We start from the raw sequence: 88,868 nt of genomic DNA on the forward strand, positions 1-88,868 counted from the left end.
CGATGAACGCGTCCCAGCCGTAGATCGGCGTGTGTCGCTCGAACTCTGCGAGGGAGTGCCCCTCGGTGACCGCGCCAAAGAGGGCAACGCTGTCCTTCTGCGGTCTGCCGTCCGCGCCGCGCTGATCCTTTGCGTGCGACTCGAGGTCGCCGGTGCGGCGCGCCATCTCGGCGACGGGGCATTTGTCCTTGAAGAAGCCGAGCCCCGCCGAGAAACGGAGTTTGCCGCCCGTAAAGCGCAGGAAGGCACGGCGCAGATCGACGGCGAGCTCGACGATGTCGTCCCACGCGCCGAGGAGGAAGATGTCGTCGCCGCCCGAGTAGACGATGTGGACGTCGCGCTCCGCCTTCTTTTCTCTGCCAAAGAGGGAGAAGGGCGCGGTCTTTTGTCGGTCGCCGACACCGCTGACACTGCCGCTGCAGAGGAGGTTGATGTAGTGCTTGAAAAAGAGTGAGAGCCGCTGCGAGAGCGCCGCTGTGCGCGTCATGGTGACGTACTCCGACGGGAATCCCGCGAGGAATGCCGCGCCGAGGTTGTCCACGTCGGCGCGCATGACACCGATGCGCGGGATGCCCTTGCTGTCCTCCGTGCCGCCGCTGCGCTGTGCAAGGTTCTCCATCTCAAGTACCGCCTTGTTTTCACGCGCAGAGTAGTCGCCGAGCCAGAGGTGTGCGGCGGGCAGATCACCCGTGTACGCTGCGTTCTTCGCGTAGATGCGCTCGATCTTGTACGAGAGACGGTCGACATCGTCCAACTCCTCTGCCGTGAGGTAGAGGGTACGCCCGATGCCGGGCAGGGAGAGCGCCTCCGCACCGCGCTCTGCAGAGACGCAGAAGGCGTTCTTTGTCAGGATGCGCTCGCCAAAGGTGAAGAGATGCGAGCACATCCCGCACGCCTCAATGGAGGGGTCGGCGGAGTAGTGCATGAGATGTGTCGTGGAGGTGTGGCAGACGGCACATTCACGATCCTTGTCCCGCGTTTTGTTCCATGCGCTCTCGGGCACGAACATCGCCGCGAGCTGATCCTCGGAGTAGCGGCAGAGTTTTTCCGCCGAAAGCCCCTCGCTCACACGGCGAAATGCCTCCTGTGTGCCCTGCCCCGCAAGCTCCGCCCCCGTGCACGCCGTCCACGCCATCGCGAGGTAGAGGCTGCTGCCGAAGTGCTCCAGCATCCAGCTGTTGACCTCGGTATGGCAGCGTGTGAGGAGGTTCTGCACGTCCTCGGTATTCGGCAGGAGCAGGTAGAAGTGTCCGCCGCCCGTGTAGAGGAGCGCACTGCGGCTGATGCCGCACGCGCTGAGGATCTCGTCCACGATGTTCTCAAGCAGGATCTCAAGGTAGAACGAGCGACCGCGCAGGCTCTTGAGTGCGCCCTTGGACGGGATCGCGTAGATGAACGGCTGTATCCCCGAGATGTCCGCCGATACGAGGAGGAATTCGGGCAATGCTTCGCCGCCCCGCTCCTCGTATGTGTGTGCACTGTGGATGTCCTGTGCCGCCGCATAGCGATGGAGCGCAGCCGCGTACGCCGCTGTCATGCGTGCGTAGTCATAGAGCGCGATGTCCGCGCCCGCGGGGGACGGCACATAGCTCATCGTCTCCTCAAGGACGCGCAGGAGTTCGCCGAGCGGCATGTGCACGGGGGATTTGCGTGCAAAGTGTCTCGCGAGCCGATCGCAGACCTCCCGATGACCGCGCACTGCATCATCGAGGTCGCCGACGGGACACGGAAAGAGCATCCCCGCCCCATCGGTCAGACTGCGGATCGGAAAGCCCTCCTTCGCCCCATCGGCAGCACCGAAGCGATTGAACACGCTCTCAAGGTGTGCGGGCTCATGCGGCGCGGCATGCTCCGATGCGGATGTTCCCGCACCGGCAAGCCGCTGCGCCGCATCGAGGATCCATCCAATCGCGTCGTCGGATGCGCCTGCGTCGGCACGCAGCAACTGCAGAAGCGCCGCATCCTCCGCACAGTATTCTGCGAGGAATGCCGTCCCCGCATCGTGTGCAGCAGGATGCGCACGCGCCGCGAGAATGCGGACGGCGCGCAGGAGTGCCGCCCGTTCGATCCGTTCACACAGATCTTCCATAGCCTCATCTCCTTTCGTTTTCCCTTAATCTCAAACTAATAAAAAATATTCTCTCTCCCGATGAAAATTCCTGCATGTTTTTAAGACTGAAATAAAAAAAGCAGCACGCGGCTGCTTTGCTTATAGGAATCGCTGATAAAATGAAGTCTGTCAGATTAGTGCAGATTTTTCGCCGTGTCAAGGAGACAAACCGGACGCATAGCAAAGACTATGTGGAGGATTTGTCGACGAAGAGAGGGCGGAAAAGACGTGCCAAGATGGCAGTGCTGAATTTACCAGTGCTTCCTATATATTATGGCGGATGAATTTCAAAACGCTTTCAACAGTTGATGATAGCATACACCTTCCTCCGACTGACGTTCGCCGAAGCAACGAAATCCGATATCATCGCGTTTATAAAACTGTAGAAGTTTTTCCTCATTCTCGCATTCGAGATACACAACGCCACCACCTATCACACGTTGGATGCGCCGCAAGATATTCAGACAGGAGGTCATCAGCTCCGCCCCCGTGATATCATGCTCTGTAAAGTCGCGACCAAACTGTGCAATCAGAAAAGCAGACAGAACAAAGCCGCCGCTGCCGCGATCCGGCACTGCATAACGCGCGATCTTTTTCCGCAGACGCGCGGAAAGGGCTGCATTCTCGATCTGAACCGCTTTATGGGTCAATGTGAAGAATGCAGATATTTTTCCCTCTTCGTTAATAAGCAGATAGGTGACGGCAAGTTTGCGCCGTGCAAAATCCAATGCCTGCGTGTGCAAAAATCTCTCAACTTCTGAATTCTTCGGACACGAAAAGGCAGACAGAATCTTCTCTGCCGCAGCTTCCCCCATTGCATCAACCAGATCGTAGAGATTGACGATACGAAGACTCATGCGATTTTCTTCTTCCCAAATATGCGCTTGATTTCATCCTTGTCCGTGAGAAGGGAGATATCGCATATCTCCACCGATCCGTGTCTTTCATCAGCAGACTGTTCTGACCGCTCCAACGCCTCGACCAATTGTGCTGCACCTTCCTGCGTCTTGATCGAGATATTGGTTAAAATACTTGATGTTGCCATGTGATCCCCCTCTTTCCTTCTTTTTCTTCAGTATATCAATATTTCTGCAAAAAGAAAAGCACGCAATTCCTAAGGAATCACTGATAAAATAGCCCCTCAGATTGGCGTAGATTTTTTGTCCGAACAAGGAGACAAACCGGACGCATAGCAAGAGCTATGTGGAGGATTGGTCGACGAAGTGCGGGCGAAAAAGATGCGTCAAGATGGCGGCGCTGGATTTATCAGTGCTTCCCTACCTTCAATCCCGCCGAATCCTCGGCAGCAGGAAGCGCAGGAGGACATAGGCGAGCAGGCTGCCCGCGCCTGTGGAGAGAAGAAAGGGGACGATGTAGACGGTGTAGCTCGCGGGGTTCAGCCCCATGAGGAGGGCTGCGACGGGATAGGCGGCGAGCGCGCCGATCAGCCCCGTGCCGAGTGCCTCGGCGATACAGGTGATGCCGAGACGCTTCGTATAGTGGTAGGCGAGCCCGCACGAGAGCGCACCGATCATGCTGCCGGGGAATGCCATGAGGCTGCCGAGCCCTGCGATGTTCCTGAGGAGGCTCGCGGCGAAGGCGACGCCGATGCCCCAGAGAGGGCCGAGAAAGACGGCGGCGAGGATGTTGACGAGGTGCTGGACGGGGGCGCAGCGGCTGCCGAGCACAGGGATGCTGAACAGTCCGCCGAGGACGGCGACGGCGACGAGGATGCCGGCGAGGGTGAGTTTGCGGGTGCGTGTGTCTAGCATATAAATTCGCTCCTCAGATCAAATCCATGCGCGAGTGGACCGCTTCCCTTTCCGAGGTCAAGCCCTGCGGCAAGTGCGCCCGAGATGTATGCCTTCGCACGTTCGACTGCGATGTCGAGCGTCATGCCGCGTGCGAGATTCGCAGCGATGGCACTGGAGAGGGTACAGCCTGTGCCGTGCGTGTTCGCAGTCGCAATGCGCCGCCCCTCGAACCAACGTGCTCCCGCACCGTCGACGAGGAGATCGTTCGCGTCGTCGACGCTGTGTCCGCCCTTCATGAGCACCGCCGTGTGTGCACGATCATAGATGCGTGCCGCTGCTGCGGTCATGCCCTTTCGGTCGGTGATTGCCATATCCGCGAGCACCTCCGCCTCGGGGATATTCGGCGTGATGATCGCCGCACGCGGCAGGAGCAGCGAGACGAGCGCCTCAACAGCATCCTCGCTGATGAGACGTGCGCCGCTGGTCGCGACCATGACGGGATCAACGACGACATTTTTTGCCCTGTATTCGTCCAGTTTCTCGGCGATCACGCGGATGAGTGCGGCATCCGCGACCATGCCGATCTTCACCGCATCGGGCGGAATGTCGGTAAAGACGGCATCGAGCTGCGCTGCGAGAAAAGCGGGCGGGACGGCGAGGATGTCCGTGACCCCCGTGGTGTTCTGCGCGGTGAGCGCGGTAAGTGCGCTCATGCCGTAAACGCCGTGCGCGGTCATGGTCTTGAGATCCGCCTGAATCCCCGCGCCGCCGCTCGAATCGCTGCCCGCAATGGTGAGTGCTGTGTGCATTTTCATCGTGCTTCCTCCTCAGAGTTTTGGTCTATGACAACTGTTACGGATTTACTATGCGTACTGCATTTTCTTTTGTCCATAACATTTATCATAGAACTAGAGCTTCGTGATGTTCATACGCGCAGCGAGTTCTTCGCCCGTCATGCGATAAATGGCATCAATGATGCGCGTCCGATAGGCCGCGTTGCCGTCGCGCTCCCCCATCTGCGCCCATGCGATCTCGCCCGCCGTGCCCATCAGGGCAACGGTTTCGGCAACGGACGCGAGGAGTCCCAGAGGCTCAACAGCGAGAGCCGCCGCAAGGAGCGCGGAGAGCTGACAGCCCGTGCCCGTGACCCGTCCCATCTCCGCGCGACCGTTGCGGACGACGTACGTAGTCACGCCGTCCGTCACAAGGTCGATTGCCCCTGTGACTGCAATGATCGCCTCCGCGCGTGCTGCAAAGCCGCGCAGGAAGTCCGCCGTCGCCGCGAGAGTCTCCTCGGTCACGGCATCCGCTACATTCGCGTCGACGCCCTGTGTTGTGCCGCTCCCGACCGCCAGTGTACGAATCTCGGAGATGTTGCCGCGAATGACGGTCGGATGCACCTCATCGAGGATGCGCAGAGCGGTCTCGGTGCGCAGTCTGCTCGCACCCGCGCCGACGGGGTCGAGCACAACGGGATGTCCGAGAGCACGTGCGTGTTTGCCCGCCGTGAGCATACTCGGGATGGTGCGCGCATTCAGCGTTCCGATGTTGAGGCAGAGCCCTGCGCAAAGCGCGGTGATCTCCTCCACCTCCTCGGGGTCGTCCGCCATAATGGGGCGCGCACCGATGGCGAGCAGGACGTTCGCAACATCGTTGACGGTGACATAGTTCGTGATGCAGTGGACGAGTGGGGATGCCGCGCGGATTTGGTTGAGGGTTGATGCGTTCATGATGTTCCTTTCATAGTGGGAGGATTTTTCGGGGTAGGAAGGGCGATGTCCCTAAGCGAACCCTAGTGGAGCAAGTGAGTAAAGTGTGCGACTCGCCCCCGGCGTACTTCTTTCGTTCAAGCGTAGCGCGTTTAAGAAGTGCGCCGGTATTTAGGCGAATGAGCACGCGATCACTTGCGCAGCTAAGCGTTCGCGTGGGACATGCCTACACCAAAGCATTTACGGTCTACACTTCCCCATCACCCGATTTGCCGCGAGTGCAAGCAAAAGCGTGATTGCCATGGTCGGGAGTGTGCTGCCGACGGGCGTGTCGAGCGTCATGAGCCAGCGATAGCAGAGGAAGCCGATGAACCAGACAGCGAGGTTGACGGCGTGGACAGAGTAGCCTACCGCATCCTCGCGCAGGAGGAAGTAGCTCGCGATCTGGACGGCGATCATGGGCGCGAACACCGAGCCGATGATGTAGAGAAAGCCCGTGATGTCATCCATCGGGTAGAGCATCGCCGCCACCGCGCCGAGGACGGTCACGCCGATACCGACGCTGCGCCCCGCGGCGGAGCGCACGATACTCTCGCTCGAAACGCCCGCCGAGTACGCATCGAGATACGTGGTGGTAACGGTCGAGAGGATGACGACACCGAGCCCCGCCGCGCCAAGACCTGCGTGCAGCATGATCTGCGCGATGTCCGATTCGCCCGTGAGAATCGCCGCGCCCATGCCGATGAAGTACATCCAGCAGCTGACGAGCCCGTAGACAAGTGCGCTCACGGCGGCAGCGGCAGCGGGCTTCTCTGCCTCGCGCGTGTAGTCCGAGATGAGCGGCAGCCACGAGAGCGGCATTGCAATCGACAGCTCAAGCGCCATCGCAAAACTCATTGCCTCACCCGCCGCAGAGATCTCCGCCGCTCCCATCCCGCCCATGATAACGGAGCAGAGAAGCACGGTGAGCAAAAACAGCCCCGTCATGGCGACGGCGTTCACGCGCTCAATCCGCAGAATCCCGATCCGAATCCAAACGATAATCAGCACGCCAATGACGAGACACCAGAGCCAATGCCCCGCATCCATCACAGAGTTTGCCGCAAGCGCTCCGTCGTAGATCATGATGCTCGTCCAGCCAATGAGCTGCATGACGTTGAGTGCGGCAAAGAGCAGCCCGCCGCGCGCCCCGAACGCCATCTTGACCGTCTCCATCGCGCTGCGGCGCGTGCGTGCGCCGATCAGACCCGCGAGGAAAAGCAGCGCACAGCCGATGATATGCCCGACGACGATGGCGATGCCGCCGTCGCGAAAGCCGAGCGGTGCAAAGAATGTACCCGTTAAAATCTCCGCCAGTGAAACACCCGCACCGAACCAGATCAGTGCATTTGCGGGGATGCTTGTCCGTTTTTCCATGAGAACCTCCTCTATACAAAAACGCGGCTATGCCAACTGACATAGCCGCGCTATCTGCACATATATCCCTACGTTGGCATTATCCAAATCAGGTTATGGGTCGGGACGCATCGTCCCCTCTCAGCCGACTGCTGTCAGCTCCCCGTATAAAATTGTATTGTATCTTACTGTGCGCTCATCGAAAGCTCGATGAACTTGTTGCCGAGCTTCGCCTTCTGCAGGACTTCCTCGGTGATGTCCGCGCCCGCCTCAACGATGACAACGCCGTTGTCCATCTTGATCGTGCGCGTCGCCTTCTTGCCGAGCAGGAAGCGGCGGTGACGATCCTCGTTCACGCGCTCCGCACTCTTGTCCTCAGCGGGGTCTGCCGCAGGAGCTGCCGTCTCTGCCACAGGCTCCTGTGCGGGGGCGGCAGCAGGCGCCGGCTCCTCCGCCGGTACCTCAGGAGCGACGGCTGCCGGTTCCTCCACGGCGGACGCGGCGGCCTCTGCTGGCTCCGGTACAGCCGCCTCAGGCGCCGCCGGTGCAGGCTCGGGTGCTGCAGTCTCCACGGCGGGAGCAGGTTCCTCCACCGGTACGGTAGGAGCGACGGCTGCCGGTTCCTCCACGACGGGTGCAGCGACCTCTGGCACCGGCTCTGCTGCAGCTACGTCGGCCACAGTCGGTGTCACAGCGGATGCCGCCGGTGCAGCCGCTGTGTCAGATTTTTTTCCGGCGTCGCCCTCCGGCGAGATGACCGTGACTTCCTTCCCGAAGATCGAGACCTGATCCGCCGTCACCTCGGACGTGGATCCCTCGGGCGCCGTGATCTCGCACTTCTCGATGCTGCCGTCCTCGCCGATGAAGATCTCGGTGATGTTGCCCTGAATGACACCCGAACGTGTGATCGCCTTCGTGCCGATCACACGGATGTTATCGTCGAGCAGCGTCTCGAAATCGCCCGCCGCATCCAGCGTCAAGATATTCTCGCTGTTGTTGATCGTGACCGCATCCTCGCCGACCGCGATGACATTATCGTAGGGAATGAGCTTGACGCCGCGATACCAGTCCTCGTCCTCAATCGTGATCGCCGCCACGACGCGGTTCGGCGCGTCGATGAGCAGGGTCTTGCTCATGCCAAGCTCACGCCCCTCAGTAATACTGATGACGGGAAGCCCCAGGATGTCAACGCTTTTCTTCATTTGTATTCCTCCATTTTACCAAAAATGTCAGGTTGTCAGCTCCTCTGCGCGCCGATTTGCCTCCGCAAGAATCTCCTTCGGTATCTCGCCAAAGGGGAGGGATGGCGTGCCGAGCGCCGTGAGCATATCAGAAACGACGGCCAAGGTTTTGCGGGAGCGCTGAAACTCCTGCACCATGACGGCGTTCTTTGCAACAAGAGGGAGCGCAAGCGCCTGGTCATAGAGCGCGAGCGCGGCATCGTAGTCTCCGAGCTGCTTGTATAGCGTGGAGAGTTCGATGATGAGATACGGCATATAGGTGTCCGCCGGATAGCGTGCAAGCGCCCGACGGTATGCTGCAATGGCTCGTATGGGATCGTTTGCCGCCGCCTCATACGCAATGTCGAGCAGATCGTCCAGCCCGTCCGGCAGCAACTCCTCCGCGTGCTGTACTTCATCCCGCACAACTGCGATCGCAGGGCGCGCCACGGCTGTGACGAGCTGCTCCGACTCCGCCGTTGCTGCGTATGCGGGTGATGCGGCGACAGCCGTACAGTCCACCGTCGGTGCCGCAGACGGCGATGTCGTTTCCGCTCCACGTCCCGCACGTCGCGTCAGGAAGAAGTTGTAGAGCGTCACGATCAGACCCGCGCCCGCAATAAGCGCCCCCATCTGCACGTAGTATAGATGGGTGAGCGCCGGCTGCAGGGCGATCAGCCCAGCAACGACACCGATGCTCATGACGACAGAGAGAACGAGCGCAGAGGGACGGATTTGTGCCAGCAACACAACCGCCTCCTTTCACGCATATCGTTGCAGTCGTACCCATATACGTATTCTAGAAGTCTTTCGACATAAACACGAAAATTCCTGCCCCTTAAACAAAATATTAAAAAATCCTCCCTTATTTTTTTCCAAAAGTTTTTATTTCTGCCCTTTTTTCATCTCTCATTTTATAGTATAATGTCTGTGACATTCATTTGCGTGCATCGAAAGAGGCATGCGAGAGGAATACAGGCTGATTAACTATTCGGATGGGAGAGGTTCACATGACGCAGGAAACAGTTACGATTGAGAACAAGACGGGCATTCACGCACGTCCCGCATCGGTGTTCGTCCAGACGGCAACGAAGTTCAAGTCCAAGATCCAGATCGAGGCGAAGGGCAAGAAGGTCGATGCCAAGAGCATCCTCATGCTGATGAGCATGGGACTCGTCAAGGGCACGGAGCTCACCATCATCGCCGAGGGCGAGGACGAGGCAGCGGCCGTGAAGGAGCTCGCAGATCTCGTCAACTCGAAGTTCGGCGAGGAGTAATCCATACGATAGGGGGACGCCCGAGGTTTTACAGTGCACTGTTCAGCCTCGCGGCGTTTTTTCATAGGGCTGTCGACCGCCAAAGCACATAGAAGGGGTCGTCATCTCTCATAGGGGGGATAAAATATGGCAGAACCAATCCGTGGAAAAGGTGTCATCTCCGGCATTGCCGTCGGTCAAGCCCTGCTCGCAGGTCAGAACCTCGACGGCTACCTCGCGGCATATCATCCGGGCTCCATTGCAGAGGAGCAGAGCAAGGCGGAGGCGGCACTCGTCGCCGTCACCGAGAATCTGCTCGCGACCATTGATCGGCTGCGCAAAGAGGAGCAGACCGAGCAGGCAGCCATCCTGGAGGCGCACCGCATGATGGTGCAGGATCCGATGATGGCAGAGAACATCAAGACGAAGATCGAGGCATGCGGCAGCGCGCCGAAGGGCATTCTCGATGCCGCGAACGAACAGGCGCAGATCTTTGAGCAGATGGAGGACGAGTATTTCGCCGCACGCGCGGTCGACCTGCGCGATGTGGGCAAGCGCGTCGCCAAATATGTCCTCGGTGTCAAGGAGCCTGAGATCGGCGCGGGGCAGGTCGTCCTCTGCGGTGAGGAGATCGAGCCGTCCGTCGTCGCGGGCATGCCCACCGAGCAGATCGCGGGCGTGATCCTCGGCTCGGGCAGTGCGACGAGCCACGTCGTCATCATTGCCAAGGCGCGCGCAATACCGACCGTGCTCGGCATCGGCGATAAGATCAGCCTCATCCAGGACGGCGATGAGATCATCCTCGACGGCAGCCGCGGCGACATCATCATCCGCCCGACGGAGGAGGAGCGTCTGCTGTATCAGGACAAGATCGAGGAGCAGAAGAAACTCGCAGCGCACTATGCCGCGCTTAAGGATCTGCCCGCCGTGACGAAGGACGGCGTGCGCATCGAGCTCACGGCAAACATCGGCACCCACATGGACGTGGACAACGCACTCACGTACGGCGCGGAGGGCGTCGGACTCTTCCGCTCCGAGTTCGTCTTCATGGGGTCGACCACGATCCCGACCGAGGAGGATCAGTTCAAGGCGTACCGCGCCGCCGTCGAGAAATGCGGCGGGCATATATGCGTCATCCGCACCATGGACATCGGCGGCGACAAGCCCCTGCCCTACCTCAACATCGACCCGGAGGAGAATCCGTTCCTCGGCTACCGAGCTCTGCGCATCAGCCTGGATCGCCACGACCTCTTCCTCCCGCAGATCAAGGCAATCCTGCGCGCCGGACTCTATGGCAAGGCGGCGATGATGGTGCCCATGGTCATCAGCGTGAGCGAGATCCAGCGCGTCCTGAAGCTCGTCGAGCAGGCAAAGGTGGAGCTCACACACGAGGGCAAGGAGTACTCCGACGACGTACAGGTCGGCATTATGGTCGAGACGCCGGCAGCGGCGGTCGTTTCGCCCCTGCTCTCCCAGTACGTGGACTTCTTCAGCATCGGCACAAACGACCTCATCCAATACACACTCGCGGTCGACCGGGGCAACGCGCAGATCGCACATCTCTACAATCCGTTTAATCCGGCGGTGCTCCGCCTGATCCAGCGCACGATTCAGAGTGCGCGTGAACGCGGTATATGGGCGGGCATGTGCGGCGAAATGGCGAGCGACCCGTACGCCGCCGTCATTCTGCTCGGCATGGGCATCACGGAGCTCTCGATGAGCGCGCCCAGCATCCCGCGCGTCAAGGAGATGATCCGCTCCGTCACGTCGATACAGGCGAAGGAACTCCTCGCCGATGTCATGAAGATGGAGCACGGCGTCGATATCCGCGCCTATCTGCACAAGATGCTCGAAGCCTCGGACGCGAGTGCGGGGCTCTGAGAAAGCCCTAATTGTTGCAAAAGGCACAGACAGAAATGCCATGTTACGCCATACTGTAGGCGTGTGTTATATTTGAGAGAATTTCCTGCTGCGCTCCGCACGGCAGGAAATTTTCGTTTGGGGGAACGTTATGACACTATCCATCGACAGCACTGTCTGCGTCTCCTGCGGTATGTGCGCCGAGCGTCTGCCCGATGTCTTTCACATCGACCGCAGGGCGCGCTGTGCCGTGCTCCTGCGTCAGCCCGCACCGACCGAGCAGGACGATGCACTTGAGGCGGCAGAGGATTGTCCGGCGGGCGCAATTATTTCTAGTTTCCCCGTGGCAAATCTCTAAATTTGTGCTAAAATAAAGAGAAGTATTTTCGATTGTCGTTATGAGAGAGGCGGCACAGCCGCTGGGGGGAGTTTACGATGACGGAATTAAAGATGGAACCGTTCGGCATGATGCCGGGTGGTGATCGGATTGATCTCTACACACTGACAAACGAACGCGGCACACGCGTCGCTGTCACAACGTACGGCGCACGCCTCGTAAAGTTCGAGCGTCTTGTAAAGGGAACGCCGCTCGATATCGTCCTTGGCTATGATACGGGCGAGGACTACGTCGCTGACACAGCCTCCATGGGCGCCGTCGTCGGGCGGCACGCAAACCGCATTGCGGGCGGGCGCGTCACAATCGCGGGGCGTCCCTATCAGCTCGAACTGAACACGGGCTCCAAGAAGCAGAACCACATCCACGGCGGCACGCGGGGACTGCACTACCACCTCTGGACGGCACAGATTGTGGAGGGCGGCGTGGAGTTCACCGTCATCAGCCCCGATGGCGAGGGGGGCTACCCCGGCAACTTCGAGGCAAAGGTCACCTATCGCCTCACGGACGACGATGCACTCATCATCTCCTACCGCGCCATCAGCGACGCAGATACGATCTGCAATCTCACGAACCACACGTATTTCAACCTTGAGGGCTGGGCTGCAGAGAGCGTACTCGACCACACGGCAGAGATCTTCGCCGACGAGTTCACCTGGACGGATGCGGAGTCCCTGCCCGACGGGCGCATCCTTCCCGTCGTCGGCACACCGATGGACTTTACCACACCGCACCGCATCGGCGAACGCATCGACGCAGACTATGACCAGCTCCAGATGGCAGGCGGCTACGACCACAACTGGGTGCTGCGCGGCGACTTCGCCCCCGAGCCGTATTCCCATCTAAAGAAAGCGGCACGCGTCACATCGGAGAAGACAGGGCTGGCTCTCTCCTGCTACACAACGCAGGTCGGCATACAGTTCTACACGGGCAACGCCCTCGGGAAAAAGCCCGTCATCGGCAAAGGCGGCAGAGAGATGCGGCGGCGCGGCGGCTTCTGCCTCGAAACACAGTTCTTCCCGAACGCGCCCGCGAACCCGCACTTCCCGCAGCCAATCCTCAAAATGGACGAAGTGTGGACGGCGGAGACCGTCTACAAGCTGGACGATGTATAGGAATTTAGGAAAGCACTGATAAATTCAGCCGCGCCATCTTAGCGCATCTTTTTGCCCGCTTAATGCCTGCAAATCCTCCACATAGCTTTGGCTATGCGTTCGGTTTGCCTCCTCAATCGGACAGAAAAATCTACGCCAATCTGAGGATCCATTTTATCAGCGATTCCTTAGAACCTCATCATATCTATAGTATATCTTTATGACTGCCGTATGTTTTTCAATCGTTTATTTATGTGAAATTGCTAGACATTTCATAGGAATAAGCGTAAGATAGTATCTATCGATGAGTTCTGCTCATAAAAATTAAGGGAGGATTGACTAAATGAACATTCATGAGTACCAGTCCAAGCAGGTTCTGCGCGAGTTCGGCGTGAACGTACCGAACGGGCTGCCGGCGTTCACCGTCGACGAGGCAGTCGCGAATGCGGAGAAGCTTGGCTCCCCCGTCATCGTCGTCAAAGCACAGATTCACGCGGGCGGCCGCGGCAAGGCGGGCGGCGTCAAGATCGCAAAGAACGTCGATGAAGTCCGCACCTACGCGCAGGAGCTTCTCGGCAAGGTGCTTGTCACCCACCAGACCGGTCCTGAGGGCAAGAAGGTCGGCCGTCTCCTCATCGAGGAAGGCTCGAAGATCAAAAAGGAATATTACCTCTCCTTCGTCGTTGATCGTCAGACAGCGAGCATCGTCATGATGGGCTCCGAGGAGGGCGGCGTCGAGATCGAGAAAGTCGCAGCCGAGACCCCCGAGAAGATCATCAAGGAGTACATCGACCCCGTGATCGGACTCGCTCCGTTCCAGGCAACGCGCATGGCGTACGCCATCAACATCCCCGGTCCCGCCGTTCGCAAGGCAGCAGCACTCATGCAGGGACTCTACGCCGCATTCATCGGCAAGGACTGCTCGCAGGTCGAGATCAACCCGCTCGTCGTCACCGAGGACGACGATGTCATTGCGCTCGATGCGAAGCTGAACTTCGACGACAGCGCCCTCTTCCGTCATCCCGACATCACGGAGCTGCGCGATGAGACCGAGGAGGATCCGAAGGAGCGCGAGGCAGCTGCGGCAGGACTCAACTACGTCAACCTCGGCGGCGATGTCGCGTGCATGGTCAACGGTGCAGGACTTGCAATGGCGACCGTCGACATCATCAAGCACTACGGCGGCGAGCCGGCGAACTTCCTCGATGTCGGCGGCGACTCCGAGCCCGAGAAGATCGCAAAGGCATTCAACATCATGCTCGAAGGCGGTCAGGCGAAGGGCATCTTCGTCAACATCTTCGGCGGCATCAACCGCTGCGACAACATCGCCAACGGCATCATCGAGGCAGCAAAGATCATCTCCAAGGACGGCAAATCCCTCCCTGTGCCCGTCGTCGTGCGCCTTGAGGGCACGAAGGTCGAAGAGGGTCGCGAAATCCTCAAGAACACACCGATCGGCAACGTCTTCCCCGCACCCACGATGGAGGGCGGCGCAGAGCAGATCGTGAAACTCGTCGCACAGGCGAAGGCTTAATCGAAAGGGAGGTCATACAATGTCAGTAATGATTGATAAGGACACCAAAGTCATCGTCCAGGGCATCACCGGCAAGGCGGCTATGTTCCACACGAAGCAGATGCTCGACTACGGCACGAAGATCGTCGGCGGCGTCACCCCCGGCAAGGCGGGTCAGACCGTCGAGGGCGTACCCGTCTTCAACACCGTTGCAGATGCAGTCAAGGCAACGGGCGCAACCGCCTCCGTCATCTACGTCCCCGCGCGTTTTGCGGCGGACTCCATCCTCGAAGCAGTCGATGCGGAACTCGATCTTGTCGTCTGCATCACCGAGCACATCCCCGTCCTCGACATGGTAAAGGTACGCCGCTACATGCAGGGCAAGAAGACCCGCCTCGTAGGGCCGAACTGCCCCGGACTTCTCACCTCCCAGCAGTCAAAACTCGGCATCACGCCTGGCACCGTCAGCAAGCCCGGCCACGTCGGACTCATCTCGCGCTCCGGCACCCTCACCTACGAGGCAGCGTTCCAGCTCACGAACGCGGGCATCGGTCAGACGACCACCGTCGGCATCGGCGGCGACCCCGTCAAGGGCACGGACTTCATCGACGCGCTGCAGCTCTTCAAGGATGACCCCGACACCTACGCCGTCCTCATCATCGGCGAGATTGGCGGCACCGCAGAAGAGGATGCCGCGAAGTGGATTCAGGAGAATATGAAGGACAAGCCTGTGTCCGCGTTTATCGCCGGTCGTCAGGCGCCTCCGGGCAAGCGCATGGGTCATGCAGGCGCGATCATCTCCGGCGGCAAGGGCACGGCAGCAGACAAGGTTGCAGCGCTCAACGCGGCCGGCATCCCCGTCGCTGACACCGTCGCACACATCGGTGAGACCATGGTCAAACTCCTCAAGGAGAAGGGACTCTACGACAAGTGCCACACCTGCTGAGACGAATCACAGCATAACGAAGCCCCCGCGTATGCGGGGGCTTTTTTATTGTACGAAATGCAAGACTACGCGGAATCCACGCTTTCCCGTCGATTCGTAAGCGGCTTGTGACCGTAATGGGCAAGACAGAGATTCACCTGATCCACGTTGTATTTGCGATGCACAATAAAGAACTCAACGATAAGGTCACTCTCACTGCTGTGCGAGAGCGCATAGCCCGCACGCCGCAGAAGATCCTGTGCATCATCGAGCGAGAGATGCAGCGCAATCGCAAAGGCGAGCGCCGTCTCCTTCGTCGGATGATACTTCTTATCCGTCCGAATCTTGGAGAAATGCGCCTTCGTCACACCCGCCTTCGTATAGATCTCGGAGGGCTTTCGCCCCGTGCGCTCAATCAGATCGAGAAGATGCTCCGAGAAGGAATCCTCCATCTTTTTGAGCAGACCATTGATCGCCCCAAAGAGATCAATCGACGGGGAACGTGGCCCTGCAAACGTGCGCAGATCATCTATGTGCAGCCGGCGAATTTCTCGCTCCGCTTCGTAATGCGCATCGATATACGCCGCAAGTGCGGCAAGAAGACGCTCATCCATCCGCTCTGCACTCCATTCCGAGCCAGCCCGCAATCCCCTGCAGGGTGGGTGCGATGTCATCGCCCAACTGCGCCGTCAGCGCAGGATATTCCTCCGGTGAAACATCATTGAGGAAGAGCGTTTCAAGGTACGCCGTTGCACGTGAACTTCCCACATAGATCAGCCGCTGACAAGTCGAATCGGTGAGCCTAGATACGCACACATCCACGAGCAGCACGGCCTTCGCCTCAAGCCCCTTGTAGCGGCGCACTGTCGTAAGCCAGAGTTTCCCCTCCTCCGGCTTGTGCGAAACGGGAATCCCCGCGAGCTCGGTCAGAGGACTGAGTACAGATTTTACAAGCGTCGACACCGTGAGGATCACAATATCTCTCAGCTCCAATTTCTCCGCGCTGCGCATACGGTGCACAAAGTCAGCCGCCGCCTGTGCAAGCCCCTCCGTTTGGGAGACGAATACCGCACACGGGCGCTTGCCGTGAACATCGCTCAGATAGTTCTTGTGTCTGTGCTCGATGAAGCTCCCCACCGTCCGCCCGATCTCCGCCGTATTGCGGCAGTTGCGGTAGAGCACGAGCCGGCAGTCCATGTGCGCATCAATCCATGCCGGAGCCATCTGCAGAGTCTGCCCCTCAACGCGGCGGGAAAGGATCGTCTGCCCACGGTCATAGAAGAGATAAAAAGCCCCCTCATAAAGCTCGGCGAGCATCGCGAACTGTTCCAGAAGCGCACTCGGGAAATCCTGCGCCTCATCGACAATGATGTTGGGATATGCCCACTCCGTCCCATCGTATTCGTTTTGAAAAAATTCCTCGAACTCCCGCAGCACCGTTTCAATGCGAAGCTCCCGCCCCGTCATCAACTCCTCCGCAAGTGTGCGCTCGTTATGAATCGTGATATTCTTATCCCAACGACAGGAGCGGAGACGCTCGAGCAGAAACTCATTGAAGCAGAGATAGAGCACCTTCTGCCCCTCGCGTGCAAGCATCCGCGCCTTCTCCGCCGCGAGCAGACTCTTGCCCGTCCCGGCCGCGCCATGAATCGCCGCCGTGCGCTGATCGCGCAGATACTCAAGCAGGGCAAACTGCGCGTTCGTCAACCGCGCCGTCGACTGCTCCACCGCCGCCGACACAGACGAAAGTGTCTCCACGATACGGAACACGGGCTGCAAGATTTGAACAGTCTGCTGAAACTCCGCCGGCGACTGTGTGCGCTCCGGAATGTGAAGTATTCCGCGCCAATACGCGTATATACGCTCCAACCTCTCCTTCGGGTCGCGCAGATCGTCCGCATCGAGGATGATGTCACGCGGCGACTCAAGCGGGAGCGGCTTCCCCTGCGGAATCTGAACCGACGTGAACCAGACTGCCTTTCCTACAAGCGGAACATTCTGCGGCAATCTTCGACGCAGCTCCGCAAGCACGCGCCGACAGCTGTTCTCCGCCTGCTGAAACGGGTAGATCACATGTGTCTCGCCCGTGTTCCGGTTCGTCTGCTGCCATGCACCGCCCTCGTAGGCAATCCCGCCCGCCTTCACCTCAATCGCGAGAATGCCGCGCTGCGGATGAAGCACGAGAAAGTCCGCCTCCCCCTGCGCCGCCGTCCGAACACCATCGCCGAGCCAGCAGTAGGAGTGAAACACCGTATAGTCATCCCCGAGCATTTCGAGCGCATGATAGGCAAGCCGCTCCCCCTCGCTCCCGTGAAAATCCCCTACAAATGCGGGATAGAATCGTGCCATAGGTGTCCTCCCTCACCAACTCCTCAGTCTTCCTGAATGATCAACTTTCGATCTGCGGTAAAGCGATTTGCATAGAATGCACGATTTTTCAGTGCCTGATAACACTGCACAATATCGGCACCGGACGGGCGCTGCAGCTTTCTTTGTGCTTCTACTTGCTTTAAGATCTTTGGATTTTCGCTTAGTTCTGCGATTTCATACATTGCATCAAATTTCTTCTGTGCCTCCTCGACAAGATGTTGATACACGCTCTTCAAAAAGGTGTCATCTACTGGTGCAACATACGGATCCTGCTCAAACTTCCTGCGCAGCATTTCGATACCATCGGACTCTTTCGGGTTATCCATTTCAAGATGGGTATCAATCCGTCCACGGCGTTGCACCGCTTCATCCAGCTTATCCTTAAAATTTGTCGCTGCCATAAACAGGATCTTGGACTTCTTGCTGCGAATGCCTTCGTTTTCATCAGCAATATAATTCAGGAGTGAACCACGTACCACAGGAGAGAGTACATGGATACCAGCCAGTGAGTCAATTTCATCGAAGAATAGTACAATCCCCTTGCTGTCCGTCATCATCTTCGAAAAACGAATTGTCTCGCTGAAGATACGCTCCAATTTGCGAATCTGCTCCTCTGGAATGGTGTTGGCAAAGTCCTTGCTCAACACCTTGAAGAAGTAAAAACCATACTCCCCCGCCGTCGCCTGCGCTACCATACTCTTTGCATTGCCGGGTGGTCCGTAGAGAAGAACCCCTTTCTTTGGCTGGATACCAAAGGCCTCATAACGTTCTCTCTCCCGCTCATCCGCACGGACATACACTGCTTGTTGTCGAATCTCTTCCTTGAGTTCATGATAGCCAATAACGTCTTCATACCGCAGTTTATTTTCCTGTGGAAACAAAATATTTCCTTCAGAGAAAAGCCCCTTTCGAATCAGCTCGTCTCGAACAAAGGTCTTCTCCTTCTCCATAAATAACTGTTCAAAAAGGTTACGCATCGCCTGTTGGTCAAGGAGGTCAATACCACCAGAAACAATGTTTACCTTTATATTTTGGACAAAGGTGGAAATATCCCTGCCGGACATTCCCTCCGAGCGCGAAAGAACAAAATCCTCCAAGGCTCCTCCAAGATCATACTTTATATCGCCTTTCATCAGGTGATCGGAAAAGATGAGTTTCCGCATTGCCTTATCCGGCAAGGGAACAAGAATCGGCTCCCCCGACAGGCGGCTCTTAATCGCAGGATCGATTGCCTCAGGCCGATTCGTCGCGGCAATGGTGAAGATCTTCTGTGTCCCGGTCATCGCGCCATCCAATTCTTGAAGGAATTGGTTCACCATATCGAGTCCAAAGCTGTCATTCCCGATTCCCCCCATATCACGCGCAGGGAATACAGTATCCGCCTCGTCGATAAAGAGAATTGTCGGTGCATTCCCACGTGCCTCGGCAAAGACACGCTTCACCTTTCCGCTGGACTGCCCGACGTATTCCCCCTTGAGATCGGCAAGCGTTGGCGCCATGAAATGGCATTTCTTCTCATTTGCGAGGGCTTTAGCAATCATGGTTTTTCCTGTTCCCGGAGGTCCTGTCAGAAGGATCCCCTTGCGCGCCTGACGCCCATCAGATTTGGAAAGGAAATCATCTACCGCTCCCTCGATGGCACTCTTTGTATCGTTGTCGAGCCGCACTTCCTGCCATGAGACGACCTCACTGATGGAGCGCTCTGCCCCATCGGCAAAATCCTCTGCCACTAGTGCCTGCGGGTTCTTCCGCACAACATCCCGTAGGACGCGCATGCAGGCGCAAAGAGATTTCTTCCCTACCGCCATGCTATGCGCGACCTCATCCAGCGCATTCCAATCCATACGATAGGAGTCATCTGTCGTCCGCAAAAGATAACGCAGATATGCCATCCGAATCTCCTCGGCAGAAGGACTCGCAATGAAAATCTCCTTCTGCTCAAAGCGATAGCGCTCAAGAAGCTCCATGTCTTTGAGTGTGATGATAACGCGCAGATTTCGCATACGCTCCCAGCTGCGCAATTCTCCGATCCAAGTGTTGTCCACGGAGTCACCGTAGAGATTGGAAATCCAGTCCAGATTCTCCAGGAAGAGTAAAATGCGCTTCGCTCCCTGCTTTAGAAGTCCATTGAGTCGCTGAATTCGAGCTGTCGTACTGTCCGCTTGCGCACGTGCATCCTCTGCCGCATTTTGAATGTCATTCCCCGCTCTTCCCTGTGACTCCTCAACTGGAGGCTTTTTCTTTGCATTTGCAAAGACTCCGCTCAATTTTGGCGGTGCAAGCATCTCTTCAAACGGAATTTCCTCCGCCTCATTCCGACCTTGCCGGAAGCATTTGAGATGATCCTTTCCATTGCACACATGGATATAGTAATCAAAGCTTTGCTCGCGCACCAAATAGTGCAAGGCTAGCGTATCGGATAGACTCATTGCGCCACAATAGATGTCATAAAAGAAATTATCGTTGATTCCGTCACCCGTCAAGAAGTGGATGTTCTGCCCCTTTGCAGCTTGACGCTCGATTTCATCGACAATCCGATGCTTATGCGCGTATATCATTTCCCATCCTCCGCGTCCTTGGGGAACTGTTTCAGCAACGCGCTCAGATCACGCTGAACTTTCGGTTCCGTGATCCTGTTCTCCTGATTCAGCTGCTGCAGTTCCTTTTTCAGTTGCCCAAGTGTCTTTCGCTTCTTATCTTCATCATCCTTCTTGCTCTTGATGTCATCACGTAGTTTGCGTTCCTCCTGATTGAGTTTCTCAATCGTCTTTTTCTGCTCCGCGCTGTCGTTCTCCTTGCGGAGTTTTTCAATCTCTCGTTCGAGTTCGGCTTTCTCCTTCCGATATTCCTGATGGCGCTGCGCTTCCTCTTGGAGTTTCTGCCGCTCTCTGCGCAGTCGCTCAAGATCGTCCATACAGTTGGAAAATTGCTCCGTAGCGCTTCCTGTTCGCTCACGTACCCATCGCAGCGTTCCTTGCAAATCAGGGATCATCGCATCAAGCAGATCGAATCCCATAATGAAATCATGGTCGCTCTTTGGCAGACGCACAAGAAGATGATGCAGCAAAGACTTTGACAGGGGGTAGATGCGTGCCAGATTGTTGACCGCAATGTGCTGCTTCTCCTCAGGCAGCTGATCGAATTCCTGCACAACAACAGAGAGATGTGCCTCATCCAAGTACCAAAAAGTCTCTTCTCGATGATTTCCAAGAAGATTACTCTCCTCATAGGAAAGTTCCTGCATAAAATGCTCTATTTTCGGTTCAAATGCCATGATGCCTCTCCTTATCGTCCCTGCACCCGTTCGCCACGTGTCTCCTGCTTCTTCACTGGAGTTTGCTGATAGAGAATGCTCACCCCATTCTTCTGTACATCCGTCATGGGGATCCCCATTGCGTGCATTTTCTGCATGATCGTTTTCCACTCTGCCCCGCACGTTCCTGTACGTGACTCATGATGGTCTACGTCGATGATCACATTGCCGTCATCCGAAATGCTGATCTTTTCAAAGTCGATGATTTCATCACCGACCGAACACAGGAGGCGGAAGCCATCATCCGGATTATCCGTGATCAATTCCGATCTGACATCATAGCGCAGCTCCTCCATCACACCTTGAATCGCCACCGTAAGTTCAACCTTCTTCAGCATCGACTCCTGGAGTTTGATCCCCTGATCTCTCAGTTCATTGAGAAGAACTTCGGCACTCTTCATCATCTCGGAGACTGCAAGGAAATCCTCCTGCGCCATTTTCGCCTGTGCATCACGCCGAAGCGCATCATACTTTGCACGCTGATCCGTGTTCCCGTAGGCAGCGAGGTAGTCAAGCAAGCGTGTCTTTTCTCCCTCTTCCCCATGGGCAGCGTAATCAATCGGCTCATAGAGCGTAATCCCCATCAGATCCTCAATCCGCTGCACGGAGTCCTCGGCATCATGCTTCTGCTGCGTCCAGAGTGCAACTCTTTCTTCCAGCTTTTTGGCAAAGTCCGCGGCCTTGCCATAGACTGCTGCAAACTTACGAAGTACGCACGCATCATCTTCCCTGACGAGAGCAGACACATCTGCCATCACCGTTTCATACTCCGCCTTCATGAATTTATTGGCCTGATCTACGGGAATCCCTGTGGATAGATCGTTGAGCTGACACCGCATTCCATCTGCCTGTTCACGATTTTTTGCCGCAAGATTCATCTGTTCCAACTGTTTCCCCAGACTCTGAAGCTGGGAAAGCTTGGCTCGCACATTGTTCAGTGTCTGTTTCTGCACCGCAGATGCCGCGGATGTTCGCTCCAAAATCTTCTGAAGCCGTGAACGTTGGGATTCATACTGTTTCAGAACCTCGCGTGCCTGTCGAAATTCCTCATCACAGTAATGACTCTTTGAAGCGATTGCCGAGCGTATCTGCGCCGCCTTTGCATCAATGGATTTCAGTTCCGCACGCACGGCGGCAACCTCTGTCTGTCCCGCCTTGGCAGCATCCGAACCAGCACGCGCCCCCTTGATTTCCTTCGCAAGCCGCGTCATACTCCGTGCAATCGTATCGACCTCTGCGCCAAACATACGCGAAGCGGCATCATCCACGTCTGTACGAACCGCATCTACCTGCCCTTGAATGGCGGACATCTCCTTTGCATCCTTCAGAATGGCAGAAATATCCTTCTCAAGCTGACTCTCATAGATGCCATTTGCTGCACGGCGCGCATGTTCACCCTGCGAGAGCACCGCCGCCACCTCACAGCTCTTTTTTCCGCTCATTGATAAATCTCCTTTCAACGCCTGCCAATCTGCGCCCAAAAAGCCTTTTGCATATCTTTCGCGGGAATCCCCACCATGAACAGTTCGTCCCCGCCGCGAAAAACAAACTCGACACTGCGATTCTTTGTCGCCTCTATGATCTTTCGATAGGGACGATACTTTGCGGACATATAGTGTATCACTTGATTGTCCGAGCCACGGTAAATACTATTGGTGTTTTCATCCTCACGATATTCTCCATCAATCAGGAGATCAATATCTGCGAGAATTTCATCCACACTTTGACTTTTCCATGAGCGAAGCTCCGCCAGCGTATATCCCGTATAGACCATGAGGTCGAGTGATGTCTGCTGGCGCACGAGATGAAATAATTTCGCCAGCCCCTCTGCCTGCAGAAACGGCTCTCCGCCACTGACCGTAATGCCCGTCAACTTTGGATTCACCATAAATTCAGCCAGAAGATCCTCTTCTGAAATCCAATATCCGCCCGTATGGAGCGGCTGCCCCTCCGGATTGATGCAGCCTGCACAGCGTTTCCTGCAGCCCTGCACCCAAATAGCATAGCGCACCCCCGGTCCCAAAACGCGCGTTGCTGCTTCACGATGCATAAGATACAGCATCAGAGATTGCCCGCCTTGACAAGCGCTTTTGCGTAGACGTTTTCTGTTTTTGCCCACAACGACGGCACATAGACCTCTTGCGCATATTTGCTGTCACGATCACGAGAATTCGCTATGTTGACGGACTCCGCGCTATCGTATTTCACTTTCTGGAAGGTCTCTGTGATTGCCTGATTGCCGGGCTGACGATAGATGTCAAACTCCTTCTGCCAAAGGCTGCGATAGCAGTGGTTCAGTGCCTCATACACCCGCCGCTCACTGTCCGTTATGCTCTCGGGGCTCCGCTTCCTTGCTTGTGATGCCACATCATACAGCTCCTTTGCAAACTCGATGCCCACACCAATCTGCTGCACAAGTGCAAAGAGGGGCTTTATCCCGCTTCCCTCAAGATGATATTTCTCCACGATGGGGCGAAATAAGGAACAAGATTGCAGTGCCTCAAGGATAGGCTGATAGAGTTCGTAGGGCTTCATACTCTCCGCATACCGATGTTCAGAGGCCTCACATTCTGCAGCACGCTTCTGGGAAAGACTCTGTGCTTCTCTCAACTGGTCATCAAGGCGTTCTGTTTCTGATTGAAGCTCCGTAATACGATGCTCCAAGGAGTTCTTGACTTGCTTCCATTCCTTCTCCTTGTACGCCATCTGCTCCTCATGCAGGGCATTTAACTCGTCACGTTCACGCTCCAACTGTGCCTCGCAGCTGCGCTGCTTCCCATTCAGCTCTTCTTCATGTGCGGATTGCAGACGAGCAATTTCTGCGCGATGATCTTCTCTGAGTTTTTGCTCTGCGGCAGAATGTGCAGCATCGCGCTCATTTGCTGCTTGTTGGATTTCCGCAAGACGCGTCTTCATCCGATCTATTTCCTGCTCCAAATCGGATTTTTGATTCACCAGCGTGTCATTGTCCTGCTGCACCCGGTTGAGTGCTGTCTCCAATCGTTTTGCATGTTCCCCCTCCGAGCGAACCTGCTTCTCTCTTTCACTTACCATGTCCTGCGCAGAACGTAGCCGCTGTTCCAGCTCTCCGATGATACGCTGTGCTTCCGTACGTTCATTCCTACGTTCTGTCTGCTCCACCGACAGTTCTCTGCTCAGCCGATCACACTCCACACGGAGTGTCTCATCTGCCGCATTCTGCCGATCAAGAAGATCCTGCCGCAAGGAATGGATCTCTCTGCACAATGTTTCCTCTGCATGCGACAGTTGCTTCTCTACACATTCTGCAATCTCGAAGCGACGCGGTAGTTCCTCAATATTGCTGCGCAGTCCGCCAAGCAGCTGAAAACAGCCCTCCCACTGCATTTTTTCCCATGCGACATAGACATTATGAGGATCGCCATAAGGCTCCTTCCATCCCATATTAGGTCCCTTGTCGCCATAGTACTCGACACTACGTGCAACACTGGTTAAAAGATCCCTCAGTTGAATAAACTGTTCCTCATTCATCTCCTCACCTCCCCAGTGCAATATCCTGCAGTTTAATCATCATCTCCGGCTGCACTTTCTCATCGTCCGAAGGGGCTTCACTGCGCGAGCCGAGGCGGAACTCAATCGTATCCTCATCGTAGACGCGCAGATAAAGTGTGCGTTTCTTCGGATCCGTAACAAATGCTCCCAGATCCTTTGAAGTTAGGCGTCTGCCGGACTCTTCGCCAATGGCACCGGATGTATAGTAAAGTTCGGCGCGATTTGTTGTTCCATCAATACGGTTCGCCTTATGCCATTTTCGTTCCACATCGTTTTTCCTCAGAACAACTTCAAATTCCTCTGTGCCTGCGTCCATATAGCCAACATTGTAGAGAAACGGCGGCAATGCCTCTGTATGCTTGATGGCGCTGTCATCAATGAAGTAGCGCCCCATATACAACTGTCCGAACGCAACTGCCGTCTTTTCGTTGACCTTATACTCCTCACTCTTTCCCTCTGCATTCTGTCCCACACCAATGCGCTCAACATGGTAGCCCGGGAACACCTTGGCGAGGATCAGCTCAACGAAGCGCTGCTTCGAGGCATTGCCACTGAGGAAGATCGTCAGATCGTCCTTATTCGCCTTTGCTCCGGCGCTCTTCAAAGCTTCATTGTGGGCTTTGAAACAGTGCTCCATCTCCTCCTTGAATGCCGCAATCGTACGTCGTATTTCCTGTTCTAGGAACTCGTCCACGCCGCTCACCTCAAGCGACAGATCGGGCACATCCTCACCGCTCTCATTGCGCAGGGTCAGTACGTAGTGCGATGCGTCGGGGACGACGGCAGCACTTTCGCCTGCAAAGACCTGTGTCAGATTGCTGTTCACCAGATCCGTTGCCTTGAAAAGAGGACGTGCAAGATTTTCCTTCATGATATTCAGATTCATCTGTGCGATCTCATCTCTGCCCAGAAGGCCATCAAAACCTTCTGGTCTAAGTTCGGTGAGAGGAAGCACAAATTTGATGCGATGCTCTTCCATGATCGCCCTGTTATCGCAGTAGATCTTATAGGCGAGCTTGTGGATCAGCTTTTCGCCCCCCACCTTGTCATCTCCGCCCACGCCAAGGATCTCAATAGCATGTTCAGCATAGTCCAGTTCATCATCTCCGCGAGCCTCTCGGAAGATACCAAAAGAAAAGTCCATCGTTCCGCCGCCAAGGTCGTAGATGGCAAAAACCTTTGCTGTCGGATTAGCAGGAGAAATTTTGAGCTGCTTTCCAACGATTGCTCCGAGGCAGGCAATCGGCTCGGCATAGTCCATCGTCACTGAGACAAGCGGCTTTCCGTTGTACAATCCTTCACGAACATAGGCAGGAAGTGCGCGCAGGATTCCATATTCGAGAGCGGCACGAATTTTTTCACGTGTCTCCTGATCAAATTTTACGGGATGGGTAATCTGATACTTCGTATGAATCTTTCCTCTAGCGGGGTTATTGATCGCCCGACTGAGAAGATATCCATAGAGCGCTATCGGGTTGAGTTTCTGATTCCCATAGTCTTTGAGATCATCCACAATCGTAATGGGACCCTGATTGTTCCAGTACGGAGTCAGCTTAACCTCCTGATCGTGAGCAAGCAACCACGGCAAAGATTTCAGTTGGGTCAGGATCGCCGCCATCTTGCGATGCCCATCCTCAGCGTCCACATCGGCAAAGACGTCCTCCACCGTATAGCCTGAGTCGTACTCAAAGCCCCGCTCACTCTGCACATGCTGCGGACGCGTCTTGAAGAAAGGCGGGTTTGGGTTGGTACTCTGCCACTGTTGGTAAATGTTATCCCAGTTGTAAATCATGAGGTTGGTCGGGTTCTCGTAGGGATTGTCTCCCTCCCGCACATCACGCTTATCTCTGCCCGACAGGGTGAAGAGATGGGGCTTATCCGCGCCCTTGACTGCCGCACAGGTTGCGGACGTACCAAAGTCGATGGAGACGACCCCCGTATCGACAAGCTGCAGGTCGACGCAGCCGTTATCCTTGACACGAGTATCGTGAACACATATCTTGATTGGGAAAGTATAGACCTGCTTGTGAATGGTTGAGCTGTCATGAATCTCGAAACGACCATAGAAGGTTGGGCAGGAGGATTCAATCTCATGTGTCTCGATCGCCTTCTGCAGCTGATTTGTATTGATATAGGCGTGGAAATTCCCACTCTCCTTCTGTTGGCGGATCTCCGTTTCAAACAATGGAGAAATATCCGTCCCGTCAATCCGATTCCAGTACAGACTGACCTTGCGCGTAAGATCGGCATAATCCTTTTGCGCAAGTTCCGAACAAACAAACTCAAAAACACGAAATCCGCTCATCCCCCAGACACCGATTCCCGGTTCACAGAGATTCGTCTGCGAAATTGGTGTCTCACCGAACATCAACGTCTCCGTAATGTCACTGTAGGAGAGTGTCGGAAAGTCTGTCTCCTCTTCCGGAAATCTGAAATACTCGGGCGGAAGGCTACTCATGATATCATTTTCACGTTTTCGCCGCTCAAAGGACTTGTCGTCATCCTCAATGCCCTGTCCATCAAGAAGAAGATATTTGATGAATTCAAAATCCACCTCTGTTGTGCTGTGACTTTCACTGTGGAAGAGTCGGATCTCAATTTCATCTGGGGAGAATCGATTCAGATGAAAAGGCAACTGAACATAGCGAAGGCCATCCGTCTTCGTTTCCAGATTCTCCTCCTGATATTGTTTTACATCCCCTGCTTTATCCATATATCTAAGAAAGAATTTTTGCAGTCGATGTCCCTGTGGCGTCGTTACCTTTTCATTGTTTTGATCTGTCATGATCTCACTCCTATGTCCAAAAGATGTAATCTGAGCGCATTCTGATAGATGTGTCGCTCCTGTATCGAAGTCTGATGAACTTTCAAGAAATCCAAATGTTCAAGTGACTGTTTGAGCGCATCGTCCGCTTGCTGCTGCAGGATGACTGAGCGGCGGCAGTACCCGACATAGTCTTCGCCCGCAAACTGCTTCTTGGCAATGATCGCGATGAGTTTTTCCCTGTTACATGACCCGTCTGGATTCATCGCGGCAGTGATGATGTCCTCGTACAGAACATAGCAATGATCCGCAGATCTTTCGATCAACTCGCGCAGGGTTTTCTGCAGTTTCGCCACCGGGGTTCCACCCCGCAGCGACTCTTCCAACATAACACCAAGATCATCGGCGGATATACGAAGAGTACGCGCGAGCTGTTCCAGCCAAAGCAACTTCTCTGCCGTCAGTTGCCCCTCCGCAGCCGCCGCATCGGTCAGCAAACGGAGATAGGATTTCCTCACCTCCGGAGGATATACACTGAACGGATGCTTCTCAGAGAGTGTACCCAGCTTTACTTGACGCAGAAGCAGAAACTCCTTGATAAAGGAAAAGACAGCTGTCGGAAGCTCCTCATCCAGTACCCGTTCCTGATAAGCCCCTACTTCAATGCCATCTGGCGACCAGCATAAATCTTCGTATAAAAAGTGGCGGATCTGGGCGCTGCCGAACCGCAGAAGAACATCTCTCAGCGTCAGAACAAGAAAATCCTGATGGTTCTCCTCTCCATCATCCATATTCAGGAGATAGACGAGTACAGCTTCCTTGGGGCAGAGCTCCTCATCCGACCTGAGTGCGGCCAGCGCTTTCTTCATATAGGGACAGGAGATCTTCTCCATGCGTGAAAAAACACGCGTCCCCACAAAATAACGTGGCACATCCTCCTCTGGCGACGGATACTCATAGTTTTCTGTGTATTTTCTTGCAATGGATTCCAATACAATGGAACGCAGACGAAAATCCAACGGAAAATATATGACATCCTTCGCTACACTCGGCAGAATATCCGAACGTACAATCTGCATCCGTTCCTCCACCTCTTCGATGGCAGGATAGAGCAGCAGACGCGGATCATTGCGGTCAATGACCGACATCATTTTGTCAGCCAAGCCCCTCACCACTCTTTTCCTCTGATCCGCTCTCTTCCTTCACAGCCCACAGAATGTGTTCACATTCCGTCGAAAGCAGTATTTCCGTACGCTCATCAATGCACGGGAAAAAAATCTGATATGCCTGCACGTCCATCCTCCTCACTGCGTTCCCTGCCCCTTCCAGAGAATACGGATCTCAATCCGCCGATTCTCCGCCGAAAGGGGCTGCTCTATATTCTTCAATCGCGTATCACCGTATCCGGCGACACCAATGCGATTTGCATACTCTGTTCCCATGGAGGCGAGTAATTCCCTACGCACATTCGCTGCACGCAGGGTAGAAAGCTGAATGTTGTCCGCAAAATAGCCGCCGCGATTCACGACCGTATGGATCATGGCTGGGTCTGTGTGCCCCTCGATCAGGAGTTCCATCATTGGATTCTCCGCCATATAACCTGTGAGATTTGCTGACAAATCCTTCACCAGAAGCTTCGTCTCCGGCGTAAGCTCCGCACTGCCAGAGTCAAATGTCACGGAGGTAAACTCCAACATCCCCGTTTCCGAATGCACCTTCACCTGTCCCTGTTCCTCATAGACAGTAAGCGCCGATTCGATCTTTTCCATCATCTCTCGGCGCTGCGCCTCCTGTGTAAACTTCGGCACAATCGCCGCCATAACGAAAAGCAGGAGCACAACAAGTACGACACTGGAGAACAAATCCGTAATCGAAATCCACGGATTACGCTTTACCTGCAATGGAATACACCTCTCCTTCATCACAGATTGGTATGCGTTATGGCTGCTTCATCATATCCGACCATGCAGCAAGAGTTCTTGTGATGGAGTTTTGGAGATCGGATATTTGTTTGGCAGTGTCTGTCTGCTCCTCACGTATCCTGTCATGGGCTGATAACAACTGTTCCTCGGTGCTGCGAAGAATATTTTGGAGAGTTTTTAGATGCTCGTTCACAAGCTGCTGAATCTGCGTACTCTCCTCCCCTATTCGCTCAGAAACAGGTTCTGCAATCCTTGTCTGTATGACCTGTTCCAAATGCAACAACTGTTTCTCCCATGCAGCAATCTGCTGTCCACTGGTTTTCTGCTGGATTTCTGCCAGCTCCTGCAAGGGTTTGTGCAAATCTGTCGTCTGCCGAATCTCCTCCAACAGCCGTTTAATCTCTTTCGCCTGTGCATCTTCATGCGACCGTGAGGAAATAAACGCATCCAAGAAGGATTCTTGTCCCGTCTTTATACTTTCCTGCATTGCTGCAAGGCTCTGCTCTACGGCTCGGCGTGCTTCCGCACTCTCCTGTGCTCCCATACGCACTTGATCCGCAATACCGGTCGATACAATCTTCAGATCATCTGATATGCTCTTGTAGAGTGCTGTCCATTTTTTCTGCTCACTGTACCCAAGTTTCTGCATCTGATCGATCTGCGTATCGATCTTCTCCAATACAACGGAAAGTGTTTGTATGGTTTTTCCGATCTGCCGCGTCTCCGCCATATACTCATCATGCACTCTGCCCAGCTGAGATTCCAGCATCCCTTCGAATGCACGCTGTGTACGTTCGGCAAATTGATCCTCGTTCTTCAACATCTGCTTCTGTGACTCTGCTATATAGCGGTTCGCAGAGGACTGGATGGAATGCAGTTCTTCCTTGAACTCCTCTTGGTTCGTCACAAGACGGGAAATAAAGTCCTCCTTGACTTTCTGAAAAGTCTCCTGGCTTTCACGAATATTACGATCTACCGTTTCCTGTATAAGAACAACAGCATCCTGCAGCTTCTTCGTCTCATCCTTGAACTCCCGCGCCGTCTCGGTAAATGAAACCGAGGTATCCACAAAGCGTATGAAGTGTTCCTTTAAAAAATCCAACGAGGCATTCTGTTTCTCAAGCTCTCCAATCACACGCTGCGCAAGTGCTGTTTGCAATTTCTGCTGCATGGAGAACTGTGTCCCCAACATCTCATTCTGTGCTGCGAGCAATGCACGCGTATCATCACCCTCGATTGCATAGAGGGCGGCGGTCAGCTCATCAATGACATCCTGACGCTGCGAGAAATAACTATCGACAAAGAAACGCTGGAAGATCAGTGAGAAGCAGACCCCCCATATTGACGTCTGGAATTTGAACGCGATGACACCAAGGACATCAATGAGCTTCATAAGGTCGACGGTATCCTCATGCAGAAGATCAGCGGCCCCCTGAATAGCAACACCAAGACCAAGAAAGGTTGCCAGAATACCAACACTGACAAAGACATTCGGAAGCTCCCCAATGCGACTCTCCTCATCGGTCAGAACGGCAAGTCTGGTCTGTAGAAACATCTGAGGGGACAGCTTATTTTGTATCTCCCCATAATCGTGCACAGCATTCTCTTTTAATTGGGAAAGTACTGACCGACAATAACGCCGCCACTTGATTCCCAAAAGGAAGATCGCAATAAACACGATCAAAAAGATAACGGATAATGCTGCTTCCGGTATAAAGAAAAACTCGATTGTTTTCAGAAGCAAATTGTCCATCTAAGCTCCCCCTCATTCTTTCTACTCTGCCAACGCCGTTGGAGTTCTCATCCGCTTCAACGTCGCATCCATGGACTGCGCCAACTCGTCAAGTGCGTTTCGGATGTTCTGCACTTGCGTCGTCTGCACAGGCGATTCATTCATCGGATCTGCCTCATCGCTCCCCTCTGCAAACTGCGATTCCAGTTCCGCAATGATCTCCGCGCCGCGCGCGGCGAGTTTTTCCTGCAAGGCGCCGATGGATGTCTTGATTTCGGCATAGACGGCAGCGCGCTCCTCATCGTTCGTGCACTCCTCCATCGCCCACTCCGCCTCACGGCGCAGCTTCTCTCCGAGGAGGGCGATGCCGTCCACGTCGCGCAGTCCTTCGGAGCCGCGCTCCGCACCATCATCATCTACCTCCAGCGCCGCAGCCACGCAGAGTCCGATGACCCCGCCCGCCGCAAGTAACAGACCGTTCTTTACCCATGACATAGTGATCTCCTCCTTAAATAGTTGACCGAAACTATGTCCAGTATACGTGATGGAAGGAGGAAAAAGGTCACCTGCCAGGCAACCTTTTCAAATTTACAAGAAAAATTATCACGATGTGAAAAGCTTTCGTTCTCTATTATAGTGTAATTTTCAGATATGGTAAAGTTTTTTCATCTGATGTTTAATGCAAAAAATTGCCATAACAAAGCATCATTATGCGCGGGCATGAAAAAGCCCGAGGAAATCCGCGCACCAAATATTCGTGGCGAATTTTGCCTCGGGTGATTTTTTGAATAGATCAACGGCTCTCAATGGCACGCGGCAGATACATCTTACAGCGCCAGAATCTCCGCTCGCGTCAACCCGCTCGACTTCTCGATCACTTCGATCGGAACGTTTAACGTGAGCAGGGAACGTGCCATCTCAAGCATTTTGCGTCGCCCCTCAGCACGCCCTTCAAGACGCCCCTCCTCTCGCCCCTCAAGACGCCCTTCTTCCAATTTCTTCTCTCCGAATTTTTCCATCAATTCGCACATGGCATTTACCCCCTCTGCTTCTGCTTTAAAGTAATCGGCTCTTTGGGCAAGTTCTTTGTAATTCATCTGCTCCGGACGCTCGCAAAAGAAGTCCTGCATCAGCCGTCCAAGCGGCGTATCGTCACGGTTCGCCCCGTTGACGTAGAGAATATGCGCCCCATCATCAAACGGTCGCTGAAGTTCTTGAACAATCCGCTCCACATGATAAAGCGGATAGCCAACTCTGTAGATGTCGTTTTCCGTGATGAAGATGACCCACGTCTCTGGGAGTTCGGAGAAGTCCGCTCCGTGTGCCAGTTCCCGTGAATCCATCATGCTGCTGTTATAGCGTGCCCGACGCGGGGTTGCTCCTTCATTTGCCCGCTGAACCTCGCAGTCGTAGAGCTTTCCCTCGCTGTCCTCTGCCAACACATCGAAGCGCACGCCACGTCCATAGAGATTGTCTGCGCTCTGCTGTGTGACAACGCGCTTGACGATGAGATCATCCCGTCCAAAGAAGATACGCAGCAGGAGCTGCATTCCTTCCGTATAGTTGTCAAAGCATACGTTGAAAAACGTATCATCAATCAGACGGAATTTCTGAATCAATACGCTATATTCCGCAGGAACATCCTTCTTGATAATCCTCACTGCGTCGATATCCTCCCCATCCTTGTTCGTTCTACTATCATAGTATGCACTGCGGTAAACATTGTCAAGGCTGAAAATCTCGGCGAAAAATCAAGGAGTGCAAAACGCCAGAAAAAAGCTGCACTTGACGATTCCCCCAACAAAAAGGACGTTTGAACCTGTTATTTATGACAGTTACATAATCTTCAAAAGCATGATACAATAATATTAAAATGATATACACATGAAAGGATGTGGAAGGTATGAACGGCAACAGAGGAGCACACGCGCTCTTTGCATTCCTCCTTGCAGTCACGCTCCTGCTCCTCGGCGGTGCCCCTCAGGTGGATGCCGCTGAGAGTAGGCTGCGCGGCACGATGTCCGTCACGGCGGGCGAGCTGCTCGCAAAACCCGCGCAGCGGGCATACGTCGTCGATACGGCGGGCATGGTCGCAGCGGAGGACGCCGCGCAGATCACAAAGATCGGGGCGGAGCTGCGTGCAAAGACAAAGGCGGAGATCGTCGTCGTCACCGTTGCGACGCTCGGGGGCACGGACATCGAGTCGTACGCGAACGAGCTCTTTCGCAGCTGGGGCATCGGCGACGCGCGGCTGAACAATGGCGTGCTCCTCCTGATTGCAAAGGATGACCGCGCGTTCCGCATCGAGGTCGGCTACGGACTGGAGGGCGCGATCACGGACGGCTACGCGGGCAGCGTACTCGACGCGATGAAGGGGGAGTTCCGCAAGGAGAACTACTCCCCCGCGATTCTACAGGCGTACGCCACGCTCGCCCAAAAGGCGGGTGCGGAGTACAGCGTAGCACTGGAGAGTCTCGGCGCGGCGCTCGGCATCCCCGCAAAGCCCGCACATCTCGGCAGTGTGGCGGATCTTGGCGACATGCTGACGCCGGAGGATGCGGCAGCGATTGAGCAGATGGGCGGCGATCTCACGAATGCGACGGGCGCACAGATGATTGTTGTCACCATGCCGACGCTGAGGGGTGTGGATGCACGGCGGTTTGCGCAGCAGCTCTTTGTCGACTGGCAGCTGAAGGATGCGGCACAGGGAAACACGGCGCTGCTCTTCATCGCCAAAGAGGAGCGCGAGGTGTGCTTCCTGTTCGGGTCTGCCCTGACCGAGATGGAGCAGGAGCACGACACAACGTTCGCTGCCAATGGCATTCGTTCCGAGTTCCCCTTCGACAAGGACGATATTTCCAAGGAGATCCGAAAGGGCTACGCCATGGTCGGCGCGCGCCTGTGCGAGAAAGCTCATGTCGCCGTGCCGAACTCCATCGATGAGGGCGGCAGTGAGCCCTTCTACGTCTATCTCCTCGGCTTCCTCGTCTTCATCCCGTTCCTCCTGCTCCTCCTCTGGATTGTGGGGCAGGTATTCGGGCTTGCCTTCTTCTCGCTGGCTGCTCTGCTGAACCTTCTCTCCTCGGGTAGATACGGTCACATGACTTCAGTCGGTGGGGGCGGCACCTACGACGATGATGATGACCGCCCAACCTATCGCGGCGGCGGGTCGGGTGGCGGCAGCTACGGCGGCGGCTCCTCGGGCGGCGGCGGTGCGTCGGGGAATTGGTAGGGGCGCCTTGAACGATTGAGGCAAAATGCGAAAGGAAGTTTTCACCATGAACAACAAGGGCTTTATCTCCGTCGGCATCGTCATTCTCGTCGTCATCCTCATCGGCATCTTCAGCTTTTTCTCCCTCTACAACGGGCTGAAGGAGGCGGAGATCCGCGTCGACGCCTCCTACGGGCAGGTCGAGAACCAGATGCAGCGGCGCAGCGACCTCATCCCGAACCTCGTGAACACGGTCAAGGGCTATGACGTACACGAAAAATCCATCATCGAGGAGGTTGTAAATGCGCGTGCGAAACTCGCGGGCGCACAGGGCGTGGAGCAGATGGATGCGGCGAACGCGGAGCTGACAGGCGCACTCGGCCGCCTCTTTGCCATCGCCGAAGCCTATCCCGACCTCAAGGCAAACACGCAGTACCTTGAGCTCATGCGCGAGCTGTCCGGCTCCGAGAACCGCATCGCCGTCGCACGCCGCGACTACAACGAGGCGGTGCGTGAATACAACGTGCGCATTTCGACCTTCCCCGGCATGTTCCTCGCAGGATTCATGGGCATGACGCAAAAGCCCCAGTTCAAGGCAAAGGAGGGCGCGGATGCCGTCCCCGAGGTGAAGTTCTAAAAGGTACTCCGCACACGGACACAAAGGAGGCACACCATGAAAATTTCGCTCAAGAAAACAATCGTCGCGGTACTCTCCCTGCTCATGCTCACGGCGGCATCCGCTTCTGCCACATCCTCCACCGCACAGCACATCACATCGCCTGCGGCAGCAAAGAAGCAGCTGAACGCCATCGCCAAGGCGGAAAAGCTCTGGAGGAGCCAGTTCATCCTGTGCGGGGATGACGACAATACACTGCAGCCGCATCTGCGTTCCTTCGACCCCACTCGCACGTATTTCGCCGTCACCGATCTCGACGGCAATGGTCGGCTGGAGCTGCTCTTCCGCCATGCCGCCATGCCGAGCGTGGAGGAGGGCATCACCCCCTATCCCTTCCGCACCATCCCCACAGCGTTCGCCATGGCGGTCTACGAGATCGGCACGGACGGTCGACTCGCACGCCTCCCCGAGACGGAGAACGGGTACGGCGCACCCGATCTGACTGGACTGGCGCTCAATATGATCGACAGCGACAATACGCGTTGGTACAACATGAGCACGAGCACCATCACGAAGGACGAGCACAATCACTACAGCTATACCGTCGCCTATCAGCGGTTCGCCATTGCAAACGGCGTGGTGCGCTGTGAGCTGTGCGCGGAGGAAAACGGCTATTACAACGTCTATGACATCGACCGTGTCGAGGCAGTTCCCTCCTCCGCATATATTTACGACGGCGACCCCGCCCATCTAGGGATGCGTCACGAAGATTTCGTACAGAGCCCATTTTATCAGTATTTTACGCACATCTACACACCGTGCTGCGCCGTATACTGGATGGGAGCTAATGAGCTGAGCCGCGATCCGCGCGAAGCCCTTGCTGCCTCATGGGCAGGCTTTGTCTACGGTGTCATCGACGGCAAGGGATAAAGATTTTTCACGAAAGGGGTACGGCAATGACATTCATTTCACTCAAAAAAACCATTCTCGCAGCACTTGCCGCGCTCTCGTTGACGGCATCTGCCGCCCCCACTCCCGTCGCAGCCGCGCCAAGCCCTGAGGCACAGCCGCAGATGATCGCGGAGGCAGAGCCGCTGTGGAAGGATGAGTTCGTCGCGCGCTGGGATAAGGGACAGGCACCGTTTCCCTATCTCAGACGCTTCAATCCCCGCCTGACGCACATCGCCGTCACCGACCTCGATGCCAATGGTCGCCTTGAGCTGCTCGTACGCCATGCGATGACCCTGATGGATATATCCGGTCCCCATGCGGCGGGTGTTGTGGATATCCCGATTGATATCAGCCTGTCCGCCTACGAGATCTCTGCGGACGGACGGCTCGAACGCCTCCGCTCAGAGAACGGCTACGATTGGCCCGATCTGATGAACCTCCAACCCCTCAGTGAGATTGACGAGCACGGCACGCGCTGGCATCATGTCCGCACCGTGACCGTCTCCCGGAGCGATTACTTCACGGGCAATGCCCCTTCTTACTCCTATACAGCGTCCTATCAGCGCGTCGCACTCGACCGTGGAACGCTGCGCTGTCAGCTGCTCGCCGTGGAAAAAGGCAGCTATCGGGACGTGGACAGCCCCTCCACCTGCAGGAAAATCCACGTCTCCGCCAGTGTCTTTGACGGCGATCCCGCCCATACGAATATGAGTGGACGGGAATTTCAGCAGACCGATCTGTATCAGACCTTTGACGAGGCACTCCTGCCGGCAAGTTCCATTCGCTGGGTGAGCGGCGACAAACTCAACCGCAATCCGTGCGAAGCCCTTGCTGCCTCGTGGGCAGGCTTTGTCGACGGCGCCATCGACGGAAAGGGATAACCATTCATTAAAAGGAGGCACACAATGACAATCTCGCTCAAAAAATCGCTCGGCGCTGCACTTGCCGCACTCTCGTTGACGGCATCCGCCGCTGCCGCACCCGCAGCGATTGACGCGGAAGCGCAGCTCGATGTCATGGCGGCATCGGGTGTGATACAGCAGGAGATCAACAACCTCTACCGCACATGGAACGGCATTCTCAGCAGCGGAATGCAGGAGCGCAGCATGGCGTACTTCTACGCCGCCGTCACCGATCTTGACCGCAACGGACGGCTCGAGCTGCTCATCACATGGCATTTTCTGAACCGTGATCCGCTGTATTTTGCGGGCGGCGACATCGGAGAGAAGCAGAAAAAGCAGCTCACCGATCTCTGTAACAACTATCCGAGTCGCGTCCACAGCCGCGCCTATGAGATCAGCAAAGACCGGACGAAGCTTGAGCCGCTGCTCGAACTTCAATACGAGGAAGGGCACGCCCCCGACTTCACGCGTCTCCATATCCGAGGGAGAATGACCGACGGGCACTACATCTACTATGCCGAACGACAGCTCATGCCCCGCGTCGAGGGGATGACAAGTGCGGCGGAGCACTACGCCATCGAGCATGAGGGGCAGATGATCTGGCTCGATGCGGGGGTGATGGGTGTCGGCACACTGGCACGCTCGGAGGGGACGGTGGACGTCGGCGGCGCAGAGATCGAGCCGAACTACACCTCCATGAAGATCATCCCTACACATCAGGATCTCACCCCCTACGGCAAAGAAGCCGAAGCGTTCCGGCAGAGATACATGGACGGCGGCCGCCGCGTCAGCTTCGTCTCGTGGGAAGCACTCGACAAGGATGCACGCACTGCCCTCGCCGCCTCATGGGCGGGCTGGTCGTACGAAAGCGAGGAATAATCACGACATAGAAGAGGCTGTTGCATGAGCGCCCCTTTCGGCTCACTGCGTTCGCCACTTCCCCCGTTGCGACGGGGGAAGCTAATATGCCATAACGAAAAGCCTCCCCCGTGCGACACGGGGGAGGGGGACCGCAAAGCGGTGGTAGGGGCGCCTTGAGCGCTAACACGAACAGGGGCTGTTGTACGGAGTCAAAACAACTTCGTGCAACAGCCCCTTTTGTCTTACATCTTCTCCGCCCGCGCAATTCTGTGCAGGAGAACACGCGCGCATTCTGCCGCACGCACAAAATCCGCCCTTGTCAAAACAAGCAGGACATAGTCCTCGCTGTTCATATCCATCGCAGCAAGAATATGATCCCTCCACGTCGCATTGATCGCCTTGCTCCAGGCAGGAATCCCACCCATTTCGCCGAGCCGATCCGCATCGACGGCAAGCCCCGTTCCCGCCGCCAGTGCCTGCACGGCAGCAACAAAATCCTCCCGCTCGCTCTTCCAGTCAAGCCCCGCTGCCTTGCCGCTGCGCACGAGTTTTTTGCAAAGTGCCTCCCACGCGTCATTAACCCCCGCTGCGCCTTTCACCTGTAACCTTTTTCGCAGCTGCTTCGTATATGCAGCATCCACGCGCAGGATATGCGCAAGCGCAGCGAGTGCGTCCGCCATCGCGTTCGGATCATCTTCGGCCGGTTCGTACCCCCCGACATCGGGGAGCATTCTTTTTCTCACGAAGTCTTTCATGATCCGCGCCGCCTCATCATAGGAGAGATGCGCGCGGCGATACTTCTTCCCGTCGATTTCCAGCGCGAGCACCACCCGATCCGCAGACTTCCCGCCGAACGCCTTCATCGACGTACAGCCGTCGACCTCCTGCGGCGGACAGATCTCCACAAACATATTCGTCCCATCGCGCATGGATCTCAATTCGTTCTCGATCCCCACGATATGAAAACCGTGCCGGTTCATCGAACTGCACTTCAAACACCAGTCCTCGTATGTGCTGAATATCTTTCTCTGAATCAGATTGTATAGGCTCATACCGCCAAAGCCCCCTCCTGTTTGCCATGCTGCCACCTTACGCCATTTCACAGTGCGGGTCAAGACGACATACGGATGCCACTCCCAAATTTTTAATAAAGTGTACGATTATAATTGATTTTACCTCTCAGTCGCGTTATAATAAGTGCAGGAATCAAAGGGGAACTTCCCCTCTCATGTTTTCATACAATAGGAGGTATGTCCAATGAATCAGGAACAACTCAAACGTATGACCAGCGACAAAGGTTTCATCGCCGCACTTGACCAGAGCGGCGGCTCCACACCGAAAGCGCTCAAGGCGTACGGCGTGGACGAGAGTGCCTACAACGGCGAGGAGGAGATGTTCACGCGTGTCCACGAGATGCGCACGCGCATCATCAAAAGTCCCTCCTTCGACAAGAGTCAAATTCTCGCGGCAATCCTCTTCGAGAACACCATGGATCGCAAGATCGACAGTCTCTTTTCCGCAGATTTCCTCTGGGAAAAGAAGGGCATCGTCCCCATCCTCAAGGTCGACAAGGGACTCGCGGATGAAAAGGACGGCGTGCAGCTCATGAAGCCCATCCCCGGGCTTGACGCCCTGCTTGACCGCGCCAACGAACGCCACATCTTCGGCACGAAGATGCGCTCCGTCATCAAGCAGGCAAATCCCGATGGCATCCGCGCCATCATCGACCAGCAGTTTGAGATCGGCATGCAGATCGTAGCGAAGGGACTTTGCCCCATCCTCGAACCCGAGGTCGATATCCACTGCCCCGATAAGGCGAAGGCAGAGGAGATCATGCTCGGCTGCATGAAGGAGCACCTGGCAAAGCTGCCCGCAGATGCAAAGATCATGTTCAAGGTCACCATCCCGACCGTCGACAATCTCTATGCAGACATCATGAAAGACCCGCACGTCGTCCGCGTCGTCGCCCTCAGCGGCGGCTATACAATGGACGATGCAAACGAAAAGCTCGCGCGCAACCACGGGCTGATCGCCAGCTTCTCCCGCGCCCTCGCGCAGGATCTGCGCTTCACGCAGAGCGACGATGAGTTCAACGCCGTCCTCAAGAAGGCAATCGACAGCATCTACCGCGCCTCCATCACCTGATGGCAGGCTGACAGAGCTGTCCTTTCCCCTATATACTCACGAACAATCCCCCGCCGCAATGCGACGGGGGATTTGTTGTGACTGCTTCCCTTGATCCACTCCTACTCCATGGAGCAGCCCGTGTGCTGCACGACAATCGCAGCCGTGTCGTTCGCCGCCGCACACGCCTCGCGCAGCGTCTTGCCTTGCGCCAGTGCCGACAGGAAGCCCGCCGTATGCGCGTCCCCCGCACCGATGGTATCCACCGGCTTGACCGGACGCGTGGGAACGTGCAGCCCCCCCGCCGCGCTGTGGCAGAGCGTCCCCTCTTTGCCGAGCGTCACGACAACGGGCTGATGCGTCACGCCATGGAGCCTTCGCGCAGCCGCTCCGACCTCTGCTTCTCCCGCCAGCGCCATCGCCTCGGACGCATTCATCTCAAGAATCGTCCCCATGCCCAGCAGCTCATCCGCGAACCGCCGCCCCAAGAGCCTCGGTCCCGGGTCGAGCACCAGACGGCAGCCTGCGTTCTTACGGCGCACAAAACGCATTAGAACCTCGCTGCTGGGATTGTCCTCCTGAAAGCCGTAGCCGGACGCATAGATGTAGTCGTACCGCTGCGCATCGAGCGTTTCCAGCCACGCATCCCGCCACATCGTCTCAATGCCGTCCATCGTGATGAAGGTGCGCTCCCCATCCGCCTCGACAAAGGAAAGGCAGTATCCGTTGTCGCAGCGCCCATCCTCGATCATCACAGCGCGCCCCGCCTTTTGCAGTTCCTGCCGGATGATGTCCGCATACATCCCCCTGCCAACCGGAACACAGAGATCGTGTGCCGTGCCCAGTGCCCCCATGATCTTTGACACATTGAATGCACAGCCGCCGACAATCATGCCCTGCTGCTGACCAGCGATATCCTCCCCCGCCTTCGGCAGACGGTCAATATGGATGACAACATCGATGATTGCCGCCCCGAGAATCAAGATCTTTGCAGTTCCCATGCGTGCCTCCTTACGCCGCAGACCGCTTGTCGCCAACCAGCACCAAAATGCTGTAGAGACCGCCACTGACAACAAGAGTCAGCAGCACATTCAGACTGTTGTCGGCGAAAATCCCCGTGGCAAAGGGTCCGGTAAACACAAACGTCTGGGAAAACAGCATTCCCACGACAAAGCCAACCACCCAACTGATCACGCCGCGAGAGTTCAGCGCATTCCGCACGGGATCCGTGAGCAGAACCCGGTCATAGCCATGCGTGCGGCGCAGCAGCAGATAGTCCATGAGAAACACCGAAGACCATGCGGCGAGCAGCTTGCCGATAATGCTGAGGAAGCCCTCCAACGTCCCCTGAAAATCCTGCGCCACAAAGAGAATGTACGCCGGAATGAGCGTAACGACAACCGTCTGAAAGAGCAGAATCCACCGTTCATTCACCAGAATATGCGCCGCCTGCAGCACGAGCTTGGAGGATTTCAGACCGAGGAAGCACTGCGGCGTGAGACCGCCAATCGCCGTGATGTAGTAAAGGATCGCCAGATTGACCGGCAGCACCCCCTTGATGACTTCAATCGGATTGGACGAACTTGCGAGATCCGGCACCTTGCTCGACAGCAGAATGCCGACCCCGAGCATCAGCACAAGCGGCACAACACCGCCGAGCGTCACCGCCCAACCGACCCTGCTGCGGGAGTATTTGACCGCCTGATGGCAGCTGTAGTCCGCCGCATAGCTCGTCCAGCCGATGCCCGTACCGGCGGCGACAAAGGCAAGCGCCGGCAGGAAATTGGCCGCCCAGTCCCCGTCCGGCATCGCCAGCAGCATCGCCCAATCCGTCTGCGGAATAATGATGGCGAGAATCACAAGCGTAAAAAAACCGAACAAATAGGTACAGATCGTCTGCATACGGATCAGCATATCATGACTGAACACCACAGACGCCAGCACCAGCAGCACAAAAATCGCCAACGCGATCCCCGTCGTCATCGGCGTGGCGTCCAGACCGAGTGTCGCAAACAGCGCCAGTACCGTCAGCGCACCGGTACAAACATTGATCGACAGCCAACCCGCGTGCCCGATCAGTGCCGCCACCGAGGGAATCAGATTCCCGCGAAAGCCGAACGAGGCACGCGACAGCACGAACGTGACCGCCCCCGTATCACGCCCCGCGAGACTCATCAAGCCGACAATCCCAAACGAAAACGAGCCGATGACCGTAGCGAGAACAGCCTGCAGGAAACTCAGCTGAAAGCCGACGATAATGGCGCCATACACCAGACCAAGGATCCCGATATTGGCGGCACAGTACAGGAAAAACAAACTGCGCGGCCGATCCGTCCGCTCCGCCGCCGACAAAAAAACCGTTTCTTCTTCGTTCATGATACGCCTCCCACAAATCCTTGCCACATCAACAATAAACCCGTCCGCGATGCGCAAGCAGACTGTCTGCATACCGCCCGAAATCCACATCATTGCTCTGCTCCAGCACGGCAATCAGGGCGGGGTCCATCGCAGCCGCCCCCGCCTTCGCCCCGCAGACAGCAACCGCCATCGCGCCGATCGTATCCGTATCGCCGCCGAGATTCGCACATGCCAGACTGCACGCGTGCGGCTCCTTGAAATAATACGCCATGGCAAGGGCGGTGGGCACCGCCTCATTCATGAGCGTCGTCGTGCCGATCCCCTCGTAGACAGAAAGGGAGAACGCCTCTGCATCCGCGCGGTGCCGCCGGGCAAGCTCCAACGCCAAGGCAAGCCGCGCTTTCGGCGAGGCACTGTACGTCTGCGCCCCATAGCGCGCCGCCATCGCATAGCAGTCCATGGCAGCGTCCATGATCCCCTCCCACGACCTGCCGTCCAGTGCGGCACTGACCGCCGCCGCCACCATCCCCGCACCGCCCAGTGCCACATCCGTCTTGTGCGTCGCCTCGCTGATGCGGAACACATACGCGGCAAGCCCCTCCAGATCATCGCAGGGAAACAGACAGCCAATCGGCGCAATCCGCATCGCCGCCCCATTCGTCACCGCCGTTACCGTATACGGCTCCGGATCCTCGCCGTGCGCAACGGCATGGAGCGCAGCCTTGGAACTCTGTCCCAGAATATTCTTCTCGAACGCCTCCGTTTGAACCGCCCAGCGCAGCAGATTGTGTGCAATGATCCCCTTGTCCGGCACATAGTCATGTTCCATCAGAGAATCCAGAATGACCAGCGCCTGTGCCGTATCATCCGTAAACTCCCCCTTCTTCAAGCCAATCGCCGCAGGATTTTCCGGCGGACTGTCCTCAAACGTCTCGATCCGCCCGAAAATCTCCCGAATCCGCGCGCGGCTCAGCAGCTCCGACGGCATCCCCATCGCATCTCCCAATGCCATCCCGTACAGCGTCCCCAAGATATGATCTCTCATACAATCACCTCTTTCACGATACAAGAAGATTATACAATATCCAAAATTGTTTTACAACGCGAAAGAACAAGCCTCCACCAGCAAGTGACGGGGCTTGTTCTATTTTCATCATTTCCCACTCTGCGGGATCCCCTCAGTCCACCGTCCACTCGTTGACATTCCAGAAGAAGCCAATGCCCCGGTAGCCGAGCAGCCTGTCCGGCGTGATGCCGTGCACGCGTGCACTCGTCACGTAGATGAAGTCGATATAGCATATATAGATGTACGGAAGGTCTTTCGTCACCTCTTCCTGAAAGAGCCCGTAGAGGCGCATCCGCTCAGCGGGGTCGGTGGTGCGGCGCGCAGCGAGGAGATATTCATCCACGCGCGGATTCGAGTAGTGGCTGTCATTCCCCCGCCCGTTGGTCGAGTATACCTTGTAGGTATGTGCATCCGGGTCGATCTCATTCCCCACGCCGCTGAGGTACGCCATCTGCCCGTCCCAGTCGACCTGCGCAGGAGTCTCTACGGTGCAGTGGATCCCGACCGCACACAGTTGCGCCGCCACCACGTTGGCGATGTCGATGCGGCTGTGCTTGTCGTTCTTCACTGTGAGGACGAATCCGACCTCCTCCCCGCCGCGCATATAGTAGCCGTCACTTCCCTTCGTGCAGCCCGCCGCTTCGAGGATCGCCCGTGCCTTTGCGGGATCATAGTCATAGTGCGGGACATTCGGATTGTCGTAGGAGCTGCGCTGCAGCGGGCCGTAGGCAGGCATCCCGTGCCCGCGCAAGGCTTCGTTCACGACCGCCGCACGATCAATGGCGTAGGCAATGGCAGGCAGCAGGTCGCGATTGCGCTGCCAGTAGGGATGCGTCCAGTTGATCAGAATCGATCCGTAGTTCGAGGACTTCATCGCGTAGTAGCGATTGCGCTCCTTCCCCTCAAAGGGTACCGCTGTCTGTGGCGCAAGCCGCGCCAGATCTGCCGTCCCGTCGGCAAGCGCCTTTGCCTCCGCAGCATCGTCCGCCACAATCTTAACCACGAAACAGTCAATCTTTGGTGCGCCGCGATAGTAGTCCTCATTCTTTACGAGAACGATCTCCTTGCCCGCCTCCCACTGCTCCATGCGGAAGGGACCTGTCCCGACGGGATTGCGGAAAAACCCCGTCGTCGTGAGATCCTGCCCTGCGAGCAGATGTGCTGGCAGGATCGGCTGCATCATGTAGTCGAGAAAGGCAGCATTCGGCGCAGACAGGCGAATACGCACCGTCTGATCGTCGACCTCCGTGATCTCACTCACATCCTCAAAGTTCGGTGCGTGAAGTGAGTGGATGCGCGGATCTCGGATCGCCTCGATGGTAAACTTCACATCCGCCGCACGCAGCGGCTTCCCATCGTGCCAGTGCACGTCCTTGCGCAGGTGAAACACATACGTATCGGTCGCGGAGTCGTACTCCACCGACTCCGCAAGCGCCGGGACAATGTCATTGTTTTCATCGCGCCGCATCAGCCCGTCGAACAGCAGCTGCCCGATCTCGGAGTACTCATCCACGAGCACATCGATCTCCTCGTAGTCCTTTGTCGCATAGACGAGCCGCGCACCATGCGCCTCGTCGGCGCGTTCCCCGACGCAGCCGCCCGTGAGCGCGAGAAGGACAACCGCCATGCACAAAAGCAGCAACTTCTTCATCACACATCCCCCCCCTTTGACCGCATTCCCCTTTTTCGCCATATTGGAGCAGCAATTTTAGGAAGCACTGATAAATTCAGCACTGCCATCTTGGCACATCTTTTTCACCCTCTCTGTGCCCTAGAATCCTCCACATAGCCCTTGCTATGCGTCCGGTTTGTCTCCTTGACAGGACAAAAAATCTGTACCAATCTGACAGACTTCATTTTATCAGTGATTCCTTTATTTGAGAAAATTTTCGATATGCACATATTTATAAACCATTCGTGATTTATGATTCAATTTCCTTCTCACTGTGCACGTTTTTTCCAATTTTTCCAAAAGGACTGTTGTCGTTAGAAAAGCACTGATAAATTCGAGCCTGCCGCAGTGCTTAGAAGAGAGAAATTTTTGAAATGACTTAATAGCAGACAGGAATCTACTTATTTATGTAGAAACACTGTCATTAAGGATCATTAAGGAATCACTGATATTCTTTGGGAGTTGAGGTTCTATGAATCATTTCGAGCTGTACCTTGATGAGAGCGGTCAGTTCGAGGAGCGGAACAAAGATGGGCGGCCTTCCATTGTCGCGGGCTATCTGATGTCCAAAAAATGCAGTGAGGCATGGGCGGAGTCCCTGTTTGCTAAAACGAAACGGAAGGACGCATCCTTTTCCGAAATCGATACGGATCAATTTCATGCGATGGAAAGCAGATCCGCTGCGCTTCCGGCGTTCAACGTCTGTCTGATGGAGGAGCTGCAGACCGCCGGCGGCGTGATGGTGGTCTTTCAGAACGGACGCGGCAACAGGATCGTGAATTCGGACATCACGTATCTGAATGTATTTGCCGAGGGAATCCTGAAACTGATGTATCACCTGCTGGCGCATTATAAAGATGAGATTTCTCTTAACATCACCTATGCTACCAGACTTCAGATGGAGGAAAAAGAAAAAAGCGGCATTTGTCAGTCCATCGAAAACGATGCCTATTTCGAGCGCATACAGGAACGAATCCTGCTCCGCATGGCTCATATCGCCCCCAACGACCGAAGCCGTCTGCAGTACCGTCTGCATTGGGGGAGCGCCAGAAAATCCCCTCTGCTCATGCTGGCGGATGCCGTCAACTACACCTTGCGCGGGGGCGTGTCCTCCCTGTCACCGGCGCAGAAGGAACGGGTCGGGGCGCTCGCGCAGCTTCGGTTCAAGGTGCTAGAGCACAGCGGGTGGGAACAGATACAGGCGCATATCACAAGCAGCCGCTGGGCCGAGGCCGTATACAGCTGGTATGGCGAATACGATGATGAACTCAGAGAGCTGCACGGCAGCGAATTCAACCATCTGATCGTGGAGCGCCTGGAACAGCTGGGAGCGGCAAACAGCAGAGTACAGTTCGAGGTTCTCTCGAACCTCATCAAGATCCTGATCGATACGCGCAAGTACGAAACCGCGAACAAGTTTATGGATCGCATCGCACAGAAATTATTTCCCCTGCTGGCACAGAAGGGGCTGCTTTCGCCCGAGGCGGACTTTGACCTACATTTCCTGCGGCTGACGACAGCGACGCACCAGGGCGATGTGAGCGGTGCCGAAGAACGGATACAAATATGCCGCGAGAAGCTCGCGCGGCTTCCCGCGACGTGGGAAACCATGGACTACTATCTGTCCTACAAGCTGCGCGAGGCGGAACAGCAGAAGAACATGTATGATTTCAGGGGCGCGATTGCAAATCTGGACAAATTGGAGCAAATTCTGACGGATGCCGTATCGGTCGTGCAGATGATTGACGACCTGGGCGAATTCGGCGAAAAGATCAAATCGACGACCTTGGGCAAGGTACTCGGCTCCCGTGTGACCGCCCGCTGTTATCTTTCGTACGAAACACCGGAGGAACTGGCATTGGCACGCAGGGACTCGGACGCGGCAATGGAGCAGTTTCACCGTGCGGCGGACAAGGCGCGTCAGTCCATGGTACGCTCTATGGTGGAGTATCTGGACGGGCAATTTGGCGAGGCGCTGCTGTGGCTCGGCAGAGCCTGCGGGGTGGAGGACGCCGCGCCTGCGAAACTATTGGACGTGTTCCGTCGGGATAAAAACGCATCGGTCTTCGGCGTTCTGCACTACACCAGTCTTATGGCGCACGCGCTGCAAAAGGGGCATCCGCTGGGAGAAGAACTATTTTCCGCATGGAATGTGGTGCCGCCGGACGCAATCATCCCCGACCAGCGCCTGTATCCTGTGAACATCATTTTATGGAGGATTGGCACGGCAAAGGCGGTCATGCAGCCGGGCGCGGCAGAGCCATACTACAAGGAAGCGATCTCCGTGACCGACAGCAATCCGATGAATCTGCCGCACTTCATGGCGCGGCTTGCCATGAAAGCCGAATACGAAAACATATTGGCGCGGTCAAACAAAGCCAAAACGACGAGAAGTTTCCTCTCCTTCGAGCGTGATTATCAGAAGCTGAAGGAATGCCGGCTCCGTCTGCCGGAGAACGTTCTCAATGAACTGGATTCCTTTTTTGCTGCGGCAAAGGGCGGCAGCAAGGGCGCAGCGCGGTGTGATCCGGCGCGTATTGTTGGAAGCATAGCAATTTTATAGAGTCATCTGGATTTTGAAGGAGCACGACATGGGCAATGTTGAATTTTCCAGCGATTATCTGCCGACGGGTCTGGATCGCATGAAGATCGATCTTCTGTTTGATTTGGCTGCCGGCCATCATGCGGGCAAGGGATTTTCCTACGAGCAGCAGCGAGATTACTACATGCAGGAAATCTACGGGGACGATGCCGACGTACGCAAGATGATCCAATACGGAAAAAACTACAAGCTGTTCTCGGAGTATATGTTCCCGAATCAGCCGTGGAAGATACGGAGCAAAAAGCTTCTGTGCACATTTTTTGCGACCTGCGTGCTGCTGGATTGGATGTACCGGACGGGCGTCTACAGCCTCGCCATCGACGAGACGGAAATGCGCCGCAGCTGCCTCGACGTCGCCGGCGACCTGAGCGGAGAGGCAGAGGTCATGGTGCGCCGCGAAATTGTGTACCTGCACAGCCAGTACACAGCACATCTGACGGAAGCGGATTATGACGCGTACCTGCAGCTGATGAACCGTTTCTCCGTCCCATTCCGGGATACGCTGGAGACCGTAAAAAAATATATGACGGACTATTTCCTTCCGGTCTGCGAGAAGCTTGCGGTTCCGCCGGAAAAACGTCTGCTGTTCCGGTTAGAGCTGGACGCATTGGCCGAGATTCAGATCGGCAACAATGATTTCGTCGACTACATCGCCGCCTTTAAGCAGGCGTGGAGGGAGAAGTTCCCGCAGTACAGCTATGACGACTCGGTGGAGAAGTACCTCCGCAGCAAAAAGGGCATCTGCATCAACGCGTTCGGCAACCGGCTGAAAACCATCCGCAGCGAGCGGGCACTGTTCGATCTGCTGGCGGCAGTGAACATCAAACTGGCTCTTTCCAACGGTGCCGCCGACCCGGACGAGCTGCATGAGAAGGTGACGGCGCAAACCAAAAATCTGTCGGATAACATCCGCAGCCACCTCTTCAACGAGTGCGAACAGAAAATGACCCGCTATTACGACCTCGGGCAGCGGGAAAACTACAGTGCCGCCCTGGCGCAGGAGATGATCCCCTACAAGACGGGGCTGCTGTACGTCAATGACATCCTGATGGAGGAGATCGAGCGACGCGACAAAAGCAACCGGCCGTCGCAGCAGTCCCGCATGCGGGACGATCAGAGTGACAGTGAGATGGAGAAGTATACCCGCAAATATGACGTCCTCATCTCCCAGAAGGATGCGGAGATCTACGATCTGAAGCGCGAGCTGGAATACTACGAGGGCGTCCGCTCGCAGGAGTTCCGCAGCGAGCTGTCCCAGTACACAAAGGCGATGATGGATATTTTTCAGCGGCTGTGCGACCGCAAATACGGTGCACCGCTGAACGAGCTGTACCTGATGGGAAGCGGGCTGTCCGAACTCAGCAGCGAGAAGATGAAGGCAGCTGTTCAGAACTTCCTGTTCGTCCTCGACGGCATCGGGATTTCCCCGTACGATGCCGACAAGATCGGGAAGAAGGTTCCGTTTGACTCCGAGGAGGCCAATGTCGTCTATGCGGTCAACGAAAAGGATATTGCAGAGGGGCTGAACCGCGGCCTTCTCAACTATCCCGGCTGGAGATACAAGGGGGAGAATCTCGTCCTGCCCTGGGTGACGATGGAAACGGAGGCCGACCAGAATGGATAATGCAAAGGACATGCGGCACAAAATCCACATCGGAATCGACCTCGGCACCACCAATACGGTGATGGCAACGTGCAAGATGCCGCGCCACAACATCATGCGCCCCACGATATGCTCGATCAACCAGTACATAATGGAAAACCAGATCGGGATGGAGAAGTCCCTGCCCTCCGTACTCTTTTTCGGTGCAAACGGCAAGGTAAAGGTGGGGCGGTTCGCGCGCGACAAAAAGCAGGACGGCGCGGATCGGCGCATCCTCTACAACACAAAGATCGACATGGGGCGCAAGGTCGTATATGCCAACGAGTACACACCGGTCAAGGCAGCCGCCGACATTCTGAAGGTCTGCCACGACGCCATCCGGCAGACCGTCATGCAGCGCGGGGACAGCGAGTTCCCCGATGTAACCATCACCGTCCCCGCCTCGTTCAACCAGAGCCAGATCGCGGACACCATCATGGCGGCAAAAATGGCGGGCTTTGAAAAGGTGTCCATTCTGGAAGAACCCATCGCCGCACTCTACCACTATATCAACGGGCAGTACGCATCGGGCGCGGAGGACATGATCGACTTCTCGGAAAAAAAGCGCATGATGGTGTACGACATCGGCGGAGGAACGTGCGATGTCTGTGTCGTCGACCTGCAGATTGACGAGGACGACGTCTATGACATCCACTTTGTTGCAACGAACCGCTATACGGAGTTCGGCGGAAACGACTTCGACGAACAGGCTGCGATCGGCATTCTGAACAAGTTGTTCAGACGCTATGAAATCAACGATGCGGAGATCGACGCACCGGAGCTGAAGGCGGATCTGGTCGCCCGGATCATGCCGGCCTGCGAGCAGTACAAGCTATGGTACAGCACGCAGCTGAACCAGGGCTACGGCGAGGACGAAGACCTCCCCACCCCGACCTACGGGGCTCTTCCGCGGTTCCTGACCAAATACGAAAACGTGGAGCTGGACTGCACCTACAGCGAATATCGGGCATACACCGCCCTGTTCTTCAACGACAGCTACCGCCGTCCCACGCGTGATCTGACGGACAAGCTGCGGGACAAACACGTGCTGAAGCCGGTCTATCAGCTGCTGAAGCGGCTGAAGGAGGAGGGCGAACGCGGCATCGACTGCGTCTTCCTGACCGGCGGCATGTCGATGTACCCGCCCATTGAAAAGGCGCTCGCTGCGTACTGCCAATGCCCCGTCCTCAAGGCGGAGGAGCCGATGGAGGCCGTGGCGATGGGGGCGGCGATCTCGAAATTCGTATCCACGCGGAAAGACACCGCCCACATGCTGAATCTGCAGGACGAAGACCCCGCGGAAACCGAGGAAGAATCTGCCTTGGTGCAGGAGCATCGGGATGAGCGTCCCAAACTGCCGGAGGCGATCTTCATTGACGTGGAAAACCAGCTGCCGATGGAGATTATCCCCGCGAACATCGCGATCCCCTGCAGCGGCGAGGTGGAGCATACATTTCACGTCGGCTCAAACGGGGTGCGCTTCCACCTGTTTGCGGGGCAGAGCCAATGGGACCCCGAAATGAGAATCCTCTATGACTACGCGCAGACCTTCAACGATCTTGTGAAACCGAATACGGAGGCGCGCATCCGCTATGAAATCGATGAGGATCGCTTTTTGAAAATGCAGCTGGTCATTTCCGATGTGCGGAATCAGGTGTTTGATCTGACCGTGGACACCTTCGAAAAAATCTGACCGACCGATGAAATGGAGTGCCTTATGGAATCGTCAAATTTCAACAATCCGGCGCTGCGGGATGCGCTGAGCCGGCTCGATCTGTCCCATCTTCCGGAGGCCGTCGCCACCATCCAGGCGAATGACCCCGACATCAGCGGGGGGCGGGTGATCGCCCATGTCAAAAGCAACCAGCTGTTCACGGGGCAGTTCGAAAAATCAGATTTGGAGGCGTTCACAAAGATCTGGACACGGTACCGGAGAAACCCAAAAATGCCGCTGAAGCAGGATCTGATGCAGCAGTCCAAGGCAATGATCCGCAATTACCGCGGGGAGGTGTGCCCGATCGAGGTCATGCTTTACACCTCAAACCTTGCCGCCAATATGTTCATCAATCGTAAACTGTTGGATGAGGTCGCCGATGTCGTCTGCAGCATCGTGCGGGAAAAGGACGGCTTTCTTCGCTCCCTGAAGCATATCTTGCACGTGTGGAAATGGGAGCAGACCATCAATGTCTGTGAGATTGCGGCGGGCAAGCTCGGGGACGAGGAGCTTCTCCGCTACATCTATGACAACTTCCACTATCAGGAAGAAGTGAGCTATGGCTGTTTCTGCGCACTGATGGAGTCCCGGAACGAGCTGTTCGTCCCCGATATCCTCTCCATGGTGCACGACCTTACGGGAACGGATGCCGACAAGCAGATTGGGAACAAGTTCAAGGAAAAGTTCGGCGTCCATTTCCCGGAGTATCGGAAACGGCTGGACGGCAATATGTTTCGGGATGCCAAACCCTACGCCAAGGATCTCGTCCGCCGGATGCTCAACCCCGAGCGGAACGACAACCTGGCGGGACAGTATAAGAACGCCACCAACCAGGACGAGCAGAAATATCTGCTCCACATTGCGACCGAACGAGTCCTACATTTTGACGGCAGCGGCAGCCCCTACGACGCGATCAATACACTGAAGCTCGCCGCCAACGAAGCCGTCAGCGAGCGGCTGTTCCGTTCCCTGGATTTGGGCGGAAATCCAAAACAGCGTTCCCGGCGGATCACCACGGCCGTAATTGCCAACTACTTCGGCGCCATCAACTATCCCCCCGCCATTCAGGCGTTTTCCAAGGTGGATCCGACCCATGAATACTACGCCCCCATCCGCATGGCGCTGTTCTTTCAGGACAAGGTCAGCAGCGATGATGTGGTCGGAGACTTCCTGTCCGAAACGCGCCCCGACCAGATCAAGATGTACCTTGCCTGCTTCTTCAACCTTGGCGAACGGCTTCCCGCCGTCCGCGCTGCCACCGTCCGCTATCTCAGCACGGATCTGGACGATGACCGCCTGTCTGCGGCGATCATGAACTACTACCAGCTCATCCAGAAGTACCGCCATCTGTATGACCCGCAGGTAGGGGAGCTGATTCAGGGCTGGTTCGGCTACGGGACGGCGTTCGGAACGATCCAGATCCGCCTGCAGGAGCAGAACACCTGCCTGAAGATCATCCAGACCATCATCGATGATTTCAACTACAAAAAATATGAGAACTTCCTCTATTTTGTCGCCGAGGAGGGCATGGAGTTCCAGCCGTCCGTCTGTAATCTGGCAAAAACAATTCTTCAGAACCTGAAGAGCACTACCATAAAAGCGTAGAATTGGTTCCGGAGATACGGAAAGGAGGCTCCATGGATTATATACAGAAGGGCATCTTGGATCGCATTCAGCGGCTGCACCATAAAAATTCCCCCAATGTATACAGTACCATGTCACAATACTACCGCATCCTTTTTGAATATCATCTGTTTCTGATGTTCGCCTGCCTCTGGGATCGCAAGGAAAACGTCATCCCGCGCGAAATGCGGCTGGATATCACGAAAAAGATGAAGAAGCCCATCCTGGGAACAACCCTCTCCTACATCATGGAAATGGATCGGATCGGGGAATCCGTGTTCCATATTGATGACGGCTATATTCAGACCATGTGCCGTTTTATCCATATCCGCAACACCTGTTTTGGACATACGGCGATCCTACCGAACGTGCAGGAGGGAAAGTACAAGGAGATCTGTGCGGATCTGGAACGCTGCTATAAATCCCTCCAGTCGTATGAGGACAAATTTTTCGGCAGCGAATGCGAGTTCCGTCTGCGTCAGATGCCGGACTCCGGCCAGCTGACGGTATTCCTCCCGGATCGTAATTATGAATATCGGGACGTAGATCCGCGCATTGCTGCGGAGTTCACCTGCGATGAGCTGTACTATTCCTGTGCGCAGGGGAATTTCTGCATCTCCCCGTTCATACTGGTGCAGGAACAGGGCGTGGACACCGGCAACTATGAGATCTTCTGTTTCAGCGGCTACAAATTGGCGAGTGGAACCTTTGCGTACTATCTCATCTCGGAATTCAGGGACAACTACGAGTACTCTAAGAGTTTTCCCGATTTCTTCACCTCGTACAAGAAGACGAGCGAGCACACCATTTGCCGCTCCAACGGCGTGATTTCCAACCGATTCGACAACAATTACGATTATTTCATCAATATTCCACCATTCACAGGCTATGTCACACAGATCTGGGACTTCCTAAAAAAGAACAAGTCAAACACCTGCCTCACGATCCGCGGCGGCGGCGGCATCGGGAAAACAGCTCTGGTACACTTTATCTGTACCAAGTATCTGTTTGAATCCACCGCAGAGGAGCCGCTGTTCCGCTATGTCATCTTCTGCTCCGCAAAGGACAGGGAATTTCGCCTGGACAGCCGCACCGAGCGCGGCACCATCCGTACGATTGATCCCGGTCGGGCAATCGGCTCCTACCGTGACATCCTGCGCACCATCAGTCGCGTGTTGGAGCTTTCCAAGGAGCCAGACAGTGACGACCATGTGCGGGAGATCGAGGAAGCCTTTTTGCAGGAAAAGGGCATCCTGCTGATCATTGACGACTATGAAACGCTGTCCAATGAGGATAAGGCCGCATCTGTGGAGCTGATCAACCGCATGCAGATCGACCGGCACAAAGTGCTCATCACAACCAGATCCCAATATCTGATCGGGTCGGCGTACGATGTCCGACAGATGGATGAAGATCAGATCATTGCATTCATGACCAAGCGTTTTGAAAAACTGTTGGAAAGCAACCCCCGCTCAGATGCCTGCGAACGCTTCCGCGAATTCCAAGCGGGAGAAAACCGACATAAAATTTTTGCACTGACGCAGGGGCTTCCCCTGCTCGCCATTCAATTTGTCACGCTGCTGCAGCTGAACGGCTTTTCCTCAAAAATCCTGCAAAAGGACTGGAAGGAGAACGCAGAGGATTTTCTGCTGGGAAGACTGTACAGCTATTTCCACACATTCACCTCCAAGCTGCTCTTCCTCATCATCGCCTTCTTTGTCAAATATGGTCAGAACAGCATCTCATTGGATGTGCTGGAGATCTTCTATAAGCTGTACTGTGCACGTTTTGATCAGGTTGATGTGGATTTTCAGCAGGATTTGAATGAGCTGAAGAATCTGAGCATCATCCGCGTTGAGAGTGACTATATCCAAATTAGCAGCAATATCTCCGCGTTTATTCTGGATCAGTGCATACAGAGTTTTCACGAGGAGTATGCGGACGCGAACACCTTTGACGAAAAACTGTTCAAGGTCACGGCGCAGGAAGGCGTGGAGCAGGGTATACTGGACTATGCTCTTGTGCAGAATGCAGACCTTGACATTCACATGGTCAACCTCTTCGCGCTGGAAAATGTGTTGAAATACACGAAGGAATACCGCTTCCAACTGCTGGATATCTTTCTGCAGCAATGTAAAAAAACGAGTGACATGAACGGCATTCGGGATGTGTATGCACGTGGGAAGAAGTACTTCCCCATCGATCAGGAATATGCAGCCCTGTTCAGAAATTACGGCGTCGAAGCAGAGCAACCGAATGCAGATACCGCCCACATTTCTCCCTTGATCTCACTGGAGAAAGAATTCGAACAGATTCGGGACGATGCCGATGCACTCCTCGGAAACCGCTCCAACACACGTGCGTACATCAACGAGCAGATCCAGAAACTGCGGGAGCGGATTGGTATCCTCTGCAATGTGAAACTGAAGGAGGCATTGCACAGCTTTTCGGCGGAGGATCAGATGTATGCGAGGAACATCCATGAACTGATCCTGGAAATCAGCCAGACAAAGCAGCTGGACTGCCGCAACAACGAATCGTACAAGTACCTGCTTTCCCTGCTGTCATAGTCCCTCTAGGCGGCAAAGAGCACAGAGGAGGATACGGCACTTGGCAGCACCCCTGCTCAGGAATCGAACTCCTCCGCCGCCCCTGCGATATCGATCACGAACCGCTCGTGCTGCAAGCACAGCCTTCCCCTGCATCGTGCGCCGCAGCTCCTCGACGAGCTCCACCACACCTCATAGCGCAGCGCATCAAAACGCCGTGTCAGCTCTGCGACAATCGTATCAATATCCATATAGCATCCCTCACAAAAACAGCGTTTCCTGTATCCATACTTGTCATGCAAAATAAATCCTGCTACAATACAAACAGAAAGAAGCATCCTATGACGGCATCTTTCTAGAATAAACGTTCATTTTTCAAGCAACCGCTCATTTATCGGAATGGGCGGTTACTTTTTTCCTATCGTTCATTATAAAATGAAGTTGAACAGCTAAGGAATCACTGATAAAACAGTCCTGCAGATTGACGTAGATTTTTCGTCCGAACAAGGAGGCAAACCGGACGCATAGCAGGGGCTATGTGGAGGATTCTAGGGCACAGTGCGGGCAAAAAAGATGAGTCAAGAGGCACAAGCTGAATTTATCAGTGCTTCCTTAATAAAGTGTACGATTATAATTGATTTTATCTCTCAGTCGCGTTATAATAAGTGCAGGAATCAAAGGGGAACTTCCCCTCTCATGTTTTCATACAATAGGAGGTATGTCCAACGAATCAGGAACAACTCAAACGTATGACCAGCGACAAAGGTTTCATCGCCGCACTTGACCAGAGCGGCGGCTCCACGCCGAAAGCGCTCAAGGCGTACGGCGAGGAGGAGATGTTCACGCGTGTCCACGAGATGCGCACGCGTATCATCAAAAGCCCCTCCTTCGACAAGAGTGAGATCCTCGCGGCAATCCTCTTCGAGAACACCATGGATCGCAAGATCGACAGCCTCTTTTCCGCAGATTTCCTCTGGGAAAAGAAGGGCATCGTCCCCATCCTCAAGGTCGACAAGGGACTCGCGGACGAAAAGGACGGCGTGCAGCTCATGAAGCCCATCCCTGGGCTTGACGCACTGCTCGACCGCGCCAACGAGCGCCACATCTTCGGCACGAAGATGCGCTCCGTCACATCCACTGCCCCGATAAGGCAAAGGCAGAGGAGATCATGCTCGGCTGCATGAAGGAGCACCTCGCAAAGCTGCCCGCCGATGCCAAGATCATGTTCAAAGTCACCATCCCGACCGTCGACAACCTCTACGCAGAGATCATGAAGGACAGCCACGTCGTCCGCGTCGTCGCGCTCAGCGGCGGCTACACCATGGACGATGCGAACGAAAAACTCGCACGCAACCACGGCCTCATCGCCAGCTTCTCCCGCGCCCTCACGCAGGATCTGCGCTTCTCGCAGAGCGACGATGAATTCAACGCCGTCCTCAAGAAGGCAATCGACAGCATCTACAGAGCCTCCATCACCTGATGAGCCCCTAACGGTGCCGTCGTTTCCCCCATATTCTCACGAACAAATCCCCCGCCGCACGCACCGTGCGACGGGGGATTTGTTGTGTGTGTTTTCATTCCCCAAGCAAAACAGGAACGACACGTAATGGACAAAAATGCGGAATCCGCAAAAATGTCACACAGAACGTTGATAATCCTTTTGATGTCAGTTATAATGCAAATGGACAAAAATGCGGAATCCGCATTTTTGTATCATAAAAGACGAGGATGATGGATGTGGAAATTCGCAGAGACACCTACCTGAACAAACTGATTTCCAAGCGTCACAACAGTCTGATTAAGGTTGTTACCGGTGTTCGCAGATGCGGCAAGTCCTATCTGCTCTTTGAACTGTTCAGGGAACATCTTAGGAATGATCACGTTCCGAACGACCACATCATAGAGATGGCGTTTGATGCTTACGAGAATAAAAAGTATCAGGATGCGGAGGTATTCTTCCCTTATCTGACCGAGCGGCTCAGCGATCAGGATCAATATTATGTTCTGTTGGACGAAGTGCAGCTGCTCGGAGATTTTGAATCCATTCTGAACAGTCTCGTGCGCAGAAAGAATGTCGATGTCTATGTGACCGGCAGCAATGCAAAGTTTCTTTCAAAAGACATCATTACAGAGTTTCGCGGGCGCGGCGATGAAGTGCATATGTATCCCCTGACATTCGCGGAGTTCATGTCCGTGTACGGGGGAGAAAAGGCTGACGGATGGCGCGATTATGTACTCTACGGCGGACTCCCTCTGGTGCTTAGTTTTGCCGCGCCGGATCAGAAGGGAGACTTCCTGAAATCCCTATTCGAGGAGACATATCTCTCCGATATTATCGGCAGAAATAATATCAGAAACAAAGCCGAGCTGGAAGAGCTGCTGAATATCCTTTCTTCTGCAATAGGTTCTCTGACCAATCCGAGCAAGCTGTCCGCAACCTTTAAGAGCGTAAAGGGCAAGGCGATCAGCAAGACAACGATCAAACGCTATATTGATTACCTTGAGGACGCATTCCTGATCGACAGTGCAATTCGGTATGATATAAAAGGGAAGAAACATATCGATACACCATCGAAATACTACTTCACCGATCTTGGGATTAGAAATGCCATGTTGAATTTCAGACAGGTCGAAGAGACACACGCTATGGAGAACATCATCTTTAACGAGCTGAAGGTCAGGGGCTATAACGTCGATGTCGGCGTTGTTGTGATGAACGAAACAGACAAGACCGGAAAAAAGGTCAGAAAACAGCTGGAGATCGATTTTGTCTGCAACAAGGGTTCCAAACGGTACTATATCCAGTCGGCGTTCGCTATGCCGGATGAAAAGAAAATGCAGCAGGAACAGCGCTCTCTGACGAGTACAGGGGACGGCTTCAAGAAGATTATCATCACAAAGGATGCCATTGCACCCCTTTACAATGAGTCAGGCGTATTGGTGATGAGTGTTTACGACTTCCTGTTGAATCCGAACAGCATGGATCTATAGGTCGTTTCAAAAAAGCAATCCCCCGCTGCACGCACTGTGCGACGGGGGATTTCCTGTGTGCATTTCGTCAGATACAACTGACAGATTTTTAGTTTCGCCTATTTTGTCAGTTATAACTGACAAAAATTTATTTTCGCCTTGTATGTCAGTTACAGATGGTCTAAAATAATCATATCAACAAAACAAAGAAGGTGATCTGATGATTCCACGCAAACACTACATTGATCGAATCCGCCCCTTCATCGATAAGGACATCGTCAAAGTCCTCACGGGCTTTCGCCGCTCGGGAAAATCCGTCATGCTCGAACTGATTCAGCAGGAACTGCGTGCGCAGGGCGTACAGGCAGCGCAGATCATCGCGTTCAACTTCGAGTCCTTCAGTAACGCAGCATATCTGACCGCCGCCGCGCTCTACGAGGAGCTGACGCGCCGCATCGCGGAGACGGCAGGAAAGGTCTACCTCTTTTTCGACGAGATTCAGGAAGTCGCGGAATGGGAGCGCTGCATCAACTCCTGCCGCGTCGATTTTGACTGCGACATCTACATCACCGGCTCGAATGCCAAACTGCTCTCAGGCGAGCTTGCCACCTATCTCGGCGGGCGCTGCGTCGAGTTCGTTATCTATCCGTTTTCCTTTGCCGAGTACATCGAGAGCAGGCCGGCGCAGGACACAGCATCTGCATTTCGCGCCTACATCGAGAGCGGCGGTATGCCCTTCCTCGCAAATTTTGCCAACACGCAGGAATCCGCGCGGCAATATCTGCGCGACATCTACAGCTCCGTCGTACTGAAGGACATCGTGAAGCGCAGCAGCATACGCGACGTCGACCTCCTCGAGCGCATCATTACCTACGTCATGGCAAACGTCGGTCACACATTCAGCGCGCGCAGCATCGCAAACTATTTCAAAAGCGAGCAGCGAAAGGTCGCCCCCGAGACTATTCTGAACTATATCCGCGCCGCCTGCGATGCCTATCTTTTTTACAAAATCAGCCGCGAGGACATCGTCGGGAAAAAACTCCTCTCCGTCAACGAGAAATACTACATCGTCGATCACGGACTCAGAGAGGCAGTCTACGGTAGCAATACGAGAGACATGGATCAACTGCTTGAGAACATCGTCTGCATGGAGCTCCTGCGGCGCGGTTGGCACGTCACCGTCGGCAAATCCGGTGAGCGCGAGATCGACTTCATCGCCACCAAAAGTGACAGGCGCATCTACATCCAAGTCACCTATCTGCTCGCCACAGAGGAAACCATCGCGCGCGAGTTCGGCGCGCTGGGGAGCGTACGCGACAACTATCCGAAATACGTCCTCTCCATGGACGAATTCAACCGCAGCCGCAGCGGCATCCTCCACCGCAATATCCGCGATTTTCTGCTCGATGAGGAGTGGGGGTAAATGCCTGCAGCAGAGGCAATCGTTTATTTTTCAAACAAACGATTGCCTTAATAAGAAAAAGATAGTATGATATACAATAAATTATAACAGTTTAATGGGTGGTGATTTTCGTGGCAACTGCCGATCAGGTAAAAAGCCTTGTAAAAGCATATATCGATCGTAATGACGATAGATTCAAAACGATTGTATTACAAATTGCTGCTCATGAGGCAAAATTGGGACACGATAGCGTTGCACGCGACTTAAAGTCACAAATAGAGAAGCTCGGCAAGAGAGTCGCAAGCGTGGTTCAGCTCATACCGCAGAATCCCATGCTGTTATTATCGCTGCCCAAGCACGATATATCCGAGCTGATCGTTTCCGATGAGATCACCGAAAAACTCCAACGCATCCTGAACGAGTACCGCAACCGTCACAAACTTCACTCCTACGGATTAACAAACCGACGCAAAATTCTAATCGAAGGACAGCCCGGTACAGGCAAGACCTTTACAGCAGCAGTCATCGCCTCGGAGCTGTCCCTCCCGCTCTATACCGTGCAAATGGACAAGCTTGTCACAAAATTTATGGGGGAAACCAGTGTAAAACTGCGCCAGATCTTCGACAGTATCAATTCGCTCACCGGCGTATATTTTTTTGATGAATTTGACGCCATCGGAGCAGATAGAAGCCTCGATAATGAAGTCGGTGAAATGCGGCGAATTCTCAATTCTTTCCTCCAATTCATTGATCAGGACGTTTCCGAAAGTATCATCATTGCTGCAACGAACAATCAAAGACTGTTAGATCAGGCACTGTTCCGACGCTTTGACGACGTACTCCATTATACCCTGCCAACAGAAGACGAAATCCGTCGCCTCCTGGAATACAAACTCATCAGTTACGACAAACATTTCAAAATAACAAAGCCACTCTTAAAAGCCGCTGACGGTCTCAACCATGCGGAGATTGTCAAAATCTGCGACGATGCCATAAAAACCTCCATCCTAACGGATCAGCCCTTGAGCGCAAAACAGATTGCATATCTATTGCAGGAAAGGAGAACTGTCTATTCCTATAAGGAGGCGTGAGACCATGCACTAGGGTCAGCCCCTGTTACATTGAAGCTGACACTGTCCTACTTTATCGAGCCGGGGCCGGGTGAAATCGGCTGGAAGGACAAATATCGCTATCCATCCTGCGGGCTTCGTTTTAACGTGATCAATTCCAACGAAACAGAAGAAGATTTCAAAAAGCGAATTAGCACAAAAATGCGCGGCGAAGATAAAAAAGACAAAGGCGATGGATCAAGCGGCAGTGACCGCTGGTACTTAGGCTCAAACAATCGCGATGTCGGTTCTATTCACTCCGACTTTTGCGAGCTGAGCGCCGCAGAGTTATCTGACTGCAATCTCATCGCAGTATATCCTGTGGTGGGATGGTGGAGAGAACGCGCCTACTTAAAACGTTACGATAAGAGCATCCGATATGCCCTCGTCGTTTCTCTATCAACACCAAGAACCGATGTAGATTTATATACGCCCATTATCACGCAGATTACTCCTGCCATCGAGATTCCAATTCCGACACGTCCACCCGCATAACACAAGAGCTGTATATCCAGTCTTCCTCGGATATACAGCTCTTGTGTTTTTATTCGCTCAAGAATATTCCTCCAAAGGATCTCTATTCTCATCCCGCTCGGCATCCTCATCATATTGATCAGCCAACGCACGCATTGTCGCCGCAAAACGGACAAAGCCTGCCATTTCAACAGCCTTGGCTTTTTCTCTGTATCCGCGCGCCAGTTCCCTCTCTTGAACCCCATGAGAAAAACTGTGAACACCACGCTGATTCATACGCGCAATCATAAAGTTACGCCTCATTATCTCTGAGCCTCGCTCATTCAAAACGTCAGCAACAGATTTGTGAATCCAAAGTCCACAGGGATCTGCCGGCGCATAGGTCAGTATCTTCCCAATCTCCACTTGTGCAATTTCATAATGTCCGCTTTCTTCTGTGAGCCGGCGCGCCCCCGTAATCCAATTACGAAAGACTTCTTCGTTGAACGAACCGTCCTTTTGGAGCCCCGGACAGGTACGCCAACGATCCAAGAGCGTATATGCGTGTTCAGCAAGTGATTGTTTCTGCTCATCCAGTTTCTCGACGGAATCAGCAGCATCATTCTTCGAGCGAAATGCATATTTTATCATCTCTGCAAAGAATGCCGGATCAGCGGCAAGACGTTTCTCAAGAGCAACTGGAACATCTCCTGAAAGGCAGTCAAACCAAGAAAGAAAATTCCATTCAATCTGATACAGAGCCTCTATATCGACAGAGGTTGATGATTGAAGCCGCTTAATTAGCTCAATCGTATCATAACGCCCCAATTGCTTGATCTCTTGAGGATGCTCTAACACCGCTATCAACGCACGTGTCACAATGTCCGGATCAAAGCCCTCCTCATCATCGAGCGCATAGGTAAAGCAGGTCACGGCTGCACCTGCACGACCATATGCAATGAGTTTCTCTATGACAAATACGTCCTCCCATTTCCATACCCCCGTTCGCACATCTACATACTTCCAATACAGCTCTTCATGCGATTTGCCCAAATACGATGATACACGTTCCCAAATTTCCCCTTGAAATGGTAAAAGCAGGAGAAACTCTGCACGAAGTGGCGTCTCCCAATTTCGCTGAAGCAACTCATCGACCCATTGAATCCCCCGTTGCCAAAATCGCGCCCAGACAAATCCTGCAACAACACGTTTCACCACTTCATCATCAGCAGTCAACTGACTTGGCAATATCTCAGCTTCAACACGATCAGACGCGATCACCCCCAGCGTTTGACCGACTTTATACGGCATCGCTGTCTTTCGTGCAAAGTCTAAACATCGAGCAAAATCCCCATCGCCCATAATCTCAGCAAGGGCTAAGCGACGCTTTTCATCAAGACGCGCCCTCCATTCCTCACGCGGTTCTTTTCCATCAAACAGATCGGGATCACTCTCTGAAAAAAGATAACGGTATCGCAGCATCAGATCAGCAGGGATGATATTCTTTGCAATCTGCTCAATCTTTATAATTGTTTCCTTAGGGAGAGCCCACTGTGCATCCGAAAACTTTCGATGGCGGCGTACAAGACCATCCAGTTTCTCCCAGATAACGACTCGTTCCGACTCAGGCATTCGGAGAATATTATCCGACATCAGATGATTCAAAACAACCTCTTGCGTCTCCTGAGGCAAGTCAGAAAGACGATCCATCAGTTCCATAAGTCTTTCCACATCCGAATGCGCCATCTCTGCGGCGAGTTCTGCCAACATATGGATTTGTGCCCAGTACTCACTGACAAGCACACCATCTTCCCAATCCGCTGGAATAAAGTTACGCCATACAGGACGATAACATCCACTGGTAGCTCCAAAACTATTAGGCAATAACAAAAGCAGTAATTTCCACCCAACACGAGGTTGTTCTTTCAAAATTGCTTTGAGTACCGCTTTTCTCTGCTCAAAGGATGCAGTCGTCTGTATATGCCATGGCAGAAAAATATCTGCGAGTGACTGTGCGGGTCTATTGCTATACCTTCCCCCCGGATCAATCGAGGCAAGCTCCGCCAAAATGACTGCGCTTCTTGCAAGATACTCAGGACTCCACGCAAGGCATTCCAAGCCCCAAAGCAACCCGCTGATATAGTTCCTACCAAATAGCCCGTCACCCTCTTGGGCGAATACCTTACGAAACGCTGTATCGCTCAAATCAGAAAGAGACTCTTCCACAGCCTCCATGAATGCGTTTGGTGCCGCCTCGGCAAGCAGCGGTATAAGAGAATCCAATCCTGCCCACCGCTCCCAATCAGCACCATGGAGCAGATTGTGAACCACACTTGCCGCGACGGTTTCTGCTTTTTCACGAGAGCACTGACTCAGCGCCTGGGGGCGACTTCCCAATAGGGCAAGTGTTTCCGCTATTCCCTTTCTAAGACGTGTGGAATGTGTAAGTTCCTTTCCAAGAACATTGGCAGCATATCGCTCTTCTTTCGGCAGATCAAATTTCGGATCTCGTTCACTAAGAACCAAAAGTGCCTTTTCCTGAAAACGATCCAAATCTTCATCTGCCAGTCTGTTTCCTAGTGCATTCCATGCCTCACCACGTGGAACAATCCTCCATTTCCCATCAATCTGAACAAGGGGAGTATCTGGCTGAAGTGTAATATCGTACCGCTTAACCGTCCACTCCCCGAAGTCGTTTCCCAATATCTGCTTCAAAACTTCTAAATCAGCAGCATTTTGCTCACTCCACTGCCCAAGGAGAGCTGTTCTCGCCAGAACATGTGCGTTTTCCCAAGTCGCATATATAGGAACATCCCCTAAGCCGAGAAGATGCCGTCTCAATGCGGACAGTCTGCCACCACCAATCCCGGCAAACTCCCGCGCACGTACAGCAGAAAAGTTTGCCGCCCGAAGGACTTCTTCGATTTTATCCCTCGACGGGCTTTGAATTTTTATGATCTCAGAACCACCTTTGAGGTGTGCTCCACACAAAGGTATAACTACCCCGTGCCCCTTGCGTGTAGCCACCGTTTGTAGATCCATCCGTGTTGACTCTTCTAACTCTAGTCTTGGATCGGCAACCAATATGTGAGGACTACGCGATACAGACACATATCTCCATGCATCTGCATCACTAATAAAAAGACATCGATAAATATCCCCGTCTCCTTCTCTTAGTGAGGCTAAGTATCCGGCAACAAAATCATTGATATCATTCGGACTTTCAGCCATAAGAAACACTCGGTTTACCTCCCCCAAGAAAAGTTTCTTGAGTGCATTACAGGCATTTTCTCTTGCTGCAATAAAAAGTTCAGGAGGAAGTGGCGGGTGTTTTTTTTTTCTTAAACCAAAAATCAACCGCCAGTGTTCCAGAGGTGTTGTGATTCCTCCAAGCCTCAAGACAATCTGCATTTCAAGAGCCAACCACTGTGCAATTGCGGGACATTCTCTCAGCCAATCTGCAAGTTTAATGCCGTCAATGATACGAATATCCTTCCAGCCTTTGTCCTTGCGCCTGTTAATCCAGCTTCTTTGTTTTGCCTCTTCCCACCCATCTGTCCCTGATGAACGCGGTGTAACAAAAACAAATGTCGTATTTTGACGCTTATCGTCATCAATTTGCTTTGTTCGTTTTCGAAAGTCTTGTGTCGCTTTATCCCGCGGATTCCTACCCGTTCCAATTTCCCAATAGGAACGACCTATAGGAACAAATTGGAAAAACCCCTGTGCACACTCCACAGATCCATCTAATCCCGGTTGATTAACACTACCACCATAAGGGATACGACAGTCATCCCCATGTGATAGAGATTGTCTAACCAAAAGGTACACGAGTTCAGGTACTATCTGTGAGCTTTGGGGATTATCTGCATAACGCGATAAATCCTCGGCTGTTACGATTTTCGTATGCTTCATGCTAAAACCTCCTTGTGAAACTACGTTCAAAGCGATTCTAAATCGCATCACATATTCTCTCTCAATGCAGCACTCCCGTCTGCCCCTGCATCATCATCGCAAGCTGCATCTCGAGCTCCCTGCACTCCGCCATATAGTGCGCGATCTGGTGTTTCAGCTCAGTCTTTCGCTCATCAACCGCCTGCGGGTTTTCGAGCAGGGCGCGGTGTTTGAAGGGGTGCTCCTGCTCCAGACGTTCGAGGGCAGAGAGACATTTGCGGATGCGTTCCTCTGTTTTTGCAAGTGCGGCGCGCAGCTCCTCGAGTACGGAGGCAGTGACGTTCTGCCCGTCTCCTGCGGCGGCGGTATCGGCGTCAGCGTATTTTGACTCTACAATAGAGGCAAGGATCTCGAGCCGCGCAAGATCGCCGAGGGCGTAGGCGTCCATTGCACGCTGCCACAGCTTCTTCATCTCCGCCGTCCGCTCCGGGTGGAGGTCGGGATGCAGCTTCTTTGCGAGCTGCCGATAGAGATGCTTGAAGCGTTTCGTGTCCTCGTCACTCATCTCCTTCGCCCCGAGGATCTGCGCGGCACGCGCCCGCTCCTCCTCCATCTGACGCAGCTTTTCCTCATATTCCTTGAACTCCTGGGCAATCTGCTCGTCGATTGCCTCTGCATCCGGCTCTGCCCCGTGATTCATATACGCACGCGCGAGCGCGATTCTGCGGCACAGCTCAGAACTCAGCATAGCATTGCTGCTCGAGCACGCCGAACGCCTCCGTATATTTCGCCTCCCAATAGGGCTTTTGCTGCAAAATCTGATCGTCATAGGTGCATAGGAGCGTACTCAGACGCTCGAGTGCCGCCCGTTGCGCCTCCTTCAGGTGCGCATACTCCTCGTGAATCCGAATGTTGCTCTCCATCGTCTACTCCCGCAAGTACAGGTCAAGTTCCATCACGAGATCATCCGCATCGACCTCCGTGATCTTCACATAGAGCCGCTTTCCCGCATCCATGAGCCGCGCAGGGATGTGGTTCATGCGGCGTGGCATATAGCCGAGCTTTTTTTGTGCCGCATCAACAACCTTAATTGCATAGGTATCGTGTTCGTTCTCCGGCTCGCGCAGGAGATTCAGCATATCTCCCGCCCGCATATCTTTAACGAGATCGCCCCACCCCTCCACATAGTATGCCCCCGCAATGGGGAAATGCGTGAGATAGATCTCCTGTGCGAACGGCGCGGGCGGCAGTGTGTCACTGCCCCAGGCCCCGACCAGTGCGCTCGGCATTCCCTTCGTCAGCTGCATGCATTTTCACTCCTACGCACCTATTCCCCCACAAGCCCCATAAACTTCTCAAAGAACGCCTTCAGCTTCTCAATGACACTGCGCTTCTTCGCGGCACGCCCGCCGCCAAAACGGCGCACGGGAGGGAGGATGGCGTCGATGGCGGTACCTGTGGTCTTGAGCCGACCGTCGCGGAAGGTGCTCGCAACGAACCGCTCCGTCTCGTCGGGTTTCAGGTTCTCCGCCGCGACTATGGAGGCGAGTGCCTTTTCCTTCTCCTCCGTGACGTAGGTACGCCAGTCCTCCATCACCCGAGTATCCGTATTGACGGTCGCAATGAACCCGTCGATCAGCTCCTTCTTGCTGCGCAGCTCGGGACTTGCGCCAATCGCGCGGTCGATTGCGCCGATGATGCTCTTGTCCGCACCGTTCGCAGCATGATACTTCTCCACGAGCATAAGGATGTAGTCGATGTTAATATCTACCTGCCGAATCAGTTCCAGCTCGAACACGACATCGTCGTTGATATTCTCCTTCTCCGCATTCCCCTGCCCCGTCAATATATGGTGTATATCGAGATAGGCACTCTGGTAGTCCTGCAGATCACGCGGGGGCAGCAGCGGATCGTCCTTCGCAAAATCGTCAAACGCCGTAAGGATATTCCGCAGACGCAGAATGCTGCCGAAGATCCGCACAAAATCCTTCTGTGCCGTCTCGCCCACGATCGGCTCTCCGACGATGAACTTCGCACGCAGCTCTGCAATCAGCTCCGCATAGCCCTTGTGATGCTGCCCCTTCTCATCGTCATACCCGTCATAGTAGTCGCGGAAGCCGCGCAGGAGCACGACACTCTCGGCATTTTCATCGCCAAAGAGTGAGATCGCATCATCCGTCGCCTTTGCCAGATTGCGGAATGCGACAATGTTGCCAAACGTCTTGACTGAATTCAGAATCCGATTCGTGCGCGAAAATGCCTGAATCAGCCCGTGGTATTTCAGATTCTTGTCCACCCAGAGCGTATTCAGTGTCGTCGCGTCAAAGCCCGTGAGGAACATATTCACCACGATGAGGAGATCGATCTCACGCTTCTTCATCCGCTGCGAGAGATCCTTATAGTAGTTCTGGAACGAATCGCCGTCCGTCGAGAAATTCGTGTGAAACTGCGCGTTGTAGTCCGCAATCGCATCATCAAGAAAGTCGCGGCTCGTGCGGTCAAGCCCCGCCGTATCAAAGTCCTCATCGGGCAGAGCATCCTCGGGATCGTCCTCATTCGCCGCATAGCTGAAGATGGTCGCGATCGTGAGATTCCGTCCCGCCTCCCTCAGCTGACGGCGAAACTCCTCGTAGTACGCCATGCAGACAGGAATCGACGCGACAGCAAACATGGAGTTAAAGCCGAGCACGCGCTGTCCCTTGAGGGAATACGCCTTGCTCCGCATCGTCTTTTGGTCAAAATGATCCAGGATGTATTTCGTCACCGCGCGAATGCGCTCGGGTACGGCGAGTGCCTTTTCCCGATCAATCGCACGCACCTCTTTATCATCCACGTCATCTTTGCTTTTCATCGTATTGATGTAGTCAATACGAAACGGGAGCACATTGCCGTCATTGATCGCATTCACAATCGTATAGGTGTGCAGCTTGTCCCCGAAGAGCTGTGGCGTTGTCCGCGCAGACGGCTTGCCCACCCCTGCCGCATTCGGTGCAAAGATCGGTGTCCCCGTGAATCCAAAGACGTGATACTTCTTGAACGCCTTTGTGATCGCCGTGTGCATCTCACCGAACTGCGAGCGATGGCACTCATCGAAAATCAACACAACATGCTTGCCATAGATCGGGTGCGTCCTGTTCTGACGGATGAAATTCGACAGCTTCTGTATCGTCGTCACCACAATACGCGCTCCATCGTCCGCAAGCTGCCGCGCAAGCACCGCCGTCGAAGTGTTCCCGTTCGCCGCCCCCTTCTCGAAGCGGTCATACTCCTTCATCGTCTGGTAGTCGAGATCCTTGCGATCGACCACGAACAGCACCTTGTCAATCTCGGGCATTGCGGAGGCGAGCTGCGCCGTCTTGAACGAGGTCAGCGTCTTGCCCGAACCCGTCGTGTGCCAGATGTAGCCGCCGCCCTCAATGCGCCCCCACGTCTTGTAATTGGACGAAATCTTGATACGGCTGAGAATCCGCTCCGTCGCCGCAATCTGATACGGACGCATGAGCATGAGCACTTCTTCCGTCGTAAAAATACAGTAACGCGTGAGAAGCGCGAGCAGCGTGTGCCGTGCGAGAAACGTCCGCCCGAAGTCCATGAGGTCGGTAATCAGCCGATTGCCCGCATCCGCCCAGTAGGACGTGAACTCAAAACTGTTGCTCGTCTTTTTGCTTGCCTTGCGTCCCGCCGCATCCATCTCGCGGATGTGGCTCGCACGCGTCGTATTGGAATAGTACTTCGTATTCGTCCCATTTGAGATCACAAAGATCTGCACATACTCGTACAGCCCCGCACCCGCCCAGAAGCTGTCCCGCTGATAGCGGCGAATCTGGTTGAACGCCTGACGGATCTCCACACCGCGCCGCTTTAGCTCCAGATGCACGAGCGGCAGTCCGTTCACGAGAATCGTCACGTCATAGCGATTCGCGTGTGCCGCCGCATACTCCCCCGCATCCCTTCCGCCCTCCACCGCATACTGGTTGATCACCTGCAGCCGGTTGTTATGGATATGCTCCTTGTCAATCAGACGTATATTCTTCGTCGTGCCATCGTCACGTTTCAGATTCTGAATATAGTCCGTCTGGATGCGGCGCGTCTTCTCCACGATGCCGTCGCTCGCGGGCGCAATTGACGTCTTGAAAAAGCGCTCCCACTCCGCATCCGTGAAATCATAGTCGTTGAGTGCCGAGAGCTGCGTACGCAGATTGGCGATCATCTCCACCTCATCGCGAATGGGGAGATACGCATAGCCCTCCTCCTTGAGAAGACTGATGAGTGCCCGCTCCAGTGCCTCCTCCGACTGATACGAGCCATACGGCGCACGCTCCTCCCGCACATACTGTGCGAGTACCGTACTCTCCTCCGCACTCGCGATGAGATTATAGTACATGATGACCCTCGTTTCTTGCTATGTGGTAGATAGGCGAACCTTACAAAACCGCCCGCGAACCTTACAATCACAAAAATCACTGAAAAAACCAGTATTTACAAGCATTGGCGGCTGTTCGATCTGCGTCTAAAACAGCGTTTTTCCATCAAACCTTACAAAATGGACTTTTTACCTCACATTTTTCATTTTACCTTACAATTACCTTTCGGAAGAATTGCCTCATAGGTACGATTGGGATCATATTTCCCTCCATTTGCTTTCACCAACTCCATATCGATCAGGGTGTTGAGTCTTTTCAGAATCGTACCTGATGAACGTTTCGTATATGCAGAAAGCTCCGAACGCCTTGCGGGGCCATGATTGATAATATAGGTGAGTAATTGCTGTTGTATATGATCCAATCCGTCCCATGCAGGTGCTCCAACATGATCGATGGTGTGCAACTCCTGCCGCCGTTGCCGCATCAAGATATTATTTGTGAGAACCAGGCGAACATTCTCCTTCGACTCCGTATAGACAGGCTCATCGAGAAAAAAGTCGACCATCTCTTGATAGATTCGATTGACTCCTTCATTGAGTTCCCTCACCCATCCAAACTCAGTCAACACACGAGAGATACGCGGATTACGGGAGTAGCGTGTCTCCTTGATGTTCTCGATCGTAACAATATTGGGCAATCTGCCGGGACTCTCAATCTCCAATCGATCATCATACATCGTAACCTTAATGAAACTGCCGCTCATTGCATATTCCCGATGTGTAACTGCATTCACAATTCCTTCCAGCCATGCAAATTCGGGGTACTCCGGAACACTTTGAAACTTGCCGCTGGACACATCAAACATCATAAACTCACGAAGCTGGGTTGCAATAAAACTCTTTGTCTCTTCAATAATACGCAGCAAAGGAAGCTCAATGCTTTTATCACGCGTAATGTTGATCTTTGTCCCAACACCTGCATACGTCCCGTCATAGCGCAGAAAACGAACGCGACAGTTCGGATAGAACTGTGCAATATTCTTTGCGAAAAGAAGTACCGCCGCATTCGACAAATACTCTTTTTCCTGAGCACGTTTAACAAATCCACGCGCCCGCAGAACCTGCAAAGATGACTGCTCTGCCGCGCCAATGACGGTTTTATACTGATCCAAAAGTTCGGCATCCAAATCCTCAATGCGGGCATCCCAATTCGGCTCATCCTCAAACGAGCGCGTACTTTTTGCATACTCCAGATTTTTGAGGTCATCACCATGCAGTTCCTTCGTTCGGTCGGCAATCCTGAGCCATACCCGCTCCTGTATATTGCGAACAATCTGCCCCGTACTCTCCTGGATGTGGAGGAGAAGAAGGCGATCTGCTGCTCCATTTACATTCACAACATCGAGAAACTCTTTTTGATAACGTGGCATAGGACGGCAGAAATCCTTTGGGGCACTGATAAAGTCATTGATTCTATCCTGTCCGACAAAATTGATGCCCTCCAGTGTGCGTGTCGTATTACTGACACCAATCACGATCGTTCCGCCATCTGCATTTGCAAAGGCAGAAATGAGTGGTGCAAGATCGGATGGCTTGATCTGCGCTGATTTACAATCAAAATATTTATTCTCCTTCTCATGCAGAATATAGTCCAATGTCAGCATCCGATTGATCGCAGAGCTTACAGACATAACAGACCTCCATTCTGTAATAAAGTGTAACCTTACAAGTTCTTGAATAAGCCTTTCAACGGCTTACCACTCGCAAATATCCAGTAATACCAAGCCTTTGGAGAACGAGTAAAAATATACGGCACTGTTTTTCTGCATGAACCTTGCAAATTTATCTTTGAACTTCACAAGTTACAAAAGGGGTCATGCCCCCTTGCGTCGAAACGTCAAGAGTTTGTCGCGGTAGTATTCATACTGCTTCTTACGTGCGACGATCTCGGCAGGAAGCCCCTGCGTGAGGTCATTACAGAGCGCATCGAAACGGTCGAGGATGGAAACAATCTTTGCCTGTGTTTCGAGTGAGGGGATAGGAAGATAGAGGTCTTTAACAATATCTAAATTCAAGTTTTGTACGGCACCACCAAAAGAAGCCCTCTTTTTCATTTCATCTTGAACCGGACCTGAACTCAACAGATAGTATAAAAAATCAGACTGATAGGTCTTGTCGTATTCTGTAATAGCTAACCAGCCATCGTGTATATAACCTTCAATTTTCATGAGATATGGGCGTCCAAAGCTCATAGAGTTCGATAAAATCAAATCACCGAGACCAACCTTACGTGATTTTTGAGCTCCTTCGGGGGTAATTTTCTCGGCTGTTTTAAATATATACTTTGCGCTGATCCCTGCATCTCCTATCTTCACCCAAGCAACCGCATCACTGCTTTTGGAAATAAATTTCTGAATAGGTCTCGGAGACGCACCTCGCACAATTTTTGCGACTTCTCCCAGCGTTCTCCACTCAACAGCAACAGATTGTTTCGGCAGCCCAATTTTACCTATTCTTAGAGCTGTCTGTCTGTCTGTCTGTCTGTCTGTCTGTCTGTCTGTCTGAACGATTGTATCATCCACACGGACAAAGTTCAAAAGACTGTCACGATAAAAATTATATTGTTTTTTTCGCAATACGAGCTCCGCGCTTAGCTTCTCTGTTAGCTCCGCTGTTAGCTCCGTATAATTATCCAACAATTTCACGATTTCATTTTGGATGGAGAGCGGCGGGACGGGAATAATTGCTTGTCCTATACCATTTGCCGAAATTGATGATATTTTTCCTGTCGTAATATATTTCTTGAGTTGTCGATGATAATCTTCTGTTCGTAAAATATACGAAATAAACACAGGGTTTAATTCATGATGGAAGATATAGCAAGCGTCATGAACCGCCACAGCCCTTTTTCCCAGCCAAGCTACGCCAATACCGATATCTTCGATAGTTTCCCCCGCTCCGACAATGACAATGTCATTCGGCTGCGCATATCTCATTTTCAGAGCAATTTCTGGGCGTATATGTGTTTTCACCTCACTAGCAGAAATTCCATAATGTGTATAAAGTTCCCCGTAATGGATCGCAGGCACACCAACCTCTATAAAATCATTTTTTACAAAGCGTTTCCCTCTGATAAGAGTGCCAATCTCCCCCAATTTTTTATACTCCACCCCATCGGGACACAGTTCCTTTATCATCTCACTCAGCCGACTCATAGCGCGATGCCCTCCTCTCCCTCGATCTCAGCGATGATCTTCTCAATCTCGTCGCGCAGGACTGCCTCACGTGCGACGATCTCCCGTATCTCCGCATCCAGTTTCCCAATGTCGATGATCTCGCGTGTGTCCTCGGGCTCGACATAGGTGCTGACGGAGAGGTTGTAGTCCTCGGCGGCAATCTCCGTTCCCTTTGCCACGCGTACCGTATGTGCTACATCTACGCGATCCGTATAGAGTTTTAGGATATGCTCGATATTCTCCTGCGTGAGTTTGTTGTTGTTTGTGACCTTAACACATTCCTTCGATGCGTCGATAAAGACGGTCGTCGTGTCCGGCTTTGACTTTTTGAGCACCATAATGCAGGTCGCGATGCTTGTACCGAAAAAGAGGTTTGCAGGGAGCTGTATGACGGCATCGACATAGTTGCTGTCCACGAGGTACTGACGGATTTTCTTCTCCGCACCGCCGCGATACATGATGCCGGGGAAGCAGACAATCGCCGCCGTCCCGCTTGCCGCAAGCCATGCGAGCGCGTGCATGATAAAGGCAAGGTCTGCCTTCGAGGGCGGCGCGAGTACGCCCGCAGGGGCAAAGCGCGGGTCGTTAATGAGCAGAGGGTTGTCCTTGCCCGCCCATCGAATCGAGTACGGCGGATTCGAGACAATCGCCTCGAACGGCTCATCGTCCCAGTGCTGCGGGTCGGTCAGCGTGTCCCCACGCGCAATGTCGAAGTCGTCAAAATTGATGTCGTGCAGGAACATATTGATGCGGCAGAGGTTGTAGGTGGTGATATTGACCTCCTGCCCGTAGAAGCCGTTCCGCACGTTGTCTTTCCCAAGGATTTTTGCAAATTTGAGCAGGAGCGATCCGCTGCCGCAGGCGGGATCGTACACTTTGTTTACCTGCGTTTTCCCAATGACGGTGAGGCGGGTGAGGAGTTCGGAGACCTCCTGCGGGGTGTAGTATTCACCGCCGCTCTTGCCCGCGTTCGATGCGTACATGCCCATGAGGAACTCGTACGCATCGCCGAATGCGTCGATGGTGTTGTCCTGATAGTGTCCGAGGCTCATGTCTCCGATGCCATTGAGCAGCTTGACGAGCTTTGCATTGCGCTCGGCAACGGTCGCGCCAAGCTTGTTGCTGTTCACGTCGAGATCCTCAAAGAGTCCCGCCAGATCGCCCTCGCTCGCCGTGCCCGCCGCCGAGCGTTCGATGTTATGAAAGACGCGCTCCAAGGTCTCATTGAGGTTTTCGTTCGTGGGCGCATTTCGCCGCACATTGGCAAAAAGCTCGCTCGGAGGGATGAAGTAGCCCTGCTCCGTGACAAGACTTTCGCGTTCCGTCTCCGCCTCCGCATCGGGCAGCGCGGCATAGTCAAAATCCGCATCGCCCGCCTCACGCGCCTCGGCGTTGAGGTAGTTCGTCAGCTTCTCCGAGATATAGCGATAGAAGAGCGTACCGAGGACGTACTGTTTGAAGTCCCACCCGTCCACACTCCCGCGCAGGTCGTTCGCAATCTGCCAGATAGCGCGATGCAGTTCCGCCCGCTCCATTTCCTTCTTGTTGTCCATGATCTCGCCTCCAGATTTTATTATCTCATTTTAACACGAATTTGTAATATATTCACGATATCCAAGAAAAGACAGAACTCGATTTTATCAATTTAAGGAATCCTTCCTTTACTTTTTCCCTAATCGCCTTTACTTTTCATCGTTTTATGTCATAATAAGTAAAGGAATGAGGTGAATTCCATGATTTCATACGGTGGACTGTTACAAAAGTTAAAATCCAGGCATCTGACAAAGACGGCACTTGCTGCACAGCTTGGCATTTCCTCTCGAACGATCGCCAAAATCGGACGGGGCGAGAGGATCGCCGATCATGTACTTGTGAGGATTGCCGCATTCCTCGATTGTGCGCCGGAGGAGCTCTGTCGCAGTGTGTCGGACAACGTTCTGCTTCAGACGCTGCGCGACGAGAAGCAGATCCGAATGCCGGGCGGTCTGTACCACGAGCTTCAGATACGCATGACGTATAATTCCAATCACATCGAGGGCAGCAGGCTCAGCGAGGATCAGACACGGATGATCTTTGAAACGAATACCGTGGATGTTGCCGGAGGTGTTCCGGTCGACAATATCATCGAAACGGTCAACCACTTTCGTACCATTGACTATGTGATCGACAAGGCGGAGGATCCTCTCACGGAGGACATTGTGAAGGAGCTGCACCGCATTCTGAAACAGGGCACGAAGGACGCCGCGCTTGGATGGTTCGCCATCGGTGACTATAAAAAACGAGCGAATGTGGTCGGCGGTCGCGAAACCGCCGCACCGAGAGAAGTGCCTGCGCAGATGAATGCACTCCTTTCTGCATACGAATCTCTTCATTCGGTCACCATCCATGACATTATCCGATTTCATCACGATTTTGAGCGCATCCATCCCTTCCAGGACGGGAACGGCAGAGTGGGACGATTGATTGCGCTCAAGGAATGTCTGCGCTACGCCATTGTCCCGTTTATCATCGAGGACGCAAAAAAATTGTTTTATTACAGGGGACTGTCCGAATGGGAGCGAGAAAAAGGCTATCTGACGGACACCTGTCTTGACGGGCAGGATACCTTCAAAAAGATGATGGCTATGTTTGACATCTCCGCGGATTTACCGGAGCGCCCTCTGTAGGTTCTGATAGACCGCATCATCCTGTGCGCTGAAGCTCACGATGGTCACGCGCACGCCCGCATCGGGGTGCGCGTCAAACCACTCCCGAATCGTCATAAGTGCGATTTCTGCCGCCGCCTCCTTCGGGTAGCCGTAAACACCGGTCGAGATGGCAGGGAACGCGATGGTATGCAGCCCGTGTGCCCGTGCAAGATCAAGGGAGTTCCAATAGCAGGCGCGCAGGAGTTCCGCATCGGATGCAGTGCCGCTGTAGACGGGACCGACCGTATGAATCACGTAGCGCGCGGGCAGACGATATCCCTTCGTGATCTTTGCGACGCCCGTCTCGCAGCTGCCGAGCGTACGGCACTCCGCGAGGAGCTCTCTGCCCGCCGCCCGATGAATCGCTCCGTCAACGCCACCGCCGCCGAGGAGGCTCCGATTCGCCGCATTTACGATGGCATCTACGGCGAGCGTCGTAATATCGCCCACGAACCAGGCAATTTCATTCTGCATTGCTTTCTGATGCACGATCATCACTCCTCTCCTTCGGATAGCGCAATTATAGCACATGAAATCGTGATAAAAGAATTTCACAAAAGTTTTTCCTGTTTTTACGAAAACCTGTCATTTATGACAGTACGCCCCCGCTCTTCGTTGTGCTAAGATAAAGCAGAACGAATCATCTTACAAGTCGGAATAAAGAAGTTTTATCCGAAAAAGGCGATCTTTTATTTGCAATTCTGTCGTTTTCTCGTCAATGGATGGAGGAGGAACCCCATGAAAAAATGGAAAGCTCTGCTCGCAGCGGCATCCGCCGCTCTCGTCTGCGGCGCCGTCCTCGCCGGCTGCGGCTCAGACACCAGCGAGCGCCTCGCCCCGAAGCCCCCGAAGGAGGCCGTCGCCCGGCTCAAGTTCGCCGACAGAGAGGTTCCCCTCTACGAATACACGGGCGCGGTCATCCCTGCGCTCGAGGGAAAGAATACCAATCTCGCCGTGACGAAGGATGCCATCTACGGCATTCGCAGCGACGCCGAGGAGAAAAACTACCGCCTCCAAAAGCTGACGCTAAAGGACGGTGCGATTGCCTCAGTGGAGGATCTCGGCATCGTTCTCAACGAGCCGATCTCCTCGGACGGCAAGAACATCTACTATCTGACCCGGGAGGATGAGCTTGCCTGTTACAACGGCAAGGCAGCGACGCCGCCCCCCACGCCGGGCATCGGCGTCGTCCGTGCCATATACGGAGGCAAGAACGCCTACACGAGCGGGAGTTTCGTGTCGGATGCCGACGTTATGTTCGGCGCAACATCCAAGGATGGCATAAAGGATGCAAAAACGGTTCTCTCCAAGGACGTATTTGACAAGCTCGCCCGTGCGAAAGACGCGACGCACGAGGCAAACGCATTCCTGATCGGGGCGGATGCGGACGGCTTCTACGTCTCCTCCCTTGCCACGTACGGCAGCACGGACAAGGAGTGGACCAAACCGCTCCACACATACGCCCCGGACGGCAAAATACTCCACACGTTCGAGTGCAACGAGAATATCCCGAGCAGTGCGCAAAAGCGCACGACGTGGGAACGCTCCGTCGTCGTGACAAAGGACTATGTCGTGTTCTACAGCGACGGCTATCTGCGCGCATTCAACAAAGAGACCGGTGCGTACGTCGGCGACATTGAGCTGGGACGCGACAGCAGGAAACTCTCCCCCACAGGGGTCACGACAGATGACGAGAATCATATCTACTTCATCGACGACAATTCGCATATCTACCGCATTGATCTCTAAGAATATGCGCACAGCATCCCTGCGTTCCCGACCGCTCATAAACATGCCGGCATTTTTCCGTGCCGAGAAGGAATCATTGCGCGAAGTAAATGCGCAAAATGGAAAACTTTTCAAAAATTTCAAGAATCAATCATTTGTTGCTATACATTTTAGTTTGTTTTATGCTAAAATAAATTAAAGTGATTTAGGGGCACTGATAAGCATCTGCATTTTATCAGTGATTCCTTAGAAGCATCAAAGGAGGAATCCGAAATGAAGAAGTGGAAATCTCTGCTCGCGGCGGCTGCGACCGCCGCCTTCCTCGGCTCTATCCTCGCCGGCTGCGGCGGTGACGGCACAGGCAGCGGCATCGGCATTGGCGGCGGCGGAAAAGACACCGCACTCTCCGCGCCGAAGGAAGCCATCGGACAGGTCAAATTCAACGGTAAGGACGTACCGGTCTACGAGTACAAGGGCGAGGGTCTCCCCGACATGGTGCACACAACGACCAATCTCACCGTGACGAAGGATGCCATCTATGCGGGCAAATTCGACGCCTCGGGCGATAAGAAGCAGCATCTGGTGAAGCTGAGCGTGAAGGACGGCGCCATCACCTCCGTCGAGGATCTCGGCATCCTCACGGCGCAGCCGATCACAACGGACGGGACAAATGTCTACTACCAGCTCGGCGAAAATATCTGCGCCTATGACGGCTCGGCCGTGACGAAAAGCAAGCGCGGCGAGGCGGACATCATGCGCGCCGTGCACGGCACGGAGACCATCTACACGAGCGGCGATCCCTTGAAGTCGCAGGACATCGAGATGGGCACGATCTCCAAAGAGGGGATCAAAGACCTGAAGTCCGTCCTCCCGAAGGCGGAGTTTGCAGCCCTCAACGAGAACAAGAAGGAAAATGAGGAGAATCAGGCATTCCTCCTCTGGGCGGATGCAGACGGCTTCTACATCTCCACCATCGCCACCAACGGCGGCCCGCCGAACAAGCGGACGTACCCCCTCCATATGTACGGCCCGGACGGCAAGAAGATCCGCACCTTCACCATCAACGACGGCCTTCCGGACAAGAAAAAGACCGACTCGAACGCGCGTCAGGTCATCCCAACGAAGGACTATATCGTCTTCTACAACGGCAACTTTCTGCGCGTCTTTAACAAGAAGGACGGCGCATTCATCGACGAGGTCGAGCTGAATTTCGATGGCAAGATCCACCCGCCCAAGCAGATCACGACAGACGGCGAGAACCGCGTCTACATCCTCGACCAAGATTCGCGCATCTTCCGCATTGATCTGTAGGAGGAGCCCGACATGAAACAATGGAAAACGCTCTGCGCGGCGGCAGCCGTCCTCACGTGCGCCGTCATGGCAGGCTGCGGCGGCGGTGACACCGCAAAAGGCGGCTCTCCTGCCCCCGTCGATCTCAGTCTTTCATTGCCGAAAGAGCCCGTCACCCAGGTAAAATTCGGCGACAAGACGCTCCCGCTCTACGAATACGAGAACGCCGACTACGACCTCGACTATTTCGACTTCAACAAGAGCGATCCCGTCGTGACGAAGGATGGCATCTATGGCATCATCTACGACCACGACGACAAGAAGACGCATCTCTGCCAGCTCCCCGTCACAGACGGCGCAATCACGGACATCGTGGATCTCGGCGTCGTGCTGAACCGGCCGATCACCTCGGACGGAACGAACGTCTATTACATCCCGAAGGAGGGCGAGCTCGCCGTCTATGACGGCAAGACCACAACCACGATCCCCCTGCAGGGCAAGGAGACGTGGCGCGCCGTCTTCGGCGGGAAGGACGCCTATGCGGGCGAAGAGCAGGTCAACGAAAAGGGCATCACCCACGGCACGATCGCCAAAGATGGACTGAAGGATGCCAAGACCATCCCCGTCCCCGCACGCCCGAAGCCCGAGGGCTACTCCATGGTGCGCGGCGCAGAGCTGCTCTATGCGGACGCAGACGGATTCTACACCGACGAGGCATACGGGAATTCGCTGCAGAACGACGAGCAGCACCCGTGGGTCATCCCCGTCTACCAATACAGCCCCGACGGCAAGGAACTCCGCCGCTTCGAGCTGAATGAGAACATCCCGCAGGGCACAAAGCGGTACGCTGCGCATGCACGCTGCGCCGTCGCAACGAAGGACTACATCGTCTTCCGCGCAGCGGACGATCCCATCCTGCGCGTCTTCAACAAGAAGGACGGCGCATACGTTGGCGACATCGAGATCACGGACGGCGAGCGCACGCTGCGGCCGAAGGGCATCTTCACCGACAATATGAACCACGTCTACTTCCACACGCAGGACGGCGGAAGGCAGCGTATCTTCCGCATCGATCTGTAAGGACAACGCAAGGCAACTGACCGTCTGCTGCATTGTTTCCCCTCATCCCATCGAAACGAAAAAGCAGGGGGCTGTTGCACGAAGGCAAATTTGTCTTCGTACAGCAGCCCTCTTTTCATGGAAGCGCATCATTTTCGTAAAAGCCCAGCAAAAAAGACAAGATCCACTAAAACAGGGCAGAGGAACAAGGGCGATCCCTGTATTCGCCCTTGTTCTTCTGCCCTTATTTGTTTTTCTGTTCCGTGTCCTATCCAGCTTCCTTGAGCGCAATAAGATGCCGCCCCACCGTGTCCCGCTGTATCTTTTCGTGCAACCGCAAGACATTGTGAGCAAGTGCCAGCAGGATTGCTTCTCCTAAGACGCTCTCTTGTCCCCGCGTCAGAAACCGTCGGAATCCGAAGTTCTCCTTGATCTGTGCAAATGCTCCCTCTACCTGTATGCTCCGGTTCATCCGCAGGAGGATTCCCTCCGTGCTGCGTATCCGTGCCAGATTTTCCTCCCGCTGAAATACTTTGCTCACTTCCAACCGTTTTACCCGCTCCTCCAGCGGTATCTTGCTGTGGTTGCCGTGGATGCACTGCCCCTTCCGTTCACACCCCCTGCACTCCGCGCACGCATAGAGCGTCTTTTCACTGATGTATCCGCCCGCACTCTTTGTCCTGCGCGTGCCCACCGCACTGAGGCATTTGCCCTCGGCACATAGGTAGACGTCCTCTCCTGCAAGATACACCATGTTCTCACGCCGTCCAATGTCGTTCTTCCACTTGCGCTTCTTGCTGATCTTGTAGTTGTTCGGCTTGATGTAGGATGCCTGTCCCTTGTCCCGCAGATACAGGTAGTTCTCCTCACTCTCATAGCCTGCATCGGCGATGATGTTCCTGCTTCTTGTTCCGATGTGTTCCTGAAAATCTTCCAAGAACGGGATGAGTGTCCTTGTATCCGTCGGATTCGCATAGAGCCTAGCCATACGATGAAGGATGCCTCTACACCATATTGGAGGTTGTAGGCGGGCTTTAGCTGACCATTCTTCATCGCATCTTCTTTCATCCGCATGAAGGTTGCCTCCGTGTCGGTCTTTGAAAAGCTGTTACGTGCCCCGCAGATGTGGAGTTTCTTCGTGTAGTCCTTCAGACGGAGAAGATACGTGTCCAGGGTCTCTACTGCACGCTGAAGCATGCTCTTTCGTCTTCCGCTCCCATAGACGAAGACGATGCCCTGCGCCTTCTGCATGTGCTTCAAGCGGCGGCGCAGTCGTTTCAGATGTCGGATGTGGATGTCCCCGCCATGGCGCAGATGGATACCGAACGCCTTCTCCACGTATGCAAGAAAAGCAGAAAGCTTCTCCATGAGCCTGCTGCAGTGCTTTTGGACGCCCTTCTTCCAGACGGATCTGTACCGATTGGAGACGGACTCGATCTTAGTTCCGTCCACAAAGAGGTTCTGAAATGAGACTGCACCAACCTCCCCGAGCAGGAGTGCCATCTGTGCGAGAATCTCCTTGGCACAGGGAGCGAAGTGCTTCTTGCGAAAACGGGCGATAGTCGTATGATCGGGCGCAGGACAGCCCTCCAAGAGGTACATGAAGTTGATGTCCCTGCGACAGACCTCCTCGATGCGGCGGGAACTGTAGATGCGGTTCATGTAGGCATAGATGAGGACGGCGAGCAGTTTGTGCGGTGCGATGAGGTTTCGCTCTGCTCGGTGGAAGCTCAAAAAGAGCGCCGTAAGATCCATCTGGTGGATGCAGTGGCGCAGGAGACGGACGGGATCGTCCCGTTCGATTTGAAATTCAAAATTGAGGGGGAGGCTGACTTGAAATGAGCCTCCGAAGGATGTATAATCCTTGTGTAAAATTTGGTTGTTCATACCCTTATTTTACGCCAGTTCTCGGTGTTTGAAAACACCGGGAACTGTTTTTTTGCAACAAAATTGAGGCTGCTGCACGAGCATTTCGTGCAACAGCCCCATTTTCTTTGAGAAGAGGAAAAGTTTTTTGAAAACCTGTCATTTATGACAGTACGTTATCCCCCTGTTTTCTGTTACAATGAATGATAGGAATAACCGCGTGAACAAAGGAGGACATGATGAAAAAAATTCTATATGCCCTGCTCCTGTGCGTCCTGCTCGTCCCTGCGCAGCTGTGTGCGGCAGCCAATCTTCCGGAGGAGGATTTCGCACTCGGCGGCATCTGTATCGGGGATACGCGTGCCGAGGTTGAGGAGCTCTACGGCAGTGGCAATCACTACGCAGACGGTGTGGAGGTGTGGAACGGCGAGGATGTCGGCATACACGCCATTGACTACGGCGCGTCGCTCCATGTGACGTACCGCAGCTCGGATATGGGCTGGCACGTCATCAGTGTGCATCTCGGCGTAAATGACGTGAACGAGTATCTTTCAAGGCCGTCCGGGGAGTCGCAGAGCCTCGAGACACCGCGCGGCATCCACCTTGACAGCACGAAGGAGGATCTTGAGGAGGCATACGGCTACCTGCCGAAGCCGAAGTGCAGCAACAATGCGCCGCCCGTCTGCGGCTACTTCTACGACGGCGACACAGCGCAGATCGCATTCTACATCTGCGCCGAGCACAGCCCCGGCATCCGCTCCATCTGGCTGCACGAGAAGTAAATCACCCCATGAAGGGAGGAACAACCATGCACATCAAGACGTTTCTATCCGCCCTCCTGTCCGCCCTCCTTCTCTGTGCGCCTCTCGCGGCGGCAGAAAATGTCCTAAGCGACCGAACGGAGGAAATCAAACAGCCGCCGCAGTCGCTGGAGGAAGTGCAGGACAGGGCGGCGCGGGACTGGTCACGCTCCGTGGAATCCCCTGTCTCGTGGCTCACGGTCGAGGATCATGTCCTGACGGTCTACGACAAGGACGACACCAAGGTCTACCGCGGCATCTACCCCCAGCTTGGGCTTGTGAATGATGACAGCTCACCGCTGGCAAAATCATTCGATGCGTGGAATGCGGAGATCGGTACTGGCGCATGGCACAGCCCGATCCGTACCTACAGCGAGGAAGCGCGCAGGGACGGCTACAAGCTCCCCTTCTATTACAGCGACATCACGCCGATCTCGCGGTGGGGGCGAGTGGATGAGCAGCTCATCTCGTTCTTTATGGAGGGGTCATCGTATGCGGGCGGCGCACATGCCATCCCCCACGTCGATGCGTATACCTTCGACCGCCGCACGGGACGGCAGATCGCACTCGACGAGATCGTCACGAACCGAACGCTCCTGATCGCCGCCATCGAGGCGGCATTCCAAACGCAGTATCCCGCAGCAGTGGAGCGGGATTTCCCGCACGGTGTCATGGAGGTGCTTCTCGAACAACATCCGGCGGAAAAGGGGCTTTCGTCGTTCTGCTGGTACATGGCTGCGGACGGGAGTCTCGTGATCTACTACCCAGACTCTGTGCTCGCCTCCTACGCAGCGGGTGCATTTACCCTCACGATTGCACGGCAGGATGCACCGCGCCTCTTTACGGCGGCGTATCCGATGGAATAGTTACTGAACGCAAGAACAGGTGTGCAAAGCAAATACTGCATTGCACACCTGTTCTTTGTTTTTCAAAAATACGCCGTCAAACTCATTCCGAGAACTTTCTGCCGTGCGCCGTTATAGGTATGTCCAGTGAAAAGCGGCGTCGCAGGACGGGCGGGGCGCAGATCGAATCCCTCGACGGCAAGCGCAACACCGCGTGCGAGCACGATGTCGGCACGCGCACCCCAGCCGCGAAAGCCCGCACGCCCGAAGAAGGTCGGATCGCCATCCATCGTGTGATGGAGATACGTTGCGCGCGGCTGATGATAGTACGCGATCCACGCACCGTAGTCGCCCGCCTTCTCCACATTGGGAGAGGGACGGAGGCGCAGCCTCGCCACATAGCCGCGCCCGTCGTCGTCATAACGGTCGAGGTCGGTGCGCGCGCGCCCGTGCAGATACTCGAACTCGAAGCTGCGGTGACGGTCAAAGCGATAGCCTGCGAAGAGTTCGAGGACACGCTGATGATCGATTCCGTTATGTACGGCGAGCGGATTTCTCCGTGCCTCCGCCATCGTAACGGCAGGGGATTCCGTGCGCAGATCGTAGTAGAACGCGCCGCCCATCCACTTCGTCCAGTTCCGTTCGTAGCCGAGGATGACGCCGCGCCTCCGCTGGCTGCCCGTCGGTGCAACGGTGCGCCCATAGAAGACGGAAGTCATGCCGACGTTCTTGTCGCCGTACCGCCAGCGCACGCCCTCAACGCGCTTGTCGAATACGTTTCCCTCAATCGGCGTGAAGATGAATCGGCCGGCGCGGATTCTCGCCCCGTGCCCATTTTCGTGCTCGACGTAGAGACGCGAAAGGTAGAGATGCCGATCGTTCTTGTGCGCGCCGGCGATCGTGTCCTTGTCATAGCGAATGTCCTCAAGCATTCCGCTGACGCTCCATCCGCCGCCAACGTGAACCGTCGGCGCAATGCGCAGGCGGCGCGTGGAGAGGAATACGTCGCGCCGCTGCGCAGCGGACGGCAGCTCCATGCGTGCCTTGCCGTAGAGCCAGCGATAGTCGCCCCAGACAGCAAGGCGCGGCAGCTTCTCCGCTGCGGGATCGGGAGCGGTATCTGCGGTCTCGCCCCGCGCGGCGGTTTTCTCTTCGACAGCGGTCTCCGTCTCCGCTGCAGCGCAGGAAAGGGGGGCGCAAAGAAGCGCAAGGGGAAGAAGATAAAGATGGCGCACAATATCCTCCATTTTGATTGCATGGACAGAAACAATTCATGATTCTATCTCATTTTATCATGAAAGATTACGATACACAAGAAAACGGTTCTATGGCAGCTATTACGGATTCGCAATGCGTACTCCACGCAGAACCCTCGTTATGCAAGCGGACGTGTGCTCGTCCGCCTAAATACCTGCGGATTCCAAACGCGCTGCGCTTGAACGATTAAAATCCGCAGGGGGCGGGTCGCACACTCTACGCCGCTTGCTCCACTAGGGTTTGCTTAGGAGTACCGCATTTTCTTTTATCCGTAACATTTATCATAATACAAGAAAACATATATCTATTCATATTTTTATCTTGTAATCAGACTTTTTTCCCAAGGATTTTTATGTATGACAGACGAAATAATACAATAGAAGTATAGGAAGCGCTGATAAATTCAGCCGCGCCATCTTAGCGCATCTTTTTTGCCCGCACTGTGTCGGCAAATCCTCCACATAGCTTTGGCTATGCGTCCGGTTTGCCTCCTTGTTCGGACGAAAAAATCTACGCCAATCTGCAGGACTTCATTTTATCAGCGATTCCTATAATTTGCGGGAGGTGAGGCAATGGGACATCTGCGGCAGCTGCACCTCTGTGCCGCCGGTCTGTTTGCTCTCCTTGCACTCCTCCTGTATATCCCACGGGCGGACGCGCTCACCGTCGCATACGATCAGAATTACGGCACGGCGTATGTGAATGTTCTGCGCCGCGCCTCCGTGGAGCCTCTGGAGGCGCAGGGATACGCGCGGCGGCTGCTCGAACTGTTTCAGGATCGCCGCGCGGATGCGGTCGAGGTCTATGATTTTCAGGCGGAGCAGTTCCTGCGCGGCGCGGCGGAGGAGCTCTACTGGTACCCGCATTATACAGCGACGGTTGTGCTCGCCGTACATACAGATGCCCCCACCCCCGTGCGGCGCTGGGCGGATCTCAGGGAGGATGTCACGATCATACTGCCCGAGTGGTCGCCGGAGCGCGAGATTTTCTTTCTGGCTCTCGTACGGGGACTCTCTGTCGATACGGATACGGCGTTTGCACGGCTTGCCCAGATGCGGCGGGACGGGCGGCTGCGCTTTTACGCGACGCACCGCAGGATGTGGGGCATTCTGGCAAATGCGGACAGGAACGATGTCTACGTCCTCTTTGACCATGAGGCGGAACACCTGATCCGGCGTGGGGCACCGCTGCAGATTGTCGTCCCTGCAGAGGGGACGCGCAGCGTGACCAAGGGTCTGCTCTCGCGCCGCCCGATCACATTTCGAGAGACGCTCCCGGAGGAGCTGGATGCCGCAGGGTATCCGCCGCTCCCCCCGTCTGGCACAGCTGTCCACGCGATGCCGCCCGATTTCCCGCATGTCCTCCGCGCAGTGAATACGCACTATCACGCACAGATCATGGAGCGGCCTCACCTCGCGCCTGCAGAGGAGTACGCGCGGTTTCTCATTCTCGTGCTGATGCTGCCGCTTACGGTCATCTGGGGCGCATGTCTGCACCGCCGCATCCGTCACCACGGCGCGCGCCGCGCCGTTCTCCTCCTCATCGCCATGCTGCTCCTCTGGGAGCTGACGCGCATGGCAAAGATCCTCACGTTCGTACATGACAGCAGCTTGGAGCGCATGCTCTGGTACCTCTTCTACGTGTTCCGCGCGGGGCTCTCGGTCGCGCTCCTCTGGATCGCGTGGGGCTCGGATGAGGATGTGCTGGAGCGCACGATGCCGCCGTGGCTGAAGACGGTTTTCGGCATCAATCTGCTGCTCGCCGTGCTCGTTCTCTGCAACGATCTGCATCATCAATTTTTCTACTTCACGTGGGACACGGAGATGATGGAATGGTCGGAGCATCTGGCGTGGGGCACATACGTCTACTGGACGATCTGGTTCATCGAGATCTTCGCGGCGCTCCTTCTCCTCCTCGAAAAGGCAAAGCAGCAGCAGGTGCTGCGCCCTGCAATGACGCTTCCCTTTCTCCTGTTCGCGTGCTTTGTCATATACTCCATCGCCTATCAATATGTGGCGTGGGTGCGGTGGCCGGAGCTGACGGCGGTGACGGCGCTCTTCTTCCTGCTGCTGGGCGAGCTGTGCCTGCGCACGGGGCTGATGCCGTCGAACCGCTTTCATGCGGCGTTCTTTACCAATGCACAGCTCGCGATGCGTCTGGTGAATGCGGCAGGAGATATTGTCTTTGCCTCGGCGGCACGATGGGATGCAGAGGGACGCGATACGCATACGGCGCGCATGGAGCTGCGCGGCGGCGCCATTCTGTGGCAGGAGGATCTCTCGCTCCTGCACGAGCAGCAGCGGCGGCTCGCGCTTACGCGCGACGCGCTGCGCCGCTCACATGAGCTTCTGCGCAGGGAACACGGGATCCGAAAGAACCTCCTCTCCCTGACGCTCCGCCGTGCGCTGTCCGATGAACTGGAGGCAATTCTTGCCGCCAAGCGCCCGCTCCTGCGCCAGTTTCGCGAGCAGCTGATGGCGACGGAGGACAAGGGGGAGGTCACGCAGCTCCTCCGTCGGCTGAACCTGCTCTCTTCCTATCTCAAGAAGCGCTGCGTGCTCTTTCTCAAGGGGCAGGAGGACGGGCGCATCCGCACGGACGAGCTCGCGATGGCGGTCTCGGAGATCTGTACCTACCTGCGTCCGCTGGGGCTGCGCGTCGGCGTGGAGTGGACGCAGCCGGAGTCTCTGCGCGCACAGACGTCACTCGCCCTCTTCGACGCGTTCGCAGAACTCCTGCGGTGCGCCGCTGCAGAGGGGACGGAGAGTGTGTTCTGTCGCTTCACGGAGGAACATGTGTCCTTTCTGCTCGAACCCGCGCCGTGGATCGCCCCGTGGGCGGCGGCATGGCAGGAGGAACACGCCGCCGTCATGACAGAGGATCGCGGCTATGCCCTGATGCTGACCGTGTGCCCCGTCACCGCAGGGGCGGAGGAACGGGACGGCAGCGCTGCGGCAAAAGACGCGGGGGATCGGGGGGCTGCGCCATGGAACGCCTGACCGCATACGGCTATGGGGAGATTGTCGCGCTCGTCCTCCTCGCGAGTCTCGTCCTCATCGCCCAGAGTGCCGCGTTCTGTTATGCCGCCGCACGTCTCCCGCGCCGCCGGATCCTCTACCTGCTGCCCGAGGCGGCGGCACTCGCCGTCAGCCTCCTTGTGGTTCTGCTGCTCGGCGGTGGCTGGAAGCTCTTTCTCATGGAGCTGTCGCCGGACGGCTGGCTTGCGCCGCAGCGTTATGCGGCGGGGCTGCTTGCGCTCACCGTCGGTCTCACCTCCTCCTGCGAGCGCAGGCTGCTCCCCGGGCTTCTGCTCGCGTTTGCGGGTCTATGCACACTGCCTCCGATGGATGCCTTCCTCCCGCTGAGTGCCATCCTCATCCTCGCTCTGCTCGGCGTACGGCTCATGCTGCTCGCCATGCGGGCACGCAGCACGCATGATGTGACGATTGCCTCCATCCGTGCGGGGCTGGATCTCCTGCCCGAGGGAATCCTCTTCGGACGTACGGGGCACGCCGCCGCACTTGTCAACATCGCCATGCTGCAGTTCATGGAGCGGCTCCTCGGGCGGCAGTACCGCAGCGCGGAGGAATTCTGGGCGGCACTCACGGCATTTGACGCGCCCGCCGTCGCGGAGAAGCACGCACGCAGGGATGCCTTTCTCTTCCGCTTTGCACAGGGGGATACGTGGCTCGTGCAGCGCACGCATCTGACCAACGGATTGGATGGCTGGCAGCTGACGGCAGGCTGTGTCACGGAGTTCGATGCCGTTTCGCAGGAGCTTGAGGCAAAGAATGAGGCACTCGCCGATATGGTCGACGCGCAGAAGGAGCTGCTCGCAACGCTCGAAGAGACGGAGCGGCACCGCACGCTGCAGGAGATCACCTCGCGCGTGCACGATGTTCTCGGACAGCGGATCAGTATGCTCCAACAGCTGCTCGCAAGCCCCGCGCCGAAGGACGCGCTCGACACGATTGTGCGCATCGACAGCCTCTTGGAGGCGGTTCCGCTCGCGCAGGAGGTGCATCCCGCGACGCTGCTCGCCGATCTGACGGACACCTACCGAGGGCTCGGCATACGGCTCACGGTCACGGGCAGTCTGCCGCGCAATCTGCGCCGCGCCCGCGCCTTTGCCGCCATCATCCGCGAGGCACTCAGCAATGCGGTCTGCCACGGACGTGCGAACGCGGTCACGATCACCCTCGGCGAGCGGCAGCTGCGCATCCGCGACAACGGCATCGGCTGCAGGGAGCTGCACCTCGGCGGCGGTCTTTCGGGCATGATGCGGCGCGTGAACGAGCTCGGCGGCCGCCTCCTGATCACGCAGGCACCGCATTTTGAAATTGAGGCACGGATAGGGGAGAAGCGCCAATGATTAAGATTTTGCTCGTGGACGACCAAAAGATCCTGCTCGACGGACTGGTTCGGATTCTCGCGCCCCTCGACGATATGGAGGTGGTCGGCAGCTGTATTCTCTCGGAGCTGGCGGAGGAGGCGTGTGCGCGTCTTGCACCCGACCTCGTGCTCATGGATATCTGCATGGAGGGGCGCACGAGCGGCATACAGATCTGCGCCCACCTCAAGGAGCGCTTCCCGCAGCTGCGCGTTGTCCTCATGACGGGGATGCAGGAAGTCGCCTTTCTCACACGGGCAAAGGACGCGGGCGCGGACAGCTTCATCTACAAGGAGGCGTCGGGCGAGGAGTTCGCCGCCTGTATCCGCGCGACAATGGAGGGCGCTCACATCTATCCGAACGTACGCACCGACTCTACCTTCGGCGACACCGAAACCCCGCTGACCAAACGAGAGCTCGCCATCCTGCGCTGCATCTGCAGCAATATGAGCTATGAGGAGATTGCCGATGCCCTTGGGATCACGAAGCGCACGGTGAACTTCCACGTCGGCAATATGCTCGCCAAGACGGGCTACAAGAGTGTCGTCGGGCTTGCCGTCGAGGCGACGGAAAAGGGCTATACGGACAGCGGTCAATAGAGGTGCTGCACGAAGGTATTGCGGGCTTCGTGCAGTATCTTTTTGTTATGAAAAGTTTATACAAGAATAAAAAAGCGCAAAAGTCCCCCATAGCTATCTTGAATGAAAAAAATTATGCAATAGCAACATCCTCTGCGGCATGAGGAAGCCAACCAAGTTTTGTTAAT

General features: G+C 54.9%; 72 protein-coding genes, 6 pseudogenes and 1 riboswitch (1 of these 79 cut by a window edge). Of the genes and pseudogenes, 35 read left to right on the forward strand and 43 right to left on the reverse strand.

The annotated features are described in order from the left end of the window. A protein-coding gene (gene cas10, locus C8273_RS10250) for a type III-A CRISPR-associated protein Cas10/Csm1 (protein ID WP_106627597.1) crosses the window boundary here: on the reverse strand, positions 1 to 2,089 show its 5' portion. It extends 332 nt beyond the left edge of the window; the window shows 2,089 of its 2,421 coding nt (coding positions 1-2,089); it begins with the start codon at positions 2,087 to 2,089; its stop codon lies off the left edge, out of view. A gap of 140 nt (positions 2,090 to 2,229) precedes the next feature. Here cas10 and C8273_RS13260 point away from each other — a divergent pair, with 140 nt between their 5' ends. Beyond that, positions 2,230 to 2,394, forward strand: a complete 165-nt coding sequence (locus C8273_RS13260; protein WP_106627598.1) for a secretion protein HlyD — start codon at positions 2,230 to 2,232, stop codon at positions 2,392 to 2,394. A 3-nt stretch (positions 2,395 to 2,397) separates the two neighbouring features. Here C8273_RS13260 and C8273_RS10260 read toward each other — a convergent pair whose 3' ends face one another. Beyond that, on the reverse strand, positions 2,398 to 2,967 hold the full coding sequence (locus tag C8273_RS10260) for a GNAT family acetyltransferase (RefSeq protein ID WP_106627599.1): 570 nt from the start codon (positions 2,965 to 2,967) through the stop codon (positions 2,398 to 2,400). After that, positions 2,964 to 3,155 (reverse strand): hypothetical protein, encoded by a 192-nt coding sequence (locus C8273_RS10265; protein ID WP_106627600.1) that lies wholly within the window; start codon positions 3,153 to 3,155, stop codon positions 2,964 to 2,966. The genes C8273_RS10260 and C8273_RS10265 overlap by 4 nt, the downstream gene beginning before the upstream one ends. Positions 3,156 to 3,265: 110 nt before the next feature. Between C8273_RS10265 and C8273_RS13435 the strand changes: the two are divergent. Continuing rightward, positions 3,266 to 3,388, forward strand: a pseudogene (locus C8273_RS13435) (secretion protein HlyD); the annotation flags it as partial. Between the two features lie 5 nt (positions 3,389 to 3,393). Here the strand turns inward: C8273_RS13435 and thiW are convergent. The 6 genes from thiW to C8273_RS10295 form a co-directional block, all read right to left on the reverse strand. Further along, positions 3,394 to 3,882: an energy coupling factor transporter S component ThiW gene (gene thiW / locus C8273_RS10270; protein WP_106627601.1), complete on the reverse strand. Its 489-nt coding sequence runs from the start codon at positions 3,880 to 3,882 to the stop codon at positions 3,394 to 3,396. Next, the gene (gene thiD, locus C8273_RS10275; protein WP_106627602.1) at positions 3,876 to 4,679 is read right to left on the reverse strand and encodes a bifunctional hydroxymethylpyrimidine kinase/phosphomethylpyrimidine kinase; all 804 of its coding nucleotides are present in this window, start codon (positions 4,677 to 4,679) and stop codon (positions 3,876 to 3,878) included. Before thiD ends, thiW begins: the two co-directional genes overlap by 7 nt. Before the next feature lie 93 nt (positions 4,680 to 4,772). Next, positions 4,773 to 5,594, reverse strand: coding sequence for a hydroxyethylthiazole kinase (gene thiM / locus C8273_RS10280; protein WP_106627603.1), 822 nt, complete (start codon positions 5,592 to 5,594; stop codon positions 4,773 to 4,775). Between the two features lie 219 nt (positions 5,595 to 5,813). Next, positions 5,814 to 6,989, reverse strand: a complete 1,176-nt coding sequence (gene cytX, locus C8273_RS10285; RefSeq protein ID WP_106627604.1) for a putative hydroxymethylpyrimidine transporter CytX — start codon at positions 6,987 to 6,989, stop codon at positions 5,814 to 5,816. A 48-nt stretch (positions 6,990 to 7,037) separates the two neighbouring features. Further along, positions 7,038 to 7,144: riboswitch (TPP riboswitch) on the reverse strand. Between the two features lie 9 nt (positions 7,145 to 7,153). Next, on the reverse strand, positions 7,154 to 8,170 hold the full coding sequence (locus tag C8273_RS10290) for a PRC-barrel domain-containing protein (protein ID WP_106627605.1): 1,017 nt from the start codon (positions 8,168 to 8,170) through the stop codon (positions 7,154 to 7,156). 27 nt (positions 8,171 to 8,197) lie between these two features. Then, positions 8,198 to 8,935, reverse strand: a complete 738-nt coding sequence (locus C8273_RS10295; RefSeq protein WP_106627606.1) for a conjugal transfer protein TraD — start codon at positions 8,933 to 8,935, stop codon at positions 8,198 to 8,200. A gap of 263 nt (positions 8,936 to 9,198) precedes the next feature. Here C8273_RS10295 and C8273_RS10300 point away from each other — a divergent pair, with 263 nt between their 5' ends. The 4 genes from C8273_RS10300 to C8273_RS10315 all read left to right on the forward strand — a co-directional run bounded on the left by C8273_RS10300 (position 9,199) and on the right by C8273_RS10315 (position 12,813). Next, a complete protein-coding gene (locus tag C8273_RS10300) occupies positions 9,199 to 9,465 on the forward strand; it encodes an HPr family phosphocarrier protein (protein WP_106627607.1) in 267 nt (88 codons plus the stop codon). 126 nt (positions 9,466 to 9,591) lie between these two features. Beyond that, positions 9,592 to 11,325 (forward strand): phosphoenolpyruvate--protein phosphotransferase, encoded by a 1,734-nt coding sequence (gene ptsP / locus C8273_RS10305; protein WP_106627608.1) that lies wholly within the window; start codon positions 9,592 to 9,594, stop codon positions 11,323 to 11,325. Positions 11,326 to 11,455: 130 nt separating this feature from the next. Beyond that, the gene (locus tag C8273_RS10310) at positions 11,456 to 11,662 is read left to right on the forward strand and encodes a ferredoxin (RefSeq protein WP_106627609.1); all 207 of its coding nucleotides are present in this window, start codon (positions 11,456 to 11,458) and stop codon (positions 11,660 to 11,662) included. Between the two features lie 77 nt (positions 11,663 to 11,739). After that, on the forward strand, positions 11,740 to 12,813 hold the full coding sequence (locus C8273_RS10315) for an aldose epimerase family protein (RefSeq protein ID WP_106627610.1): 1,074 nt from the start codon (positions 11,740 to 11,742) through the stop codon (positions 12,811 to 12,813). Positions 12,814 to 12,817: 4 nt separating this feature from the next. On the opposite strand, the pseudogene C8273_RS13265 reads toward C8273_RS10315, so the two are convergent. Beyond that, positions 12,818 to 12,930, reverse strand: a pseudogene (locus C8273_RS13265) (secretion protein HlyD). Positions 12,931 to 13,135: 205 nt separating this feature from the next. Between C8273_RS13265 and sucC the strand changes: the two are divergent. Next, positions 13,136 to 14,326: an ADP-forming succinate--CoA ligase subunit beta gene (gene sucC / locus C8273_RS10325; protein WP_106627611.1), complete on the forward strand. Its 1,191-nt coding sequence runs from the start codon at positions 13,136 to 13,138 to the stop codon at positions 14,324 to 14,326. 19 nt (positions 14,327 to 14,345) lie between these two features. After that, positions 14,346 to 15,251, forward strand: a complete 906-nt coding sequence (gene sucD, locus C8273_RS10330) for a succinate--CoA ligase subunit alpha (RefSeq protein WP_106627612.1) — start codon at positions 14,346 to 14,348, stop codon at positions 15,249 to 15,251. 65 nt (positions 15,252 to 15,316) lie between these two features. Here the strand turns inward: sucD and C8273_RS10335 are convergent, their stop codons facing one another. The 14 genes from C8273_RS10335 to C8273_RS10395 form a co-directional block, all read right to left on the reverse strand. Continuing rightward, entirely contained in the window at positions 15,317 to 15,844 is a 528-nt protein-coding gene (locus tag C8273_RS10335) for an Appr-1-p processing protein (RefSeq protein WP_106627613.1), read from the reverse strand. Next, positions 15,837 to 17,579: a nuclease-related domain-containing DEAD/DEAH box helicase gene (locus C8273_RS10340; RefSeq protein WP_106627614.1), complete on the reverse strand. Its 1,743-nt coding sequence runs from the start codon at positions 17,577 to 17,579 to the stop codon at positions 15,837 to 15,839. Before C8273_RS10340 ends, C8273_RS10335 begins: the two co-directional genes overlap by 8 nt. Positions 17,580 to 17,602: 23 nt before the next feature. Next, positions 17,603 to 19,444, reverse strand: a complete 1,842-nt coding sequence (locus tag C8273_RS10345) for an AAA family ATPase (RefSeq protein ID WP_159060764.1) — start codon at positions 19,442 to 19,444, stop codon at positions 17,603 to 17,605. Between the two features lie 710 nt (positions 19,445 to 20,154). Then, positions 20,155 to 20,874, reverse strand: coding sequence for a hypothetical protein (locus C8273_RS10350; RefSeq protein ID WP_106627616.1), 720 nt, complete (start codon positions 20,872 to 20,874; stop codon positions 20,155 to 20,157). An 11-nt stretch (positions 20,875 to 20,885) separates the two neighbouring features. Further along, on the reverse strand, positions 20,886 to 22,355 hold the full coding sequence (locus C8273_RS10355) for a hypothetical protein (protein ID WP_106627617.1): 1,470 nt from the start codon (positions 22,353 to 22,355) through the stop codon (positions 20,886 to 20,888). 14 nt (positions 22,356 to 22,369) lie between these two features. After that, positions 22,370 to 22,975 (reverse strand): 4Fe-4S single cluster domain-containing protein, encoded by a 606-nt coding sequence (locus C8273_RS10360; protein ID WP_106627618.1) that lies wholly within the window; start codon positions 22,973 to 22,975, stop codon positions 22,370 to 22,372. Beyond that, entirely contained in the window at positions 22,975 to 24,423 is a 1,449-nt protein-coding gene (locus tag C8273_RS10365; RefSeq protein ID WP_106627619.1) for a coiled-coil domain-containing protein, read from the reverse strand. The genes C8273_RS10360 and C8273_RS10365 overlap by 1 nt, the downstream gene beginning before the upstream one ends. 4 nt (positions 24,424 to 24,427) lie before the next feature. Continuing rightward, positions 24,428 to 27,229, reverse strand: coding sequence for an acetate and sugar kinases/Hsc70/actin family protein (locus tag C8273_RS10370; RefSeq protein WP_106627620.1), 2,802 nt, complete (start codon positions 27,227 to 27,229; stop codon positions 24,428 to 24,430). Then, on the reverse strand, positions 27,226 to 28,371 hold the full coding sequence (locus C8273_RS10375) for a hypothetical protein (RefSeq protein ID WP_159060765.1): 1,146 nt from the start codon (positions 28,369 to 28,371) through the stop codon (positions 27,226 to 27,228). The genes C8273_RS10370 and C8273_RS10375 overlap by 4 nt, the downstream gene beginning before the upstream one ends. After that, on the reverse strand, positions 28,364 to 28,501 hold the full coding sequence (locus C8273_RS12665) for a hypothetical protein (protein ID WP_159060766.1): 138 nt from the start codon (positions 28,499 to 28,501) through the stop codon (positions 28,364 to 28,366). Before C8273_RS12665 ends, C8273_RS10375 begins: the two co-directional genes overlap by 8 nt. A gap of 11 nt (positions 28,502 to 28,512) precedes the next feature. Beyond that, the gene (locus tag C8273_RS10380; protein WP_106627622.1) at positions 28,513 to 29,109 is read right to left on the reverse strand and encodes an OmpA/MotB family protein; all 597 of its coding nucleotides are present in this window, start codon (positions 29,107 to 29,109) and stop codon (positions 28,513 to 28,515) included. Between the two features lie 37 nt (positions 29,110 to 29,146). Next, entirely contained in the window at positions 29,147 to 30,685 is a 1,539-nt protein-coding gene (locus C8273_RS10385; RefSeq protein WP_159060767.1) for a hypothetical protein, read from the reverse strand. A gap of 219 nt (positions 30,686 to 30,904) precedes the next feature. Beyond that, positions 30,905 to 31,357, reverse strand: a complete 453-nt coding sequence (locus C8273_RS10390) for a hypothetical protein (protein WP_106627624.1) — start codon at positions 31,355 to 31,357, stop codon at positions 30,905 to 30,907. Between the two features lie 332 nt (positions 31,358 to 31,689). Then, positions 31,690 to 32,523, reverse strand: a complete 834-nt coding sequence (locus C8273_RS10395) for an Rpn family recombination-promoting nuclease/putative transposase (protein WP_106627625.1) — start codon at positions 32,521 to 32,523, stop codon at positions 31,690 to 31,692. Between the two features lie 242 nt (positions 32,524 to 32,765). Between C8273_RS10395 and C8273_RS10400 the strand changes: the two genes are divergently transcribed. The 5 genes from C8273_RS10400 to C8273_RS10420 are packed head-to-tail and all read left to right on the forward strand — an operon-like array spanning position 32,766 to position 37,421. Further along, positions 32,766 to 34,094: a TPM domain-containing protein gene (locus C8273_RS10400; RefSeq protein WP_106627626.1), complete on the forward strand. Its 1,329-nt coding sequence runs from the start codon at positions 32,766 to 32,768 to the stop codon at positions 34,092 to 34,094. Between the two features lie 46 nt (positions 34,095 to 34,140). Next, a complete protein-coding gene (locus C8273_RS10405; protein WP_106627627.1) occupies positions 34,141 to 34,710 on the forward strand; it encodes a LemA family protein in 570 nt (189 codons plus the stop codon). Between the two features lie 36 nt (positions 34,711 to 34,746). Next, entirely contained in the window at positions 34,747 to 35,619 is an 873-nt protein-coding gene (locus tag C8273_RS10410) for a hypothetical protein (RefSeq protein ID WP_106627628.1), read from the forward strand. A gap of 26 nt (positions 35,620 to 35,645) precedes the next feature. After that, positions 35,646 to 36,521: a hypothetical protein gene (locus C8273_RS10415; RefSeq protein WP_106627629.1), complete on the forward strand. Its 876-nt coding sequence runs from the start codon at positions 35,646 to 35,648 to the stop codon at positions 36,519 to 36,521. Between the two features lie 24 nt (positions 36,522 to 36,545). Further along, positions 36,546 to 37,421, forward strand: coding sequence for a hypothetical protein (locus tag C8273_RS10420; RefSeq protein WP_106627630.1), 876 nt, complete (start codon positions 36,546 to 36,548; stop codon positions 37,419 to 37,421). A 224-nt stretch (positions 37,422 to 37,645) separates the two neighbouring features. On the opposite strand, the gene C8273_RS10425 is transcribed toward C8273_RS10420, so the two are convergent. Continuing rightward, a complete protein-coding gene (locus C8273_RS10425; protein WP_106627631.1) occupies positions 37,646 to 38,455 on the reverse strand; it encodes a DUF6630 family protein in 810 nt (269 codons plus the stop codon). 205 nt (positions 38,456 to 38,660) lie between these two features. Here C8273_RS10425 and C8273_RS10430 point away from each other — a divergent pair, with 205 nt between their 5' ends. Then, complete coding sequence (locus C8273_RS10430) at positions 38,661 to 39,548, forward strand: fructose bisphosphate aldolase (RefSeq protein WP_106627632.1); 888 nt, start codon at positions 38,661 to 38,663, stop codon at positions 39,546 to 39,548. A 101-nt stretch (positions 39,549 to 39,649) separates the two neighbouring features. Here the strand turns inward: C8273_RS10430 and C8273_RS10435 are convergent, their stop codons facing one another. The 5 genes and pseudogenes from C8273_RS10435 to C8273_RS13270 all read right to left on the reverse strand — a co-directional run. Beyond that, positions 39,650 to 40,528 carry a PfkB family carbohydrate kinase gene (locus tag C8273_RS10435; RefSeq protein WP_106627633.1) on the reverse strand — a complete coding sequence of 293 codons (879 nt, stop codon included), beginning with the start codon at positions 40,526 to 40,528 and terminating at the stop codon, positions 39,650 to 39,652. A 10-nt stretch (positions 40,529 to 40,538) separates the two neighbouring features. Then, positions 40,539 to 41,903, reverse strand: coding sequence for a purine-cytosine permease family protein (locus C8273_RS10440; protein ID WP_106627634.1), 1,365 nt, complete (start codon positions 41,901 to 41,903; stop codon positions 40,539 to 40,541). Positions 41,904 to 41,931: 28 nt separating this feature from the next. Further along, positions 41,932 to 42,930, reverse strand: a complete 999-nt coding sequence (locus C8273_RS10445) for an ADP-ribosylglycohydrolase family protein (protein WP_106627635.1) — start codon at positions 42,928 to 42,930, stop codon at positions 41,932 to 41,934. A 133-nt stretch (positions 42,931 to 43,063) separates the two neighbouring features. Beyond that, positions 43,064 to 44,602, reverse strand: coding sequence for an ABC transporter substrate-binding protein (locus tag C8273_RS10450; RefSeq protein ID WP_106627636.1), 1,539 nt, complete (start codon positions 44,600 to 44,602; stop codon positions 43,064 to 43,066). Between the two features lie 107 nt (positions 44,603 to 44,709). After that, positions 44,710 to 44,808: pseudogene (locus C8273_RS13270) on the reverse strand (secretion protein HlyD); the annotation flags it as partial. Between the two features lie 287 nt (positions 44,809 to 45,095). On the opposite strand from C8273_RS13270, the gene C8273_RS10460 reads away from it, so the two are divergent. The 5 genes from C8273_RS10460 to C8273_RS10480 are packed head-to-tail and all read left to right on the forward strand — an operon-like array spanning position 45,096 to position 54,774. Further along, positions 45,096 to 47,186 carry a hypothetical protein gene (locus tag C8273_RS10460; protein WP_106627637.1) on the forward strand — a complete coding sequence of 697 codons (2,091 nt, stop codon included), beginning with the start codon at positions 45,096 to 45,098 and terminating at the stop codon, positions 47,184 to 47,186. A 28-nt stretch (positions 47,187 to 47,214) separates the two neighbouring features. Then, the gene (locus tag C8273_RS10465) at positions 47,215 to 48,849 is read left to right on the forward strand and encodes a hypothetical protein (protein ID WP_106627638.1); all 1,635 of its coding nucleotides are present in this window, start codon (positions 47,215 to 47,217) and stop codon (positions 48,847 to 48,849) included. Continuing rightward, positions 48,842 to 50,560, forward strand: a complete 1,719-nt coding sequence (locus C8273_RS10470; RefSeq protein ID WP_106627639.1) for an Hsp70 family protein — start codon at positions 48,842 to 48,844, stop codon at positions 50,558 to 50,560. Before C8273_RS10465 ends, C8273_RS10470 begins: the two co-directional genes overlap by 8 nt. 24 nt (positions 50,561 to 50,584) lie before the next feature. Continuing rightward, entirely contained in the window at positions 50,585 to 52,186 is a 1,602-nt protein-coding gene (locus tag C8273_RS10475; protein ID WP_106627640.1) for a hypothetical protein, read from the forward strand. A 32-nt stretch (positions 52,187 to 52,218) separates the two neighbouring features. Further along, the gene (locus tag C8273_RS10480) at positions 52,219 to 54,774 is read left to right on the forward strand and encodes an NB-ARC domain-containing protein (protein WP_106627641.1); all 2,556 of its coding nucleotides are present in this window, start codon (positions 52,219 to 52,221) and stop codon (positions 54,772 to 54,774) included. 56 nt (positions 54,775 to 54,830) lie between these two features. On the opposite strand, the gene C8273_RS12670 is transcribed toward C8273_RS10480, so the two are convergent. Next, complete coding sequence (locus C8273_RS12670) at positions 54,831 to 55,004, reverse strand: hypothetical protein (RefSeq protein ID WP_159060768.1); 174 nt, start codon at positions 55,002 to 55,004, stop codon at positions 54,831 to 54,833. A 239-nt stretch (positions 55,005 to 55,243) separates the two neighbouring features. Between C8273_RS12670 and C8273_RS13275 the strand changes: the two are divergent. The 6 genes and pseudogenes from C8273_RS13275 to C8273_RS10505 form a co-directional block, all read left to right on the forward strand. Beyond that, positions 55,244 to 55,327, forward strand: a pseudogene (locus C8273_RS13275) (secretion protein HlyD); the annotation flags it as partial. Positions 55,328 to 55,502: 175 nt separating this feature from the next. After that, positions 55,503 to 56,233, forward strand: a pseudogene (locus tag C8273_RS13440) (class I fructose-bisphosphate aldolase). 251 nt (positions 56,234 to 56,484) lie between these two features. Continuing rightward, entirely contained in the window at positions 56,485 to 57,744 is a 1,260-nt protein-coding gene (locus tag C8273_RS10490) for an ATP-binding protein (RefSeq protein WP_407695417.1), read from the forward strand. A 199-nt stretch (positions 57,745 to 57,943) separates the two neighbouring features. Further along, positions 57,944 to 59,146, forward strand: coding sequence for an ATP-binding protein (locus C8273_RS10495; protein WP_106627642.1), 1,203 nt, complete (start codon positions 57,944 to 57,946; stop codon positions 59,144 to 59,146). Positions 59,147 to 59,256: 110 nt separating this feature from the next. Next, entirely contained in the window at positions 59,257 to 60,216 is a 960-nt protein-coding gene (locus C8273_RS10500; RefSeq protein WP_106627643.1) for an AAA family ATPase, read from the forward strand. A 30-nt stretch (positions 60,217 to 60,246) separates the two neighbouring features. After that, positions 60,247 to 60,729, forward strand: a complete 483-nt coding sequence (locus C8273_RS10505) for a hypothetical protein (protein WP_199821083.1) — start codon at positions 60,247 to 60,249, stop codon at positions 60,727 to 60,729. 57 nt (positions 60,730 to 60,786) lie between these two features. On the opposite strand, the gene C8273_RS10510 is transcribed toward C8273_RS10505, so the two are convergent. The 8 genes from C8273_RS10510 to C8273_RS10545 form a co-directional block, all read right to left on the reverse strand. Further along, a complete protein-coding gene (locus tag C8273_RS10510) occupies positions 60,787 to 64,602 on the reverse strand; it encodes a hypothetical protein (RefSeq protein ID WP_106627644.1) in 3,816 nt (1,271 codons plus the stop codon). A 61-nt stretch (positions 64,603 to 64,663) separates the two neighbouring features. Then, entirely contained in the window at positions 64,664 to 65,329 is a 666-nt protein-coding gene (locus tag C8273_RS10515) for a hypothetical protein (protein ID WP_106627645.1), read from the reverse strand. Then, positions 65,316 to 65,504 carry a hypothetical protein gene (locus tag C8273_RS10520; protein ID WP_106627646.1) on the reverse strand — a complete coding sequence of 63 codons (189 nt, stop codon included), beginning with the start codon at positions 65,502 to 65,504 and terminating at the stop codon, positions 65,316 to 65,318. The genes C8273_RS10515 and C8273_RS10520 overlap by 14 nt, the downstream gene beginning before the upstream one ends. A 3-nt stretch (positions 65,505 to 65,507) precedes the next feature. Beyond that, positions 65,508 to 65,888, reverse strand: a complete 381-nt coding sequence (locus C8273_RS10525) for an HIRAN domain-containing protein (protein ID WP_106627647.1) — start codon at positions 65,886 to 65,888, stop codon at positions 65,508 to 65,510. A gap of 20 nt (positions 65,889 to 65,908) precedes the next feature. Further along, positions 65,909 to 68,965: a type I restriction endonuclease subunit R gene (locus C8273_RS10530; protein WP_106627648.1), complete on the reverse strand. Its 3,057-nt coding sequence runs from the start codon at positions 68,963 to 68,965 to the stop codon at positions 65,909 to 65,911. Positions 68,966 to 69,147: 182 nt separating this feature from the next. Further along, entirely contained in the window at positions 69,148 to 70,635 is a 1,488-nt protein-coding gene (locus C8273_RS10535; protein WP_106627649.1) for an ATP-binding protein, read from the reverse strand. A 183-nt stretch (positions 70,636 to 70,818) separates the two neighbouring features. Further along, positions 70,819 to 72,159, reverse strand: coding sequence for a restriction endonuclease subunit S (locus C8273_RS10540; protein ID WP_159060769.1), 1,341 nt, complete (start codon positions 72,157 to 72,159; stop codon positions 70,819 to 70,821). After that, entirely contained in the window at positions 72,156 to 73,733 is a 1,578-nt protein-coding gene (locus tag C8273_RS10545) for a type I restriction-modification system subunit M (RefSeq protein WP_106627650.1), read from the reverse strand. The genes C8273_RS10540 and C8273_RS10545 overlap by 4 nt, the downstream gene beginning before the upstream one ends. Positions 73,734 to 73,913: 180 nt before the next feature. Here C8273_RS10545 and C8273_RS10550 point away from each other — a divergent pair, with 180 nt between their 5' ends. Then, a complete protein-coding gene (locus C8273_RS10550) occupies positions 73,914 to 74,846 on the forward strand; it encodes a Fic family protein (RefSeq protein ID WP_106627651.1) in 933 nt (310 codons plus the stop codon). Here C8273_RS10550 and C8273_RS10555 read toward each other — a convergent pair. After that, complete coding sequence (locus tag C8273_RS10555) at positions 74,826 to 75,341, reverse strand: O-acetyl-ADP-ribose deacetylase (protein ID WP_106627682.1); 516 nt, start codon at positions 75,339 to 75,341, stop codon at positions 74,826 to 74,828. The genes C8273_RS10550 and C8273_RS10555 overlap by 21 nt on opposite strands. A 264-nt stretch (positions 75,342 to 75,605) precedes the next feature. On the opposite strand from C8273_RS10555, the gene C8273_RS10560 reads away from it, so the two are divergent. The 3 genes from C8273_RS10560 to C8273_RS10570 all read left to right on the forward strand — a co-directional run bounded on the left by C8273_RS10560 (position 75,606) and on the right by C8273_RS10570 (position 78,965). Continuing rightward, complete coding sequence (locus C8273_RS10560) at positions 75,606 to 76,616, forward strand: hypothetical protein (RefSeq protein WP_106627652.1); 1,011 nt, start codon at positions 75,606 to 75,608, stop codon at positions 76,614 to 76,616. Positions 76,617 to 76,868: 252 nt separating this feature from the next. Further along, the gene (locus tag C8273_RS10565; RefSeq protein ID WP_106627653.1) at positions 76,869 to 77,906 is read left to right on the forward strand and encodes a hypothetical protein; all 1,038 of its coding nucleotides are present in this window, start codon (positions 76,869 to 76,871) and stop codon (positions 77,904 to 77,906) included. Positions 77,907 to 77,918: 12 nt separating this feature from the next. After that, positions 77,919 to 78,965: a hypothetical protein gene (locus tag C8273_RS10570; protein ID WP_106627654.1), complete on the forward strand. Its 1,047-nt coding sequence runs from the start codon at positions 77,919 to 77,921 to the stop codon at positions 78,963 to 78,965. Positions 78,966 to 79,212: 247 nt separating this feature from the next. Here C8273_RS10570 and C8273_RS13280 read toward each other — a convergent pair whose 3' ends face one another. Further along, the gene (locus C8273_RS13280) at positions 79,213 to 79,932 is read right to left on the reverse strand and encodes a transposase (protein ID WP_234344015.1); all 720 of its coding nucleotides are present in this window, start codon (positions 79,930 to 79,932) and stop codon (positions 79,213 to 79,215) included. Positions 79,933 to 80,069: 137 nt separating this feature from the next. Here C8273_RS13280 and C8273_RS13285 point away from each other — a divergent pair, with 137 nt between their 5' ends. Next, positions 80,070 to 80,414, forward strand: coding sequence for a hypothetical protein (locus C8273_RS13285; RefSeq protein WP_234344018.1), 345 nt, complete (start codon positions 80,070 to 80,072; stop codon positions 80,412 to 80,414). 93 nt (positions 80,415 to 80,507) lie between these two features. Here C8273_RS13285 and C8273_RS13445 read toward each other — a convergent pair. Continuing rightward, positions 80,508 to 80,831: pseudogene (locus C8273_RS13445) on the reverse strand (transposase); the annotation flags it as partial. A 218-nt stretch (positions 80,832 to 81,049) separates the two neighbouring features. Between C8273_RS13445 and C8273_RS10580 the strand changes: the two are divergent. Further along, a complete protein-coding gene (locus C8273_RS10580) occupies positions 81,050 to 81,592 on the forward strand; it encodes a hypothetical protein (protein WP_234344021.1) in 543 nt (180 codons plus the stop codon). A gap of 26 nt (positions 81,593 to 81,618) precedes the next feature. Then, complete coding sequence (locus C8273_RS10585; protein ID WP_106627656.1) at positions 81,619 to 82,476, forward strand: RsiV family protein; 858 nt, start codon at positions 81,619 to 81,621, stop codon at positions 82,474 to 82,476. A 62-nt stretch (positions 82,477 to 82,538) separates the two neighbouring features. On the opposite strand, the gene C8273_RS10590 is transcribed toward C8273_RS10585, so the two are convergent. Continuing rightward, the gene (locus C8273_RS10590; protein ID WP_234344023.1) at positions 82,539 to 83,702 is read right to left on the reverse strand and encodes a hypothetical protein; all 1,164 of its coding nucleotides are present in this window, start codon (positions 83,700 to 83,702) and stop codon (positions 82,539 to 82,541) included. Positions 83,703 to 84,284: 582 nt separating this feature from the next. Between C8273_RS10590 and C8273_RS10595 the strand changes: the two genes are divergently transcribed. The 3 genes from C8273_RS10595 to C8273_RS10605 are packed head-to-tail and all read left to right on the forward strand — an operon-like array spanning position 84,285 to position 88,701. Next, positions 84,285 to 86,711 carry a type 2 periplasmic-binding domain-containing protein gene (locus C8273_RS10595; protein ID WP_106627657.1) on the forward strand — a complete coding sequence of 809 codons (2,427 nt, stop codon included), beginning with the start codon at positions 84,285 to 84,287 and terminating at the stop codon, positions 86,709 to 86,711. Continuing rightward, on the forward strand, positions 86,699 to 88,084 hold the full coding sequence (locus C8273_RS10600; RefSeq protein WP_106627658.1) for a sensor histidine kinase: 1,386 nt from the start codon (positions 86,699 to 86,701) through the stop codon (positions 88,082 to 88,084). Before C8273_RS10595 ends, C8273_RS10600 begins: the two co-directional genes overlap by 13 nt. Next, positions 88,081 to 88,701, forward strand: a complete 621-nt coding sequence (locus C8273_RS10605) for a response regulator transcription factor (protein WP_106627659.1) — start codon at positions 88,081 to 88,083, stop codon at positions 88,699 to 88,701. Before C8273_RS10600 ends, C8273_RS10605 begins: the two co-directional genes overlap by 4 nt. Positions 88,702 to 88,868: the final 167 nt, after the last annotated feature.

This window comes from Candidatus Centipeda massiliensis (assembly GCF_900290285.1).
GTDB lineage: Bacteria > Bacillota > Negativicutes > Selenomonadales > Selenomonadaceae > Centipeda > Centipeda massiliensis.

Coding starts and splice junctions, on each gene's coding strand:
- C8273_RS13260 (WP_106627598.1), top strand. CDS start 2,230: ATGAAGTCTGTCAGATTAGTGCAGATTTTTCGCCGTGTCAAGGAGACA.
- C8273_RS10260 (WP_106627599.1), bottom strand. CDS start 2,967: ATGAGTCTTCGTATCGTCAATCTCTACGATCTGGTTGATGCAATGGGG.
- C8273_RS10265 (WP_106627600.1), bottom strand. CDS start 3,155: ATGGCAACATCAAGTATTTTAACCAATATCTCGATCAAGACGCAGGAA.
- thiW (WP_106627601.1), bottom strand. CDS start 3,882: ATGCTAGACACACGCACCCGCAAACTCACCCTCGCCGGCATCCTCGTC.
- thiD (WP_106627602.1), bottom strand. CDS start 4,679: ATGAAAATGCACACAGCACTCACCATTGCGGGCAGCGATTCGAGCGGC.
- thiM (WP_106627603.1), bottom strand. CDS start 5,594: ATGAACGCATCAACCCTCAACCAAATCCGCGCGGCATCCCCACTCGTC.
- cytX (WP_106627604.1), bottom strand. CDS start 6,989: ATGGAAAAACGGACAAGCATCCCCGCAAATGCACTGATCTGGTTCGGT.
- C8273_RS10290 (WP_106627605.1), bottom strand. CDS start 8,170: ATGAAGAAAAGCGTTGACATCCTGGGGCTTCCCGTCATCAGTATTACT.
- C8273_RS10300 (WP_106627607.1), top strand. CDS start 9,199: ATGACGCAGGAAACAGTTACGATTGAGAACAAGACGGGCATTCACGCA.
- ptsP (WP_106627608.1), top strand. CDS start 9,592: ATGGCAGAACCAATCCGTGGAAAAGGTGTCATCTCCGGCATTGCCGTC.
- C8273_RS10310 (WP_106627609.1), top strand. CDS start 11,456: ATGACACTATCCATCGACAGCACTGTCTGCGTCTCCTGCGGTATGTGC.
- C8273_RS10315 (WP_106627610.1), top strand. CDS start 11,740: ATGACGGAATTAAAGATGGAACCGTTCGGCATGATGCCGGGTGGTGAT.
- sucC (WP_106627611.1), top strand. CDS start 13,136: ATGAACATTCATGAGTACCAGTCCAAGCAGGTTCTGCGCGAGTTCGGC.
- sucD (WP_106627612.1), top strand. CDS start 14,346: ATGTCAGTAATGATTGATAAGGACACCAAAGTCATCGTCCAGGGCATC.
- C8273_RS10335 (WP_106627613.1), bottom strand. CDS start 15,844: ATGGATGAGCGTCTTCTTGCCGCACTTGCGGCGTATATCGATGCGCAT.
- C8273_RS10340 (WP_106627614.1), bottom strand. CDS start 17,579: ATGGCACGATTCTATCCCGCATTTGTAGGGGATTTTCACGGGAGCGAG.
- C8273_RS10345 (WP_159060764.1), bottom strand. CDS start 19,444: ATGGATTGGAATGCGCTGGATGAGGTCGCGCATAGCATGGCGGTAGGG.
- C8273_RS10350 (WP_106627616.1), bottom strand. CDS start 20,874: ATGGCATTTGAACCGAAAATAGAGCATTTTATGCAGGAACTTTCCTAT.
- C8273_RS10355 (WP_106627617.1), bottom strand. CDS start 22,355: ATGAGCGGAAAAAAGAGCTGTGAGGTGGCGGCGGTGCTCTCGCAGGGT.
- C8273_RS10360 (WP_106627618.1), bottom strand. CDS start 22,975: ATGCTGTATCTTATGCATCGTGAAGCAGCAACGCGCGTTTTGGGACCG.
- C8273_RS10365 (WP_106627619.1), bottom strand. CDS start 24,423: ATGAATGAGGAACAGTTTATTCAACTGAGGGATCTTTTAACCAGTGTT.
- C8273_RS10370 (WP_106627620.1), bottom strand. CDS start 27,229: ATGACAGATCAAAACAATGAAAAGGTAACGACGCCACAGGGACATCGA.
- C8273_RS10385 (WP_159060767.1), bottom strand. CDS start 30,685: ATGTTTCTACAGACCAGACTTGCCGTTCTGACCGATGAGGAGAGTCGC.
- C8273_RS10390 (WP_106627624.1), bottom strand. CDS start 31,357: ATGTCATGGGTAAAGAACGGTCTGTTACTTGCGGCGGGCGGGGTCATC.
- C8273_RS10400 (WP_106627626.1), top strand. CDS start 32,766: ATGAACGGCAACAGAGGAGCACACGCGCTCTTTGCATTCCTCCTTGCA.
- C8273_RS10405 (WP_106627627.1), top strand. CDS start 34,141: ATGAACAACAAGGGCTTTATCTCCGTCGGCATCGTCATTCTCGTCGTC.
- C8273_RS10410 (WP_106627628.1), top strand. CDS start 34,747: ATGAAAATTTCGCTCAAGAAAACAATCGTCGCGGTACTCTCCCTGCTC.
- C8273_RS10415 (WP_106627629.1), top strand. CDS start 35,646: ATGACATTCATTTCACTCAAAAAAACCATTCTCGCAGCACTTGCCGCG.
- C8273_RS10420 (WP_106627630.1), top strand. CDS start 36,546: ATGACAATCTCGCTCAAAAAATCGCTCGGCGCTGCACTTGCCGCACTC.
- C8273_RS10425 (WP_106627631.1), bottom strand. CDS start 38,455: ATGAGCCTATACAATCTGATTCAGAGAAAGATATTCAGCACATACGAG.
- C8273_RS10430 (WP_106627632.1), top strand. CDS start 38,661: ATGAATCAGGAACAACTCAAACGTATGACCAGCGACAAAGGTTTCATC.
- C8273_RS10435 (WP_106627633.1), bottom strand. CDS start 40,528: ATGGGAACTGCAAAGATCTTGATTCTCGGGGCGGCAATCATCGATGTT.
- C8273_RS10440 (WP_106627634.1), bottom strand. CDS start 41,903: ATGAACGAAGAAGAAACGGTTTTTTTGTCGGCGGCGGAGCGGACGGAT.
- C8273_RS10445 (WP_106627635.1), bottom strand. CDS start 42,930: ATGAGAGATCATATCTTGGGGACGCTGTACGGGATGGCATTGGGAGAT.
- C8273_RS10450 (WP_106627636.1), bottom strand. CDS start 44,602: ATGAAGAAGTTGCTGCTTTTGTGCATGGCGGTTGTCCTTCTCGCGCTC.
- C8273_RS10460 (WP_106627637.1), top strand. CDS start 45,096: ATGAATCATTTCGAGCTGTACCTTGATGAGAGCGGTCAGTTCGAGGAG.
- C8273_RS10465 (WP_106627638.1), top strand. CDS start 47,215: ATGGGCAATGTTGAATTTTCCAGCGATTATCTGCCGACGGGTCTGGAT.
- C8273_RS10470 (WP_106627639.1), top strand. CDS start 48,842: ATGGATAATGCAAAGGACATGCGGCACAAAATCCACATCGGAATCGAC.
- C8273_RS10475 (WP_106627640.1), top strand. CDS start 50,585: ATGGAATCGTCAAATTTCAACAATCCGGCGCTGCGGGATGCGCTGAGC.
- C8273_RS10480 (WP_106627641.1), top strand. CDS start 52,219: ATGGATTATATACAGAAGGGCATCTTGGATCGCATTCAGCGGCTGCAC.
- C8273_RS12670 (WP_159060768.1), bottom strand. CDS start 55,004: ATGGATATTGATACGATTGTCGCAGAGCTGACACGGCGTTTTGATGCG.
- C8273_RS10490 (WP_407695417.1), top strand. CDS start 56,485: ATGGATGTGGAAATTCGCAGAGACACCTACCTGAACAAACTGATTTCC.
- C8273_RS10495 (WP_106627642.1), top strand. CDS start 57,944: ATGATTCCACGCAAACACTACATTGATCGAATCCGCCCCTTCATCGAT.
- C8273_RS10510 (WP_106627644.1), bottom strand. CDS start 64,602: ATGAAGCATACGAAAATCGTAACAGCCGAGGATTTATCGCGTTATGCA.
- C8273_RS10515 (WP_106627645.1), bottom strand. CDS start 65,329: ATGCTGAGTTCTGAGCTGTGCCGCAGAATCGCGCTCGCGCGTGCGTAT.
- C8273_RS10520 (WP_106627646.1), bottom strand. CDS start 65,504: ATGGAGAGCAACATTCGGATTCACGAGGAGTATGCGCACCTGAAGGAG.
- C8273_RS10525 (WP_106627647.1), bottom strand. CDS start 65,888: ATGCAGCTGACGAAGGGAATGCCGAGCGCACTGGTCGGGGCCTGGGGC.
- C8273_RS10530 (WP_106627648.1), bottom strand. CDS start 68,965: ATGTACTATAATCTCATCGCGAGTGCGGAGGAGAGTACGGTACTCGCA.
- C8273_RS10535 (WP_106627649.1), bottom strand. CDS start 70,635: ATGTCTGTAAGCTCTGCGATCAATCGGATGCTGACATTGGACTATATT.
- C8273_RS10540 (WP_159060769.1), bottom strand. CDS start 72,159: ATGAGTCGGCTGAGTGAGATGATAAAGGAACTGTGTCCCGATGGGGTG.
- C8273_RS10545 (WP_106627650.1), bottom strand. CDS start 73,733: ATGGACAACAAGAAGGAAATGGAGCGGGCGGAACTGCATCGCGCTATC.
- C8273_RS10550 (WP_106627651.1), top strand. CDS start 73,914: ATGATTTCATACGGTGGACTGTTACAAAAGTTAAAATCCAGGCATCTG.
- C8273_RS10555 (WP_106627682.1), bottom strand. CDS start 75,341: ATGCAGAATGAAATTGCCTGGTTCGTGGGCGATATTACGACGCTCGCC.
- C8273_RS10560 (WP_106627652.1), top strand. CDS start 75,606: ATGAAAAAATGGAAAGCTCTGCTCGCAGCGGCATCCGCCGCTCTCGTC.
- C8273_RS10565 (WP_106627653.1), top strand. CDS start 76,869: ATGAAGAAGTGGAAATCTCTGCTCGCGGCGGCTGCGACCGCCGCCTTC.
- C8273_RS10570 (WP_106627654.1), top strand. CDS start 77,919: ATGAAACAATGGAAAACGCTCTGCGCGGCGGCAGCCGTCCTCACGTGC.
- C8273_RS13280 (WP_234344015.1), bottom strand. CDS start 79,932: ATGGCTAGGCTCTATGCGAATCCGACGGATACAAGGACACTCATCCCG.
- C8273_RS10580 (WP_234344021.1), top strand. CDS start 81,050: ATGAAAAAAATTCTATATGCCCTGCTCCTGTGCGTCCTGCTCGTCCCT.
- C8273_RS10585 (WP_106627656.1), top strand. CDS start 81,619: ATGCACATCAAGACGTTTCTATCCGCCCTCCTGTCCGCCCTCCTTCTC.
- C8273_RS10590 (WP_234344023.1), bottom strand. CDS start 83,702: ATGGAGGATATTGTGCGCCATCTTTATCTTCTTCCCCTTGCGCTTCTT.
- C8273_RS10595 (WP_106627657.1), top strand. CDS start 84,285: ATGGGACATCTGCGGCAGCTGCACCTCTGTGCCGCCGGTCTGTTTGCT.
- C8273_RS10600 (WP_106627658.1), top strand. CDS start 86,699: ATGGAACGCCTGACCGCATACGGCTATGGGGAGATTGTCGCGCTCGTC.
- C8273_RS10605 (WP_106627659.1), top strand. CDS start 88,081: ATGATTAAGATTTTGCTCGTGGACGACCAAAAGATCCTGCTCGACGGA.